This is a genomic window from Halorhodospira sp. M38 (genome assembly GCF_022227985.1).
GTDB classification, from domain to species: Bacteria; Pseudomonadota; Gammaproteobacteria; order Nitrococcales; family Halorhodospiraceae; genus Halorhodospira; species Halorhodospira halophila_A.
Window position 1 is genome coordinate 1 of record NZ_JAJNQP010000004.1, and the last position, 112,703, is coordinate 112,703.

The 112,703-nt window shown below is 67.3% G+C and carries 105 protein-coding genes and 2 tRNA genes (1 of these 107 running past the window's edge); 36 read left to right on the forward strand and 71 right to left on the reverse strand.

The annotated features are described in order from the left end of the window. Positions 1-299: 299 nt before the first annotated feature. From LRA98_RS03865 to LRA98_RS03880, 4 genes are all read right to left on the reverse strand, one after another. Positions 300-632, reverse strand: a complete 333-nt coding sequence (locus LRA98_RS03865; protein WP_201170903.1) for a hypothetical protein — start codon at positions 630-632, stop codon at positions 300-302. Between the two features lie 12 nt (positions 633-644). After that, positions 645-920: an HU family DNA-binding protein gene (locus tag LRA98_RS03870; protein ID WP_201170905.1), complete on the reverse strand. Its 276-nt coding sequence runs from the start codon at positions 918-920 to the stop codon at positions 645-647. Positions 921-999: 79 nt separating this feature from the next. After that, positions 1,000-1,449, reverse strand: a complete 450-nt coding sequence (gene rnhA, locus LRA98_RS03875; protein WP_201242212.1) for a ribonuclease HI — start codon at positions 1,447-1,449, stop codon at positions 1,000-1,002. Next, the gene (locus LRA98_RS03880) at positions 1,446-2,177 is read right to left on the reverse strand and encodes a class I SAM-dependent methyltransferase (protein ID WP_201170911.1); all 732 of its coding nucleotides are present in this window, start codon (positions 2,175-2,177) and stop codon (positions 1,446-1,448) included. Before LRA98_RS03880 ends, rnhA begins: the two co-directional genes overlap by 4 nt. A 147-nt stretch (positions 2,178-2,324) precedes the next feature. Here LRA98_RS03880 and gloB point away from each other — a divergent pair, with 147 nt between their 5' ends. Continuing rightward, on the forward strand, positions 2,325-3,092 hold the full coding sequence (gene gloB / locus LRA98_RS03885; RefSeq protein WP_238632467.1) for a hydroxyacylglutathione hydrolase: 768 nt from the start codon (positions 2,325-2,327) through the stop codon (positions 3,090-3,092). A gap of 92 nt (positions 3,093-3,184) precedes the next feature. Continuing rightward, positions 3,185-4,810 carry a lytic transglycosylase gene (locus LRA98_RS03890; RefSeq protein ID WP_238632468.1) on the forward strand — a complete coding sequence of 542 codons (1,626 nt, stop codon included), beginning with the start codon at positions 3,185-3,187 and terminating at the stop codon, positions 4,808-4,810. Between the two features lie 78 nt (positions 4,811-4,888). Here the strand turns inward: LRA98_RS03890 and minE are convergent, their stop codons facing one another. The 7 genes from minE to msrB form a co-directional block, all read right to left on the reverse strand. Continuing rightward, on the reverse strand, positions 4,889-5,170 hold the full coding sequence (minE, locus tag LRA98_RS03895; RefSeq protein WP_011814375.1) for a cell division topological specificity factor MinE: 282 nt from the start codon (positions 5,168-5,170) through the stop codon (positions 4,889-4,891). An 8-nt stretch (positions 5,171-5,178) separates the two neighbouring features. Continuing rightward, a complete protein-coding gene (minD, locus tag LRA98_RS03900) occupies positions 5,179-5,988 on the reverse strand; it encodes a septum site-determining protein MinD (protein WP_201170918.1) in 810 nt (269 codons plus the stop codon). Positions 5,989-6,010: 22 nt separating this feature from the next. Further along, on the reverse strand, positions 6,011-6,751 hold the full coding sequence (gene minC / locus LRA98_RS03905; protein WP_201170921.1) for a septum site-determining protein MinC: 741 nt from the start codon (positions 6,749-6,751) through the stop codon (positions 6,011-6,013). An 11-nt stretch (positions 6,752-6,762) separates the two neighbouring features. Beyond that, positions 6,763-8,664 carry a molecular chaperone HtpG gene (gene htpG, locus LRA98_RS03910; protein WP_238632469.1) on the reverse strand — a complete coding sequence of 634 codons (1,902 nt, stop codon included), beginning with the start codon at positions 8,662-8,664 and terminating at the stop codon, positions 6,763-6,765. A 103-nt stretch (positions 8,665-8,767) separates the two neighbouring features. Continuing rightward, positions 8,768-9,277, reverse strand: coding sequence for a methylated-DNA--[protein]-cysteine S-methyltransferase (locus LRA98_RS12975; protein WP_338018543.1), 510 nt, complete (start codon positions 9,275-9,277; stop codon positions 8,768-8,770). 19 nt (positions 9,278-9,296) lie between these two features. Beyond that, positions 9,297-11,186 (reverse strand): biosynthetic-type acetolactate synthase large subunit, encoded by a 1,890-nt coding sequence (ilvB, locus tag LRA98_RS03920; RefSeq protein ID WP_238632470.1) that lies wholly within the window; start codon positions 11,184-11,186, stop codon positions 9,297-9,299. Positions 11,187-11,364: 178 nt separating this feature from the next. After that, on the reverse strand, positions 11,365-11,769 hold the full coding sequence (msrB, locus tag LRA98_RS03925; protein WP_201170932.1) for a peptide-methionine (R)-S-oxide reductase MsrB: 405 nt from the start codon (positions 11,767-11,769) through the stop codon (positions 11,365-11,367). Positions 11,770-11,935: 166 nt separating this feature from the next. On the opposite strand from msrB, the gene LRA98_RS03930 reads away from it, so the two are divergent. Next, positions 11,936-13,975 (forward strand): CocE/NonD family hydrolase, encoded by a 2,040-nt coding sequence (locus tag LRA98_RS03930; protein ID WP_238632471.1) that lies wholly within the window; start codon positions 11,936-11,938, stop codon positions 13,973-13,975. Between the two features lie 18 nt (positions 13,976-13,993). Here LRA98_RS03930 and LRA98_RS03935 read toward each other — a convergent pair whose 3' ends face one another. Continuing rightward, positions 13,994-14,728, reverse strand: a complete 735-nt coding sequence (locus tag LRA98_RS03935) for an SIR2 family NAD-dependent protein deacylase (protein WP_338018544.1) — start codon at positions 14,726-14,728, stop codon at positions 13,994-13,996. Positions 14,729-14,876: 148 nt separating this feature from the next. On the opposite strand from LRA98_RS03935, the gene serB reads away from it, so the two are divergent. The 5 genes from serB (at position 14,877) to LRA98_RS03960 (ending at position 20,836) form a co-directional block, all read left to right on the forward strand. After that, entirely contained in the window at positions 14,877-16,091 is a 1,215-nt protein-coding gene (gene serB / locus LRA98_RS03940) for a phosphoserine phosphatase SerB (protein WP_201170935.1), read from the forward strand. A 90-nt stretch (positions 16,092-16,181) separates the two neighbouring features. After that, positions 16,182-17,285 (forward strand): BamA/TamA family outer membrane protein, encoded by a 1,104-nt coding sequence (locus LRA98_RS03945; RefSeq protein ID WP_201242208.1) that lies wholly within the window; start codon positions 16,182-16,184, stop codon positions 17,283-17,285. A 76-nt stretch (positions 17,286-17,361) separates the two neighbouring features. Beyond that, the gene (chlG, locus tag LRA98_RS03950) at positions 17,362-18,279 is read left to right on the forward strand and encodes a chlorophyll synthase ChlG (RefSeq protein WP_201170941.1); all 918 of its coding nucleotides are present in this window, start codon (positions 17,362-17,364) and stop codon (positions 18,277-18,279) included. Beyond that, positions 18,276-19,619: a BCD family MFS transporter gene (locus LRA98_RS03955; RefSeq protein ID WP_201170942.1), complete on the forward strand. Its 1,344-nt coding sequence runs from the start codon at positions 18,276-18,278 to the stop codon at positions 19,617-19,619. The genes chlG and LRA98_RS03955 overlap by 4 nt, the downstream gene beginning before the upstream one ends. Next, positions 19,619-20,836: a geranylgeranyl diphosphate reductase gene (locus LRA98_RS03960; RefSeq protein WP_238632472.1), complete on the forward strand. Its 1,218-nt coding sequence runs from the start codon at positions 19,619-19,621 to the stop codon at positions 20,834-20,836. The genes LRA98_RS03955 and LRA98_RS03960 overlap by 1 nt, the downstream gene beginning before the upstream one ends. A 424-nt stretch (positions 20,837-21,260) precedes the next feature. Here the strand turns inward: LRA98_RS03960 and pufC are convergent, their stop codons facing one another. The 12 genes from pufC to LRA98_RS04020 all read right to left on the reverse strand — a co-directional run bounded on the left by pufC (position 21,261) and on the right by LRA98_RS04020 (position 32,124). After that, positions 21,261-22,337, reverse strand: a complete 1,077-nt coding sequence (gene pufC / locus LRA98_RS03965; RefSeq protein ID WP_238632473.1) for a photosynthetic reaction center cytochrome PufC — start codon at positions 22,335-22,337, stop codon at positions 21,261-21,263. Between the two features lie 11 nt (positions 22,338-22,348). After that, positions 22,349-23,320 carry a photosynthetic reaction center subunit M gene (pufM, locus tag LRA98_RS03970; protein WP_201242204.1) on the reverse strand — a complete coding sequence of 324 codons (972 nt, stop codon included), beginning with the start codon at positions 23,318-23,320 and terminating at the stop codon, positions 22,349-22,351. A 6-nt stretch (positions 23,321-23,326) separates the two neighbouring features. Beyond that, positions 23,327-24,157 carry a photosynthetic reaction center subunit L gene (gene pufL / locus LRA98_RS03975; RefSeq protein ID WP_201242203.1) on the reverse strand — a complete coding sequence of 277 codons (831 nt, stop codon included), beginning with the start codon at positions 24,155-24,157 and terminating at the stop codon, positions 23,327-23,329. A 122-nt stretch (positions 24,158-24,279) separates the two neighbouring features. Continuing rightward, positions 24,280-24,483 (reverse strand): light-harvesting antenna LH1, alpha subunit, encoded by a 204-nt coding sequence (pufA, locus tag LRA98_RS03980; RefSeq protein WP_201170958.1) that lies wholly within the window; start codon positions 24,481-24,483, stop codon positions 24,280-24,282. 12 nt (positions 24,484-24,495) lie between these two features. Then, positions 24,496-24,720, reverse strand: coding sequence for a light-harvesting antenna LH1, beta subunit (gene pufB / locus LRA98_RS03985; RefSeq protein ID WP_201170961.1), 225 nt, complete (start codon positions 24,718-24,720; stop codon positions 24,496-24,498). A gap of 168 nt (positions 24,721-24,888) precedes the next feature. Next, complete coding sequence (locus tag LRA98_RS03990; protein WP_238632474.1) at positions 24,889-25,122, reverse strand: hypothetical protein; 234 nt, start codon at positions 25,120-25,122, stop codon at positions 24,889-24,891. Between the two features lie 112 nt (positions 25,123-25,234). Continuing rightward, entirely contained in the window at positions 25,235-26,764 is a 1,530-nt protein-coding gene (gene bchZ, locus LRA98_RS03995; protein WP_201242202.1) for a chlorophyllide a reductase subunit Z, read from the reverse strand. Further along, on the reverse strand, positions 26,764-28,131 hold the full coding sequence (bchY, locus tag LRA98_RS04000; protein ID WP_201170984.1) for a chlorophyllide a reductase subunit Y: 1,368 nt from the start codon (positions 28,129-28,131) through the stop codon (positions 26,764-26,766). Before bchY ends, bchZ begins: the two co-directional genes overlap by 1 nt. Positions 28,132-28,153: 22 nt before the next feature. Further along, positions 28,154-29,080 carry a chlorophyllide a reductase iron protein subunit X gene (locus LRA98_RS04005; RefSeq protein WP_201170993.1) on the reverse strand — a complete coding sequence of 309 codons (927 nt, stop codon included), beginning with the start codon at positions 29,078-29,080 and terminating at the stop codon, positions 28,154-28,156. After that, positions 29,080-30,063: a chlorophyll synthesis pathway protein BchC gene (gene bchC, locus LRA98_RS04010; RefSeq protein WP_238632475.1), complete on the reverse strand. Its 984-nt coding sequence runs from the start codon at positions 30,061-30,063 to the stop codon at positions 29,080-29,082. Before bchC ends, LRA98_RS04005 begins: the two co-directional genes overlap by 1 nt. 43 nt (positions 30,064-30,106) lie before the next feature. Beyond that, positions 30,107-31,252, reverse strand: a complete 1,146-nt coding sequence (locus LRA98_RS04015) for an acetylserotonin O-methyltransferase (protein WP_238632476.1) — start codon at positions 31,250-31,252, stop codon at positions 30,107-30,109. Further along, positions 31,249-32,124, reverse strand: a complete 876-nt coding sequence (locus LRA98_RS04020) for a polyprenyl synthetase family protein (RefSeq protein ID WP_238632477.1) — start codon at positions 32,122-32,124, stop codon at positions 31,249-31,251. Before LRA98_RS04020 ends, LRA98_RS04015 begins: the two co-directional genes overlap by 4 nt. A gap of 84 nt (positions 32,125-32,208) precedes the next feature. Here LRA98_RS04020 and crtD point away from each other — a divergent pair, with 84 nt between their 5' ends. Together crtD and LRA98_RS04030 are read left to right on the forward strand one after the other, a co-directional pair. Further along, complete coding sequence (crtD, locus tag LRA98_RS04025; RefSeq protein ID WP_238632478.1) at positions 32,209-33,771, forward strand: 1-hydroxycarotenoid 3,4-desaturase CrtD; 1,563 nt, start codon at positions 32,209-32,211, stop codon at positions 33,769-33,771. Positions 33,772-33,926: 155 nt separating this feature from the next. Then, positions 33,927-34,646 carry a carotenoid 1,2-hydratase gene (locus LRA98_RS04030; protein ID WP_238632479.1) on the forward strand — a complete coding sequence of 240 codons (720 nt, stop codon included), beginning with the start codon at positions 33,927-33,929 and terminating at the stop codon, positions 34,644-34,646. Positions 34,647-34,700: 54 nt separating this feature from the next. Here LRA98_RS04030 and LRA98_RS04035 read toward each other — a convergent pair whose 3' ends face one another. The 7 genes from LRA98_RS04035 to idi all read right to left on the reverse strand — a co-directional run bounded on the left by LRA98_RS04035 (position 34,701) and on the right by idi (position 41,974). Further along, entirely contained in the window at positions 34,701-34,847 is a 147-nt protein-coding gene (locus LRA98_RS04035; protein ID WP_238632480.1) for a hypothetical protein, read from the reverse strand. 33 nt (positions 34,848-34,880) lie between these two features. Then, entirely contained in the window at positions 34,881-35,975 is a 1,095-nt protein-coding gene (locus LRA98_RS04040) for a phytoene/squalene synthase family protein (RefSeq protein WP_238632481.1), read from the reverse strand. Then, entirely contained in the window at positions 35,956-37,482 is a 1,527-nt protein-coding gene (locus tag LRA98_RS04045) for a phytoene desaturase (RefSeq protein ID WP_201242196.1), read from the reverse strand. The genes LRA98_RS04040 and LRA98_RS04045 overlap by 20 nt, the downstream gene beginning before the upstream one ends. A 31-nt stretch (positions 37,483-37,513) precedes the next feature. Continuing rightward, positions 37,514-38,425, reverse strand: coding sequence for an alpha/beta fold hydrolase BchO (gene bchO, locus LRA98_RS04050; RefSeq protein WP_201171011.1), 912 nt, complete (start codon positions 38,423-38,425; stop codon positions 37,514-37,516). 16 nt (positions 38,426-38,441) lie between these two features. Further along, on the reverse strand, positions 38,442-40,325 hold the full coding sequence (locus LRA98_RS04055) for a VWA domain-containing protein (RefSeq protein ID WP_238632482.1): 1,884 nt from the start codon (positions 40,323-40,325) through the stop codon (positions 38,442-38,444). Beyond that, entirely contained in the window at positions 40,322-41,350 is a 1,029-nt protein-coding gene (bchI, locus tag LRA98_RS04060) for a magnesium chelatase ATPase subunit I (protein WP_201242195.1), read from the reverse strand. Before bchI ends, LRA98_RS04055 begins: the two co-directional genes overlap by 4 nt. 96 nt (positions 41,351-41,446) lie before the next feature. Further along, positions 41,447-41,974: an isopentenyl-diphosphate Delta-isomerase gene (gene idi / locus LRA98_RS04065; protein WP_238632483.1), complete on the reverse strand. Its 528-nt coding sequence runs from the start codon at positions 41,972-41,974 to the stop codon at positions 41,447-41,449. Positions 41,975-42,192: 218 nt separating this feature from the next. Here idi and LRA98_RS04070 point away from each other — a divergent pair, with 218 nt between their 5' ends. The 3 genes from LRA98_RS04070 to bchJ all read left to right on the forward strand — a co-directional run bounded on the left by LRA98_RS04070 (position 42,193) and on the right by bchJ (position 45,159). Further along, complete coding sequence (locus LRA98_RS04070) at positions 42,193-42,621, forward strand: high-potential iron-sulfur protein (RefSeq protein WP_201171020.1); 429 nt, start codon at positions 42,193-42,195, stop codon at positions 42,619-42,621. Between the two features lie 242 nt (positions 42,622-42,863). Next, positions 42,864-44,540, forward strand: a complete 1,677-nt coding sequence (gene bchE / locus LRA98_RS04075; protein WP_238632484.1) for a magnesium-protoporphyrin IX monomethyl ester anaerobic oxidative cyclase — start codon at positions 42,864-42,866, stop codon at positions 44,538-44,540. A gap of 10 nt (positions 44,541-44,550) precedes the next feature. Next, positions 44,551-45,159, forward strand: a complete 609-nt coding sequence (gene bchJ, locus LRA98_RS04080) for a bacteriochlorophyll 4-vinyl reductase (RefSeq protein ID WP_201171023.1) — start codon at positions 44,551-44,553, stop codon at positions 45,157-45,159. 22 nt (positions 45,160-45,181) lie between these two features. Here bchJ and LRA98_RS04085 read toward each other — a convergent pair whose 3' ends face one another. From LRA98_RS04085 to bchF, 12 genes are all read right to left on the reverse strand, one after another. Next, positions 45,182-46,762 carry an alpha/beta hydrolase gene (locus LRA98_RS04085; protein ID WP_238632485.1) on the reverse strand — a complete coding sequence of 527 codons (1,581 nt, stop codon included), beginning with the start codon at positions 46,760-46,762 and terminating at the stop codon, positions 45,182-45,184. A gap of 9 nt (positions 46,763-46,771) precedes the next feature. After that, entirely contained in the window at positions 46,772-47,593 is an 822-nt protein-coding gene (gene puhE / locus LRA98_RS04090; RefSeq protein WP_201242191.1) for a putative photosynthetic complex assembly protein PuhE, read from the reverse strand. Then, positions 47,593-48,078 (reverse strand): photosynthetic complex assembly protein PuhC, encoded by a 486-nt coding sequence (gene puhC, locus LRA98_RS04095; RefSeq protein ID WP_201242190.1) that lies wholly within the window; start codon positions 48,076-48,078, stop codon positions 47,593-47,595. Before puhC ends, puhE begins: the two co-directional genes overlap by 1 nt. 40 nt (positions 48,079-48,118) lie before the next feature. Further along, a complete protein-coding gene (puhB, locus tag LRA98_RS04100) occupies positions 48,119-48,757 on the reverse strand; it encodes a photosynthetic complex putative assembly protein PuhB (protein ID WP_201242189.1) in 639 nt (212 codons plus the stop codon). Next, positions 48,754-49,590, reverse strand: coding sequence for a photosynthetic reaction center subunit H (gene puhA / locus LRA98_RS04105; protein ID WP_238632486.1), 837 nt, complete (start codon positions 49,588-49,590; stop codon positions 48,754-48,756). Before puhA ends, puhB begins: the two co-directional genes overlap by 4 nt. Before the next feature lie 121 nt (positions 49,591-49,711). Continuing rightward, on the reverse strand, positions 49,712-51,139 hold the full coding sequence (locus tag LRA98_RS04110) for a BCD family MFS transporter (RefSeq protein ID WP_201242187.1): 1,428 nt from the start codon (positions 51,137-51,139) through the stop codon (positions 49,712-49,714). Next, positions 51,136-51,840, reverse strand: coding sequence for a magnesium protoporphyrin IX methyltransferase (bchM, locus tag LRA98_RS04115; RefSeq protein WP_238632487.1), 705 nt, complete (start codon positions 51,838-51,840; stop codon positions 51,136-51,138). Before bchM ends, LRA98_RS04110 begins: the two co-directional genes overlap by 4 nt. Then, complete coding sequence (gene bchL, locus LRA98_RS04120) at positions 51,840-52,745, reverse strand: ferredoxin:protochlorophyllide reductase (ATP-dependent) iron-sulfur ATP-binding protein (RefSeq protein WP_201171042.1); 906 nt, start codon at positions 52,743-52,745, stop codon at positions 51,840-51,842. Before bchL ends, bchM begins: the two co-directional genes overlap by 1 nt. After that, positions 52,742-56,494, reverse strand: coding sequence for a magnesium chelatase subunit H (locus LRA98_RS04125; RefSeq protein WP_238632488.1), 3,753 nt, complete (start codon positions 56,492-56,494; stop codon positions 52,742-52,744). Before LRA98_RS04125 ends, bchL begins: the two co-directional genes overlap by 4 nt. After that, positions 56,469-58,049 carry a ferredoxin:protochlorophyllide reductase (ATP-dependent) subunit B gene (bchB, locus tag LRA98_RS04130; protein ID WP_238632489.1) on the reverse strand — a complete coding sequence of 527 codons (1,581 nt, stop codon included), beginning with the start codon at positions 58,047-58,049 and terminating at the stop codon, positions 56,469-56,471. The genes LRA98_RS04125 and bchB overlap by 26 nt, the downstream gene beginning before the upstream one ends. Positions 58,050-58,052: 3 nt before the next feature. Next, positions 58,053-59,327 (reverse strand): ferredoxin:protochlorophyllide reductase (ATP-dependent) subunit N, encoded by a 1,275-nt coding sequence (locus LRA98_RS04135; protein WP_201242185.1) that lies wholly within the window; start codon positions 59,325-59,327, stop codon positions 58,053-58,055. Next, on the reverse strand, positions 59,324-59,818 hold the full coding sequence (gene bchF, locus LRA98_RS04140) for a 2-vinyl bacteriochlorophyllide hydratase (RefSeq protein ID WP_443134939.1): 495 nt from the start codon (positions 59,816-59,818) through the stop codon (positions 59,324-59,326). Before bchF ends, LRA98_RS04135 begins: the two co-directional genes overlap by 4 nt. Positions 59,819-60,136: 318 nt before the next feature. Between bchF and LRA98_RS04145 the strand changes: the two genes are divergently transcribed. Continuing rightward, the gene (locus LRA98_RS04145; RefSeq protein WP_238632491.1) at positions 60,137-60,748 is read left to right on the forward strand and encodes a helix-turn-helix domain-containing protein; all 612 of its coding nucleotides are present in this window, start codon (positions 60,137-60,139) and stop codon (positions 60,746-60,748) included. Positions 60,749-60,833: 85 nt separating this feature from the next. Next, a complete protein-coding gene (locus LRA98_RS04150) occupies positions 60,834-62,096 on the forward strand; it encodes a coenzyme F420 hydrogenase/dehydrogenase beta subunit N-terminal domain-containing protein (protein WP_238632492.1) in 1,263 nt (420 codons plus the stop codon). Here the strand turns inward: LRA98_RS04150 and LRA98_RS04155 are convergent. Continuing rightward, entirely contained in the window at positions 62,079-62,531 is a 453-nt protein-coding gene (locus LRA98_RS04155) for a hypothetical protein (RefSeq protein ID WP_238632493.1), read from the reverse strand. The genes LRA98_RS04150 and LRA98_RS04155 overlap by 18 nt on opposite strands. A 41-nt stretch (positions 62,532-62,572) precedes the next feature. Then, complete coding sequence (locus tag LRA98_RS04160; protein ID WP_238632494.1) at positions 62,573-63,937, reverse strand: TrpB-like pyridoxal phosphate-dependent enzyme; 1,365 nt, start codon at positions 63,935-63,937, stop codon at positions 62,573-62,575. A 179-nt stretch (positions 63,938-64,116) separates the two neighbouring features. Here LRA98_RS04160 and LRA98_RS04165 point away from each other — a divergent pair, with 179 nt between their 5' ends. After that, positions 64,117-66,021, forward strand: coding sequence for a hybrid sensor histidine kinase/response regulator (locus tag LRA98_RS04165; protein ID WP_238632495.1), 1,905 nt, complete (start codon positions 64,117-64,119; stop codon positions 66,019-66,021). Between the two features lie 34 nt (positions 66,022-66,055). Here the strand turns inward: LRA98_RS04165 and LRA98_RS04170 are convergent, their stop codons facing one another. Beyond that, positions 66,056-66,622 (reverse strand): lipocalin family protein, encoded by a 567-nt coding sequence (locus LRA98_RS04170; RefSeq protein WP_238632496.1) that lies wholly within the window; start codon positions 66,620-66,622, stop codon positions 66,056-66,058. A 126-nt stretch (positions 66,623-66,748) separates the two neighbouring features. Between LRA98_RS04170 and LRA98_RS04175 the strand changes: the two genes are divergently transcribed. After that, positions 66,749-68,260 (forward strand): SDR family oxidoreductase, encoded by a 1,512-nt coding sequence (locus tag LRA98_RS04175; RefSeq protein ID WP_238632497.1) that lies wholly within the window; start codon positions 66,749-66,751, stop codon positions 68,258-68,260. Here the strand turns inward: LRA98_RS04175 and LRA98_RS04180 are convergent. Next, positions 68,158-69,093 (reverse strand): DMT family transporter, encoded by a 936-nt coding sequence (locus LRA98_RS04180; protein WP_238632548.1) that lies wholly within the window; start codon positions 69,091-69,093, stop codon positions 68,158-68,160. The two genes, LRA98_RS04175 and LRA98_RS04180, sit on opposite strands and share 103 nt — an antisense overlap. Before the next feature lie 145 nt (positions 69,094-69,238). Between LRA98_RS04180 and LRA98_RS04185 the strand changes: the two genes are divergently transcribed. Together LRA98_RS04185 and LRA98_RS04190 are read left to right on the forward strand one after the other, a co-directional pair. Beyond that, positions 69,239-70,108, forward strand: coding sequence for a LysR substrate-binding domain-containing protein (locus LRA98_RS04185; RefSeq protein WP_238632498.1), 870 nt, complete (start codon positions 69,239-69,241; stop codon positions 70,106-70,108). 170 nt (positions 70,109-70,278) lie between these two features. Beyond that, on the forward strand, positions 70,279-70,839 hold the full coding sequence (locus tag LRA98_RS04190; protein WP_238632499.1) for a hypothetical protein: 561 nt from the start codon (positions 70,279-70,281) through the stop codon (positions 70,837-70,839). Positions 70,840-70,904: 65 nt separating this feature from the next. On the opposite strand, the gene LRA98_RS04195 is transcribed toward LRA98_RS04190, so the two are convergent. Next, positions 70,905-72,833 (reverse strand): ATP-binding cassette domain-containing protein, encoded by a 1,929-nt coding sequence (locus LRA98_RS04195; RefSeq protein WP_238632549.1) that lies wholly within the window; start codon positions 72,831-72,833, stop codon positions 70,905-70,907. A gap of 63 nt (positions 72,834-72,896) precedes the next feature. Here LRA98_RS04195 and LRA98_RS04200 point away from each other — a divergent pair, with 63 nt between their 5' ends. Beyond that, positions 72,897-73,778, forward strand: a complete 882-nt coding sequence (locus tag LRA98_RS04200; RefSeq protein WP_201242179.1) for an ATP-binding protein — start codon at positions 72,897-72,899, stop codon at positions 73,776-73,778. Between the two features lie 38 nt (positions 73,779-73,816). On the opposite strand, the gene LRA98_RS04205 is transcribed toward LRA98_RS04200, so the two are convergent. From LRA98_RS04205 to LRA98_RS04240, 8 genes are all read right to left on the reverse strand, one after another. Next, a tRNA-Arg gene (locus LRA98_RS04205) sits at positions 73,817-73,893 on the reverse strand. 51 nt (positions 73,894-73,944) lie between these two features. After that, positions 73,945-74,034, reverse strand: a tRNA-Ser gene (locus LRA98_RS04210). 49 nt (positions 74,035-74,083) lie between these two features. Continuing rightward, a complete protein-coding gene (gene csrA, locus LRA98_RS04215) occupies positions 74,084-74,299 on the reverse strand; it encodes a carbon storage regulator CsrA (RefSeq protein ID WP_201171118.1) in 216 nt (71 codons plus the stop codon). A gap of 123 nt (positions 74,300-74,422) precedes the next feature. Further along, positions 74,423-75,673 (reverse strand): aspartate kinase, encoded by a 1,251-nt coding sequence (locus tag LRA98_RS04220; RefSeq protein WP_201171121.1) that lies wholly within the window; start codon positions 75,671-75,673, stop codon positions 74,423-74,425. 71 nt (positions 75,674-75,744) lie between these two features. Next, positions 75,745-78,336, reverse strand: a complete 2,592-nt coding sequence (alaS, locus tag LRA98_RS04225) for an alanine--tRNA ligase (protein WP_201242223.1) — start codon at positions 78,334-78,336, stop codon at positions 75,745-75,747. A gap of 4 nt (positions 78,337-78,340) precedes the next feature. Beyond that, positions 78,341-78,826, reverse strand: coding sequence for a recombination regulator RecX (recX, locus tag LRA98_RS04230; protein WP_201171124.1), 486 nt, complete (start codon positions 78,824-78,826; stop codon positions 78,341-78,343). Further along, positions 78,823-79,887: a recombinase RecA gene (recA, locus tag LRA98_RS04235; RefSeq protein ID WP_201171181.1), complete on the reverse strand. Its 1,065-nt coding sequence runs from the start codon at positions 79,885-79,887 to the stop codon at positions 78,823-78,825. Before recA ends, recX begins: the two co-directional genes overlap by 4 nt. 264 nt (positions 79,888-80,151) lie before the next feature. Then, a complete protein-coding gene (locus LRA98_RS04240) occupies positions 80,152-80,652 on the reverse strand; it encodes a CinA family protein (protein ID WP_201171127.1) in 501 nt (166 codons plus the stop codon). A 37-nt stretch (positions 80,653-80,689) separates the two neighbouring features. On the opposite strand from LRA98_RS04240, the gene mutS reads away from it, so the two are divergent. Together mutS and fdxA are read left to right on the forward strand one after the other, a co-directional pair. Further along, positions 80,690-83,299, forward strand: a complete 2,610-nt coding sequence (mutS, locus tag LRA98_RS04245; protein ID WP_238632500.1) for a DNA mismatch repair protein MutS — start codon at positions 80,690-80,692, stop codon at positions 83,297-83,299. Between the two features lie 105 nt (positions 83,300-83,404). Then, complete coding sequence (gene fdxA, locus LRA98_RS04250) at positions 83,405-83,728, forward strand: ferredoxin FdxA (RefSeq protein WP_011814444.1); 324 nt, start codon at positions 83,405-83,407, stop codon at positions 83,726-83,728. A gap of 14 nt (positions 83,729-83,742) precedes the next feature. Here fdxA and xerD read toward each other — a convergent pair whose 3' ends face one another. Further along, entirely contained in the window at positions 83,743-84,618 is an 876-nt protein-coding gene (gene xerD / locus LRA98_RS04255; protein WP_238632550.1) for a site-specific tyrosine recombinase XerD, read from the reverse strand. 89 nt (positions 84,619-84,707) lie between these two features. Beyond that, positions 84,708-85,517 carry a slipin family protein gene (locus tag LRA98_RS04260; RefSeq protein ID WP_238632501.1) on the reverse strand — a complete coding sequence of 270 codons (810 nt, stop codon included), beginning with the start codon at positions 85,515-85,517 and terminating at the stop codon, positions 84,708-84,710. A gap of 84 nt (positions 85,518-85,601) precedes the next feature. Here LRA98_RS04260 and rlmM point away from each other — a divergent pair, with 84 nt between their 5' ends. The 6 genes from rlmM to LRA98_RS04290 all read left to right on the forward strand — a co-directional run bounded on the left by rlmM (position 85,602) and on the right by LRA98_RS04290 (position 90,370). Continuing rightward, a complete protein-coding gene (gene rlmM / locus LRA98_RS04265; RefSeq protein ID WP_238632502.1) occupies positions 85,602-86,624 on the forward strand; it encodes a 23S rRNA (cytidine(2498)-2'-O)-methyltransferase RlmM in 1,023 nt (340 codons plus the stop codon). An 84-nt stretch (positions 86,625-86,708) separates the two neighbouring features. Continuing rightward, positions 86,709-87,125 carry a SufE family protein gene (locus LRA98_RS04270; protein ID WP_201171135.1) on the forward strand — a complete coding sequence of 139 codons (417 nt, stop codon included), beginning with the start codon at positions 86,709-86,711 and terminating at the stop codon, positions 87,123-87,125. A 74-nt stretch (positions 87,126-87,199) separates the two neighbouring features. Next, the gene (locus LRA98_RS04275; RefSeq protein WP_201171187.1) at positions 87,200-87,358 is read left to right on the forward strand and encodes a hypothetical protein; all 159 of its coding nucleotides are present in this window, start codon (positions 87,200-87,202) and stop codon (positions 87,356-87,358) included. Between the two features lie 19 nt (positions 87,359-87,377). Then, complete coding sequence (locus LRA98_RS04280; RefSeq protein WP_238632503.1) at positions 87,378-88,403, forward strand: alpha/beta hydrolase; 1,026 nt, start codon at positions 87,378-87,380, stop codon at positions 88,401-88,403. A 180-nt stretch (positions 88,404-88,583) separates the two neighbouring features. After that, a complete protein-coding gene (locus tag LRA98_RS04285) occupies positions 88,584-89,969 on the forward strand; it encodes an NAD(P)/FAD-dependent oxidoreductase (RefSeq protein ID WP_201242174.1) in 1,386 nt (461 codons plus the stop codon). A 29-nt stretch (positions 89,970-89,998) separates the two neighbouring features. Further along, positions 89,999-90,370 (forward strand): hypothetical protein, encoded by a 372-nt coding sequence (locus tag LRA98_RS04290; RefSeq protein WP_238632504.1) that lies wholly within the window; start codon positions 89,999-90,001, stop codon positions 90,368-90,370. A gap of 103 nt (positions 90,371-90,473) precedes the next feature. On the opposite strand, the gene LRA98_RS04295 is transcribed toward LRA98_RS04290, so the two are convergent. Continuing rightward, entirely contained in the window at positions 90,474-90,920 is a 447-nt protein-coding gene (locus LRA98_RS04295; protein ID WP_238632505.1) for a host attachment protein, read from the reverse strand. Between the two features lie 89 nt (positions 90,921-91,009). On the opposite strand from LRA98_RS04295, the gene LRA98_RS04300 reads away from it, so the two are divergent. The 4 genes from LRA98_RS04300 to LRA98_RS04315 are packed head-to-tail and all read left to right on the forward strand — an operon-like array spanning position 91,010 to position 94,245. Further along, complete coding sequence (locus LRA98_RS04300; protein ID WP_201171153.1) at positions 91,010-91,903, forward strand: deoxyribonuclease IV; 894 nt, start codon at positions 91,010-91,012, stop codon at positions 91,901-91,903. 19 nt (positions 91,904-91,922) lie between these two features. After that, entirely contained in the window at positions 91,923-92,984 is a 1,062-nt protein-coding gene (locus LRA98_RS04305) for an NAD(P)/FAD-dependent oxidoreductase (RefSeq protein WP_201242172.1), read from the forward strand. Further along, positions 92,981-93,562 (forward strand): tRNA (mnm(5)s(2)U34)-methyltransferase, encoded by a 582-nt coding sequence (locus tag LRA98_RS04310; RefSeq protein ID WP_201171155.1) that lies wholly within the window; start codon positions 92,981-92,983, stop codon positions 93,560-93,562. The genes LRA98_RS04305 and LRA98_RS04310 overlap by 4 nt, the downstream gene beginning before the upstream one ends. Positions 93,563-93,573: 11 nt before the next feature. Then, complete coding sequence (locus LRA98_RS04315; protein ID WP_238632506.1) at positions 93,574-94,245, forward strand: SDR family oxidoreductase; 672 nt, start codon at positions 93,574-93,576, stop codon at positions 94,243-94,245. Here the strand turns inward: LRA98_RS04315 and LRA98_RS04320 are convergent. Continuing rightward, positions 94,220-94,546, reverse strand: a complete 327-nt coding sequence (locus LRA98_RS04320) for a HigA family addiction module antitoxin (protein WP_201171163.1) — start codon at positions 94,544-94,546, stop codon at positions 94,220-94,222. The genes LRA98_RS04315 and LRA98_RS04320 overlap by 26 nt on opposite strands. Positions 94,547-94,687: 141 nt before the next feature. Here LRA98_RS04320 and LRA98_RS04325 point away from each other — a divergent pair, with 141 nt between their 5' ends. Then, positions 94,688-96,466: a phosphoenolpyruvate carboxykinase (GTP) gene (locus LRA98_RS04325; protein ID WP_201171165.1), complete on the forward strand. Its 1,779-nt coding sequence runs from the start codon at positions 94,688-94,690 to the stop codon at positions 96,464-96,466. Positions 96,467-96,562: 96 nt separating this feature from the next. Here LRA98_RS04325 and metF read toward each other — a convergent pair whose 3' ends face one another. From metF to guaB, 9 genes are all read right to left on the reverse strand, one after another. After that, positions 96,563-97,477, reverse strand: coding sequence for a methylenetetrahydrofolate reductase [NAD(P)H] (gene metF, locus LRA98_RS04330; protein WP_201171167.1), 915 nt, complete (start codon positions 97,475-97,477; stop codon positions 96,563-96,565). A gap of 162 nt (positions 97,478-97,639) precedes the next feature. Continuing rightward, positions 97,640-98,932, reverse strand: coding sequence for an adenosylhomocysteinase (gene ahcY / locus LRA98_RS04335; RefSeq protein ID WP_201242169.1), 1,293 nt, complete (start codon positions 98,930-98,932; stop codon positions 97,640-97,642). 28 nt (positions 98,933-98,960) lie between these two features. Further along, positions 98,961-100,127, reverse strand: coding sequence for a methionine adenosyltransferase (gene metK, locus LRA98_RS04340; RefSeq protein WP_201171171.1), 1,167 nt, complete (start codon positions 100,125-100,127; stop codon positions 98,961-98,963). A gap of 96 nt (positions 100,128-100,223) precedes the next feature. Further along, positions 100,224-101,060, reverse strand: coding sequence for a sarcosine/dimethylglycine N-methyltransferase (locus LRA98_RS04345; protein ID WP_201171173.1), 837 nt, complete (start codon positions 101,058-101,060; stop codon positions 100,224-100,226). A 4-nt stretch (positions 101,061-101,064) separates the two neighbouring features. Beyond that, positions 101,065-101,871 carry a glycine/sarcosine N-methyltransferase gene (locus LRA98_RS04350; protein ID WP_201171175.1) on the reverse strand — a complete coding sequence of 269 codons (807 nt, stop codon included), beginning with the start codon at positions 101,869-101,871 and terminating at the stop codon, positions 101,065-101,067. 349 nt (positions 101,872-102,220) lie between these two features. Next, complete coding sequence (locus LRA98_RS04355) at positions 102,221-103,996, reverse strand: helix-hairpin-helix domain-containing protein (RefSeq protein WP_238632507.1); 1,776 nt, start codon at positions 103,994-103,996, stop codon at positions 102,221-102,223. 51 nt (positions 103,997-104,047) lie between these two features. Beyond that, positions 104,048-104,506: a tRNA adenosine(34) deaminase TadA gene (gene tadA, locus LRA98_RS04360; protein WP_304118174.1), complete on the reverse strand. Its 459-nt coding sequence runs from the start codon at positions 104,504-104,506 to the stop codon at positions 104,048-104,050. Next, positions 104,503-106,092: a glutamine-hydrolyzing GMP synthase gene (gene guaA, locus LRA98_RS04365; RefSeq protein ID WP_201171202.1), complete on the reverse strand. Its 1,590-nt coding sequence runs from the start codon at positions 106,090-106,092 to the stop codon at positions 104,503-104,505. The genes tadA and guaA overlap by 4 nt, the downstream gene beginning before the upstream one ends. 19 nt (positions 106,093-106,111) lie before the next feature. Further along, positions 106,112-107,578, reverse strand: coding sequence for an IMP dehydrogenase (gene guaB / locus LRA98_RS04370; RefSeq protein WP_201171214.1), 1,467 nt, complete (start codon positions 107,576-107,578; stop codon positions 106,112-106,114). Positions 107,579-107,728: 150 nt separating this feature from the next. Here guaB and xseA point away from each other — a divergent pair, with 150 nt between their 5' ends. Genes xseA through LRA98_RS04385 form a run of 3 tightly spaced genes read left to right on the forward strand, consistent with a single transcriptional unit; the run spans position 107,729 to position 111,141 of the window. After that, entirely contained in the window at positions 107,729-109,105 is a 1,377-nt protein-coding gene (gene xseA / locus LRA98_RS04375; protein ID WP_238632508.1) for an exodeoxyribonuclease VII large subunit, read from the forward strand. Then, positions 109,095-109,928 (forward strand): peptidoglycan DD-metalloendopeptidase family protein, encoded by an 834-nt coding sequence (locus tag LRA98_RS04380; protein ID WP_238632509.1) that lies wholly within the window; start codon positions 109,095-109,097, stop codon positions 109,926-109,928. The genes xseA and LRA98_RS04380 overlap by 11 nt, the downstream gene beginning before the upstream one ends. A gap of 28 nt (positions 109,929-109,956) precedes the next feature. Further along, positions 109,957-111,141, forward strand: a complete 1,185-nt coding sequence (locus LRA98_RS04385) for a thiolase family protein (RefSeq protein ID WP_201242948.1) — start codon at positions 109,957-109,959, stop codon at positions 111,139-111,141. A gap of 121 nt (positions 111,142-111,262) precedes the next feature. Here the strand turns inward: LRA98_RS04385 and LRA98_RS04390 are convergent, their stop codons facing one another. After that, positions 111,263-112,216: a glutathione S-transferase family protein gene (locus tag LRA98_RS04390; RefSeq protein WP_238632510.1), complete on the reverse strand. Its 954-nt coding sequence runs from the start codon at positions 112,214-112,216 to the stop codon at positions 111,263-111,265. Between the two features lie 103 nt (positions 112,217-112,319). Further along, positions 112,320-112,703 carry the 3' portion of a hypothetical protein gene (locus LRA98_RS04395; protein ID WP_238632511.1) on the reverse strand. Its footprint extends 198 nt past the window's final position, so 384 of the gene's 582 nt are visible here — the last part of the coding sequence; its start codon lies beyond the right edge, outside the window; it ends in the stop codon at positions 112,320-112,322.

A 112,703-nucleotide genomic window follows, 5' to 3' on the forward strand; every position in this document is an offset into this window, starting at 1 on the left:
GGTGTCGGTGAAGCGCAGATCGACGAACTTCACGTCCTCATCCTTGATGAGCTTGAGTACGTCCTTACCGGTTGCAGCCATGGGGTTCCACCTCCGAATCGGCTAATCAATGTTCCCCAGCTGGGGCTCACGAAGGTGGTAGCAATCCCTGTGCCAGCTTCCGGGATTCCCGCGCAGACGGGGCCTTATGATGGTGCAGCCGAGCGGGATGGAGGCCCGGTTGCACCATCGTGATGCAACCGGGCACGAGTGCGCACTCTCATAGTGCGACCCGGGAGGGGCTCTCCCGGGGCCAGGCGCTATCGCAGTTCCTGTAGCTCGTCTCGCGTCTCACGCAGCATCTCGCCGAGCACGCCCAGCATACGGACATCGTGCTCGGCCAGGGCATCCGGACACTCGCGCTGAATCGCCACACGAATGCTGCTCTCGCGAATGCCCTTGCGCTGGTAACGCTCGTCGAGCGCTGTGATGGCTTCTTGCTGCTGCTCGAAGGGCATGTCGTCGGCGTTGCGGATGTAGTCGCAGTAATCGGCAGCCAGCGTGCCAGCGTCACCACCGCTGCACGCGGCCATCAGGGCGCCTGCAATCCCCAGGCACCCTGCTCCGACCCAACGCCGAAGCCGACGGGACATGGCGACCTCCTGTTACTGATCCACCGAACGCTTGAGCGGCGCCCCAGGCTTGAAGCGGACGTTCATGCCGGCGGGGATGTCGATCAACTCCCCCGTCTGCGGGTTGCGCCCTTGCCGCTCGGGGCGCGCGACCACGGCGAACTTGCCAAACCCGGGGATCGAGACATCCTCCCCGCTCGCCAGGCTCTCCTCGATGCCCGTAAAGACAGCATTGACCGCATCCGTGGCGACACGCTTGGAGACCCCGGTTTCGGCTGCGACCTTGTCAGCCAGATCGGCTTTGTTCATGCGCTACTCTCCGGTTTGTTACAGGTTGGAATTGGGCGTTCCGATTCTAGCCCAGGCCCGCCGGGGACGGGCAGCGGACCTAGGCGACCAGCTCGTCGATCCCCTGATTGGCCAGGGCATCGGCGCGTTCATTCTCGGCGTGACCGGCGTGGCCGCGCACCCAGCGCCACTCGACCCGATGGTAGGCCGCCAGCTCATCGAGCCGCTGCCACAGATCCTGGTTGAGCACGGGCTTGCGCGAGGCAGTTCGCCACCCCCGGCGCTTCCAGCCGTCCAGCCACTCGGTGATCCCACGGCGCACGTACTGCGAGTCGGTGGTCAGAACCACGCGGCAGGGCCGCTCTAGGGCCTCCAGGGCTCGGATCGCCGCGGTGAGCTCCATGCGGTTGTTGGTGGTCTCCGGCTCCCCGCCGTAGAGTTCACGCTCATGCTCGCCGTAGCGCAGCAGCACGCCCCACCCACCGGGGCCGGGATTGCCCCGACACGCGCCGTCCGTGAATGCCTCGACCACACCGCGTTGCTCGGTCACGCACTGCCTCCTCGATTTAGGGCCTGCACGCGGACCCGTCCCGCCGGGTGCGCTGCACCGACGCGAGCCCCTCGGCCCACGCGCTCGACCAGGGTATGCCCCCGTAGCGATCCCGGCTCCCGCCGCACCGCTACGGTCATCTGTACGCCGGCGGCAAAGCGCCCGAGCCGGCGGAGCCTATCCTCCCACGGATCCAGTCGCTTTTGCAGGCGTTCACCCTGCATGGGCAACCGAAAACAGAGCGAGTGACGCGCCAGCGTCTCGAACCCGCAACGCCGCAGATGGACCCCCACGCTGGACGCCGGCCACTGCCGCCCGCGCCACGGGGCCCGGGATGACCGGCACCAACCCCACAACCGACAAACGCCCCACAACCCCAACGGATTGAAGGTCAGCACGACCAACCGCCCCTCGGGGGCCAGCACTTGGTACGCCTCGGAAAGCACGGCCGCCGGCTCTTCACCGAACTCGAGGACGTGACTGAGGATCACGGCATCGACGCTGTGGCCGCGAAACGGCAGCTGCTGGGGGGTTGCCACTAGATCGCCCCCGGGCCCCACCCGCCACTGCCGGACGGTGGGGGCCAAAGGCAACGGATGGGCAACCGGACCGATGCAGACCGTATCACCAATCCCCAAATGCGCCAGGGCGTCGGCCACGGCCCCGCGCTCGGCAGCACCGACCCGCTGCCCCAACGGTGTGCCGTACCAGGCGTGAAGGTTCTGCATGTGCCCCCCGTGGCGCGCATTCTTTCAGGTCCAACCTTACCCGAGCACTGCACTGAACTCATCTGCTCGCCCCCTCCGGCGCCCCGAAGAAACGCTGCGGTCGCGGGGGGTTTGCCGCACGGGCTTGACACGGTAGGATGCTCGGCGATGATTAACGCCGAACCCCTCGCGGCACTTGCCGATAATTACATCTGGATGGCCCGGGACCACGCGGGCGCCGCCGCGATCGCCGTGGATCCAGGCGACGCCGAGGTGGTCGCGACTTGGCTGAACGACCACCGCCTTCGCCTTTCCGGCATCCTGGTCACCCACCACCACGGCGATCACACCGCCGGCGTGGCGGAGTTGGCCGAACGGCACCAAGTGCCCGTGTTCGGCCCCGCTGGTGAGGCGATCCCGGCTGTCAACCACCTGGTCTCCGGCGGGGATCACTTCGCCCTGGATGGTTTCGGTGACTTCCGGGTACTGGACTGCCCCGGGCACACGGCCGGGCACATCGCCTACCTCTGGGACGGTCACCTGTTCAGTGGCGACACCCTCTTCGCCGGGGGCTGCGGCCGAGTCTTCGAGGGCACGGCCGGGCAGATGCACGCCTCCCTGCAGCGCCTCGCCGGACTGCCGGCCGATACCCGGGTCTGCTGCGGGCACGAATACACCGTCAAAAACCTGGAATTCGCCCACCGGGCTGATCCGGACAACGAACGGCTGGCCCAGCGCCTGCAGGCGGCGCGGCATGCCCGCGCCGCGGGACAGCCTACGGTCCCGTCGACGCTGGCCGAGGAGCTGGCCACCAATCCGTTCCTGCGCGCGGATCGCCCGGAGCTGCGCCGTTCGGCTCAGGACTGGTGTGGCAAAGACCTGGAGCAGGCGGATCACGTCTTCGCCGCGCTGCGGCAGTGGAAAGACGCCAGCTGAGGCCCGGCCACCGCCGGTACCGAGCAATCAAGAACAACAACCCGGACCTTGGGGGCATGACCGTGGACGTGAAACGGACAGCTGCCGGAGCGTTGACCGCGCTTTCTGTCACCGCCTGCACCAGCTTTGACTCGCGCACCTTTGTCCATGATCTGCACGGTCCGGAAGCGGACGGCCGGGACATCCCGGCCTGGGTGCGGGACCTGGAGACCGAAACCCTGGAAGCCGGCCTGGGTCGCCCCTTCGAACTGACACCGGACTATGACTACCAGCCCGGCCACTACACCCGCACCGTACCCGACTACCCCCTGCAGGTCTGGGACAGGCTGCGCACCTCGTTCCGGATCGACCGCTACGAGAACGAACGGGTCGAGCGCGAACTGCAGCTCTTCGCGGGCCGCGATGCCTATTTCGAGGCGGTCGGCCGGCGGGCCGAGCCGTACCTTCACTACATCCTCGACGAGCTCGAGGAGCGCGATCTCCCCGCGGAACTGGTCGCGCTCGCCATCGTCGAAAGCGGGTTCCGCCCCTTCGCTTACTCCCACGGTCGGGCAGCCGGCATCTGGCAATTCATCCCGAGTACTGGACGTTTCTTCGGCCTGGAGATGAACTACTGGTACGACGGCCGACGGGATCTGGTTGCCTCCACGGACGCGGCCCTGGACTACCTGGAGCGGCTCAACGAGGCGTTCGATGGCGACTGGCTGCTGGCCATGGCCGCCTACAACGCCGGCCAAGGTAACGTGCGGGCCGCCATACAGCGAGCCCGCGCCGAGGGCAAGGACCCCAACTACTGGAACCTGCAGCTGCCTGCCGAGACGATGCGCTACGTCCCGCGCATCCTGGCCATCCGGGATATCCTTCAGGATCCCGAGGCCCACGACGTGGCACTGCCAAACATCCCCAACAAGCCGCGCATCCGGGTGGTCGAGGCGGACCGCCAGATCGACCTGGCGCTGGCCGCGGAACTCGCCGATATCTCCATCGACCGGCTCTACATCCTCAACCCCGGTCTCAACCGCTGGGCCACGGCCCCGGAAGGGCCGCATCGCCTGGTACTCCCCAAGGAGAACGCGGACCGGTTCGAGCGGGAACTCGCCGCCATGGACCCGGAGGACTTTGTCGAGTGGCGCCGCCACCGCATCGAATCCGGCGAGACACTGACCCACGTCGCCAACCAGTACAACGTCACCGTCGAGCTGCTACGGGATATCAACGGGCTGCGCGGCGATACCGTGCGCGCCGGCGACCACCTCTACGTCCCCGTCTCCAGCCGCCCGCCCAGCGAGTACTCGCTGAGCGCTGCCAATCGCCTGGAGGCGCTGCAGAATCGGGAGCGCCAGGGCGAACGGCGCGAGCATACGGTGCAGGCGGGCGAGACGCTGTGGGACATCGCCCGCACTTACAATGTCGGGGTCAAGGAGCTGGCACGCTGGAATGGCATGGCGCCCGGGGACACCCTGCGGCCGAGCCAGGAGCTGGTCGTCTGGGTCGAGGGAGACGTCATGCAGGCCGCCGGCGGTCCCGGCGACAGCAGCACCCAGTCGGTCACCTACACGGTCCGCCAGGGGGACTCGCTGGCCCGGATTGCGCAGCGCTTCAACGTTAACGTCGGGGATATCAAGCGCTGGAACGGGATTTCGGAAGGCTCTTATCTACATCCCGGGGACCAGCTGAAGCTGGAAGTCGACGTTACGCAGCAAAGCAGCAGCCTTTAGCAGCACAGTGGGACCAGGTGTTGGCCCAAGGCCAGGCGCTGGGGCCTTGAGGCTCCGGGCACCGCGGCGCAGCCGTCGTCAGCGCTGCGCCCCCTCCTCCTCGCGCTCCGGGAGGGTGATGTTCAGCTCCAGCACCTCGTGCGGCCCGTCGCGCTCGACATCCACCCGCACCGCGTCCGGGTCGACCGTCACGTAGCGGCGAACCACCTCCAGCAGCTCCTGACGCAGCATAGGCAGGTAATCCGGTCCGCCACGCTCGGCCCGCTCATGGGAGACGATGATCTGCAGCCGCTCCTTGGCGACGCTGGCGCTGCCGCGCCGGCTTCGCCGCCGCTCACGAAAGTAGTCGGCGATCCCCATAGCCTTCATTAACCTCCAAACATCCGGCCAAACAGCCCGCGGCGCTCCGCCTGCAGGAACCGGTGGGGCCGATCCTCGCCCAGGTAGCGAGCGATGGCGTCGTCGTAGGCCTGCCCGGCGTCCTCGCCCTCTTCCAGCACCACCGGAATCCCGGCGTTCGATGCATTGAGCACGGACTGCGACTCCGGGATCACGCCGAGCAGATTGATGGCGAGGATCTCCTGGACATCCTCGACACTGAGCATGTCCCCCTTCTTGACCCGTTGCGCATCGTAACGGGTCAACAGCAGATGCTCCCGCACCGGATCGTCGCCCTGCTCCGCCCGCCGCGTCCGGCTGGCAAGCAACCCGAGGACGCGGTCGGAGTCGCGCACCGAGGAAACCTCGGGGTTGGTCACCACGATGGCGTCATCGGCGTGATACGAGGCCAGATGCGCCCCACGCTCGATACCCGCCGGCGAGTCGCAGATGATGTAATCGAACTCCGCCCGCAACTCATCGAGCACGCGCTCGACCCCATCCGGGGTCAGCGCGTCCTTGTCCCGGGTCTGAGACGCCGGCAGGATCGACAGGTTCGACAGCCGCTTGTCCTTGATAAGGGCCTGATTCAGCCGCGCATCCCCGTTGATCACGTTAACGAAATCGAACACCACCCGGCGCTCGCAGCCCATCACCAGATCCAGGTTGCGCAGGCCGACATCGAAATCGACCACCGCGGTCCGATGGCCGGCCCTGGCGAGCCCGGCCGCCAGCGAGGCAGCCGTGGTCGTCTTGCCGACCCCGCCCTTGCCCGATGTTATGACGACAATCCTCGACACGCGTGCTCCCCCGTCGTGATTACTATTTTCCGAAGGCCTCAATCCGCAGGCCCGAGTGCTCATCCAGGTGGACGCGAGCCGGGCGGCCGATCAGATCGGTGGCGATCCGCTCATTGACCTGGTATTCGCCGGCCACGGAGACCAGCTCCGCTTCCAGTCCCTGACAAAAGATACTCGCCCCGGCGTTGCCTTGCACCCCGGCCAGTGCGCGGCCTCGCAGCGCACCATAGATGTGGATGTCGCCGTCGGCCAGGACCTCGGCCCCCGGTCCCACCGGACCGAGCACCACTAGACTGCCTCCGCGCGCATAGATCTGCTGCCCGGAGCGCACCGGCGTCTCGATCACCCGTGTGGGCGCGGGCGCGGTAGCCGACGGGGCGGGTGTGGCCTCGCGCCGCGCAGGCCGTCCAACCGCCTGCCCGCCGGTGTCCCGCTCCTCCTCGGCGGGCAACACCCCCAGCCCGGCGGACTCGAGCCGCGCCGGATCCACACCGTTACCACGCACCGCCACGGGGGCCGCGCCCAGAGCCCGCATCTCGCGGGTCAGACGCTGCAGATCCAGCGCCCCGCCGTCAACCCCATCGAGATCGAGAAGCATAGGCGCCCCGCGCAGCAGGCGGGGCGCCTCCTCGAGCTTTGCGGTCAACTGCCCGATCAGGGCATCGACATCGGTGGTCAGGACCCGGACCACCGTTAGCGTCGCCATGCGTCCCTTGAGTTCGAAGGCCTCCGACGACGATGCGTCCGGGGGTCTTGATGCCATGGTCACCCTCTTCAGCCGGCCAGCAGGTTGTTGACACGCCGGACATAGGCCGCCGGATCCTCAAGCTGCCCGCCTTCGGCGAGCAGGGACTGCTCGTAGAGGGTCAGGGCCCAGTCCTCGAAGCGCTGCCCCGATTCTGCCCCCAGCCGCTCGATCACCGAGTGATCCGGGTTGATCTCCAGCGCCGGCTTGCCGGTGGGCAGCTGGTGGCCGGCAGCCTGCAGCAGACGCTGCATGCCCATGCCAAAGTCATACTCGCCGACCACCAGGCAGGTCGGCGAGTCCGTCAGCCGGTGGCTGACCCGAACCTCGCTGACCCGCTCCCCCAGGGACGCCTGCAGACGCTGGCACAGCTCTTGGCAGGCCTGCTCCTTCTCCTCGCGAGCCTCCTTGTCGCCCTCCTCACCAAGGGCCTCCAGGTCCAGCTCACCCTTGGCCACCGAGGCCAGCTGCTTACCATCGTACTCATGCAGGTGGGCTACCAGCCACTCGTCCACCGGATCCGGCAAGAGCAAGACCTCGATACCGTGGCGCCGGAAGATCTCCAGGTGGGGGCTATTGCGCGCGGCGTTGAAGCTCTCCGCCGTCACGTAGTAGATCTTCTCCTGGCCCTCCTTCATCCGGGCGACATAGTCGTCCAGGCTCACGTCGGGGGTCTCTTTCTCCTCGTGCGTCGAGGAGAAGCGCAGCAGCCGGGCGATGCGCTCCCGGTTACCGGCATCTTCGGCAACGCCCTCCTTGAAGACCCGGCCGAAGGCATGCCAGAACGCGGCGTAATCTTCCGGCTCGTTCTTGGCCATGCGCTCGAGACGGTCGAGGATACGCTTGACCGAGGCCGAGCGCAGCGAGCTGATCATCGGGTTGTGCTGGAGCATCTCGCGGGAGATGTTCAGCGGCAGGTCATCGGAATCGATGACGCCCCGCACGAAGCGCAGGTAGCGCGGCAGCAGGTGCTCGGTGTCCTCGGTAATGAACACCCGCCGGACGTAGAGCTTGACCCCGTGCGCGGGCTTCTGCTCGTAGAGGTCGAACGGCGGCCGCTTGGGAATGTAGAGCAGCGAGACGTAGGACTGCCGCCCCTCGACGTGGTTGTGGATCCAGGTCAGGGGATCGTCGAAGTCGTGGGCAACGTGCTTGTAGAGTTCGCGGTAGTCCTCGTCCGAGACCTCGCTCTTCGGCCGCATCCAAAGCGCCGAGGCCCGGTTGACGATTTCCCGGCCTGGCTCCTCCGCCCCTTCGCCGGAGTCGTCGTCCGAGGCCGTGCTCGGCACGGGCATCTCGATCGGCACCGAGATATGATCGGAGTACTTGCGGATGATCTGCCGCAGGCGCATGCCGTCACAGAATTCCTGTTGCGCCTCGGGCAGATGCAGCACCACGGCCGTCCCCCGTTCGGAGCGCTCGATGGTGTCTACCGTGTAGGAGCCCTGGCCGTCGGATACCCAGCGCACGCCCTCGTCCGCGGGCGCGCCGGCCTTGCGGGTGTAGACCTCGACCCGGTCGGCGACCACGAAGGCCGAGTAGAACCCGACCCCGAACTGCCCGATTAGCTGCGCGTCCTTGTGCTGATCACCGGTGAGCTGCTCGAGAAAACGGCGGGTTCCCGAATGGGCGATGGTCCCGAGGTTCTCGATCACGTCGTCCCGGCTCATGCCGATGCCGTTGTCCGCCACCGTGATGGTGCGTGCCTCGGAATCGAAGTCGACACGGATCTTGAGCTCAGGGTCGCCTTCGTAGAGGGCCTCTTGCTGGAGTGCCTCGAAGCGGAGCTTGTCGATGGCATCCGAAGCGTTGGAGATGAGCTCGCGGAGGAAGACCTCCCGATTCGAGTACACCGAGTGGATCATCAGGCTCAGCAGCTGCTGAACCTCGGCCTGGAATTCGAGGGTCTCGCTCTGCGTACCTGCGCTCATGGGTGGGGTCCCCTCCTCCTCTCGTTGAACACGTGGATCCGCGCGCCGGAGCACGGCGTCGACGGCCTGCGTCGTCCGGATGTGGGACCTTCTGCGCGGCTTTTCAAGGGGACGGACCACGAGGCGCCGACGCCCGTTGCTCGCGCTCCAGCAACCACGCCTTGAACTGCGTCAAATGGCCCTGTCGGGCACCGGCGTAACCACCGCTGCCCCGAAGCCCCACCACCCGGTGGCAGGGGACAAGCAGAGGGAGCGGGTTGGCCCGGCACCCGGCACCGACGGCACGCGGAGAGGTCCCGAGCCGCCGCGCTAGCGCCCCGTAGGAAACCGTCTTCCCCGGCTGCAGCTCGAGCAGGGCGTCACGCAGGCACGCCTGAAACGGGGTAGCGGCCGGCGCCCGCGGGAGCCGCGCCGGACCGGCAGGGTGCTGCTCCCACGACTCTAGGCAGCGCACCACGCGAAGGGCCTGCGGATCAGCGGTCTCGTCCGGTGCCAGCGTGGGAGCATTCACCGAGACCGCCACACGGGCCACGCGCCCCTGCGCGTCCAGGAACACCCCCAGCCAGAGGCCACCGAGCCGTGCCACCCCGTGCGGAGCGGGACCACTGCTCACGGCTCTCGGCCCGGCTCGCTCAGAAGAGGTCCGGAGACTCGCCGTCCTCGAGCTTGGTGCGCGGGCGCAGGGCCACATCCCGGCTCGGGATGTAATCGCCGGTCACCATCTCCTTGTAGCTGCTGCCCGGCCCAACCATCGGGAACACGCCAGCATCGGGATCGATCATCACCTCGAGGAAGGCCGGCCCGGGGAACTCGACAAAGGCTCGCAGGGCCTGCTCAAGCTCCGCCTTATCGGCGACCCGGCGGGCGAATTCATAGCCGTCGGCCTCCGCCGCCTTGATGAAGTCCTTGCGGTGCAGCGACTTGTCCGACCCGGAAAAACGATCGCCGAAGTAGAGCTTCTGCCACTGCCGGACCATACCGTCGCCGACGTTGTTCAGCGACAGGATCTTGACCGGCAGGTCGTAGGTCGTGGCCGTCTCCAGCTCGCCAAGGTTCATGCGCAGCGAGCCATCGCCATCGACATCGATGACCATCCGGTCCGGACGCCCGAGATAGGCGCCAATGGCCGCCGGCAGGCCAAAGCCCATGGTGCCCAGGCCGCCAGAGGTCAGCCACTGGCGCGGACCGCGGAAGTCGCAGTACTGCGCAGCCCACATCTGGTGCTGGCCGACGCCGGTGGCGATGATCGCCTCCCCCGCCGTCAGCTCGTTGAGTTTCTCGAGGACGTAGTGGGGCTGGATCAGCGCGCTGTCGCGATCGTAGTTCATCGGATGGCGCTCGCGCAGACCGCGGACGTGCTCGAGCCAGGCGTCGAAGCGAGGCTCGAACCCCATGGATTCCCCATAGCGCAGCAGCTGGCGCAGGCTACGCCCGGCCTCGCCGACGTGCGCCCAGTCAACCCCCTTGACCTTGCCGATCTCGGCGGCATCGATATCGATGTGGGCGATCTGCTCGGCGAGCGGCGCGAACTCCTCCACCTTGCCGGCCACACGGTCATCGAAGCGCGCGCCGACCGCGATGAGGAAATCGCAGTCCTCGACGGCGTAATTGGCGTAGGCCGTCCCGTGCATGCCGAGCATGCCCAGATAGAGATCGTCGGTGGTATCCATCGCGCCCAGCCCCATCAGGGTGCTGACCACCGGGATCCCGAACGTTTGTGCGAAGTCGCGCAGCTCCTGATGGGCCTCACCGTTGACCACGCCGCCGCCGACGTAGAGCAGCGGCCGCCGGGAGTGCTCGAGCATCTCCATGAAGGCGCGGCACTTGCGGTCCGAGAGCTTGGCCGAGCGCAGGGACTCCATGCGCTGACGATAACCGCGCACCTCCAGAACCCCTTCGCCCCGGAACTCGCCGATCCAGTTCTGCATATTCTTGGGCACATCGACCACAACCGGACCGGGACGTCCGGAGCGGGCCACCTCGAAGGCGGTGCGCACCGTGGCCTCGAGCTGCTCCGGGTCGGTGACCAGGAAGACGTGCTTGGCACAACTGCCCATGATGTTGACGATGGGCGCCTCCTGGAAGGCGTCGGTCCCCATGGCGTGGGTCGGCACCTGGCCGGTGATCGCCACGACCGGCACCGAGTCGGCCATGCAGTCGCGAATCGGGGTCACCGTGTTCGTCGCCCCAGGGCCCGAGGTCACCAGGAAGCAGCCCACCTTACCGGTGGCGCGCGCATAGCCGGCCGCCATAAACCCCGCACCCTGCTCGTTGGCGGGGACGATCAGCCGAATGGGGTCCTCCTCTTCGCCGGCCTGTTGCTCCTTCCGGCGGCGCTCGTTGTACTTGAAGATGGCGTCGTAAGTGGGAAGGATCGCGCCGCCGCTGTAGCCGAAGAGCGTATCCACCCCCTCCTGCGCCAGGACCTCTACAATGATTTCACCGCCGCTCATGGTCTTGCCGGCAAGCGGATGGCGGGTTGCGTCGGTCTCTGCCTGGGGGTTGACGATTGCGGTATCCATTTTCCTCACGGCTCTTCGGCCTCTCGATTGCTCCACGAACACTGCAAGCGGGCGCGCCGGGCGACGCGACCGCCGCGGGGTACGTACACCGGTGGACCGGATATCCTACGCCGCCACCTGCCTGTTCAGCAAGGATACTCTGCCCCGGAACCGCCGCCCGGCACCGCGAACGAGGCGATCACTCCGGGGCGGCTTCCTCATCGAGCTGCAGTGCCACCGAGTTAATGCAATAACGCAGCTGGGTCGGTGGCGGACCATCGGCGAAGACGTGCCCCAGGTGAGCGTCACAGGTCGCGCACAGGACTTCTTCTCGGACCATGCCGAGGGAACGGTCTTCCCGGATCACGATCTGGTCATCGTCGACCGGTGCCCAGAAGCTGGGCCACCCGGTACCGGACTCGAACTTGGTGCGCGAGGAGAACAGCGCTGAGTTACAGCACACGCACCGATACACCCCGGACCGATCACAGTGGTAATAGGCCCCGCTGAACGGTGTCTCGGTGCTGCCCCGCCTGGTCACCGCAAACTGCTCCGGCGTCAGCAGTTCCCGCCACTCCGCCTCGCTCTTGTCGATCTTGGCCACACGTCACCCCTTCGATCTACCGCCGTGCCCGGACCCGGACGGGCTACACCGTCCCATCCACTTCCCTTCAACATAACGGGGGATGGCGCCGCCGACCACCCAGGTGCCATCCACCGGCCGCGGCGCTATATTGAGAGGATGACATCCGCAAGGGAGCATGCACCCCATGGCAGCCAGAGCGGTCCATGAACTACCCAACGAAGTCGAGGTCGTCGAGCACCAGTGGATCACCATGCGCGACGGCACCCGTCTTTCGGCGCGCATCTGGAAGCCCGCCGGAGCGGAGCGGAACCCGGTCCCGGCGGTGCTCGAATTCATTCCCTACCGCAAGCGCGATATCAAGCGCATGCGCGACACGCAGATCCACCACTACTTCGCGGCCCACGGCCACGCCGGGGTGCGGGTCGACCTGCGTGGCAGCGGGGACTCCGAAGGGGTCCTGACCGACGAGTACCTGCTGCAGGAGCAGGAGGATGCCGAGGACATCCTGCGCTGGCTCGCCGAGCAGCCCTGGTGTACCGGGGACGTGGGGATGATGGGCATCTCCTGGGGGGGCTTCAACGCCCTTCAGGTGGCCGCCCGCAGGCCGCCGCAGCTCAAGGCCGTGATCGCCGTCGCAGCCACGGATGATCGCTACGCCGACGACGTCCACTACAAGGGCGGCTGCCTGCTCAACGACAACCTGTCGTGGGCATCGGTGATGTTCGCCTTCAACTCCATGCCACCCGATCCGAAGATTGTCGGCGACCGCTGGCGGGAGATGTGGATGCAACGCTTGGAAGACAGCGGACTATGGGTCAAGCGGTGGATGAGTCACCCGCAGCGCGACGACTACTGGCGCCACGGCTCGGTCTGCGAGGATTACAGCGCCATCCAGGTCCCGGTGATGATCGTCTCCGGCTGGGCGGACGGCTACCCGAATCCGGTCTTCCGCCTGGTCGAAAACCTGCAGGCTCCTTGCAAGGGCCTGGTCGGCCCCTGGAGCCATATCTATCCCCATATGGGGCTGCCAGGCCCCCAGATCGGCTTCCTTCAGGAGGCACTGCGCTGGTGGGATCAGTGGCTCCGTGGCGAGGAGCGGGGCCTTCTGGAGGAGCCGCGCCTGCGGGTCTGGATGCAGGACAGCGTGCGCCCGCGCACCCAGTACGCCAGCCGCCCTGGCCGCTGGGTGGCCGAGCCGGGCTGGCCGTCGCCGAACATCGACTGGACCCGGCTGCAACTGTCACCGCGGCACATGCAGTGGCCCGGTGAACCTCCGCCGGAGACCGACGCGGGTAAACCTGTGGCCATCCAGTCGCCACTCTCCCTGGGGCTGTTCGGCGGCAAGTGGTGTTCCTACAACAACGGCCCCGACCTGCCCTACGACCAGCGCGAGGAGGACGGTGGCGCCCTGATCTTCGACACGCAGCCCCTGGAGGAGGCGGTGGAGATCCTCGGCGCCCCCGTCGTGGAGCTGGATCTTGAATCCAGCAGGCCAGTGGCGCAGATCGCCGTGCGCCTCTCCGACGAGGCCCCGGACGGCAAGGCGACCCGCGTCACCTACGGCGTGTTAAACCTCTGCCACCGCAACGGCCACGACCAGCCCGCCTACCTGGAGCCGGGCAGCCGTGAACGCATCCGGGTCCCCCTGGACCACATCGCCCAGTCATTCCCCCGGGGCCACCGCATCCGACTCGCTGTATCCACTTCCTACTGGCCCCTGGCCTGGCCGCCACCGCAGCCGGTGCGTCTGACCCTCTATCCGGAGGGCTGTCACCTTGATCTACCGGTGCGCCCGCCCCGGGAGGAGGACCGGGGGCTGCCCGCGTTCGATGAGGCCGAGGCGGCGCCACCCCCGGCATCGACGGCCCTGGAGCACGGCCACGGCAATTGGATCGTTTCGCGCGACCTGGCACGGGATGAGTCGACCCTACACGTGATCGAGGACGATGGCCGCGCTTACCTGGAGGACGTGGACCTGGAGGTCGAACGCTCCGCGGACGAGTGGTATCGGGCACGCGGCGACGACTTCACCTCCCTGAGCGGCGAGGTCATCCACCGCCGACGGCTACGCCGCGGTGACTGGTCGATCTACACCGAGACCCGCACCCTGCTCACCTGCGACGAGGGCCACTTCCGAATCCACGCCACCCTAGATGCCTACGAGAACGGGCTGCGCGTCTTCGCCAAGACCTGGGATGAGCGGGTGCCGCGCGCTTTCCTCTGAACCGCGGCACGCGGCGATTCAGACCTGCTCGGTCGCCGCCCCGACCAGCGCCGGCAGGATCTCGCCGGCGCTGCCGCGCAGGCTCCAGTCCGCCACCGGGGTCAGCGGTGTGGGCTCCCGGTTGACCTCCAGGACCGGGATATCTCGTTCCAGCGCTTCGAGCGGCAGGGAAGCAGCCGGCTGGACCAGTGAGGAGGTGCCAACGGAGAGGACCAGGTCGGCCTCCCGGACCGCAGTCACCGCAGCCTCGACGGCACCGGACGGCAGGGCCTCGCCGAACCAGACCACATCCGGACGCAGCAGATCGCCACTGTGCGGACACCGCGGCAACTCCGGGGCATCTGAAGCCCCGACTACCGCACCCTCGAAGACACGGTCGCGGTGGATGTTGCCGTGCAGCTCGATGATGTCGTGGCTCCCGGCGCGCTGGTGTAGGCCATCAACGTTCTGGGTGATTACGCGCAGGCCGCCAAGTTGCCGCTCCCAGTCGGCCAAGGCGCGGTGCCCGGCATTGGGCTCGGCCTGTTCGGCCAGGCGCCGGCGCTGCGCGTACCAGGCCCAGACCCGGCGGGGGTTGCGCCGGAAGGCTTCCGGTGTAGCCAGCTCCTCGGGGTCGAAACGCTCCCAGAAGCCGCTCTGCGCATCCCGGAACGTCGGCACACCACTCTCGGCCGAGATCCCGGCGCCGGTCAGCGCCACCACCCGGGCGGCCCGATGAAGCACCCGCCTGAGCCCCTCTTCGATGTGCGTCACTTGCAATCTCCTCGCCACCAGTCAGGGAAACGCGCGGAAGCGTTTTAGTCTGCGATGAGCCCGCGGATTCGGCAAGGGCTCACGGTGTCCACCACGGCCGGGGCCGGATCCCCTACAATGACGCGCTCACCCCGGAATGGTAGATGCTATGAGCGAGATCATCCTGATCAACGTGTCCGGCGAGGATCAGCCGGGACTGACCTCTTCCCTGATGGGCATCCTGGCCGAGTACGATGTCGACATCCTCGACATCGGGCAGGCGATGATCCACGACACCCTGTCGCTCGGCATTCTCATCGAGGTACCGGAGCAGAAGGACGTCTCCCCGGTGCTCAAGGACGTGCTGTTCCACCTCCACGATGCGGGGATGCAGGTGCGTTTCACCCCGGTGGCACAGGAGCAGTACGAGCACTGGGTGCGTGGCGCCGGCAAGCCGCGGCACATCATCACCCTGCTCGGCCGAAGCGTGAGCGCCGCGCAGATTGCCCGCATCTCCAGCGTCGTCACCGCCCAGGGGTTGAATATCGAGGACATCGTGCGACTCTCTGGCCGTCGCCCGCTACATCTGGAGGGTCGACGCTCAAGAGCCTGTGTGGAGCTGACGGTGCGGGGCCAGCCCGTCGACACCGACGCCATGAAGCGCGACTTCATGGAGATCTCCCAGCAGCTCGGGATCGACATCAGCTTCCAGGAAGACAATCTGTACCGGCGCAACCGTCGCATGGTCGCCTTCGACATGGACTCCACGCTCATTCAGCAGGAGGTCATCGACGAAATGGCCAAGGCGGCCGGCGTCGGCGAGGAGTGCGCGCGAGTCACCGAGCAGGCCATGCGCGGCGAGATCGACTTCCGCGAGAGCCTGCGCCAGCGCGTCCGGCTCCTGGAGGGACTGCCCGAAGAGACCCTGGAAGAGGTCGCCCGGAGCCTGACGCTAACCGAGGGCGCCGAGCGGCTGATGCGCACGCTGAAGGCCTTCGGCTACGTCACCGCGATTATCTCCGGTGGCTTCACCTACTTCGGGCGCCATCTGCAGAAACACCTGGGCATCGACTACGTCTACGCCAACGACCTGGAGATTGTCGACGGTCGACTGACCGGGCGGGTCCAGGGCGAGATCGTCGATGGCCCGCGCAAGGCCGAGCTGCTGCGCCACATCGCGGAGCAGGAGGGCCTGGCCCTGGAACAGGTAATCGCCGTCGGGGACGGCGCCAACGACCTGCCCATGCTGCGCCTGGCCGGGCTCGGTATCGCCTTCCACGCCAAGCCGGTGGTCCAGGAGAGCGCGCGGCAATCGATCTCCACCCTGGGCCTGGACGGGACCCTGTATTTGATGGGCATCAAGGACACCGACACCCCGGCCTGACGCGGCCGGGATAAGGGCGCCTTCCGCCAGGGGCTTGCCCGGGGCTATAGTGGCGTCGGTCCCGCTAGCCCGATCGCCGACGACAGCCCCATGGCCCGACGCGCCCGCCAACTGCTGGCCGCCCTGTTCATCGGCCTGGGCGGCGCCCCCGCCCTCCTGAGCGCCGGCTCACCGGGGGGCGTGGTCGTGCCGCTGGTCTTCTACACCCCGGAGACCGGGGGGGCCGGCGGAGCAACGGCGGTGCTCTTCCGGCCACGCCAGCTGGCTACCGGTGCGGAGGGCACCGACACCCTCAGCCTGGTAGGCTTCTATACTGCAGAAAGCCAGTACCTGGCCGCCCTCAGTGGCCGCGCCTACCTGGCTGATGGGCGCTGGCTGATCGCCAACAGCACCACACTCAGCGAGTTTCCCCGGGATTACTATGGGCAGGGCCCCCTGGCTCGGCAGGACGATGAGGAGTCGTACACCGCACTGCGCCGCAGCAACAGCCTCCGCCTGCAACGCTGGGTTGGCGGCCCCTGGTACGCGGGCGTGCGCTGGGATGCCGCTCGCTACGACCTGGAGGACGTCGATGCGGACGGCAAGGTGGATCGGTACTACCAGGAGCGTGAACTGCCGCGCGAGAACCGGCTCCACGGCGTCGGTGCCACCGTCTCCCAGGACACTCGCAGCGGCCCGTTCTTCCCCACCTCCGGCAGTCGCACGGAGCTGGCGGCGGTAGCCTTCCCCGAGTCACTGGGGGCCGATGAGGCGTTCGGTGTGATCGAGCTCGACCATCGCCACTACTTCGGCATCGGCGAGCGACACGCCGTCGCGCTGCAATTCGTCGGCGAGTACGCCGGTGACCACGCACCGCTGCCGCTCCAACCCCGACTGGGCGGCAGCACCCTGCGCGGGTTCTACGAGGGGCGCTACATCGACAACGTGCTGCTTGCCGGACAGGCCGAGTGGCGCTTTCCCATCGCCGGGCGGTGGCAGGGCGCTGCCTTCGCCGGCGCCGGCGACGTCTTCCCGCGCCTTTCGGAGGCCTCCTCAGAACACCTGAAGTACGGGGTTGGCGGCGGCCTGCGTTACGTCCTCGTGCCCGACGCCGGCATCCACCTGCGTCTCGATTTCGCCCGCGGGTACGCCCGCGGCGACGCGGAAGATGGCGACGGCCTGGCCGTCTACTTCAACCTGGGCGAGGCGTTCTGACCCGCCGCGGCGAATGGGCGCGGCCGACTGTCACGCCCGCTTGACGCCGGGGATCGGGGCTCCTTACTGTACCGTCATGTCTGGGGCAGCTCATCCTGATACAGCGCTCACGCGCCCGCGCCTGGCGACGGTGTTCGAGATCATGCATCCGATCACCTGGTTCGCGCCGATGTGGGCATTCGCCTGTGGTGTCATTTCCGTGGGCGCTTCCCCGGAGGGGATCCACTGGCTGATGATCGCCGCCGGTGTGCTGCTCGCCGGTCCGCTGGTCTGCGGCACCAGCCAGATCGTCAACGATTGGTACGACCGCCACGTGGACGCCATCAACGAGCCCGACCGCCCCATTCCCTCGGGCCGCATGCCCGGGCGTTGGGGGCTCTACATCGGGATCGGCACCACTTTGCTCGCCCTGGCCGTCGCCGCTGCCCTCGGGCCGGTGGTCCTCCTGGCCGCCTGTATCGGCCTCTTTCTGGCCTGGGCCTACAGCGCCCCTCCCATACGCCTGAAGCGCAACGGCTGGATCAGCAACGCCGCTGTGGGCCTTTCCTACGAAGGGCTGCCTTGGGTCACCGGTGCGGCCATCATGGCCACCGGGCTTCCGGACTGGCGGATCCTGCTCGTCGCCCTGCTCTACAGCATCGGCGCCCACGGCATCATGACCCTCAACGACTTCAAGGCCATTGAGGGCGACCGGCAGACCGGGCTCAAGACGGTGCCCGTTCATCTCGGCGCGCAGAATGCGGCGCGCCTGGCCTGTGTCGTCATGGCGCTGCCGCAGGCGGTGGTGATCGGCCTGCTCCTCGCCTGGGAGCAGCCCTGGCACGCCCTGATCGTCAGCGCCCTGTTGGCCGCTCAGCTTCTGCTGATGATCCGGCTGCTACGCGATCCAAAAGCTTACGCCCCCTGGTATAACGCCACGGGCACGACCCTCTACGTGCTCGGCATGCTGGCCACGGCCTTCGCCTTGGGCGGCATGCTCGGAGGCAGCGCATGAGCGCACCCAACATCGGCTGGCTGGGGATCCTCCGGCTCGGCCTCGTCCAGACGGCCCTGGGCGCTGTGGTGGTGCTGACCACCACTACCCTCAATCGCGTCATGATCGTCGAGCTGGCCCTGCCGGCGATGCTGCCCGGCATGCTGGTCGGCTTCCACTACGCCGTTCAGATCCTACGCCCGCGCCTGGGCTACGGATCGGATGTGGGCGGGCGACGAACCCCTTGGATCCTTGGCGGCATCCTGGTGCTTGCCGCCGGCGGGGTCACCGCCTCCTTCGCGACGGCGCTCATGGAGACCAACACTGCCGGCGGTGTTGCCCTCGCTACGGTCGCCTTCCTCATGATCGGGGCCGGTGTCAGCAGTGCCGGTACCGCGCTGCTCGCCCTGCTGGCGACGCGGGTGTCACCGGAGCGACGTGCACCTGCAGCGATGGTCACCTGGGTGATGATGATCGCCGGGTTCGCGGTAACGGCAGGCACCGCCGGGCACTTCCTTGATCCGTTCTCCATGGAGCGCCTGGTAGGGGTCACCAGCGTCGTCTGCGCCCTGGCGGTCGTCCTGGCCTTCGTCGCCGTCTGGGGCGTCGAGGGCGAAGGGCGCGAGAGCGTCGGCGCCCATGCGCAGAGCACCCCAACGACCCCCTTCTTTCAGGCGCTGGGCCAGATCTGGGATGAACCGAAGGCGCGGCGGTTCACCATCTTCGTGTTTTTCTCGATGCTCGCCTACAACTCCCAGGATCTTATCCTGGAGCCGTTCGCCGGCCTGGTCTTCGGTTTGACCCCCGGGCAGTCCACCCAGCTGGGCGGGTTTCAGAATGGCGGCGTCCTGGCTGGGATGCTGCTCGCGGCCCTCGCCGGTCGCGGCAAACTCGGCAGCCTGCGCACCTGGACCATCGGCGGCTGCATCGCCTCGAGCATCGCTCTGGGCAACCTGATCGTCGTCGCTGGCGTCCAAGAGCTTTGGTGGGAGAGTGTTTCCGAGAGCGGCCTCTGGCGTGTCGGCCTGCCGGTGTTCGCGCTCGGCGCGGCCAACGGCGCCTTCGCCGTAGCCGCCATCGGCTCCATGATGCGCCTCGCCAGCGAGGGCCAGGAGCGCCGGGAGGGGGTCCGCGTCGGCCTCTGGGGCGCTGCCCAGGCCATCGCCTTCGGCCTCGGCGGCTTCCTCGGAACCGTTGGCGTCGACGCAATCCGCTACCTGGCCGGTGACGAGACGGCCGGATACTCCATGGTCTTCGGGCTCGCCGCCCTGCTCTTCCTGGTCTCGGCCTGGCTGGCTGCGCGGGTGGACCGAGCCGGCGAGACCGACCAGAAATACGGCACCGCCACAGCAGGGAGCTGATGCCCATGAGCAACTCGCAGAATGTCGAGCGCTTCGATGTCGCTGTCGTCGGTGGTGGCCCTGCGGGTGCCACTGCAGCCCGATACCTCGCGCAACAAGGTCACGCCGTACTACTACTCGACCGCCCGGGCCGCATCAAGCCGTGCGGCGGCGCGATCCCTCCGCGCTGCGTCCAGGATTTCGAGATCCCCGACGAGATGATCTGCGCCACCGTGGGCTCCGCCCGCATGGTCTCGCCCTCCGACCGCCACGTGGACATGCCGATCCAGGACGGCTACGTGGCCATGGTCGATCGCGAGGTCTTCGACGAATGGCTGCGCAACCGTGCCGCCGAGGCCGGCGCCGAGCGACGCGAGGCCACCTTCAAGCACCTTGAGGAGGGCGACGGCGGCGTCTACCTCCGCTACACCGAGGGTCGGGGTGGCCCGGAGGCCGAGCCCCGGCAAGTCTGGGCGCGGTTCGTTATCGGCGCTGATGGCGCCAACTCCGCCGTGGGCCGGCAGGCCATCCAGGGGGCGACCGAGATCCCCCAGGTCGCCGCCTACCATGAGATCATCGAAGCCCCGGCTGCCGACGACGACGACCGCTTCGATCCACGCCGGGCCGACGTCTACTACCGCGGCTCGATCTCTCCCGACTTTTACGGCTGGATCTTTCCCCATGGCGACACGGTCAGTGTCGGCGCCGGCAGCGCGGTCAAGGGTTTCTCCCTGCGCTCGGCCGTGGAGCGCTTGCGCCAGGACGCCGGACTGGAACAGGCGACAACCCTGCGCCGGGAGGGGGCACCGATCCCGATGCACCCGCTCAAGCGCTGGGACAACGGGCGCAATGTGGTCCTAGCCGGCGACGCCGCCGGGACCGTGGCTCCCGCCTCCGGCGAGGGGATCTACTACGCCATGGTTGGGGGACAAAATGCCGCCCAGGCCGTGGAGCAGGCCTTGGACACCGGCGACGGCGCGGCCCTCGCACAGGCGGAGAAGGCCTTCACCAGGGACCACGGCCAGGTCTTCCGGGTACTCGGCGTGATGCAGCGTTTCTGGTACACCAACAACAACCGCCGGGAGCGGTTCGTGCGGATCTGTGCCGACCCGGACGTGCAGGCGCTGACCTGGGATGCGTACATGAACAAGCGCCTGGTTCGAGCACGTCCGCTCGCACATATGCGCATCTTCTTCAAGAACATCGCGCACCTGACCGGGCTGGCACCGGTCCGCTGACCGCGCAAGGGGTGCGGCGGCCGAACCCGGCCGCTCGTGCCCCTGCTCGCTCCGCTCCTACCTCCGCCCCCGGACCCGACCCTCTACCGTGGCTCGCCGCAGTTCTGACTCAGCCAATACGCCGTACGCGACGGACACTTCGCCCACTTATCCTTGCACCGACTTCTAGTTGTCGGGCCAATGCTTTGCCTTCGGCTTCCTTCAGGTTCCACCTCACGATGGACACCCTTGCCGTTCGGCTAACCTTCCCCTTGCCGGGCCGGTAGAGGACTCGCACCTCCAAGTCATCCGGCAACCACCACAGTTCCCCGAATAGAGCCAGCCAAGGCGCTGGCGCACCACAAAAAGAAAAACGGCGCCTTAAGGCGCCGTTTTCTTCAGGACGGGCCCGGAGGCCGAGGCCCCCGGGATCGCTTCCTGCCTCTTACTCGGCGTTGCGGTCGCGCAGACCGTCGGTACCGAGATCGCCAAACTGCAGGAAGTCGAAGTCCGCGTCCTCCTCGCCCATCAGGCCCGGATAGTCATCGACCATCTTGGCCCCGTCCAGAGGCAGCTGCTCACCGTAGTGGCAAGTGGCGCACTGGACCTTGGCGATGTCACCGGTCGGCCCCAGGCGAACCTCGGGCTGACCAGCCTCCAGCGGCTCGATCCAGTTGGCGTTGATATCACGCGTCATCCGGATGCCGTGCCAGGAGATCTCCCGCTCCTCCGGGCTCTCGTCCCACTGCCCCAGCCGGCCGGTGTTGTGGCAGGTGGTGCAGTTGGAGCCGGTTGCAGCGGACATGTGCATCATGAGGCTGTAGGAAGCCTCGGTGTCCTGGAGCGAGACGTCCCACTCATCGAGGTGGGGCAGGATCGTGTCGCCCTCGACCCGCAGATCATCGTGCCCGAGCAGGTACCGCTCGAACGCATTCCGCGGAAGCGAGGTGTACTCGGTCTTCTCGCTGGCCAGGTTCTGCATCATGGTGTTGCCGAGGCCGGCCATGTTCACATCCGGCGTCGGCTCGGCGAACCAGCTCTCCTCCGGCAGGTTCTCGCCACGGTGACACGTGTAGCAGGTCACACCCGTGTCATCCATGTGGCTGTCCCAGTTGGCGTTCACATACCGGTTCATCTCGATCATCTGACGAGAGACCTGGTACGTGTACAGCTCCTCGCTGGCGAAATCGTTGCCATCGTGGCAGTAGGTGCAACCCTCGTCCGGCGACACCCAGTCGGTCATGCTCTGCATGAGCCGGGTGAACTCCGCCACGCTCAGGTCGTCGAGCACCTCCACGTTCTGGTAGATCTCGCCGGCGCGGGGCCCTTCAGCCGAGACCGGATCCGCGGCCTCCGGCGCCAGATGGAGGTCATCGTCCCGCAGCCGCGGGTTGTTGACCTCCTCCATGCCGGTGCCACGGTAGCCCTTCTGCTCGGTATCTACCGGCGGACGCTCACACCCGACGACGACTGCGAGACCGGCGGACAGGGCACCAACTGCCAAGGATCGGTTCAGATACATTTTACTGCTCATCACTCCGTCCCCCCTGCTGCCGGATCCACTGCCGGTGTGAAGAACTCCGGATACTCGGGGGCGATGCCGTGGTGGACACCCCACAGGTACCAGTTCTCGACCACGGTGCCGGTCAGCAGGATACCGATGCCACCCGTAATCACGCAGAGGATGGCGAACCAGTAACCCCACCGGTGGATGGACTCCATCGTAGCGTTGAAGCCCATGGTCCAGCGCCAGAACAGCGCCGAACGCTCCGCAGCGGTACCGCGGTCGGTGATCTGCTCGATCTCGCGCTCCGCGTTGTAGCGACCCGCCGCCAGGATGGTGGCGCCGTGCATCGCGAACAGCAGAGCCGAACCGAACAGGAACACGATCGACAGCATGTGGAACGGGTTGTAGTACAGGTTGCCGTACCGCAGCGAGAACGCCGTGGTCCAGTCCAGGTGCGGGAAGATGCCGAACGGCACACTCTTCGCCCAGCTGCCCATCAGCACCGGCCAGATGAAGCCGATCGCCAGGAACAGGAAGATCGCTGCAGCGAAGGCCCAGGCCACGTGGGTGCCGAGCCCGAGCGCCCGTGCCCGGTTGTAGGTCCGCGCGAACCAGAGCAGGACCGACAGGGTCAGCGTGAACCCGGCGATCAGCCACCACCCGCCATCATTGAGCGGCGGGAGGCTCAGGCCGTACTCCGGCGGCGGCGGCTCCAGGGCCACCCAGAAGAACTGACGGATGAACTCGAGCGGGCTCCAGTCCACCGACGCCAGCATGTTCATGCCGATGATGACGATGGACACGATGCCGAAGAGGATCGACATCACACCGGTCGTGCCGAGATAGATCGGACCGACCTGGGCGTCGCCGATCTTCCCAAGCAGCCAAGAGTGCGTCGCTCCCTTGGTCCGGGGCCAATCCGCGGCTGGGAGCTCGACGCCCGGATCCGTCGGGCCCCGGACCTGAACGCGGGTAAAGATGTTCTGATACTCAGCCATTTCTGATTACCCCCCCCAGGACCAGATCGGGACGTTGAGCCACCAGTTCCACCACTCGGGCCAACCGCGGGTCCAGAACGGGCCGCTGATGATGATGCACACCGCGCTCCAGAAGCCCGCATTCAGGGCCAGGAACAGGCCGAGGCGGTGGATGCCCAGGCTGCCGATGGAGTAGCCGATGACGTCACGGAAGAAGGTGTTCTCATGCTCCGCGGTCTTAACCGGCTCACCCTTCTTGGGGTTGGTGACCGAGAGGATCAGGCCACCGTGCAGCGCCAGGGCCAGGGTGGTCGTGAAGAAGAACGTGACGGCCAGCATGTGGGCCGGGTTGTAGTGGAAGTGGAGGTATTGATACCCCACGTTCGACACCCAATCCAGGTGGCTCAGGATCCCGTACGGGAACCCGTGGCCCCAGGCGCCCATCAGCAGCGGCCGGAAGACCACCAGCGTCGCGTAGGCGAGGATCGCGACCGCGAACGCCACCGGCACGTGATACCCCATGCCGAGCTTCTTGGAGATCTCCGCCTGCCGCAGGGCCCAGGTGATGAACGCGCCCAGAGCGCAGACGGTGATGATCTGCCAGAGGCCGCCCTCCATCATGGGCGCAAGGGCCAGCCCGTAGCTAAGGTCGGGCGGGGCGATCGAGATCTGCCACAGATTGAAGGTGTCTTGGGAAGCACCGTAGATAATCAGGACGGTGCCAAGGACCGCGAAGATCGCCGTAAGCACCCCGAAGATGCCCACGTAGAACGGCCCAATCCAAAAGTCAAACAAGTCCCCTCCGAGGAGTGTACCTCCTCGGACACGATATTTTTTTTCAAAGTCGAGCATCGCCATGGCTGGGTCCTCACATCACGGGCAACACGGCGCCTCAGGGATCCCGAAGCCTTCGGCGAGCGACCGCCCCGGGTGTGAAGCACACCGGGGCGGTCCTCCCGAAGAGCCGGGGGCTCGGGTGCTTAGACCTCCCGCTGCTGCGGCATGACCGCAGCATCGGCGACCTCGGCAGCCGACTCGGCGTCGCCGTAGGGGTTACCCTGGAGCCAGTTGAAGTTCTCCGTGCTCAGGAGGATGAAGTGAATAAGCAGAGCCAGGACGGCCATGCCCACGTGGGCCAGAACCACCGTACGGCGATAGTCGAGGATCTTCCACATTCTCCACATGATTACGTCTCCTTAAGCAGCGATGGGCGCGATGGACTGAACAGCGGCGGTGACGGCGTTGGCACCCTCGATCAGAGCGGCACCGAAGCCCTCGTCACCCGGGATCCACGGACGCCAGGCCCAGGCCAGGATGTGCGCCACAACGGCAACACCGATGTAGACGGTGAAGGCCTGAGAGAACATCGCGTGAAACTCTTTGGCTTCCTCGTCGCTAACGTTCCGCATCTCGTCAGCCATAATTACTTCCTCCGTTCGACTTTTCGCCTGCGCCGCGCGCCCCCGCGCGGCTCGGGTTGGTCACCACGCTTTGGTGGTGCTTTTTTCCCGACCGAGGATGGATCCTCGATCAGAAAAATCGGTTATTCGTTCTCTCTTCCCCTGCGAGCTGCGGCCCAATGCCGCGCATCAGCTCATGAAGGCAAAGGGGACCGAGGTCTGCGCCGCCGCGCGTGCCTCGGCGATTACCGACTGCCGCTCGCCCTTTTGCTGCGCAGCACGCCAGCGTGCCGGGACGAGACGGGCCAGAAGAGCGCCGACCAGAAAGACCGCGAAGCTGACGGCCATCAGCAGGCGGTACTGCGCCTCTTCCTTGCGGCGGGCTCGCGCTGAGTTCGGCCGTGCTTTGACTGCGTGTGCCATCGGAGTGCCTCCTCTCGTCGAACTCTCCGCTGCGCCTCTACCCGTCTATAACAAAGCACAACGCGTAAGGCTTCAACGGGATAGCGCGCTTTCGCCGCGCCCTTTTCGTGCTTTAGTTGCCGCGCCCCGGACCCGACCCTGGCAGCACGTCGCTGCAGCTCTTGACCCGGGCTGCGGTGACTCGAGTCTCGCCGGCCTCCTTGGCCCGCTGTTCCGCTGCATCGCGCAACCGCTTGGTGGCCGAGATGCGGACCAGCATCGGTTGCTCCTGAACCCAGCGGTCAAGTATCGCTCGAGCCTCTTCGTCCCAGGTCAGGGTCTCGGAGGCCTCGGCCGGGGCGGCTTCGGATTCGGCTGCGACATTCTGCGCCGTTTTTTCCGGTTGCACGCCGCGGGCCAGAGTGGCCTCCACCTGATCCATTTCCGTGCCCAACGGCAGGATATGGAACAGGGCGTCGAAGAGCGCGTTACAAACCTCCTGCACGATGTAACAGGATCCACCGTACCCCATGAACGGGGTCCCCGTGTGGCGGCGTATGACCGCACCGGGGAAGGAGGCGGGGATATATCTGGCGTGTCCTCCTACTTCCGCAAGATACATCCGCTCGTTGTAGCTTCCGAAAAGCACGAGTGGCGGATTGCCGCGGATCGCGGCACGAATGGCGTCGTTATCGATCTTGACGCCGGGCGCCCGAGAGAAGGCGAAATTGCAGGGCATCCCCAGGTCATTTTCAAGAAATTTCCGAATGCCCAGCGAATGGGTTTGTGCTGCAACGATCCCGAAACTGGCCGTGGCGTAAAAATCCTGTGTGACAGAACGCCACAAATCCCAGAGCGGTTTTAGTGTGGTGTGTTTCTCTTTTTCGATAAACGGCTCCGGATCGAGCCCGAGCTGCTCGCCGAGGGCGTGCAGGAATCGCGTCGTACTGTGCAGGCCAACCGGCGCCTGCAGATAGGGCCGTCCGAGCGCCTCGCAGAGCCCGCGCCCATACTCCCGGTACATGCAGATGTTGACATCAGCATCCACCAGCCGCGGGATCTGATCCACGTGGCAACCAAGAGGAAAGACCAGATTGACTTCCGCGCCGATGCCCTCGACCAGCCGGCGGATCTCGGCCAGGTCCGAGGGCATATTGAACATCCCGTAGGCCGGGCCGATGATGTTGACCCGCGGCGGCGCGCCGGCCTCCCGTTCGCGCGGACGCGGCGCGCGCCCGCGGCGCATGCCGAACTGCTCCCAGAGCCAGCGCAGCGCCCGATCCGAGGCCTGCCACTGATCCTCGTCGATGGTTCTCGGCAGGAAACGGCGTATCCCGGTGCCTTCAGGCGTCACGCCGCCGCCGATCATCTCGGCAATGGAACCGGTTACGACGACAGTCGGCTGCTGGGGATCGAGGGTGCCGTGGGCCCGCTTCATGGCGCCCTCGGTGCCCTCTCGGTTGAGCTCTTCCTCGGAGAGGCCGGTGACGACCACCGGGAGTTCTTCCGGCGGCAGGGCGTCGGTGTAGTGCAAAACGGCGGTCACCGGCAGGTTCTCGCACCCGACCGGGCCATCGATGATCACCTGCAGGCCCTTGACGGCCGTGAACGCGTACACCGCCCCCCAGTATCCGCCAGCACGATCAAGATCGGGGATGAGCATCAGCGTCCCTCCCCACAACGCCCGACGCCGCCCGCCTTGATCTCAACCCGCGGCGGGATCTGCGGCGATTCGCTCCACACGCCGCCGGTCTCGCCCGTACCCACGCCGGCGAAGAATGCGTTCATGGCGTCAAAGCGCTCCTTGTTCCCGATCGCGGCGTTGATAACCTGAGCCAGCGCCCCTGGCCCCGACGGCCCCATCAACGGTCGCGCAGAGATCAGATTGGTGAAGTACAGGCCGGGAATGGCCTGCTCCTTGGCGTGCTGGACCACGGGTGTGGTGCCGATGGCCAAATCGGGCTGGTGCTCGTCCACCGCCGCGGTATCGTCCTCCAGCGTCGCCCGGAAACGCACTGGGATCCCTCGCGCCTCGAGCCACTCGCGATCCGGATCCGACCACCGCGTCTGACCCACGGCCGTGCCCACGTAGCGCACGTCCGCGCCACATTCGACGAGCAGCCGGGCAACCAGCAGCTCGGAGCCCTCGTATCCGGAGACCGTAATCCGGCCGTGCACCGGCGCAGCCGCGATGGCCTCTTCGATGGCGGGAAGCGCAGCCGATTTCGCCGTGTCGATCTCGGCACGCCCGACGTCGCAGGCCGCTCCGACCGCCTCGAGCCAGGCTGCAGTGCCATCCCGTCCGACGGGGGCCGAGGGCACCAGCGCCCGCCCCGCTGCTTCGAACTCCGCCAGCGACGCCGTATAGAACGGGTGGATTGCGGCAGCCGCGCGGCAATCGAGGGCCGCGTAAAGCTCGCGCCACTCGCGCGTCGGCACCACCTGCCCCGCCGCCAGGCCCATGGGCTCGAGCAAACGGCTGATACTGACCGGATCGCCCGGGAACATCTCGCCGAGCAGCGCCACCGTGGGCAGATCGCCCCGGCCACTGCGCGGCGCCGCCACCGGGCCCTGTTCGGCCTCCTGCCGGGCGTAACGCAGCATGGCGGCCGCCAGCTTGTCCTTGGCCTCGGCATGAGTGGGCACACCGAAACCGGGCACCTCCAGCGGCACCACGCGGACACCGTTGATCGCCTCGGGCAACAGCCGCAGGGGCACGCCGGAGGCCGTCGGCACGCAGAGGTTGATGACCACGATGGCGTCGTAGCGCGCCGGGTCGGCAAGGTCGTACACCGCCTGGTGGACGTCTTCGAACAGCCCCCCGGTCACCAGCGACTCGGAGTCGAAGGGCACGTAGCCAACGCTGCGCCGGGCACCATAGAAGTGCGAAGTGAAGGTCAGCCCGTAGACGCAGCAAGCCGAACCCGCCACCACGGTGGCGGTGCGGCGCATGCGCAGCCCCACGCGCAACGACCCGAAGGCCGGGCACATGGTCTGGGGTTGATCATGGGGTCCCGCTCGATCGTTCATGGCCCTTACTCCGGGGTCTGGCTCAGGTATCGTCGTAGACGATCTCCAGGGATGGCTTCCTGGTCGCCCCCTGCGGGCACATGTCCTCCGGAGTGGCCGGCACGAGTTCGACCTCGCCGCCGACCTCGTCACTCTTGAACAGCCCGAGCAGTTGGTCGTGACTCAGGGGTTGAGGCATGACCGGCGGGGCACCGGCGATGTTCTGCGCCAGCTGCCCGAACAGGTCTCCCCAGGGACCACCCGGGTAGCCGATGATCTCGTAGTTGGCGCTCTTGCGCCGGATCTCGTCGTCCGCGGGGATGCTCGAGAGCACCGGTATCCCAGCCTGCTCGGCGAGTGCCTGCGCCTCGCCGGTACCGTCATCCTTGTTCACCACCAGCCCGGCGACGCCGACACTCCCGCCCAGGCGGCTGAAATACTCCACCGCCGAGCAGACGTTGTTGACGACGTAGAGCGACTGTAGATCGTTCGCCCCCACCAGGATGACCTTCTGGCACAGGTCACGCGCGATGGGCAGGCCAAACCCGCCACAGACCACGTCGCCGAGGAAATCGAGCAGGACGTAATCGAAGTCCCAGTCGTGGAACCCCAGGTTCTCCAGGATCTCGAACCCGTGGATGATCCCGCGTCCACCACAGCCGCGGCCCACCTCCGGGCCGCCGAGCTCCATGGCGAAGACCCCATCGCGCTTGAAGCAGACGTCGCCGATGCTCAACGTCTCGCCGGCGGCCTTCTTGCGCGAGGAGGTATCGATGATCGTGGGGCAGGCCCGCCCGCCAAAGAGCAGCGAGGTGGTATCGCTTTTGGGGTCGCAGCCGATGAGCAGGACCTTCTTGCCCTGTTGCGCCATCATGTAGGAGAGGTTGGAGAGCGTGAAGCTCTTGCCGATGCCGCCCTTGCCGTAGATGGCGATGATCTGGGTCTCTTTCGCCGGCTGCTCGCTGCTCATCAGCTGTTTCTCCAGTCGAGGACCATCTTGAGACAGTCGGGATCACCGAAGGCGATCCGGTAGGCCGATGCCGCCTCGGCGGCATCGAGGCAGTGCGTAATCAGACCGTCGAGGCTGAGCGCCCCTGACTCGATCTGCCGCGTTACGGCCTGCAGATCGTCCCGCTGCCACTCGGCCGCCACACGCAGCCGGGCCTCACGCATGAAGGCCGACGGGAACGCGAACGACAGGCGCTCGCTGTAGAACCCGGCCAGCACCACCTCGCCTCCGTGCGCCAGCCGCCCGATCAGGGTATCGAGGAGCGCGGCGTCGCCACTGACATCGCAGATGCGCGCGTAGTCGTGGCGCTCATCGGTGTCCGGTTCCAGCACCGTGTAGCCGTCGGCACCGGTTCGCCGGTCCTCGTTGGTCTCCCAAACCGTCGGAGTATGGCCGAGCGACACCCCGATGCGCGCTATCAGCCGGCCCAGCACACCGTGGCCGATCACCAGATCCGGGGGTGCCTCGGCCACCGCGTGCCACGCCGTAGCGGCCAGGGCCAACAACACGCCACGCTCGCCGAGGCCATCCGGCAACGGGATGACCCGCTCGCCGGAGACCACCAGGCGCGAGGCGGCCCCGCCGAACAACCCGCTGACCTCCCGGTAGCAGCGGGCGCCGGGGACGAACACGGCCTCGCCCTCCTGCCGCCCCGACTCGGCCCCGGCCGCGATGACCCGGCCCACGGACTCGTAGCCGGGAACCAGCGGGTAGGCCAGCCCCGGAAACTGGGGCATGGTGCCCTTCCAGAGCAGGCGCTCGGTGCCGGTGCTGATCCCGCTGAAGTCGATATCGACCACGACGTCCCCCGGCCCGGGGTCCGTCAAGGCCACATCCTGAAGGGCGAGGCGCTCAGGGGCCTCGAAAAGGACCGCACGAGCCGAGTACGGGCCGCCGGACGGCCCACCCGGATCGGCATTCGATACAGGGCTTGGGTCAGACATGGTGTCAGCCTAACTTGACTTCCCCGTGTGTCAAGCTGGTCGATCACCGGGATAGGCTGCGGCTTTTAGCCGCAATTACACGGGCCTGCAGCGGATTGCAGCCTGGCAATAACCGGATCTGCTCAAACCCGGCCCCCTCGAGAAGCCCGCGGTTTTCGGCCACGGTTCGGGGCCGCCCACGCCCCATCGCGAAAAGGTAGATCCCGAAGTAGGCACCGCCCACCCGCTCGGCCCCCGGTGTCCCCGACATCGGCTCGGCCACCAGGACCGTGGTTCCGGGGCGCAGGCTGCGGTGCAGGTTCTTTAGTAGCCGGGCTGCCTCTTCATCGTCGTGATCGTGCAGGATGCGCACGAGCGAGACCACATCCGCATCGGCGGGCAGAGCGTCCCGGAAGAAGTCGGCCCCCGCGGCGGTCAGGCGTTCTTCAAGGCCTGCCTCGGCGATACGGGCACGGGCGCGTTCGGCTACGGCGGGGAGATCGATCACCTGCCCATGCAGGTGGGGCCATCGACGGGCAGCAGCGATCAGGAAGGCCCCCTCGCCCCCGCCCACATCCATCAACCTCCGGTGCCGGCGCAGCGGATAGGCATCGAGCACCTCGGTGGCCACCATCGGCTGCGAGGCAGCCATCAGCCCGCTGTAGCCATCCACCTCGCTGCCCGTCAGCGCGTCCGGCGACTGGTTGCCGGCATAGGCCCAATAACGCCCGAGGGCGGTCTCGCCACGCTCGCCCTGCAGCAGCGCCAGCGGATCCTGAAGATCCTCGTAAAGCAGGGCGTGGTGATCGACCATGGCGCGGATGCCCGGCGCGGCCACCAGCACGGCCCCCAGGTCACCGAGACCGTACTGCCCGGCGCTGCGAGACTCTGCCAGGCGCAAGGCCTCGGCTGCCTCAAGCAACCGTTGCCCCGCCATCTCCGGCAGCCCGAGGCGGTTCAGCAGCCGCTCCCGGGGCTGCGCCCCCTCGTTGAGCAGATCCAGCAGGCCGCTGCGCACGCTGGCCAGAACGACCTGCGAGTAGATGAACCCGGCACACAGGTCGAACAGCTCGCTGGAGCGCCGTCGAGCGATTGGCCGGGTCAGCGGGAAGCGTGCCGCCAGCCGATGGAAACGGGGGCTGGCCAGCAGGCGGTCTCGCCAGTCATGCAGGCGATCCCGCCATCGGCTGTCTCGCCAGCTACGGATCACGCCGCGCTGCGGCCCAGCGTCTTGGGCAGGACCCGCTCCATCTCTTCGAGGATACCGGCGCGCAGCTGCTCGGCACCGGCGCAGTCCGGGACCGCGTCGACCGCCTCCTGCACCAGCCGATCCAGACGCTCCTTGGCCCCCTCAAGGCCGTGCTCCGAGACCGCGTTAGCCAGGCCGTGGGACGAGTCCTGGCCGGTGGGCTTGCCGAGTTCATCCTCGGCCCCGACAGCGTCACGCAGGTCATCGGCGACCTGATACGCCTCGCCCAACCGCTCGCCTACCGTCCGCCACCGATCGGCCTGCTCCTCGGCGCCGGCGGCGATGGCTCCGGCAACGGTGGCAGCCGCGAACAGCGAGCCGGTCTTGGCCTGGTGATACTCCGCCACCGGGATTTCCGGCTCGGACTCCCAGGCCTGCCCGGCCGTAATGCCGTAGGGCATACCGGTTGCCCGGGTCACCGTGGCCAGCAGGGCACCGGCCCGCTGCGGGGCCTGCGGCACCTGCAGCGCCAACGTCTCCAACGCGTGGACGATGAGCGCATCGCCGGCCAGTACAGCCAAGCGCTCGCCGTAGGCGGCGTGCACCGACGGCTGCCCGCGACGCGTCGCCGCATCGTCGAAGCACGGCAGATCGTCGTGGACCAGCGAGGCACAGTGCATCAACTCGATAGCGATGGCCGCCGCGTCGGCCAGCTCGGGGTGATCATCGCCACAGGCCGCAGCGACGGTCAGGCACAGGCGCGGCCGGACGCGGGCGCCGCCGGCAAATACGGCATGATGCACGGCATGCGCCAGCTGTGGCGGGGCCGGGGCAGCCGTTGCCCGGGCCACTGCGGCCTCCAGGGCGCTTTCGATTCTTTTGCTTGGTTCCATGTAGCCCCCTCCCGCCGGCGGCGTGTAGGCTTGCGTTCCAGGGAAGACGTGAGTCGTCGAGTACGCTAGTCAGGGACCCACCCCATGTCAACGTCGATGCGAAGCCCAGCCGCAGGAGAACAGAACGCCGTGGTGATCGGCGCCGGTGTCGGCGGGCTCGCCACCGCCATCGACCTGGCCTGCGCCGGACTGCAAGTCACGCTGGTTGAACAGGCACCGACACCGGGAGGGAAACTGCGCCCGGTGCGCATCGGCGACGCCTGGCTGGACGCCGGGCCGACGGTCTTCACCATGCGCGGTGCCTTCGAGGAACTCTTCGCCGACGCGGGGGAACGCCTTGAGGACCATTTGCGACTGCGCCCCGTTGAGCGCTTGGCCCGGCACGCCTGGGTCGAAGGCGGGCAGCTGGATTTGTTTGCCGATCCACGACAATCCGCCGAGGCGATCGGCGAGTTCGCAGGCCCCGCCGAGGCGCGGCGCTTCCGTGCCTTCTGCCGCCGCGCCGCGGAGATCCACGACACGCTGGACAACACGTTCATGCGCGCACAGCGCACTACCCCGCTGGGTCTTTTCCACCGCGTCGGCTACCGCAACCTCGGCGCCATGCTGCGCATCAGTCCGTTCACCACCCTCTGGCAAGCTCTTGGCCGCTACTTCCACGATTCGCGCCTGCGACAACTCTACGGCCGTTACGCAACCTACTGCGGCTCCTCTCCGTTCGAGGCACCAGCCACGCTGATGTTGATCGCCCACGTGGAGTCGGAAGGAGTTTGGCAGGTTGAGGGCGGGATGCACCGTCTGGCCACCGCTCTGGCCGGGCTCGCTGAACGGTGCGGGGTCGAACTGCGCTGCGCCACCCGGGCACGGGCCATCCACACCGCCCGAGGCCGGGTCAGCGGCGTCGAACTGGCCCACGGCGAGTTCCTGCCAGCCGGGACGGTCGTCAGCAACGGCGATGCCGCCGCCCTGGCCAGCGGGCTCTTCGGCGACCACCTGCGCTCGGCGGTGCGCAGACAGCCGCCCCGGACCCGCTCGCAGTCCGCGATCACTTGGAACTGGCGGGCCAAGACCGGGGGGTTCCCGCTTCACCATCACTCGGTCTTCTTCAGCAGCGACTACGCAGACGAGTTCCAGGCCGTCTTCCGCCGCGGCGAGCCGCCCCCGGAACCAACGGTCTATATCTGCGCCCAGGATCGCCACGACCAGCAGTCGGTTGCCGGCCCCGAGCGCCTCCTCTGCCTGATCAACGCGCCGGCCCAAGGCGACCGGAAAAGCTTCAGCGACACGGAGATCCAACAATGCCAGCACCAGACCCTCTCGCTCCTGGAGCGCTGCGGCCTCAGCATCCAGCCCACGGAAGAGACGCCGGTCATCCACACGCCCACGGACTTCGAGGCGCGTTACCCGGCGACGGGCGGGGCGTTGTACGGGATGGCCAGCCACGGGTGGCGGGCCTCGTTTCAGCGTCCAGCGGCGCGCACGCGGGTGCCGGGGCTCTATCTGGCGGGGGGCAGCACGCACCCGGGGGCGGGTCTGCCGATGGCGATGATGTCCGGGCGCCTGGCGGCGGCGCAAGTGCTGGCCGACCTGACTTCCGTCACACGGTCCCTTCGGGGGGCTACGTCTGGTGGTACCTCGACGCCCTGAGCGATGACGGCCGTCACGGGCTGACGGTCATCCTGTTCGTCGGCAGCGTCTTCTCACCCTATTATGCGTGGGCACGGCAGCGCGGGACGGCCATTCCGGAGGACCACTGCGCCTTCAACGTCGCACTCTACGGCGAGAAGCGCGGACACTGGTGCATGACCGAACGGGACCGGCACGCGCTGCGACGCGACCGTGACACCCTGGTCGTCGGCCCCAGCCAGGCGCGGTGGGTGGACGGGGAGCTCCTGCTGGACATCGACGAGCTAACCTTCCCGCGCCCGGCGTACCTGCGCGGCCGCATTCGCCTGACCCCCCGGGTCGCCAACGACCAGGCGCTGGTTCTCGACCCCGCTGGCCGCCACCGCTGGTGTGCCCTGGCCCCCTGCGCCCGGGTCCAGGTCGAGCTGGAGAAGCCGCGGGTCCGCTGGGAGGGCGAGGGCTACCTCGACACCAACGCCGGCGATGAACCGCTGGAGGACGGATTCAGCGGCTGGCACTGGTCGCGCGCCAGCGATGCCGACGGCACCACGGTGCTCTACGACGTCACCCCCCGGCAGGGGGAGGCGTACCGCAAGACGATCCGTTTCGACCGGCAGGGGGCGGTCAGCGAGGCCCCTGCTCCGGCATCGGCCCCCCTGCCAACGGCGCTGTGGGGCATCCGCAGGCGCATCCCGGCCGACGCCCCGGAGCAGGCCCGACTCATCGAGACCCTGGAGGACACCCCATTCTACGCGCGCTCCCTGGTCGCTACGGCGGTGGACGGCCGCCCGTTGCGAGCGGTCCACGAAAGCTTAGACCTCAACCGCTTCGCCAGCGCCTGGGTCAAGCCATTGCTGCCATTCCGGATGCCTCGCCGCGCGACGCGTACCGGCTGAAGTACTGGACAAGCGGCGACCGTCGCCACGGGCAGCCCGACTGCCCGTGGCCTGTCAGCGTCCGGCGCCGTTCCGATCGCGTTCGCGCTCCTCGCGGATCTGCCGCAGGTCGCGGCGCATGATCACGATCTCGCGTACGGCGTAGGCCATGGCCAAAGCCACGAGTGCGAGCTTGAAGATGATGAAACCGGGCAGATCCATCGACCGCCCCTCCGCGCAACGACGCCGCCCGGACTATCCGGAGACCTGACGCCCGGAGCGGGCGGCGTCCATACGCTCCAGGCGCTCCGCGTCCATCCGCTCGAGGCGCTCGAACAGGCCCAGCACCCAGGCGACCTGCCCCTCTAGGCGCCCCGGCGGGCCGACGGCCTCGGGAACCTGCCTGACAGCATCGATCAGGTACTGCCCCTGTGGCAAGGCCGGCGCCGAATCGTCCCGCGGCGCGGCGGCCAGCGTCGAGGCAACCTGAGAGAAGACACGCACTTTGCGCTGCCCGCTGACCACGGCCCGCTGGTTCACCGAGTCACAGCCGCGGCGTTCCAGCTCGCGGCCGATCTCGGCGTAGAGCAGACGTGCTGCGCACAGGCCGGGGCGCACCCGGCGAGGCAGCGCGTGGAATCCCGGCATCGCCCGTTCGTAGTGGCGATCGGCGTCCCGCAGCAGTCGCTGGATGACGCCGCCGAGTTCCGACGAGAACCGCGGCCGGGCGAGGAAGGCGTCCGGGTCGACGCCGGCCTCGCGCATCCACTGCCGCGGCAGATAGAGCCGGCCACGCCGCGCGTCCTCACCCACATCGCGGGCGATGTTGGTCAGCTGCATGCCGATCCCAAGATCGCAGGCCCGAGCCAGGGCGGACGGACTGCGCACATCCATAAGCAGCGACATCATTACGCCGACGGTCCCGGCAACGCGCACGGCGTACTCGTAGAGTTCTTCGATGGTCTCGTAGCCGCGTCCCTCGGCGTCCCAGCGAAACCCCTCGATCAGGGCCCCCGGCAAGGTTGGCGGGATGTTGTAGTAGTGGGCGACGCAGGCAAAGGCACGGTCCGCCGGGTGCGACTGGGGCCGGCCGGCGTAGGCCGCCTCCAGGCGCTCACGGAGCGCGGCCAGGGCCGCCGCATCACCCGGTCCTTCGTCCACGGCGTCATCCGCTTCGCGACAGAAGGCGTAAAGGGCCGTCGCGGCATCCCGCTGCTCCCGCGGGAGCAGCCAGGAAGCCGCCATGAAGGTCCGCGACCCGGTGCTGAGCAGGGCCCGACAAGCTCGGCGATCGGTATGGAGCAGGTACGGCTCCGGCGCCAGGCTTGGATCAGGCGAAGGTACGAGCATCTGGGACTACCTCGTCGAGGATTTTGGCGGATGAGACTACACCGGGCAGGCCGGCGCCGGGGTGCGTACCGGCACCGACCAGGAAAAGGTTCTGGACGTCTTCGCTGCGGTTGTGCGGGCGGAACCAGGCGCTCTGCTGGAGCACCGGCTCCAGGCTGAAGCCGGTGCCGAGCCACGACTTCAGCCGGTGGCGGAAATCAAGCGGCGTGGCCACCAGGGAGGTCACGAGCTCTTCCTCCAGCCCGGGCAGGACCGTCTCGCTGAGGTACTGCGAGATCGCCTGCCGGTAGGGCTCGGCCTGCGCCTCCCAGTCCACGTCCCCACCGAGGTGGGGCACCGGCGAGAGCACATAGAACGCGTCACACCCCTCCGGCGCCAGGGACGGATCGGTGGCCGTCGGCCGATGCAGGTACAGGCTGAAGTCTTCCGCCAGCACCTTGCGCTCGAAGATGTCTCGGATCAGCTCCTTGTACCGTGGCCCCATGAGGATGGTGTGATGCGGCACGTCGTGGTATTGGCGGCGGGTACCGAAGTACCAGACGTAGAGACCCATGGAGTAGCGCGCCCGGTCCAGGCGGCGATCGCTCCAACGGCGGCGGGCACTGGCCGGCACCAGCTTGCGGTAGGTCCAAGCGGCATCGGCATTGGATACAACGACATCGGCCGCGATGCGCTCGCCGCTGCTCAGCTCCACGCCGGTCGCCCGCCCCTGATCCACGGTGATCGCCTCGACGTCGGCGTTGTAACGGACCTCGCCCCCCTGCCCGGCGATCAGATCGGCCATGCCGCTGGCCAGCCTGCCCGTACCACCCATGACGTAGTGGACCCCCCAGTGCTGCTCAAGGTACTCGATCAGGCAGTAGACCGAGGTCACCGAAAACGGGTTGCCGCCGATGAGCAGCGGGTGGAAGCTGAGCACCTGACGCAGCCGCTCGTCCTTGACGTAGCGCGAAACCAGCCCGTGAACGCTGTAGTAGCTCTGCAGCCGGATCAGGTCCGGGACCACGCGGAGCATGTCGGTAAACCGGTTGAACGGCTTGTAGCTGAGCTCCTCGAAGCCGATCCGGAAGATCTCCTCGCTGGCCGCCATGTAGCGGTGGTAGCCATCGACATCGCCGGGTGCGAAGCGCTCCACCTCGGCCCGCATCCGCTCCGGATCGCCGGTGTAGTCGAAGTGACTGCCGTCATCGAAACGGACCCGGTAGAAGGGGTCCATCAGGCGCAGGTCGATGTCGTCCTCAAAGCGCCGACCCGCCAGCTCCCAGAGTTCCCGGAAGAGAAATGGCGCGGTCACGATGGTCGGCCCGGCATCGAAGGTGAATCCGTCCTGATGATGCACGTAGGCCCGCCCCCCTGGTCCGTCCAGACGGTCCACCACGGTGACCCGGTAGCCACGCGCGCCGAGACGGATGGCCGCCGCCAGCCCGCCGAAGCCGGCCCCGATGACCACGGCGTGGGGAGACTGACCGCCGACAGCGGGTGCAGGAGCATCAGGATTCATTCGCATAGGTTTCACCTTAAGTACGGTCGGGACTATGTCAACGAACATCCGCTTCACCGCGACCTTTTGGCGCGGTCGTGCGGATGGCGGCCAGGACCTGCTCGGCCACCCGATCCGGCGCTTCCTCGTGCGCCAGATGGCCAAGGTCGGAGAGGGTTTCCAGTCGCGCCGACGGCACCCGCAGCCGAACCCGCTCGGCCTGCGCCGGGGGCACGGTGCGATCCCCACTGGCTGCGAACAGGACCAGCGGCACGGTCAGCCGCGGCAGATCCTCCATCAGCGCGTAGAGACCGTCATGGGTGCGGGCCATCATCCCCAGCGCAGCGGCCACATGCCCTGGGTGGGTGGCCAGCCGCTGATAGAGGTCGATACCCGCCTCGTCGATCCGGGATCCGGTGCGCGCCAGCACATCCGCGAGGAAATCCCTGTTGCGGGCACGAAAAGCGAGCCAGAAGGGGACCAGCGGGTTGTAAGTCAGGAGACGGGCGGTGGTGGGAAACAGGTGGCCGGCGATGCCGCTGAAGGGCAGAAAGGCGCCGTTGATGCTGATCAGCACATCCGGGCGGATCCGCGCGTCGAGGGCCATGCGCGCCAGCAGCGCTGCGCCCACCGAGTGGCCGATAGCCACCCGTGGACACAGCTCAAGCGCATGGAGGAGTTCGGCGATCCCCTGCCCGGCCCCGCCCAGAGTCTGCAGGCGGCGCGGCGGCGGGGCGCTGAATCCGTGACCCGGCAGGTCCGGCGCGACCACGGTATAGTGCCGAGCCAGCCGCGGGCCGAAATCGCGCCAGGAGTGAACGGAAGCGGCACTGCCATGCAGCAGCAGGGCGGGCGGCCCCTCTCCGTAGACCTGGACGTGCCAGCGCAACCCGCCCGCGTCGACGAAACGGCTCGCCTTGTGGTTCGGCCACCCGGCAGCCTCCCGCTCCCAGGCCAAACCCGCTCCCATGGCCTCCCTCCTAGGTCTAGCGCCCGGTACCGGTCACCGCCTGCACCGCTGAGCTGATCGAAGAGGCATCGGCACGCGGCAGGGGCAGGTATTCGGCGCCCATGGCCTCGGCCAGCTCACGACCCATCGGCCGCGGCCGCGGCGAGGTGTCCACCACCAGAGCCCGGATCCCCATCACCCGGATGGCGCGAGCCGACTCGGTGGCCTCCTGCTGCGCCTTGTCACGACCGCCCACCCCTTCACGGGTGACATTGGCGCGGCCGTCGGTGAGCAGGATCAACACCGGGGTGGCGCCCTTGCGGCGGACCTCGTCGGTGAGCTGTCGGGCGGTATCGATGCCTGCAGCCAACGGCGTGCCGCCTCCCCCGGGCAGCCCGGCAAGCCCCTTCTTGGCGCGGGTCAGCGAGCGCGTCGGCGGCAGCAGCACCTCGGCCCCTCGGCCCCGGAAGGCAACCAGCGCCACCTCATCCCGACGCACGTAGCATTCGGCCAGCAGCAGCTCCACGGCGCCCTTGGCCTCGGAGAGGCGGTGCATGGCTGATGACCCCGAGGCGTCCACCGCGAAGATGGTCGTCGTCTGACTGCGCTGCTTGAACCGGGTAATACGAAAGTCCTCGGGGCGGACGATCACCCGGCGGCCGGTCTGGTCGTGCTGGCGCCGCAGGGGCTGCCAGGGGGCCGCCGTGCGCAGGGTCTCCACAACATTCAACCGAGCCCCGCCACCGGGACTGCCCGGGCGCACCCCGGCCGGCCGGCCGCGCCCACCGCCCTGCTGAAGGGCACCGGCCCGCCCCGGCGTCTGCGAGCGGTTGCGCTGGGCCAGTTCCCGGATCTTCATCTGCTGCAGCAGGTTGTCAGGCAGTACGGCACGCGCTGCATCGAGCACCACCTCGGCGGGGATCTCCGCCGGCGCCTGCTCTTCGTCGTCCTCCTCGTCCGGCCCTTCCTCGGGCTGGTCCTGCTCGCCGCCGTCATCCTCCGGCCGCTCCTCATCCGTCTCCTGTTCTGGCGGCGGGGGCGGCTCCTCCTGTTCCTGCTGCTCGGCCTCCTGCTGTTCAGGCTCCTGCTGCTCTTCGGGCTGCTCCTGTTCCGGCTGTTGCATCTCCGGAATGCGGGTGGCCCGCGGCACCAGGATCAGGCGGGTGGCCAGGGCAACATCCTCCTGGCTGACCTCGGTCCGCCCATCCAGCGCAGCGGCCGCCCGCGCGGCGCGCAGGGCCTGCAGCGGTGCGCGCAGCGAGCCGATGCCAAGCGCCAGCCCGCCGGCACACAGGGCCTCGGCGAGGTCGTCGGAGCAAGTGACCTGGTCCAGGCGCTCGCGGGCCGCGGCGACATCCTCCGCTGTGTACTCGCAGCCGCCAGCGACGTGGACCGGAATCCCGTTAAGCTCAAGATGGCAACCCAGGCGGTCCCGGAGCGGTCCCACCGGCCGCTCGTCCTCCTCGGCTCCCTCGTCCAGGGCGATCACCCCGAAACGACTCGTCATCCGATCGGCCAGGCCGTCCCGCTCCAGCCGGACCTCGCCGTTATCGAGCACGGCCCCCAGCTTGCCGGCCGTGGCCGGCGCAATGCGCTCAGCCATCGCCAGCACGGCCACGCCGCCATCGACCTCGGCCAACACCCCGCGCTCGACCACTGGCCGGCCGGAACGCAGCGTAGCGGTCAGGTCGAGCCCGCCTAGCAGGCGGCTGTCCGAGATATTGATCGGGATGCGGCGCCAGGGCGTACCCGCGGGCAGCAGCTCACGGGCGATCTGCACCCAGCGCTCGCGCACCGGCCCGGGCAGCGAGCGCAGGCATACCCCCCCCACGCCGGGGGGGTCGATCGCCAGCAGCGCCGCGGCGCACGTCGCATCCTCCCAGGCGGACTCGGCGTTGGTGTAATCGAGCGCGGCGCTCATGCAGGCAGGTGCTCCTCCACGGCTCGCTGGACCCGGGTGGTGGACCCGGACTCGTCGAGGGGATCGCGGCGCAGCCGATGGCGCAGCGCCACGCTCGCCACTTGGCGCAGGTGCTTGACCTCGACCTGACCCGCCTGCTCGAGGGCAGCGGCAGCGCGGGCGGCACGGATCAGGGTCAGTTCACCGCGGAGCCCGTCGGTGCCCAGGGCGATGCACAGCGTCGACGTGCGCTCAAGGATCTCATCGGTGACCTCGACGTGCGGCAGCTGCTCGCGTCCGCGCTCGATGCGCTCCCGCACCTCGGCGTCATGATCCGCCCACTTGCGCACGAACGCCTTCGGGTCGGACTCGTACTCATCGCGCCGGCGGACCACCTGCATGCGCGTATGCAGGTCTTCCGGCGTGGAGACTTCCACCGACAGCCCGAAACGGTCGAGCAGCTGCGGGCGAAGCTCTCCCTCCTCAGGGTTGCCGCTGCCAATCAGGACGAACTTGGCCGGGTGGCGCACGCTGAGCCCCTCGCGCTCGACCACGTTCTCGCCGCTGGCGGCCACGTCAAGCAGGAGATCAACAATGTGATCCTCGAGGAGGTTCACCTCGTCGATATAAAGAAAACCGCGGTTGGCGCGTGCCAGAAGCCCCGGCTCGAAGGCCTTTTCCCCCCGCGTCAGCGCCTGCTCGAGGTCGAGGGCACCGACGACACGGTCCTCGGTCACCCCCAGCGGCAGGTCCACCACCGGCACGTTGATCTCTTGCACGTTGAGTTGCTTGCCCGCCTGGGTCTGCTCCCGGCAGTGATCGCAGAGGGTATCGTCGTGATCCGGGTTGCAGTGGTACGGGCAGTCAGACACTGCGCGAATCGTCGGCAGCAGCCCGGCCAGGGCACGGACTACCGTCGACTTGCCGGTGCCGCGGTCGCCAAAGACCAATACACCGCCGATGGAGCCGTCCACCGCGGCAATGGTCATCGCGAGCTTCATCTCGTCTTGCCCGGCGATCGCCGAGAAGGGAAACGCTGGTGCCATGGATTGTGCCGTCCCAGTTTTTGGAGTCAGTGACCTTGCGGAAACGGGCCGCCCGGCCCGCGCGCAGATTAACAGAGGGACACGCCCGGTACAGCCCTACCGGGCCGCCCACTCCGCGACCGGCTGCTCACGAATCAGACGCCGGAACCACGGCGTGTAACGCCGGGGATGCTGCTCGGTATCCGCCTGAATCCGCAACGGGGCCGCCCAGGCCCATGCGCCGATTTCGGCCGGATCCGGGGCGGGCTGATCGTCCAGGGCGCGGCCAATCAGCACATGGGCGTATTCATGTTCGGCGAGCCCGGTATGAGGATCTTCGGCGTGGTAGGTAAACTGCGCAACCGGCTGCAAGCGGGTCGTGAAACCGAACTCTTCGCCCAGGCGGCGCTCGGCCGCCTCGGTGACGCCCTCGCCGGGCCGCGGATGGCCACAGCAGGAGTTCGACCAGAGCCCCGAGAAGTGGTACTTGCTATCGGCGCGACGCTGCAGGAGCAAATGACCGCGCGGACTGAACACGAGCACGCAGAACGCCAGGTGCAGGGTCCCGCCGTCGGCGTGGGCGCGGATCTTCTCTTCGGTGCCGACGCGCTGCCCTTCCGGGTCGACGATCACCACGTGCTCCATCGTGTCCTCCCCGCTAGAGACCTCGGCGCGCATTGGGCAACATCGTCGCGCCCCCCTTGCGCCTGGCGCGATAGTACGACCATTCTCTAAACGCTGGCAAATGCGCCGTTACGTCGCACAGAACCGTATACTGGAAAGATCCATCACCGGCCCCCTGAGTCGGCCGGGGTGGTGCATTGGAAGGTCACCTCGACCCTGACGTGAGAGGAGCCAGAATGATGAGCAAGAAACCGTGTGACCGCTCCCGCCGCAAGTTCCTGCGCCTGGGCCTAATGAGCACGGCGGCGATCCCGGCCGCGAGCCTGTTCGGCTCCAAGGCCATGGCGGATGACAACAACAACGGCAACGACCGGACCTGGGAGATCATCAGCGAGGATGCGCCGGAGGCCAAGGGCATCGGCTACGTGCATAATCAGGCCGACGCCGACATGGACCATCCCCGCTTCGAAAGCCACCAGTTCTGCGCCAACTGCCTGCTCTACGTCCCCCACGAGGAGGACGGAGACCACGGCTACTGCGCCGCCTTCGGCATGGACGAGAAGCGCCTGGTCAATGCCAACGGCTGGTGCTGGGCCTGGGAAGACGCCGGTGATGCCGCCGAGGTGGGTCCCCGCGACGTCCCCGCGGACCAGCTGCGGCGGGGCTGACCCCACCGCTTCAGGTACGGGGTGAACCAGCCGGGCGGGAGCGCCCCGGTTGCTGCGCCAGAGACCGCCGGGCTGCCTGATCCAGGCGCCCGGCGACGTCTTATTGGCGCGGCCGATCACGATATCGGTCAACCATCGAAGATCCAGCGTCAAGGACCCTAGACAGCAGGCGGTCTAGCCGTGCAAGTTACGCGGATAGACCGAATCACGCAGTTACCAAGGCAGTCGCGGAGGCTCGACCCATGCGTATCGTCTTTATCCATCCCAACTACTCTTCGGGCGGTGCGGAAATCGCGGGCAACTGGCCCCCGGCATGGGTCGCCTACCTGGCCGGCCATCTCAAGCGCGCCGGCTACGACAACATTCGGTTCATCGACGCGATGACCAACAACTTCTCCGACGAGTACATCCGCGAGGAACTGGAGAAGGAAAAACCGGACATCGTGGCGACGACGGCGATCACGCCTTCGATCTACGTCGCCGAGCGAAGCCTGGAGATCGCCAAGGAGGTTGACCCCGAGGTCGTCACCCTCATCGGCGGTATCCACCCGACCTTCATGTACAAGCAGGTCCTCAGCGAGGCGCCCTGGATTGACGCCGTGGTCCGTGGCGAGGGTGAGGAGATCATGGTCAACCTCGCCCGCGCGGTTGACGAGGGGCGCTGGCCCGATGAGCGCGAGTCCATCCTCGGGATCGCTTACCGCGACGGCGAGCAGATCGTCGCCACGCCGGCGGCGCCGACCATCAAGGACCTCGACAGCATCGAGCCGGACTGGGGCATCCTGGAGTGGGAGAAGTACACCTACATCCCGCTCAACACCCGAGTCGCCATCCCCAACATGGCGCGGGGTTGCCCGTTCACCTGCTCGTTCTGCTCGCAGTGGAAGTTCTGGCGCGACTACCGGATCCGCGATCCGAAGAAGGTCGTGGACGAGATCGAGAAGCTTGCCGACGAGCACGACGTCGGATTCTTCATCCTTGCCGACGAAGAGCCGACCATCAACCGCAAGAAGTTCATCGAGTTCTGTCAGGAGCTGATCGACCGCGGACTCCCGGAACGCGGCATCCTCTGGGGCATTAACACCCGTGTCACCGACGTGCTGCGCGACGAGGAACTCCTGCCCTTCTACCGCAAGGCCGGCCTGATCCACGTCTCGCTGGGCACAGAGGCAGCCGCGCAGCTCAAGCTGGACCGGTTCAACAAGGAGACCACCGTCGCCCAGAACAAGAAGGCGATCGAACTCCTGCGCAACGCCGGGATCGTGGTCGAGGCTCAGTTCATCGTTGGTCTCGAGAACGAAACCGCCGAGACGCTCGAAGAGACCTACCAGATGGCCCAGGACTGGAAGCCGGACCTGGCCAACTGGGCCATGTACACCCCCTGGCCGTTCTCGGACCTGTTCCGCGAGCTCAAGGACACCGTGGAGGTGTACGACTTCGAGAAGTACAACTTCGTGACGCCGATCATCAAGCCGCAGGCCATGGACCGCGGCGAGCTGCTCGATCGCACGATGAGCAACTACCGGCGCTTCTACATGCGCAAGGCGCTGTTCTCCTACCCGTGGGCGGGGACCGGTGACCGGCGCAAGTATCTCTTCGGCTGCCTCAAGGCCTTCCTCAAGGCTGGCTTCCAGCGCAAGTTCTACGACCTGGGCAAGCATGGCTACTGGGGTCCGCAAACCCGGAAGAAGGTCAGCGAGAACATCGAGAAGAACTTCGACAAATCGCGGACCCTTTCCGAGGCACAGCGGGCGGAGTACGAGGAGCACGCATCCAAGGAAGAAATCAAGGCTGCCCGGTCTCACAAGGCGGGCACGGAGACGGAACGCACCCCGGCGGAAGCCACCGTGCAGGTCCACCGGGACGGAGTCCCCGGCAAGGACAAGCGGCAGAAGGCTGCTGAGACCGACGAAGTCTGAGGGTTCCAGAGTGGACGCAGCGACCGGGCAACATGAAGAGGCCCGCATCGGGCCGAACGCGATCCTTCAGGTTGCGGCGGCGTTGTCCGCCCTCGAAGACGAGGATACCGCCCGGCGGTGCTTTGACGCCGCTGGGCTATCCGACTGGCTCGAGCATCCCCCAGAGGCGATGGTTCCGGAGTCAACGGTCGCCGCACTCCACCAATGCGTACGACGCGAACTCGGCGCCGACCGGGGCGCGCGGGTGATGCGCGAGGCAGGCGAGCGGACCGGGGAGTACGTCCTGAACAACCGCATCCCCGCCCCTATCCGGGCCCTGCTGCGGTTTCTGCCGCCGGTCCTGGCCGGACCAATGCTGCTCAAGGCCATCTCCCAGCACGCCTGGACGTTTGTCGGCTCCGGACAGCTGACCATTCGCAAGGGTCGACCCTGCTTGCTGGAGCTGGCCCACAACCCGGTCATCGCCGGCGAGCGGGCCGAAGGGCCGGTTTGCCACTGGCATGCCGCCGCCTTTGAGCACCTGTTCCGGTCGCTCGTCCACGGCGACTCCACCATCCGCGAGACCCGTTGCGCGGCCGCTGGTGACGAACGCTGCGTCTTCGAGCTGCGCTACCGCTGACTTCTCTCCGCCCGCCGCGATATCAGCCGGCCGGACCGCCCAACATGGGGAAGGTCACTCCGAGCGCCCAGGCGAACGCCACCGCGTTGGCCAAGCCGGCCACCAGCGGATGCCCCGTGTGCCGGTAGACCCACCGACTGAACAGCCCGTAGACCGCGAAGAAGACCACCACCACCGGGACGATGAGCAGCAGGAAGAACAGCCCTTGCGGATCGAGTGCCACCGCCAGTCCCAGCGAGACCAGGAAGAGCACCTTGGTGGCGGCGTAGGCGCCGCGGCGCATCCCCTGCCCCCGGCTCAGCCACTCATCGGCGAGGAAGTACGGCAGCGTGCCGGCCACCATCGCTAGCATCAGCGGCAGCCGCTCGATGGAGGGATAGAAAACGGTCACGAACTGATCGAGCACCGCACCAAGGATGACCAGGCAGTAGGCGGTGACCGCAGCAGCGCCGAGCAGCCAGCGCCCCCCGGTGCGTCCGGACACGCCGACGGCGGCGGCGATATCCCGCACGCCGGGCCGCCCCGCGGTCCACCACAGCAGGACCGTACTCAGCAGCCCGTAAACCCCGAAATGGATGGCAACGTAGTCGCCGATCACCACCGGCAGGAAGTCGGTAGGCACCGGCGCAAGCACCAGTGGCGTCGCCAGCGCCGGGACACCGGCAACAACGGCCAAACGCCGCCATCCGGCACCCGCTCCCTGCCCGACCACGGCCACCCGCGGCAGCAGGCGCGCAGCCGGCCGCGCCAGGGCGATCACCGCCGCCAGCAGGAGCGCCACCCACGGCCCGCGGGCCGCCACCCAACCGTCGCTGTCGCGCTCGAACGCCTGATCCAGCCAGGCCACCGCCTCCTTCAGGCTGACCTGACTGTACAGCACACCCACGTGCTCGACCCCCGGCGCCACCGCAATGCGCCGCGCAGTGCCGTCGCCGAAGTCGCCGTAGGTCCGCCCGAACTCCACGTCCTCGGGCTCGAGCTCGGCAAAGGCCATCGCCACCACGCGTTGACCCTCCTCCTGCAGACGACGCTCGAACCCCCCAACCACACTCATTACGTTGGCCGGGGTCTCGGCATCCACGGTCGGCGCAAACATGGACACCCCCACCGTGGCCACCACATCGTCCCGCTGCTGCGCGAACCGTACGATGATGTTCGACGCCATAGAGTGGCCAAGGACGGCCATGGGCTCAGCCTCGCCCATCAATTCCGCCCGGGCGTAGTCGGCCACCCGCTCCGTCTGCTCCACCAGCGCCTGAGCTGCGCCATCCTGTGCGGTGATGTCACCGTGCAACGGGCGTGGATTCCGACCGTGACCGAGGTAGTCAAAACTGACCACGGTATAGCCGTTACCGGCCAGCGTCAGGGCGAAGGGATCCATGAGGGGGCGCGAGCCGGCAAACCCGTGGGAGACGAGCACGACCGGCCCCGGTTGACCGGCTTCCGGGCGATAGATCGTAGCCGGTGTATCGGCGATGGTCAGCGCCTCGCGCTCAATGCCGACCTCGTCGCCGAAAAGTTGATGGAGCGCCACGCCGATAGCGATCAGCGCAGCCAGTGCCAGCCCCAGATCCCACCGCGCAAAGCGTCCACTGCCAGCCATCTTCGGCGGTCACCCCGAGGAGGAGGAGGCGTCCGCGTCGGCCGGCTTGGCAGCCACTTCCCGCGTGCCCCGGTTGCGCGCCTTGAGGCCCCAATGCCAAAGGAAGGCGGTGGGCATGGGGATGACCAGGAACCAGTGTTCCAGGATGGCTAGCGCCATCAGAGTCGCCACCAGCGTCAGCCCCACGGCGGTGAACGCATCAACCCCCGGGGCCATAGCGGCCTGAACCAGAAGCACCAGCGCAACGGTAGAGACACTCACCGAAAACGGGAAAAACAGGTTCATCGGGCGCCGCCGCATGAAACCGCGCAGGAACTGCATGTGCTCCGGCACGAACTCCTCGTTGAGATTGCGCACCCCGAGGAATACGTTCACCCGCGCGCTCTCGTGCATCCAGGCCAGCACCAGGAAGGTCCACAGCGCCACCAGATTGCCGTCCCCCCAGGTCAGGATCGCCAGCACGACGCCGAGCACTAGGATGGCCAATTCGTGGTAGACGTTGCTCTGCAGCGCATGACCGAAGTGACGCCAGCCCGAGCAGTCCGGCGGGCAACGGATCTGCCGTGGCCCGGTAAGGTAATTGGTATAGTAACTCAGCTCCACCCACGCCCAGATCAGCAAAGCGCTGGTAAAGGCGATGTAGGCACCGCCAACCGAGGTGTCGGTGCTGCTAATCGCCACCCCGTAGAGCCCCATCCCGAGCCCGACGGTCCCACCGAGCATGCTCCAGCGGAAGGTATGCACCGGGAGGTTGTCCAGATAGATCACCACGCCGGTGCTGAACCACCAGAGAAACAGCGCGAAGAGCGCTGGCAGCAGGTATTCGACCATTACGGCCCCTCGACGCCGTTCTCTTCGTCCTCAGTGTCCAGGAAACGGACGAAGGCGCCGGCGTTGTCCTCACCGAACGCGGCCAGGTCGACCCCCTGCCCGGTGACCGGATCCTCGAGGATGAGCCGTCCGTCCGCGCGCCCCTTGAGGATGAATGGGACCTCGTCACTGCCGCCCGTCCGGACCCGCGACTGGGCGAGCTGCCGAACCGTCTGGCGCATAAAAGACTCCTCGCCCTCGCCAGCCCTCGCCAGCTCCTCGCCGGTGCGGCCATCACGGACGACGATCTCGCCATCCACATCGTGGAACGACAGCGCACGCTCAGCCACCGGGGGCTGAAAATCCGTCCCGGTCGTGCCGAGGACCAACTCGGTGTAAAGCACGTAGACGGTCAGCATCAGGATGAGCCCCAAGGCGGTCACCGGCATAATGACCTTGGAGATCGGTCCTGCCTTAAGATGCTCGTCGTTGTCGGAAGAAGCCATGGTCAGATCGTCTCTCCGGCGAAGGTCAATGCCGCCGCACTCAGGAGTGCGCGGCGGCTTCCTGATCGACCCCGGAGGCGGTCTGCGTACCCTCTTCCCGTGCCCGGTGGGCCTCCAGCGCCTCGGCCAGAATCCGCGCCGCCTCGTCGCCATCCGGGATGACCCGGAGGGTCGGCTCGGGGGGGCTCAGCCGCCAGGGCCGAACGTGGGGCCAAAATAGCAGAAAACGGACCTTCTCGCCCTCATCCAGCCGCAGGGAAACGTCACTCGTGCCGTCCCTGTGCTGGGCCAGGTTCGCTGCCTCGATGCGGTCAAACGGCAGATTGACCGTCGTGGGTAACGACGCCCCGATACGCATCACCACACGCCGGTTGGTGATGGTGTAGAGCGTGGTAGTGCCCATCCACCAAGCCAGTGCCATGAGCAGGCCCACTGCAACCGCACCGATGAGCAGCTGGTTCAGGGCGTAACCGCCCGCGGCCACCGCCCCTTCGCCCTGGAGCAGCGCGTCCGTGGCGAACCACGTGCCGACGATGACGAAGTAGGCGGCAACCTTGCGGACATGAAGCGCCCGCTTGGCGAGCGACCACCAAGCGGGCTTTCCCTGCCACAGGATCTCTTCCCCATCCGGGAGCTCCTCGGGGAGCCCCGGGATGGGTTCGAACTCGTGCGTCCTCAAAGGAACGGCTCCGTGCGGCCAGGCACCGCGTACAGGACACCACCGCCGAAGTACCCGGTGATGAAGTCCTCTTCCTGCGGCGAGATGCGATCCGCTTCACGCAGCCGCGGGACATCGGTGAACTGCTGCCCCGTGATGGCGTTGACGCGCACCTTGCTGTCGTAGCCGACGCGGGCGAAGTTGATCGGCAGCAGGACTCGGTCGCCGCTGGAACCCACGCCGGAGAGGTCCATCTCCAGGTACATCGGGCGCAGCTCGCCACGATCGACCCAGATATCCACGATCTTACCGGCGACCTTGCCGTCGCAACCAAGCACCTGGTAGCCACGCGGGTCAGGATCAATCTCCGGCCAGAAGCGGGCGACATCACGACTCATGCCCACCTCGAACTCGGTGGCAACCCGCAGCGGGCAGATCTTCTGCTTGCCGCCGTGGGTGACCTCCGGCTCGTCCTCACGCTTGGCCCACGCGGCGGGACCAAGGCCATCAACCATCGGGTTGCCGGTCGGCTCCAGGGGCGCACCGTCCCAAGGCGCGGTCGGCTCCGCACGCAGCTGGGTGTTGAGTTCATAGTCGGTCTTCTCGGCGCGCGGCACCTGGATGCTGCGGCCGTCCGCGAGCTTGAAGACCTTGGGACTCGGCGGAGCCGGGAAGCCGAGCTTCTTCTCCGGGGTCCGGTTGCAGTTTTCGTTGGCTTCCGCCTGCAGCGGATACCCCTCGCGCTTGTCCTCCATCCGCAGATAGACGATCAAGCCGGCCAGAAAGAGCCAGAACGCGTAGAGCGTCATCTGAGCTACGTTCATGTAGTCAGTAAGAGCGCCAGTTCCTTCCATAACGAACCTCCACTCGAAAGGGCCTTACCGATTGAACGGCGTGGCCTGTACGAGACGACGATGACGTTTGCCTAACCCTGCCACGCTGGGCGCGCCAAGGGCCCGTGTGCGACCGCAGTCGCTAGTAACCCGACTCGTTGGACGTTGCTGTCGACGGCGATACGCTCCTCCCCCCTTCTCTTGCAAACCGCGCCAGCGGCCACGCCGCGACGACCATGGCGAGCAGCAGCACGATCTCCACCGAGTAGACCACGCTGTACCCTGCCGCCGGGTGCAGATACAACTCCGGCATCCGGCCGGCTTCCGCCAACGCCGGGACCAGATCCGAGATCCCGGCACCAGCAGCCAGTGCGGCACCGAGCACGGTTGCCTGCACTGCACCCCATGCACCGATGGCGATCCCGCTCTGCTCGCGCGTCGCCATCGACATCGTTGCGGCGAGCGTCCCGACGTAGAACAGGGCCCCTCCGACCCCGATCACGACCTGCCCGATCCTGAAGACCGTCGGCGAGTCGAGGGGTGCCGAGACGATCACCAGCGAAAACGCCAGCACGCCAACCAGGGCACCGATGGTCGCCACACCGTAGGCGTTGATCCCGCGCTCAAGGGCCATCTTGGCGAACCAGAAGCCGATGAGCATGCCAATCGCCCACAAGCCGGTCAGCAGCGTGGTACCGGCGACCTCCAGGCCCAGGACTGAGGCCCCGTAGGGCTCGATGATGATGTCCTGCATCCCGAAACCGGCGGCACCGATACCGATGACCACCAGGAGGCGAACCACCGGCCCCCTCTCTACGAAACTTTGCCACGACTCGCTTAACGGTGGACGCGGTCGATCGACGCGGCTGCGCTCGGGATCCCGTGGCTCCTGGCGCCAGAGCGCGAACACATTGAGCGCCCAGACCACCAGAGCGGCCCCCTGAAGCACCTGCACCAGGCGCTCGTGGCTAAAGTCAGAGAGCAGCAGATAGAACACACCAGTGGAGATGACCATGCCGAGCAGCAGCATGACGTACATCACGCCGACCACCTGCGGCAGTTTTCCCTCCGGCGCAAGGTCGTTGGTCAGGGCCAGGCCGGTCGTCTGGGTGACGTGGACACCGAGGCCGGCCAGGAAGAACGCCAGCGCCGCACCCAGGGATGCCAGGAAGGGCGCATCGGCGCCGTACTCGGCCTGGACCAGAAGCCCGAACGGCATCACCGCCAGGCCGCCAAACATCAGCAGCGTGCCGATCCAGAGGTACGGCACCCGCCGCCACCCCAGCGCCGACCGCCGGTGGTCCGAGCGGTGCCCGATCAGCAGGCGCAGCGGTGCGAACAGGATCGGCAGGGCGATGACCGCGCCGAGCAGGGAGGCTGCAATGCCCAGCTCGTAGATCATCACGCGATTGAGCGTCCCCGTGAACATGACGTAGAGCATGCCCACAGTGACCTGGAATAGGGACAGACGCAGGATCTGCGTCATGGGCAGTTCCCGGGTCCCGACATCGGCGAAGGGGACGGCCAGGCGGCGCAGGCGCGCCTTGAGAAGAGACGCGGTATCCGTCATGGTCGCTGCAGCTCCAACGCCTGAGAAATGTAGAACCCCCGTGCGATCTTGCGTGTCCGACCGACTTGCCAGCCGCTACCCAGGGTCGGCTCGTTGCCAATGGCCTGGCGCAGCCGGCGCTCGGCAACCGGCTCAATCGCCGGAGAGCGATCGCCCCGCGGGAAGAGCTTGCCGACGGCGTGCATGGTCGCCAGAAGCGGCGTGCGCGGCGCGAAGGTGAACACCATCTGCTGTCGTGTACGCCTGGCCAGGCCCGCCAGCGCCGCCACGGCGTCCGCGCAGGGGTAGTGGATGAGCACATCCATCGACACGACCCGATCAAACTCTCCCCAGTCCGGATCGAGCATGTCGCCGACGTGGTACGCCAACCGTCCGGCACCCACGTCATCCGGCATCCGTTGATGGGCGATATCGATCAGGTTTTGCGAGACGTCGACACCAACCACATGGGCGCCCCGGCGCGCGGCCTCGACACTCAGTTCACCGGGGCCGCACCCGGCATCCAGGATGCGTTCACCGGTGAGATCGGCCGGAAGCCAGTCGAGCAGCGTCTGCCGCATCTCGGCCCGACCGGCGCGCACCGTGGCCCGGACACCGCTGACCGGGGCATCCGAGGTCAGCCGCTCCCAGGCCTTGGTGGCCGTTCGGTCGAAGTAGGTGGTGACCCGGCTGCGCCGTTGTTGATACGACTCCGTAGGCATCAGTCGAACCCCAGCAGATCGAAGACCTCGCGATCCTTCAACGGCGCGGGGTTCAACGGATCGACGCCATTCCACAGCGCAGCCGCCAGGCTGAGGTATTCGTCGCGCACGCGGTCGAGTTCATCGGACTGCTCGTCGAGTTCGAACAGCGTGGCCTTGTGAAGACGGCTGCGCCGCACCACGTCGTAGTTCGGCACGTGCGCCAGGGTACGCAGCCCGATGCGCTCGTTGATCCGGTCAATCTGATCGGTCCGCTCGCTGCGATTGGCGATCACCCCGCCGAGGCGCACCTTGTAATTCTTTGCCTTGGCCTGGATGGCACCGGCGATCCGGTTCATGGCAAAGATCGAGTCGAAGTCGTTGGCGGTGACAATCAGCGCCTGGTCCGCGTGCTGTAAAGGCGCCGCGAACCCGCCACAGACCACGTCGCCGAGCACGTCGAAGATGACCACATCGGTCTCTTCCAGCAGGTGGTGCTGCTTGAGCAGCTTGACCGTCTGCCCCACGACATAACCGCCGCACCCGGTTCCGGCCGGCGGGCCACCGGCCTCCACACAAAGCACGCCGTTGTAGCCTTCGTAGACATAGTCCTCGGGGCGGAGCTCCTCCATGTGGAAGTCCACCTCTTCGAGGCTGTCGATCACCGTTGGCACCAGACGCTTGGTGAGCGTGAAGGTCGAGTCGTGCTTGGGGTCGCAGCCAATCTGCAGCACGCGCTTGCCCAGCTGGCTGAAGGCGACGGCAAGGTTGGAAGAGGTCGTACTCTTGCCGATCCCGCCCTTGCCATAGACAGCGAAGACCTTGGCCCGGTCCATGCCGCCGGTGGATTCCATGTGGACCTGCGAGCTCCCCTCGCCATCGCCTCGGCCTCCGATCCCGGACACCGGCACCGAGCCATTGCTCATGCGGCCTGCTCCTCCTCGTTGACGCCCTCGTAGTAGTCCTCGAGCTCGTCCCCGGCCCGGCGCAGGGCCTCGAGCGTCTCCTCATCGGGGTTCCAGTAGTTGCGCTCGTGGGCCTCCAGCAGCCGGTTCGCCAGCTTGGCCGACGCCGCCGGGTTGAGCTGCGCCATGCGCTCGCGCATCTCGTCGTCGAGCATGAAGGTCTGGGTAAACTGCTGATACACCCAGGGCTGTACCTGGCCGGTGGTCGCCGACCAGCCCATGGTGTTGGTCAGGTGGACCTCGATCTGGTGCACCCCCTCATAGCCGTGCTCCAGCAGCCCCTCGTACCACTTCGGGTTGAGCATCCGGGTGCGGGTCTCCAGCGCCACCTGGTCGGAGAGGGTCCGCACCTTGCCCTCCCCCCGGGTCTGGTCGCCGATGTAGACCGGCACGTGCTCACCTCCGCGGGAGCGCGCGACCGCGCGACTGATGCCCCCGAGAGTGTCGAAGTAGTGATCGACCGTGGTCACGCCGAGTTCCACCGACTCCAGGTTCTGGTAGGTCAGCTCAACCCCGGAGAGCATGCTGCCGAGCAGCTCCTCCTGGCGCTTCGGTTCACCGCTGCGCCCGTACGCGTAGCACTTGCGCCGGGTATAGGTATCCGCCAGCTCGTCCTCGTTTTCCCAGGCGCCCTGGTCGATCATCGAGCCGACATTGGAGCCGTAGGCCCCGTCCGCGTTGGAGAACACCCGCAGCGCGGCGGTTTCGAAATCGCACCCGTGCTGCTCCTGATACGCCAGGGCGTTGCGGCGGATCGGGTTCATCTCCGGCGGCTCGTCCTCGGCGGACGCAGCCAGGTACGCTGCCTCGGCCAGCACCCGGGTCTGCAGGGGCAGCAGGTCGCGGAAGATCCCAGAGAGGGTGATCACCACGTCGATGCGCTTGCGACCTAGCTCCTCGAGCGGGATGAGCTGCGCCCCGGCGAGCTTACCGTAACTGTCGAAACGCGGCCGGGCACCGATCAGGTGGAGGGCCTGACCGATGGGGGCTCCCTCGCTCTTCAGGTTGTCCGTCCCCCAGAGGACCATAGCGATGGAATCGGGCAGCTCCTGGCCCTCCTCGCGGTGCTTCTCGAGCAGCCGCTCGGCCTGCCGTGCGCCGTCCTGGACGGCGAAGGCGCTGGGCAGGCGGTAGGGGTCGAAACCGTGCATGTTCCGCCCAGTGGGCAGGATCTGCGGGCTGCGCAGCAGGTCACCGCCCGAGACCGGCGGCACGAACCGGGCATCCAGGGCGTGGACGATGCCCTGCAGCTCCTGGTTATCCCCCAACTTCCGTGCCGTGTCGGCCAGTCCTTCCAGAACCTCTTCGGTGACCTCCGGGTCATCGTTCTCGGCCCGGGCCAGCGCCTCCCGTGGCGAACAGCCGTCAACCAGCGCCTCGACACAGGCCCGCTCCACGGTCACACCGTGGGTGGTCTCCGCCATGGTCACCAGCTGGTCGACCCGGCCCTCGCGGGACGGGGGCTGACCCACCACATGGAGCCCCTCGGGGATGAGGGTGTACTCCATCTCGAGGATGTCCTCGCTGAGCTGCGCAATGCGCCGCTCCGCTTCCTCCTCGGCCCACTCGGGCTCAAGTTCGGCCAGATCCACCTCGGCGGCCTGGGCCTGGATCAGGCGGGCCAGCTCCGTGCGCTCTTCCACGTTGTCCGGCGGCGCAGAGCGGTAGCGCTCCACGGAAGCCTTGAGCTCGAGCAGCCCCTTGTACAGGCCCGCCTTGCCCACCGGCGGGGTCAGATAGCTGATCAGCGTGGCGGCAGAGCGCCGCTTGGCGATGGACCCCTCGGAGGGGTTGTTCGCCGCGTAGAGGTAGTAGTTGGGCAGATCGCCGATCAGCCGATCCGGCCAGCAACCTGCGCTCATGCCGCACTGCTTGCCCGGCATGAACTCCAGAGCACCGTGGGTGCCGAAGTGCAGCACCGCGTCCGCCCCAAAATCCTCTCGGATGTACCGGTAGAACGCCGACATGGCGTGGGTCGGTGTCAGCCCCTTCTCGAAGAGCAGCCGCATCGGGTCGCCCTCGTAACCAAAGCCCGGCTGCACGCCCACGAAGACGTTGCCGAACTGAGCGCCGAGGACGTGGATGGATTGTCCGTCACTCTGCGCTTTCCCCGGAGCTGGTCCCCACTGCTCCTCGATCTCCTTGAGATAGGGCTCGCGGGCAACATAGTCGTCCACCGTCACCCGATGGTGGACGTTGGCGTGGGCCCCATAGGTGCTAGCGTTGCCCTTGATGATGCGATCGCGCAGATCGTCCACGGACTCGGGCAGATCGACCCGATAGCCGGCATCATCGAGTTCCACCAGGGTGTTGTAGAGGGATGCGAATACCGACAGGTATGCCGCCGAGCCCAGGGCGCCGGCCTCCGGCGGGAAGCTGAAGATGACGATACTCAGCTTGCGGTCGCTGCGTGCGCTACGCCGCAGGCGAATCAGCCGATCGACCCGGGAGGCCAGCATCGCGGCCCGCTCGGGGTGGGCCTCCATGCGGCAGACACCGTCGGCCCCAGGGATCGCCGCACGGCCACCGAAGACCACCGGTCCAGTGGCACCATCAAGCTCGGGGATGGCCACCATCATGGTGGTCTCTACCGGGGTAAGGCCGCGATCGGAACCTTCCCACTGCTCCAGGGACTGGAACTCCAGCGCCTGGGCGTTGAGATACGGCACGTCGAGCTTGCGCAGCAGCCGCTCGGCGGCGCCGGAGTTGTTGTAGGCCGGCCCCCCCACCAACGAGAAACTCGTCAGCGAGATCACCGCATCGACACAGGCGCGGCCGTCCGCCATGAAGAACCGCTCGACAGCCGGACGGTTGTCGAGGCCGCTCGCGAAGGCCGGGATGACCCGATAACCGCGGCTCTCCAGGGCCTCGATGACGCCGTCGTAATGCGCCGAATCACCGGCCAGTACGTACGAGCGCATCAGCAGCAGTCCGACCGTCCCGCGCGAGGCGCCACCCTCCGGCTCCGGAAGATGGGCCGGGCTGTCGCCAATGCGTCGCTCCATGCGCGGGTGGTAGACGCCGACATCGGGATACTCGATGGGGTCCTGCACCTCCAGCTTCCCGCGCAGGCCGCTGCGCGGGCCCGCCGCGTACCGATTGACGAGGAAACGGACCATGTTCTCGACGTTCTCGTCGGAACTGGCCAGAAAATACTGCCAGGTCAGGAAGTAGGCCCGGACATCCTGCGCCGTGCCCGGGATGAAGCGCAGGATCCGGGGGATGCGGCGCAGCATCGCAGCCTGCTTCTCCCCCGAGCTGCTGTCGTCGTCGTCATCCTGATGCTCTGCCTTGCCCTTCTTCCCGCGCAACTTCTTGAGCAGGGACATGGGCCCACGGGAGCTGCCGTCCATGGTGAACTTGCCCATCCGCGTGAGCTTCATCACCTCGCCGGCGGACATGATGCCAACCAGCGCGTCGCAGTCGTCCCGGCGCGCCTCGAGGTCCTCGCGCACGGGCTCGATGTGCTCCTCCATGAACAGCATGGTGGCGACGATGATGTCCGCCGAGGCGATCCGCTCCCGCGCGCGCTCCAGCGCCGCGGGGTTGTTGTTCCAGTCCGAGGCGGCGTGGTAGCTAAGCTCGAGACCCGGGATATCGCGTTGCAGGGCCGGTCGCGCGCGCTCCACGGCGCCCGCCATGTGGCTGTCCAGCGTGATGATGGCGACGCGCACCGGCGTCGGGTCAGCGACTGAAGTGGGCTTTGGCATCGTAAATTGTCTCCACTGTTATTGTCGCAATGCCTCGGTCGGCGGCGAAGCGCTCGGTGTTGCGCCGGGCCTTGCCCCGCACGAAGAACGGGATCTTTTTGAGTTCGGCTTCGGCCTCCGGCGTCCAGCGTATCTCAGCGCCTTGCTCCGACTCGGCGACGGCAGCCGTCGTCTCGGTCTGTCCCTCTTCCCGAGCCGCCCCGCCCGAAGCCGGCGCTGCGTCGGTTTCCAAGTGGGACGGTGCGTCAGCCGTGAACTCGAAGTCTTCCTTGAACATCCCGAGCAGATGCTCTTCCAGGCCCATCATCAGCGGGTGGACCCAGGTGTCAAAGATGACGTTGGCCCCTTCCAGGCCCATGTTCGGCGCATAGCGCGCCGGAAAATCCTGTACGTGCACCGGTGCCGAGATCACCGCGCACGGCAGTCCCAGGCGCTTGGCGATGTGCCGCTCCATCTGCGTACCGAGCACCAGCTCCGGGCTGGCCTCGGCCGCGGCACGCTCCACCTCCAGGTAGTCGTCGGTGATCAGCGGCTCGACCCCGTAGGCCTTGGCGGCCCGACGCACCTCCCGCGCCTCTTCGCGGGCGTAGGTCCCCAGTCCGACGACCTGAAAGCCGAGCTCCTCGCTGGCGATACGCGCCGCGGCGACGGCGTGCGTACCGTCACCAAAGATAAACACCCGCTTTCCGGTCAGGTAGTTGGAATCGACCGAGCGGCTGTACCAGGCCATGCGCGCATCGGTTTCGGCCAGCACCTCGCTGACGTCCAGGCCGGTCACCCGCCCGACCTCGGCCAGAAAATCGCGGGTAGCGCCCAGGCCAAGGGGCACCGTAGTGACGGTCGGCTGCCCGAAACGGCGCTGCAGCCAGTCGCAGGTCGTGCGCGCCACCTCGGGATAGAGGCAGACGTTGAAATCGGCCTCGGGGATGCGGCGCAGATCATCTGGGCTAGCCCCGAGCGGAGCAACCACGTTGACCTCGACACCGACCGATTCGAGCAACCGGGCGACCTCCTGCACGTCATCCCGGCAGCGGAAACCAAGCGACGTGGGACCGAGCAGATTGGCGCGCGGGGCACGCGCCGTATCCGGTTGTGCAGCGGCGCCTCCACTGTCGCCCTCGAGCAGTCCGCGAACCAGCTGGTAGAAGGCCTCGCTGGCGCCGTACCCCTCCTTGCGTGAGTATGCCGACAGCTCCAGCCCGATCACCGGGACCGGCAGATCCATGCCGCGTGCCAGATCCCCGGGCTGATCCTGCAGCAGCTCCGCCGTGCAGGAATCGCCGACCAACAGCGCTTCCGGCCGATAGCGCCGGTAGGCAGCGGTCACCGTCTCGCGCACCAACTCGGCGGTATCCCGGCCCAGGTGCCGCGCATTGAAGGTGGTATAGCTCACCGGCGGACGCCCGGGGCGGCGCTCGATCATGGTGAATAGCAGATCGGCGTAGGTGTCACCCTGAGGAGCGTGGAGGACGCAGTGGACCCCCTTCATCGACGCCGCGATCCGCATCGCGCCGACGTGGGGAGGGCCTTCATAACTCCAGAGCGTCAGCTGCATCCTCTACACCTTCAGCGTCTCGTGGCGGACCAGCGGGCGGGCGAAGAGCTCGGCGAGATCGCCAGCCTGCTCGAAGCCCTGGATGGGCGAGAAGACCAGCTCGATGGACCATTTCGTGCGCAGGCCTTCCGCCTCCAGCGGGTTCGCCAGCCCCAAACCGCAGACCGTCAGATCGGGACGGTCCTCGCGCAACCGGTCCAGCTGGGCGTCGACATCCTGCCCCTCGACCAAGCGAACCCCCTCTGCGAGAGCATCCCGCTCCCGGCCGTGGAACTCGCGGTCGAAGTACGGCGTGGCTACCTCAACCGGCTGCATGCCGCACTCCACACTGAGGAATCGCGCCAGCGGCAGTTCCAGCTGCGAGTCCGGCAGGAAGGTGATGCGCTTGTCGCGCAGCACTTCCCGCTGCCGCTCCAGCGCTGCCTGTGCCCGCGCGATGGGCGCTTCGATGACCGTCTCAAGCCGCTCATCGGAGACCCCGAAGGATCGGGCGGCCGCCTGGAGCCAGCTGCGCGTTCCTTCAATCCCCAGAGGGTACGGGGCATCGATCCGCTCTGCGCCGCGGCGAATGAGCGCACGAGTCGCCTCGCCAGTGAACGGCTGAGCCTGCAGGACGCGGGTCCCGGGGCCGACCGGCGGCAGCTCGGCCCCGGTGCGCGGCGGCAGGAAATGAACGGGACCGATTCCCAGCTGATCGAACAGGCGCCGGAACTGGTCCTCGACCACGTCCGCAAGGGTGCCGAGAACGATAAGCGAGGGCGTGTCCTCCTGACTCGGCGGAAGCTCATGCGCCAGCGTGCTCAGGAACTGATCCTCGCCCTGGGTGAACGTTGTCTCGAGTCCGCTGCCCGAATACGGGAGCACGCGGACCCGCCCCTCGTGGGCCGCCGTCAGCCGCTCCGCGGCCTTGTCCAGGTCGAGCTTGATGACTTCCGAGGGGCAAGAGCCGACCAGAAACAGCGTGCGGATCTCCGGACGGCGGGCGAGGAGCTCGTGGACGACCCGATCTAGTTCCTCATTGCAGTCGGCCATCCCGGCGAGATCGCGCTCGCCGAGCACCGCGGTTGCGAAGCGGGGCTCGGCAAAGATCATCACGCCTGCCGCCGACTGCAGCAGGTGGGCGCAGGTCCGCGACCCGACCACCAGGAAGAAGGCGTCGCGCATCTTCCGGTGCAGCCATACGATGCTCGTCAGGCCACAAAAGACCTGGCGCTGCCCCTCTTCCTGGGCCAGCCCCCCGCAGACCCCGCCGGCATTGCAGCGATCCGCTTGCGTCATTCCGCCCCTCCCTGCCCGGCGGCGCGCATCTGCTCTTCCTGCAGGCGCGCGGCGCGGAGCTTGAGGAGAAACTGCATGGCGTTGACGACGTAGGCCGCGTAGGCGGCCAGCGCGATCCACATTTGCTGGACCGAGGTCAGGAAGTCACCGAACCAGACCACGAGGTAGGCGGTGTGCAGGACGATCACCCCCATGCTGACCACGTCCTCCCAGAAGAACGCGGGAGCGAAAAGGTAGTGCCCGAAGACCTCCTTCTCCCAGACCGCCCCGGTGACCATGATCGTGTAGAGGATCAGGGTCTTGATGATGATCGACCAGGCTGCCCACTCGAGCAGTTCGCCGGTGGCGAGATACCACAGAACCAGCCCCAGACTGGCCAGAAACACGATGAACTGCGTGGGAGCCAGAATCCCCTGGACGAGGGTCCAGGGCGACTCGTCTCGACGCCGGCGCTCTTCGTCGGTGTATAGACCGGCGGGAGGTGATTTCATGGAACCCTGATGCTGCATTGCGCTGCATCCCCACTTTACGGGAGTGACTTCTCGGCGAATCTAAAGCGCCCCCCGGGGTGTGTCAAGCTGGCTGGACGTGCCTCACGATTGACACAACCTTTCAATACAGGGCCTTAGCATTCGGTCGCGCAGGACGACAGATCGTCGCATTCCCGCGTTACGCCCTTGAACTATCCGCGCCGGATGGCGTCAATATTGAGTGCGCGAGTATTCTCGATGAAATCGGTCCGAATTCAACGCCCCGAATCCCCCGAAAAACCCGATCAAAGCCCCAAAGGACGGCCGAAGTTGAAATCGATGAACGCGCCGCAACAGACGCTGGGCGATCTGCCCGCGGAGACGGTCGCCCGGCTGCTCAAGGCCGCCGCGGATATCGCCCTGATCGTGGATGCTGAAGGAACCATCCACGACGTGGCGGTGGGCAGCGATGACCCGGGTGTCCGCGCCGCCGCTGGCTGGCGGGGCCGGCAATGGCGCGAGGTGGTCGGTGCGACGGAGCAGCAGACCGTCGACCGTTTGCTCGTCGACCAGCAGAGCGCAACCCTGCAGCACATCGACGAGCGCGGAAACCCGATCCCGGTGCGCTACCGGTTGATCCCGCTCGGCGACGGACGAATCGCCGCGGTGGGCCGGGACCTGCGCCCCTGCGCCGCACTGCGCCAGCAGCCGCGTGAACACAACCGCCTGCGCTCCATCGAGCAGACTACGGCCCTGGTCGGCCAGGTGCCCCTGCGCGATCTGGTCCGCGAAGCGACCGACCTGATCGAGCGCATGTGCATCGAGACGGCCTTGAACATCACCCACGACAACCGGGCCTCGGCAGCGGAACTACTCGGACTCAGCCGCCAGAGCCTCTACTCCAAGCTGCGACGCCACGGCCTGATGACCTCCCACAACGACGCCGACTGACCGGTGCCGCGCCTCTCTTGACCCACCCCGCACACCCCTCTAGCTTGAGCGCCTTGTCGTTGGGCGACTGAGCGAGGGCCCTGTGATGGATCCAGCCACTGCGCAGACCCCCCCCCTGGCCGCTGCGGCCCCGCGGGATCTCTGCACCGACTGCGGACTCTCGCGCAGCTCCGAGCCCAAGCGCTGCGGCCGAGCCTGTCAGTTCATCCGTCCGGACTACCCTGGACTGGAGCGCCGGACGCACGGCCGCAGCCGGGATCCTGAGCGCCCGGACGAGCTGCACTTCGGCCCCTTCCGGAGCATGCACCAGGCCGCCCTGCGACGCCCGCGGGCCGGCGCTCAGTGGACCGGCGTCACCACCCGACTGGCGGAACGGCTGCTGGAGAGCGGGCGCGTGGACGCGGTCCTGACCGTCACGGGCAACGCCGACGACCCCTGGCGACCCCGCCCCGTTCTGGTCACCGATCCGGCGCAGCTGGCTCAGTGCCGCGGCATGCGCATGGGCTATGCCCCCCTGCTCGCCCTGCTTGAGCCTGCGCTGGCGCAGGGCTACCGACGGCTAGGGGTGATCGCACTGCCCTGCCAGACCTACCCGCTGAGAGCCCTCGAGCGCGAACTCGGCCTGGAACGCCTGGAGATCATCGGCACGCCGTGCTCGGACAACACGTCGACAGAGCACTTCCACCGCTTCCTCGAACTCTTGACCCCTGCACCAGAGGACGTGACCTACCTGGAGTTCCGGGCCGACTACTACGTCGAACTGCGCTTCCGCGACGGCAGCAAACGCGAGATCCCCTTCCTGCAGCTGCCGATCTCCCGGCTGCCCGCCGACTTCTGGCCGCTAACCTGCCGCACCTGCGTCGACTACACCAACGCCCTGGCGGACATCACCGTCGGCTACATGGCCGGGCGGGGCGAGCAGTGGATCATCGTGCGCAATGAACGCGGCGAGGCCATGCTGGAGCTGCTGGGCGACGAAGTGCGCCTGCGCCAGCCAAGCTCCGGGGGCAAGCGCGCTGGCCCGGTGCAGGGTTTCATCGACAATACTGAGCGCGCAGCGGGGGGCATGCCGGCGCGAGGCATGCCGAGCTGGCTGCGGCCGATTGTCGGCCGGCTCATGCCGTATGTCGGCCCACGCGGGCTGGAGCTGGCGCGGGCGCGGCTGGAGATGAAGGCCGCCGAGACCCTCATCCACCTCCGACATAAGGCGCCCCGGCGCGCCCGGACCATGGTGCCCGCACACGTCAACCGGCTGGTCGAAGGCTATCGGATCACCACCCCGCAGCAGCACCCCGGGCCCCGGCACACCGAGGCCCGGAGCGGGGCGGATTCAGACCGGATCGATTAGTAGCACATAGCGCAGCGCCTCGGCGTACTCCCGGGCAGTGGCCTTCTCGCCGTTCTTCTCGCGCTCAAGGGCCCGATCCACCTGCGCCTTGGCAATGACGGACAGGCTGCGCAGCCCCATCGGCCCGAGCGCCTCGACGTAGCGGGTGAGGAACTGCCGGGACTGCAGCCGCTCCGTTTCAGCGCTGATGGCCCGGATCCAGAACATCTTGCGCAGACCGACAAGCACGAAGATCGCGGCCGGCAGTGCGATGGCGATGATCATGACCGCCAGCGTCTGCTCCGCACCGGGGAGCAGATCCCGCTGGATACCGACGAGGTAGGCGATCACGCCACCGATCGCCGCCAGCGAGAAGCTGATCCCGGCGGAGAGCCAGGTCGACTTGGTGAGTTCCTGGAGTAACCGTTTCCGCTCCTCGAGGATCTCGTTGGTCATGCTGCGCTCCTTACTCTGAAAGTGGGATGGGCAGGCCGCCGTCAGCGCTCCACCGACGGCAGTCCGGACAGCGCCATGGCCGTCTCGACCTGGCTCCCGCCGAGGTCGCTGAGGTTGCCCGCCAGGTAATCCGTGTAGGCCTGCATGTCGAAATTGCCGTGGCCGCAGAGATTGAACAGGATCGCCTTCGACTCGCCACGCTCGCGGCACCCCTGTGCCTCATCGATCACGGCCTTGACCGCGTGGTTGGCCTCCGGCGCGGGGATGATTCCTTCGGCCCGGGCAAACTGCAGCCCGGCGGCGAAGCAGTCGAGCTGATCGTAGGCCCGCGCGCCAAGGTAGCCGAGGTCCATCAGGTGGCTGATCTGCGGGGCCATACCGTGGTAGCGCAGCCCCCCGGCGTGGAACCCCGGCGGCATGAAACCGGAGCCAAGGGTGTGCATCTTGGTCAGCGGCGTCAACTGCGCCGAATCGCCGTAATCGTAGGCAAACCGGCCCCGCGTCAGGGTCGGACAGGCCAACGGCTCGACGGCAATGGCCTCGATGCTCGGCCCGCCGCGCATGGCCGCCCCCAGGAAGGGGAAGACGATGCCCGCGAAGTTGCTGCCTCCCCCGGTGCAGGCAATGACGGTGTCGGGGTAATCATCGGCCATGGCCAGCTGCTCCATGGCCTCGAGCCCCGTAACGGTCTGGTGCAGCAGCACGTGGTTGAGCACGCTGCCCAGCGCGTACTTCGTGTCGTCGCGCTGCGCGGCCAGCTCGACCGCCTCACCGATGGCGATGCCCAGGCTTCCGGTGCTGTCCGGGTTGTCCGCCAGCACCGAGCGCCCGAAGGCCGTCTCTTGGCTCGGACTAGCGATGCACCGCGCCCCGAAGCTCTCCATGAAAGCGCGCCGGTACGGCTTCTGCCTGTAACTCACCCCGACCATAAAGACCTCGATATCGAGGCCGAACATGGCACCAGCGAGGGCCAGTGAAGAACCCCACTGACCAGCCCCGGTCTCGGTGGTAATGCGGCGCACACCCTCGGCGTGGTTGTAGAAGGCCTGCGGGAGAGCCGTGTTTGGTTTGTGGCTCCCGGCGGGACTGACGCCCTCGTACTTGTAATAGATCCGTGCCGGCGTATCGAGGGCCCTTTCCAGGCGGCGCGCCCGGTAAAGCGGCGCCGGCCGCCACTGCCGGTACGCGTCACGGACCGGCTCGGGGATCTCGATCTCCCGCTCGGTGCTCAGTTCCTGCTCGATCACGCCACGGGGGAACAGCGGCGCCAGATCCCCCTCAGAGACGGGCTCCCGCGTCGCCGGATGGAGCACCGGTGCCAGCGGGGCAGGTAGGTCGGCACTGATGTTGTACCAGGCGCGCGGTATCCGCGCCTCATCGAGCACATACTTGACGGTCTCACTCATGGTTGGCTCTCGCGCTGGCCCTGATCAGAACGCCGGCTATGGTAGCCGCGCCCGCGCGTCAGGGAAAGCTGACAGGGCGCGACACGCCGCCGCCGCCGGAACAATGAGGGTTGCCACCGAACACCCTTACACGGTATGGATGAGCGACAAGCTGCCGCAGCTAGGGAAGGCTCAACGCCATGGTGACCGATCAGCAAACCCTCCTCGAGGTCGCGCAGGCGACCACCGCGATCGGTGGCTGGATGCTCGACCGCTCCACACAGGTCATCCACCTGTCCATGGAGACCCGACGACTCCTCGAACTGCCCCCGGACCGCCCCCTGAACCTGCGCACCGGACTCGGCCTCTACCCGCCCGAGCATCGGGCCACGGTCACCCGAGCCACCCACGCCGCCCTCCACCATGCCCGCCCCTTCCAGGTCGATGTCGATATCCACACCACCAGCGGCCGCCGGCTCCATGTCCGCAAGCTGGGCAAACCGCTGATGGACGACTACGGCAACATCCTGGGCCTGCGCGGCGCGCTGCAGGATCTGACCGACATCAAGGCCGCCGAACGTCAGGCCCGGCGCCTGTCACAGCGCCTGGAGACCACGCTGGAGAGCATCGCCGACGCCTTCTTCCTGGTCGATCCAGCCTGGCGTTTCACCTATCTCAACCGCGAGGCGGAACGCCAACTCAACTGCCGGCGCGAGCAAATCCTCGGCCGCGTGGCCTGGGAGGTCTTCCCCGAAGCGCTGGGCACCGCGTTCGAGGCAAATTACCGCCATGCCATGGCCAAGCGGGATCCAGTGGTCTTCGAGGCCTACTTCGCGCCGGTCGAGACCTGGTTTGAGGCGCGGGCCTACCCCTCCGAAGAGGGTCTGGCGGTCTACTTCCGCGACATCACCCAGCGCAAGCAGGGCGAAGCGGAGATGGCTCAACTGAACGAGGATCTGCGCCAGGCCCGCGAGCGCGCCGAACGAGCCAGCCGGGCCAAATCGGAATTCCTCGCCGCCATGAGCCACGAGCTGCGCACCCCGCTGAACGCCATTACTGGCTTCGCTCAGCTGCTCCACCACACCCCGCCTGAAGCGTCCGCAGACCGGGATCACCACCTTGACCAGATCCTGTCGGCGGGCTGGCACCTGCGCGATCTGATCGGCGACGTCATCGACTTCGCGCAGATCGAGGCGGGTCAACTGGCTGTTCACGCCGAGCCGCTGGCCGTCGATGCTCTCGTGCGCAACAGCTTGGCGATGATCGGCGAGCAGGCGCGGCGCCGCGGGCTCTTCGTGGACTGCCAGGACACTGCCGAACCGGCCCCCTGGGCCCGAGCGGACCCGGTCCGCAGCCGCCAGATCCTGCTCAACCTGCTCTCCAACGCCATCAAGTACAACCGCCCCGGGGGCACGATCAGCGTCTCCTGGTCCGCCGCCGAGCACGGCGTACATATCGATGTCGCGGACACGGGCAGCGGCATCCCCCATGCCCGACGCGAACGCCTGTTCGAGCCGTTCGAGCGGCTCGGACGCGAGGCCGGTTCCATCGAAGGCAGTGGCATTGGTCTATCGCTGTCGCGGCGCCTGGCCCGGATGATGAGCGGCGACCTGAACCTGCTCACCACCGCTCCGGAACGCGGGACCACCATGCGACTAACCCTGCCCCACCACCTCAACGAGCCCTCCCCGTCAAGCGCGGAGATCCCCCTGCGCCTCGATGAGACGAGGCCCGCAGCGCCCATGCGCATCTGCTACATCGAGGATAACGAGCTGAACATGATGGTCGTCCGCGGTCTGATCCGCCGCAAAACGGGGGTCGAATTGGATGAGGCCTGGACCGGCGCCGAGGGCTTGGCGCGCGTCCGGCAGTGTCAGCCCGATCTGGTGCTTCTGGACATGCACCTGCCCGACATGCATGGCCGCGAGGTGCTGCGCGCCCTTCGCGCGGATCCCGAGCTGTGCCGACTCCCTGTGGTGGCGCTGAGTGCCGATGCGGCCAACGAGACGCTGGAAACCGCCGATGGCACCTTGGACGGCTACCTGCTCAAGCCGTTTCGACTGGCCGACCTGGATGCGCTGATCGCCCGATTCGCCCCGCGATGAGCCGGCCAGTGGCCGGATCCGCAGCCGCCGCCGCTCACCCCGATGGCGCCGTGCCGTGCTCCACCCGCTGGAACTCCTCGACATCGAACCCCAGCGCCTCGGCCCGGCCGACCAACTCTTCCAGAATCTGCTCATCGAGTTCCGGCTCCCGGGAGAGGATCCACAGGTACCCACGGGTCGGACCGGAGACCATCGCCCACTCATACGCGTCCTTATCCAGCGCGATGACGTGGTAGCCGCCGCGGATGGGCCATGTGAAGGTCACCGTCAGGCTGGCCACGTCCGGTTCGCCCTGGAACCGCGCGGTACCCTCAATCTCCTGCCACTGCTCATCGCTGGGATCGTACCCGCGGTTGCGTACGCCGAGGCGCCCGTCCTCGCGGATCCAGTATTCCGCGCTGACGTCGGTCAGGCCCCGCTCGAAGCGATGATCGAGCCGTTTGATGGAATACCACTGCCCCGTAAACCGCTCCGCCTCGAACCCATCGACGGGATCCACCCCCGCGGGCAGTCCGGTACACCCTCCGGCTATCGAAAGCGCCCCTGCAAGCAGCAGCAACACCCCGGCTCCACGCAGACAACGCCCCAGGACCCTTGCCATCAACGCCCCCTCCTTCGACCGCATCACCGGGTCATGGTGTCACAGCCCGGAATCAACCGATGAACTTATCGCCCTGATCCGTCATCCTACTGGATAGGAGACCAGACGCAGGGGAAGAGCAGGATCATGGACACGGACCATCCGCAGCACGACTCCGCGGCGAACAACTCCTCGCGTTACGTGGTTTTCGGCGCCAGCGGCTATATCGGCTCCCACCTGGTCGCCGAACTGCTCGAAGCCGGCTGCCGGGTGCGGGCGGTTGCCCGCAACCGCGAGGTGCTCGAAGCCCGCGAGTGGGAAGGGGCCGAACTGGTCGCTGCCGACGCCCTCAAGCCCGAGACCCTAGTACCGGCCCTGCAGGGTGCGGACGTGGCCTACTACCTGGTCCACTCCATGGGCGCCGGCAAGGCCTTCGGGACCCTGGATGTCGAGGCGGCCCGCAACTTCGCGGCTGCCGCCGCGGAGGCCGGGGTGCGTCGAATCGTCTACCTCGGTGGACTGGTGCCCGAGTCGGCGATTTCCGCGCACATCCTTTCGCGGCGACAGACCGGCGATACCCTGCGCGAAGGATCCGTGCCGGTGACCGAGCTGCGGGCCGGCATCATCGTTGGACCTGGGTCGGCGGCGTTCGAGATCATGCGCGACCTAGTGCTCCACCTCCCGATCATGGTCACGCCGCGCTGGGTCTTTGCGCAGTCGCCGCCCATTGCGCTGCAGGATCTTCTTGAGTACCTGCGTCGGGCACCGCAGTGCGAGGAAACCGCCGGAGCCATTCTGGACGTCGCCGGCCCGGAACACCTGACCTACGCCCAGATGATGCGCATCCTCGCCGAGGAGGCGGGACGGCGCCCCCCGAAAGTGATCCCGGTCCCCTTGCTGACTCCGAAGCTCTCCTCCTATTGGCTGCGCCTCGTCACCGCCGTCCCCACACCGATCGCCAGAGCCCTGATCGAGGGGCTGCGTGAGGACTACCGGGCCGATGACAGCGAGATCCGCCGCCTGGTACCCCAGCAGCTGCGGGACTTCCGCGGCGCCGTGCGCGACGTCTTCCGCGCCGAGCGCGAGCGGTCCGTGGCGGCCCGCTGGACCGAGGGCGCCTTCATGTTCCGCAACTACCGGATCGACTACAGCTACTACGCCAAAAAGGCCCACGGCTCCGCCGTCACCACCGCGGAGCCCGATGCCGTCTGGCCCGTGGTCACCGCCATCGGGGGCGAGAACCGCTACTACTACGCCAACGCGCTGTGGAAAATCCGCGAGACCCTGGACTGGCTGGTAGGCGGACCGGGCAGGAACTATGGCCGACGCCACCCGACGGAGCTACGCGTGGGCGACATGATCGACTCTTGGCGGGTTATCGAACTGGAACCGGAGCGGCGGATGACCCTGTGGTTCGGCATGCGCGCCCCCGGCTCCGGCGTACTAGAGATCGAGCTCACGCCGCGAACCGGGGGCGGCACCGAAATCACGGTGGCCAACCACTGGCACCCGGCCGGGGTCTGGGGCCTACTCTACTGGTACGCCCTAGCCCCAGCTCACTCCCTCATATTCTCGGGGCTGGCCCGATCCATCGCCCGGCGGGCTGAGGCTTCTTCCACTGCGTCCGGGTCCCGCTCGGCGGCACCCGACTCGGACTGACCCTCGGCGCTCTGCGCCAGCAGCGCACCGCCGACCACGGCCAGGCCCGCGATCAGCAGAGCCGGCTCCGGCTCGGTAAAGCCGGTGAGAACCAGCAGGACCGCCGAGATGACCGGGACCATGTAGGTCAGCACACCGAGCAGCCCGGTGGGACCCTTGCGCAGGGCGAGCCCCCAGGTCATGAACGCAATCCCGTACGGACCCACGCCGATCAGGGCGGCCGCCAGCCAGTCCGTACCCTGAGGTGCACTGACGCTCTCACCAAGCAGGAGCTGGAGCACCACGGCGATGAGCGCCGCCTGGGCGAACATTCGCGCATAGCCGCGGAACGGGATCGAGCCCGCCTGCGTGAGGTAGACCGAGAACGCCGCCCAAGCACAACCACTGATCACCCCGAAGACGTAAGCGACCAGCGGAGTCTCCACCCCGGCAGGCGCGTCTCCCAGGATCAGCGGCGCCACGCCGACAAACGCCACGACCATCCCGACGAGCACCCGGGGCTGAACCCCGCGCCCGGCCAACCAATTGGCGACAAGCACGAACACCACTGGCCACAGGTACGTGACCAACGTCACGCGTGCTGGCTCCCCCCAGGCCAGCGCGGCGAAGTAGAGGTAGAGCGCTGCCACAAGCGAGAGCACGCCGCCGAGCCAGTAGCTCAGATCCGGGTCCGGCATTCGGCCGTGCGGCTCACGCACCAAAATTGCCGAACACCAAGCGACCGCAGCGGCCGCCATCAGGGCCACTACCGTCGTCATCATGGCCGGCAACTCGGTAAGTTGGCGCAACAACGGCAGACTGCCCCACAGACTTACCGAAAAAACACCAGCCACAAGACCCGAAAGCAGCGCACGGTTCAGCAACGCATGACCTCCTCTAACCTTTTGATGGAACTGAACGGGCCGCGTAATATAGGGCTCATCATTCGATCTTCCAAACGAATCTTCGTAATCAACCGATCACGTTGCTCGATCGCTCATGAAGACACGCATCCTCGATCTAACGCTGCTCCAGACCTTCGTCGCGGTCGTTGAACAAGGCGGCTTCACGGCCGCCGGCGAACAGCTGCACCTTGCCCAATCCACTGTCAGCGCTCACATTACCCGCCTGGAGGAGTTGGCCGGCTACCGCCTTCTGCGCCGCGACCAGCGCAAGCTGGCGACAACCACCAAGGGCGAACGACTGCTCGCCCACGCGCGTCGGCTATTGCAGCAAAATGCCCTCGCCTGGCAGGAGCTTCAGGAGGAGCGCATGGAGGGACGGGTTCGGCTGGGAATCCCCGACGACTACATCATGTTCCTGCCGGAGAGCCTGAGCGATTTCGAGGCCCGCTACCCCGGCATCGAGCTCGAAGTCAGTGGCGGCCTGAGCGTTGACCTGATCGAGCAGGTCCAGGCGGGCCAGCTGGACCTGGCCGTCGTTACCAGGCAACCGAAAAGCCCGGGCGGCGAGGTCCTGCGCCGCGAGCCCCTCGTCTGGGCGGCAGCGGCGGCGTACGCCGCCGAGGAGCGCGAACCACTCCCGCTCGCCCTCTCCCGCCAGGGCGTGTGCACCTTCCGCGAGCAAGCCGTCGAAGCCCTGGAGGCCGCCGACTTCCCCTGGCGCATTGCCTATACCAGTACCAGCCTGGCCGGGCTGCGCGCGGCAGTCCGCTCCGGGCTGGCCGTGACGGTTCTCACCCCTTCGATGCTCGATCCGGATCTGCGCACACTGGGACAGGAGACGGGGCTACCGGAACTGCCCAGCATCGAGCTGGCCCTCCACCGTGGCGCCGGGCGGCCCAGCGAGCCGGCACGCCAGTTGTTCAACACGCTCCAGGAACGACTCGGCAACGTCAGCCACGGCTGACCGACACTGTTAGAAAAACCGATACCTCGGATGCAGAAAAACGCCTCGACTGCTTGCAGCCGCAGACACCGGCGAGTAGGTTAATGCCGCGCTGCTAGCGGATTGCTCCGCGCGAAGCCCCGGGCGCCCTCGCCCCACGCACCGGAGCGGACAACGGAAAGGATTGGCTTATGAAACGCAACGAAGAGATTATCGAAGCGCTACGGATCTACACCAATCGCCGGATCCCGCTGCTTTGGGGCAGCGTTCTGGCGATCCTCTTGGTGGCGCACTTCGTCACCGCCTACCTGGTGGAGCAGTTCTGGAGCGAGCACCTGGCGGTGAGCCCGTGGGTGGCCATCGCCGCAGTGCTGATCGGCATTGCCTTCTTCCTTTACGAGAAGATCGGCAACAAGCTGCGCGCCGCAGAGTTCGAGTTCCAGCGCACGGCGCTGGGCTACTGGGACTATGAACGTGGCTACCAGCAGTCCGAACGAATCCGGCAGGCGGCGCTAGTAGGCTTTCTGGGCACCGTGGTCGTCTACGTCGGGTTCGCCTTCGCGCAGTTCTGTGCCACCGCCGACGACGCCAGCCGCAAGGTGCTGACGGACCTCGCCCCGGGCAAACAGATGGAGCTGCTCAGCAATCCGGAGCAGGCCGCCGTGCTGGGCCTCGGCGCAGCGCTGATCATCGCGGCGCTGGTCTGGATCCACCGGGTCCGCGAGCAGATCCGTAGCGACCTGAGCGCCTGACCCCCTGGCCGGCCGGGTAGCCAGCGCCCGGCCGGCACCCCCGCCTGACATCCGCTTCACGACAGCTACTGACCCGCGGCCTGAGCGGCCTCGACCGCCTCCTCCGCCTCGATCCACTGCGCTTCCAGCGCATCCCGCTCACGCTGCAGTCGACCCTGCTCCTGCAGAAGCCCGGTCAGGGCCTCGTTGTCGCCGCTGTAGAGTTCCGGATCGCCAAGCTGCGCCTCCAAACGAGCCAGCGCCTGATCGCACGCCTCGATGCGCTCGAGCAGTTGCTCGGCGCGCTCGCGCAACGGCTTCAGTGCCGCGCGCTGCTGAGCCTGCCGGCGCCGCTGCGCCTTGCGCTGCTCGGCAGTATGGGCGGCTTCCGGGGTGGCTTCCCGGGCACCACGCCCGTCACCTCGTCGTGGTCCGTCTCCCCCACGGCGCCGCTCGAGCAGCCAGCGGTGGTAGTCGTCCAGATCGCCATCGAAGCCCCGAACACCGCCATCGGCGACCAGCCAGTAGCGCTCAACCGTTGCCCCCAGCAGGCTGCGATCGTGGGAAACCACCACCACCGCCCCGGTGAACCCTTGCAGGGCCCGGGTGAGTGCGTGGCGCATCTCCAGATCGAGGTGGTTGGTCGGCTCGTCGAGCAGCAGCAGGTTCGGCTGTTGCCAGACCAGCAGCGCCAGCACCAGCCGGGCCTTCTCGCCACCGGAGAGCGGCGCCACCGCGGCGGTAGCCTGATCCCCGACAAAGGCGAAACCACCCAGGAAATCCCGCAGCCGTTGGGGCGAGGCCTCCGGCGAAAGGCGCTGAAGATGCGCCAGTGGACTGGCCTCGGGATCCAGCTGCTCCAGTTGATGTTGGGCGAAGTAGCCGACCCGCAAGCCCGACGCCTGCACCATCTCGCCAGCCAGCGGGGCCAGCTCGCCGGCAAGGGCACGCACCAGCGTCGACTTGCCGGCGCCATTGGGTCCCAGCAGGCCAACGCGCTCCTCTTTCGCCAGACTTAGGGCCACCCCGCGCAGGACGGGGTCGGCGGCATATCCCAGATCTACCCCATCCAGCATGATCAAGGGGTTGGCCACGGCAGGCGTGTCGCTAAACCCGAACTCGAAGGGCGAATCTGCGTATGCCGGTGCAACCCCCTCCATACGTTCCAGCGCCTTGATCCGGCTCTGGGCGGCCCGAGCCTTGCTCGCCTTGGCCCGGAAGCGATCGATAAACCGCTGCATGTGCGCGATTTCACGCTGCTGCTTCTCGTAAAGCGCCTGCTGCCGGGCGAGGCGCTCGGCCCGCTGGCGCTCGAAATCGCTGTAGCCGCCGCTGTAGAGGGTGAGTCGGCGCTGCTCGATGTGCAGCACCCCGTCGACGACCCGATCGAGCAACGCCCGGTCGTGGGAGATCAGCAACAGCGTCCCGGTGTACTCGCGAAGCCATTGCTCGAGCCAAAGAACCGCCTCCAGATCGAGGTGGTTGGTCGGCTCGTCGAGCAACAGCAGATCCGACGGCGTCATCAGTGCCTGGGCCAGGCTCAGCCGCACCCGCCAGCCGCCGGAGAACGCCGATACCGGCCGCTGCGAATCTGCGGGGGCGAACCCGAGGCCGTGCAGCAACTCTTCGGCCCGCGCCCGCGCGCTGTAGCCATCCGCCGCCTCGAACCGGGCATGCGCGGACGCGATCCGGTGCCCGTCCCCCGCGCGCCCGGCGGCGGCCACCTCCTGCTCCGCCGCGCGCAGAACCGCATCCCCATCGAGGACAAAGTCCACCGCCGCGCGCTCGAGCGCCGGAGTCTCCTGTGCCATCGAGGCGATCCGCCACCCGCCGGGGTATTCGACTTCGCCGCGATCTGTGGCCAGCTCACCGCGAAGCAGAGCCAGCAGGGTGCTCTTGCCCGAGCCGTTGGCACCGATCAACCCGATCTTGTGCCCCGGGTCGATGGCGGCACTCGCCCCTTCCAGGAGGGGCTCTGGACCGCGGCGCAGGGTGATATCGTGAAAGCGGATCATGATCGCCATGGTAACAACTGAACCAGGACTCAAGCGTGCAACGCCAACGAGAAAGGGAGGGTCATGGACCGCCTCGAACAATTCCTCGACCGCGCCGAGCAACTCCTCGAACGCATCGAACCCCTTCTCCCGCCCGCCGAGGCGGCGCCAGACTGGGACGCAGCCACCGCCTTTCGTTGGCGCCGGCGCGCCGGCCAGGGCTGGCTGGAACCCATCCCCGCCGCGACGCGGGTCGAACTCCGTCACCTGCGGGGCATCGAGCGCCAGAAAGAGACCCTGGTCCGCAATACCCGGCAGCACCTGGCCGGGCTGCCAGCGAACAACGCGCTACTCTGGGGGGCACGCGGCACCGGCAAATCGTCACTGATTCAGGCCCTGCACACCGCCTACGCCGAGCAGGGCCTGCGCCTGATCGCGATCGAGCCCGAGCACCTGACCGATCTACCCGGCTTGCTGCCGCTGCTCGGCCAACGCCCCGAACGGTTCATCATCTTCTGCGATGATCTCTCTTTCGACGCGAGCGACCAGCACTACCGCGCCCTCAAGGCGGTGCTGGACGGCTCCCTGACCTCCAGCGCCGAAAACGCCCTGCTCTACGCCACATCCAATCGACGGCATTTGGTCCCCGAGCACATGGCGGACAATCGCCAGGCGCACCTCAGCGGGGGCGAGCTCCATCACGGCGACGGGGTCGAGGAACGCATCTCATTGTCCGAGCGCTTCGGCGTACGCCTCTCCTTCCACCCTTTTGCCCAAGAACGCTACCTGGAGATCGTCCGTGGCTGGATCGAGTATCTGGGCGGGAGGATCGATGGCGACACCGAGACGACCCGCCAGGCGGCACTGGCCTACGCCCTGGATCGCGGCTCGCGCAGCGGACGGGTGGCCTGGCAGTTCGCCCGCGACTGGGTCGGCCGTCAGGGCCTGGGCGAGCACCACCCGTAAAAAAAGCCCGGCCCTTACGGGCCGGGCTTTTCGGATGCTGGCGCGCCGGGGAGGATTCGAACCCCCAACCTTCTGATCCGTAGTCAGATGCTCTATCCAGTTGAGCTACCGGCGCTATAAAGCGCTTTATTCTGCCGTTGACTGCTTGCCGAGTCAACCGTTGTTTTGGCGGAGAGAGAGGGATTCGAACCCTCGAAGGGCTTTCGCCCTTACTCCCTTAGCAGGGGAGCGCCTTCAGCCACTCGGCCATCTCTCCGTAGGGTGCGTACCTTAAGGGATAGACCCCCTCCCCGTAAACCCTCGAGCTACTGCGAATCGGCACCCTGCCCAGGGGCCGCCTCCGGGACATCGCCATCCTTCTCGTGACGGATCCGCTCATAGATCTCTTCACGGTGCACGGAGACATCCCGCGGCGCATTTACACCGATTCGCACCTGGTTACCCTTGACCCCGAGCACCGTCACACTGACATCGTCGCCGATCATCAGCGTCTCGCCCACTCTCCTCGTGAGTATAAGCATCGAACTTGACTCCTTGATTATGCCACCGCCACCGGCGCCTCTTGAGCGGGCGGCCGCTTCGCCCTCCAGGGCGGTCCGGGACCTAGCCGTCACCTCTTTGCGCCCCGAAGGACCGAAACTGCGCTACTCGTCGGAGAGACCCTCAAGCTCGGCCACGGGCTGGACATCCAACTCAAAGGCCTTGTGCAGGGCGCGCACGCCAAGCTCCAAGTATTTCTCCTCGACAACCACCGAGATCTTGATCTCAGAGGTTGAGATCATTTGGATATTGATCCCCTCGTTGGACAACGCACGGAACATGGTGTTCGCCACGCCGGCGTGGGAACGCATCCCGACGCCGACCAGGGAGAGCTTGACGATCTTGTCATCGCCATAAACCTCCCGGGCCCCCAGCTGTTCGGCGTTGTCCCGGACCAGATCCAGGGTGGCCTGATAATCGCGCTTGTGGACCGTAAACGTGAAATCCGTCAGCCCCTGCTGGCTGATGTTCTGGATGATCATGTCCACTTCGATGTTCGCGTCGGCCACCGCCCCGAGGATCTTCGCCGCGATCCCCGGCGTGTCCGGCACCCCGATGACAGAGATCTTCGCTTCATCGCGATTGAACGCAATACCGGAAATCAGCGGCTCTTCCATTCCCTCTTCCTCGTAGGTGATGAGCGTTCCAGGCCCTTCTTCGAAGCTGGACAGCACCCGCAGGGGGACGCGGTACTTGCCGGCGAACTCCACGGCCCGGATCTGCAGGACCTTGGAGCCTAAGCTGGATAGCTCCAGCATCTCGTCGACCGTAATACGGTCCAACCGCCTCGCCTCGGGCACGACGCGCGGGTCGGTGGTGTAGACCCCATCCACGTCGGTATAGATTTGGCACTCGCTCGCTTCCAGTGCAGCTGCCAGCGCCACGGCCGTGGTATCGGAACCGCCACGGCCCAGCGTGGTGAGCGCGCCTTCCTCGTCGACACCCTGGAAGCCCGCGACCACCACGACACGTCCCCGCTGCAGATCCTCTTGCAACGGCTCAGCATCGATATCGAGGATCCGCGCCCTGCTGAATGAGCTGTCGGTCAGAATCCGCACCTGCGCACCGGTGTAACAGCGCGCCGGACAGCCGATCTGCTCCAGCGCCATGGTCAGCAGGGCGATGGTGACCTGCTCACCGGTGGACAGAAGCACGTCCACTTCACGTGCCGGAGGATCGGAGTGGATCGACTCGGCAAGCTCGACCAGGCGATTGGTCTCACCGCTCATCGCGGAGACGACGACGACCACGTCCTCTCCGGCCTCGCGGCTGGCCTTGACCTTCTCGGCCACTGCCTGGATGCGCTCGGTCGTCCCGACCGAAGTTCCACCGAATTTTTTGACTACCAGCCCCATGGGCATTCCTCAGCTAGCAGGGGCGCCTCACCCTCCTATTGAAAGCATTATAGGATGGTTATAAGACGCCATTAAGTCAAGTTATCCTTAATCCAGGCTTCTACAGAAGCCAACGCATCATTGACGCGGCTTGGGTCTTTCCCGCCCGCTTGGGCGAAGTCCGCCCGTCCTCCGCCACGCCCCCCGACCTGGGCGGCGACATGATTAACCAGATCACCGGCGGAGAGGCGATCGGTCAGATCCTTGGTCACGCCCGCGACCAACTGAACCTTCTCGCCCTGGACCGCCGCCAGCACGATCACCCCGCTACCGAGCTGGTTCTTGAGCTGATCCAGTGTATCCCTCAACCCCTTGCCACCCCCCTCAACGCAGGTGGCCAGGAAGCGGACACCGGCAACCTCGCCAGCATCGTCTAGCAGTGACCGACCGGCCTGGGTCGCGAGCTTCTGCTTGAGGCGCTCAATCTCTTTCTCCTGCTCGCGGGCGCGCTCGCTGAGCTGCTCGACTTTCATCACCAGGTTGTCGGGACCCACCCGCAACAGATCCGAGAGGCGATTGAGTCGCTCCTCGGCCTCTTGGACCCAGCCAAGGGCACGCTCACCGGTCAACGCTTCGATACGGCGCACCCCGCCGGCAACGCCGGTCTCGTCAACAATCTTGAACAGACCGATGTCACCGGTCCGCGCGGCGTGGGTGCCGCCACAGAGCTCCCGGGAATAATCACCCACCGAGATCACCCGCACCGTATCCCCGTACTTCTCACCGAACAGGGCCATGGCCCCGGCCTGCACCGCTTCCTCGTAGGCCATGTTCGCGGCCTCGACGGGGTGGTTGGTGAGGATCTCCTCGTTGACGCGCGCCTCGATCCCCGCCAGCTCTTCGCGCGACGGCGCCTCGTAGTGGGAGAAATCGAAACGCAGCCGGTCCGGTGCCACCAGAGACCCCTTCTGCTGGACATGGTCGCCGAGAACTTCGCGCAGGGCTGCGTGCAGCAGATGGGTGGCAGAGTGGTTGCGCACGGTCGCTTCGCGAGTCCCGCGATCCACCCGAGCGGTCACTTGGTCCCCTACGCCCAGCTGGCCCGCCTCAAGCCGCCCCAGGTGGCCGTGGGCGTCTCCCTGCTTGACGGTGTCCTCTACCCGGAAGCGTAGCCCGTTGGCCAGGATCTCGCCGCGATCGCCCACCTGGCCACCCGATTCGGCGTAGAACGGGGTCCGGTCAAGAACCACCATGCCCTGCTCACCAGCCTGCAGCTGCTGCACCGAGCGGCCATCCTGATACAGGCCGGTCACCGAGCCGACATCCTCCAGCGTCTCGTAGCCAGTAAAGCGACTCTCCCCGGCATCGACCACTTCTTCGCGGGCACCGCCGAACCGGCTCGCCGCCCGCGCGCGCTCGCGCTGCTCGGCCATGCGCGCCTCGAAGCCTTGATCATCCACCTCCAGGCCGCGCTCGCGGGCGATATCGGCGGTCAGGTCCACCGGGAACCCGTGGGTGTCGTAGAGCTTGAACACGACCTCACCGTCGATCACCCCGCTGTCGCTGCCCGAAAGGTAGTCGTCGAGCAGCGCGAGACCGTCCTCGAGGGTCTCGCGAAAGCGCTTCTCCTCCTGGAAAAGGATCTTCTCGACAAACTCCCGGCGCTCGCGAAGCTCAGGGAACGCCTCCCCCATGACCGTGTCGAGCGACTCGACCAGGCGATAGAAGAACGGCTCATCGATGCCCAGCTGGTAGCCGTGACGCACGGCCCGGCGAATAATGCGTCGCAGCACATAGCCGCGCCCCTCCGTGGAGGGCAGCACCCCGTCGACGATCAGGAAGGAGCAGGCCCGGATATGGTCGGCGACCACCTTGAGCGACGGCTTGCGCCGGTCGGCCACCCCGGCGATCTCGCCGGCAGCATCCAGCAACGGCGTGAACAGGTCCGTCTCGTAATTATCGTGAACGCCCTGCATGACCGCAGCCAGACGCTCCAGCCCCATGCCGGTGTCGATGGATGGGCTCGGTAGCGGGTGCAGATTGCCCTCGGCGTCGCGGTCATACTGCATGAAGACGAGGTTCCAGACCTCTATATAGCGGTCGCCGTCTTCGTCCTCGGACCCCGGCGGACCGCCCGCAACCTCGGGGCCGTGGTCGTAGAAGACCTCGGAGCACGGACCACAGGGGCCGGTATCGCCCATGGACCAGAAGTTATCGTGGGCACCGATGCGCCGGAAGCGCGCCGGATCCACGCCGATCTCTTCCAGCCAGATCCGCGCCGCCTCGTCATCGTCCTCGTAAACCGTAACCCAGAGCCGTTCGGCCGGAAGGCCGACCACCTCGGTGAGGAATGTCCAGGCGTAGCGGATGGCATCCCGCTTGAAGTAATCGCCGAACGAGAAGTTGCCAAGCATCTCGAAGAAGGTGTGGTGCCGGGCGGTGTAGCCGACGTTCTCAAGATCGTTGTGCTTACCGCCGGCGCGCACGCAGCGCTGGCTGCTCGCGGCCCGCTGGTAGCCGCGCTGCTCCCGCCCGAGAAACACCTCCTTGAAGGGGACCATCCCGGCGTTGGTAAAGAGCAGCGTCGGGTCGTTGGCCGGCACCAACGGCGAACTCGGCACGACCTCGTGCCCCCGCTCCCTGAAGAACTCCAGGAAGGCGGCGCGCAACTGCGCCGATGTCATGTTCTCACCCATACGGGCCCCTTTCGTCGTCTTCGTCCGCGGCGGCCACAGCCGCACGCACCTGTTCTGCCGTAAACCCGCGCCTTTGCAGGAATTGCGCCTGCCGCAGCGCCTCTCGACGATCCGCAGGAACGACCGCGCCGAAGCGACGCTGACGGACCGCGCGGGCCTGCTCCCACCAATCGACACCGGCGTCCGCCAGCGCCTCGTCGATCACACCGCCGATCACTCCGCGCTGGCGAAGCTCCTGCGCGATACGCACCGGACCCTGGCCCCGCTCGACGCGGCTGCGCACAAAGACTTCCGCAAAGCGCGTCTCGTCCAGCAACCCCTCATCGACCAGGGCCTCGAGCACCGGCTCCACCTCGCCCGGATCGAAACCGCGGCGGGCCAGCTTCTGCGCCAGCTCACGCCGCGTGTGCTCGCGCCGGCCCAGCAGGCGCAGGGCTACATCCCGCACAGCCCCGGGCTCCACCCCGGCTTCGCTCATGCCCCCTTGCCGGAGTCCGAATCCGAGCCGGAACCGTCGCCCTCGGTCGCTTCGGCCTCGGGAATAGCCGTACCGAGGACCTTCTCGCGGATGCGGGCCTCGATGTCGGCGGCGATCTGCGGATTGTTGCGCAGGAATTGCCGGGCGTTGTCCTTGCCCTGCCCGATGCGATCCCCGTTGTAGCTGTACCAGGCACCGGACTTGTCCACGAACCCTTGGGCGACGCCCATGTCGATGATCTCACCCTCGCGGGAGATCCCCTCGCCGTAGAGGATCTCGAACTCCGCCTGCTTGAACGGCGGTGCCATCTTGTTCTTGACCACCTTGACCCGGGTCTCGTTACCAAGGACCTCGTCACCTTTCTTGATGGCCCCGAGGCGGCGGATGTCCATGCGCACCGACGAGTAGAACTTGAGCGCGTTGCCACCGGTAGTGGTCTCGGGGCTGCCGAACATCACACCGATCTTCATGCGGATCTGGTTGATGAAAACCACCAAAGTGTTGGAGCGCTGGATACTGCCGGTGAGCTTGCGCAGCGCCTGGGACATCAGCCGCGCCTGCAGACCCACGTGGGAATCGCCCATCTCGCCTTCGATCTCGGCCTTCGGCGTAAGGGCGGCCACCGAGTCGACCACCACCACGTCGAGCCCTCCCGAGCGGACCAGCATATCGGCGATCTCCAGCGCTTGCTCGCCAGTATCCGGCTGCGAGACCAACAGGTCGTTGATATCCACCCCCACCGCCTCGGCGTAGTCCGGATCCAGCGCGTGCTCGGCGTCGACGAACGCCGCCGCGCCACCAGCCTTCTGCGCCTCGGCGATGATGTGCAGGGTCAGGGTCGTCTTCCCGGACGACTCCGGCCCGTAGATCTCGACCACCCGCCCGCGCGGCAGACCACCAATACCCAGCGCCACATCCAGGGCCAGTGACCCGGTGGAGATGCTCTTGACATCCCCGCGCACGGCGCGGGCGTCACCCATGCGCATGACGGCGCCTTTGCCGAACTGCTTCTCGATCTGCCCCAATGCGGCGCCGAGCGCCTTCTTGCGATCGTCATCCATTTCCGAATCCACCTCGTCGCGTGATTGCCCCATGATGACGGGCTCCGGCGCCCCCTCGACCCGGTCTGCGTCCCTGCCACCGGCCCGCCGCCAGGGTCGCGGATTATTCCACAACCCGGCCGAGTCTTTCACCCGGCACCATCGAACGATTCTAACAGCCCCGCCGGCATCCTTGGCGCCGTCACGCCCCCTGACTCGAGGTATCGGCCGCTAGCGCCCAGCGCTGGAGTATCTGATATAGACGCGGCCTGTCCGCACCACCGCTCAAGCCGCCCCCCGGCAACGCTCCAGCAGCCCTTCAAGGGCCATAGCCACGCTGGCCCGGCGCACGGCGTCCCGATCCCCTGGGAACCGGTACATCCGGGCCTGGACCCCGGCCGGCGACCCCCAGGCGATCCACACCGTGCCCACGGGCTTGGCCGCCGTCCCGCCCTCGGGGCCGGCGACACCAGTCACCGCCACGCTGTGAGTCACCGGCGCGCGGCCCAGCACCCCAAGGGCCAACGCCTCGGCCACTTCCTGGCTGACCGCGCCGTGCTGCTCGATCAGTCGCTGCGGGACGCCTGCCAACTCCCGCTTGGCCGTATTGCTGTAAACCACCAACCCACGCTCGAACCAGCTGGACGCACCACCACCATCGGTCAGGATCTTGGCCAGCAACCCGCCCGTGCACGACTCCGCCACCGCCAGACTGAGGTCGTATCGCTGCAACGCCTCACCAACCTGTCGCGCGTGCTCTTGCAGTGTGCGGTCGTCGTGTACCATATCTCCCCCTCATCCAACGCGGCACCGGAATCACCCCATGGCAGCAGCTACCCAAGAGGCCGAAACCGCCGAGGCAGGCGCCGGACACACCCCGATGATGCGACAGTTCCTGCGCATCAAGTCGGAGTATCCGGAGACTCTGCTGTTCTACCGGATGGGTGATTTCTACGAACTATTTTATGAGGATGCCGAGCGCGCCGCGAAACTCCTCGACATCACCCTGACCACCCGGGGCGAATCAGCGGGCGCGCCGATCCCGATGGCCGGCGTGCCAGTCCAGTCCGTCGAGAGCTACCTCGCCCGCCTGGTCCGGCTCGGCGAGTCGGTGGCCATCTGCGAGCAGATCGGCGATCCCAACGCCGCGAAGGGGCCGGTGGAGCGCCAGGTGGTGCGGGTGGTCACCCCCGGCACCCTGACCGAGGACGCCCTGCTCGAGGAGCGCAGTGCCAACCTGCTCACCGCCGTGGCCCCAGGGCCCAAGGGCCGATTCGGCGTGGCTTCCCTAGAGCTCTCCTCCGGGCGCTTCTCGGTGCTCGAAGCACCCGACCAGGAGTCCCTCGCTGCCGAGCTCGAGCGCCTAAGGCCCGCGGAACTCATCCTCCCCGATGATGACCAGACTCCGGCGCCGGAGGGGGGATGCGTGGCACAGCGCCGCCCGCCGTGGCACTTCGAGCACGATACAGCCCGGCGCCTGCTCCTGCGCCAGCTGGGCACTCACGACCTCTCCGGTTTCGGCGCCGAGGAGCTGCACGCCCCGGTGACCGCCGCCGGTGCGCTCCTGCAGTACATTAATGAGACTCAGCGGGCTGCCCTGCCCCACGTGGGCGCCCTGACCGTCGAGTCGAGGGACGAGGCCATCACCATCGACGCCGCCAGCCGGCGCAACCTGGAGATCGAGCGCAACCTCTCCGGGGGGACCGAGCACACCCTGGCTTCGGTGATAGACACCAGCGTCACCGCGATGGGCGGCCGGCTGCTGCGCCGTTGGCTCCAACGCCCCCTGCGTCAGAGCGGGACCATCGCTGCCCGCCATGCCGCCGTGGCTGCCCTGGCCGACGGTGCCTTCGCCGACGTGCGCAACGCCCTAGAAGGCTGCGCCGACGTCGAGCGCATCCTCGCCCGGGTCGCCCTCGGCACGGCGCGCCCTCGGGATCTGACCGGCCTGCGCGATGCGCTGGAGCGTCTGCCCCAGCTGCAGATCCTTCTCGGGCAGCTCAACAGCCACCGCCTGCAGGAGCTTGGGGTCGAGCTCGATGAACACCCGAAGACCGTCGACCTGCTGCAGCGGGCGATCATCGATGCACCGCCGGCAACCGTGCGTGACGGCGGCGTCATTGCTGACGGCTTCGACGGCGAACTCGATGAGCTGCGCTCGATGTCGCGCAATGCCGATGACTACCTGGCTGCGCTGGAGGCCGAGGAGCGGGCGGCCACCGGGGTCCCGACCCTCAAGGTGGGCTTCAACCGAGTCCACGGCTACTACATCGAGGTCAGCCGCAGCCAGAGCAGCCAAATGCCGGAGCGCTACACCCGCCGCCAAACCCTCAAGGCGGCCGAGCGGTTCATCACCCCGGAACTCAAGCGCTTCGAAGAGCAGGTCCTTTCCGCCCGCGAGCGCGCCCTGGCCCGCGAGAAGGCGCTCTACGAAGAGCTGGTTGCCGGCCTCGCCACCGAGCTAACCCCCCTCCAGCACAGCGCCGCCGCACTGGCCGAGCTAGACGCCCTGGCCGCCTTTGCCGAGCGGGCCCGGACCCTCGACTATGTCCAGCCGGAGCTGGCCGACACCCCCGGGGTACGCATCGAGGGCGGCCGGCACCCGGTCGTCGAACAGGCCCTGGATGCCCCCTTTGTGCCCAATGACGTCCGCCTGGACAACCGCCGGCGCATGCTGCTGATCACCGGTCCGAACATGGGCGGCAAATCGACGTACATGCGGCAGACCGCCCTGATCACGCTGTTAGCCTACGCCGGCGCCTTCGTCCCGGCGCAACGCGCGGTCCTGGGCCCCATCGACCGCATCTTCACGCGCATCGGTGCCGCCGACGACCTTGCCTCGGGCCGCTCCACCTTCATGGTGGAAATGACCGAAACGGCCAACATCCTCCACAACGCCACCGCCGAGAGCCTGGTGCTGATGGACGAGATCGGCCGCGGCACCAGCACCTTCGATGGCCTGGCCCTGGCCTGGGCGACGGCCGAGCGCCTCGCCACGCGCATCCGGGCCTTCACGCTGTTCGCCACCCACTACTTTGAGATGACCGCCCTGGAGCAAATCCACCCCGGGGTCATCAATGTCCACCTGGAGGCCGCCGAACACGGCGAACGCATCGTCTTCCTGCACGCCGTGCGCGACGGCCCCGCCAACCAGAGCTACGGACTGCAGGTGGCCGCCCTCGCCGGGGTCCCGCAGGAGGTCCTCCAGGCAGCTCGGGAGAAGCTGCGCAGCCTCGAGTCGGGCGATGGCGACGACAGCGGCTCCGCCCAGCTGCCGCTGTTCGGCCCCGAACCGGTCCTGCAGCCGCCGGCGCAGCCGGAGCCCGAACCGGACCCGGTCCGCACGGCGGTCGAAAACCTTGACCCGGATGGGCTGACCCCGCGGGAAGCCCTCGAGACCATCTATTGGCTGAAGGGACAGTGCGAGGAGTAGGACCGCGGTGCATGAGTCGTTAGAATGCTCGCCGCGGGTAGGGTGCCCGGTTGGGCACCATCACCTCCCAGGTGAAGGACCTGAAACGGCAACGGAGCCAGTTACATGACCTACGTCGTCACCGAGAACTGCATCAAGTGCAAGTACACCGACTGCGTGGAGGTCTGCCCCGTGGACTGCTTCCACGAGGGGCCGAACTTCCTGGTCATCGACCCGGATGAGTGCATCGACTGCACCCTCTGCGAGCCGGAGTGCCCGGCCGAGGCTATCTACTCCGAGGACGACCTGCCGCCGTCCATGGAGCACTTCCTAGAGCTCAACGCCGAGCTCGCCCAGAAGTGGCCGCTGATCACCGAGAAGAAGGATCCGCCGCCGGACGCCGAGGAGTGGGACGGCAAGCCGGACAAGCTCCAGCACCTGGAGCGCTGAGCCTCCGGCCGGGTTCAGCCGCGCGGGTGGTGCGCGGCATGGAGCTGTTGCAGACGCTGCCGGGCCACGTGGGTGTAGATCTGGGTGGTGGACAGATCGGCGTGGCCCAGCAGCATCTGTACAGCACGCAGATCCGCACCGTGGTTGAGCAGGTGCGTGGCGAAGGAATGGCGCAGCGTGTGGGGCGAGATGGCCGGATCGATCCCCGCTTCGACGGCGTAGCGCTTGACCCGGTACCAGAAGGCCTGACGCGTCAGCCCTTCTCCGCGGCGCGTCACGAATAGGGCTTCGGCCACCCGACCACCAAGCAGCAGCGGACGCACCTCATCCAGGTATCGGCGCAGCCAGTCCAGGGCCTCCTCGCCTAGCGGGACCAGACGCTCCCGCCCCCCCTTGCCGACGACCCGCACCAGACCCTGGCGCAGGCTTACCCCGTCCACCCGCAATGCCACCAGCTCCGAGACCCGAAGCCCGGTGGCGTAGAGCACCTCAAGCAGACAGCGGTCCCGCAGTCCCAGCGGCTCGTCGGTATCCGGCGCAGCAAGCAGGGCCTCGACCTGGCGCTCGGTCAGCGTGCCCGGCAGGGGGTGGCCGAGACGGGGCGCCTCGACCTCGGCGGTGGGATCCTCGCCACGGACCCCGGTCGATACCAGCCGGCGATAGAAGCGGCGCAGGCTGCTGAGCAGACGCGCCGTGGTCCGCGGCCGCGCCCCGGCGGCCACCCGCTCGGCCAGATAGGCCAAGACATCGCTGCGCTGCGCCGTGGCAAGCCCGCCCCCGTGGCGCCGGTCAAGGAACGCGGCAAACCCCTCCAGGTCCGAGCGATAGGCCGACAGGGTCGCATCGGAAAGCCCCTGCTCGGCCCACAGGGCGTCGAGAAAGCCCTCGATCTGCGCGGCATCCTCGGCGCCGGGGGCGGGCCGCTGCCGCGGCCGTCCCCGGCGCTCCCCACCTTCGACCCCCTGGCTCCGCCGTCGGCTCAGCGCGCACCTCCATCCCCGGTGGTCGTCCCCTGCCCGTGGGCACCGCTACCAGGCCCGTGCCCCTCGCTGTATCCAAAGGCACGCAACAGCTCCAGCGGAAGCGGGAAGACGATCGAAGAACTCTCATTCTCGTTGGCCACGGTGACCAGGGTCTGCAGGTAGCGCAGCTGCAGCGAGGCCGGGCTCTGGCCGAGCACCTCGGCGGCATCCCGCAGCTTCTCGGCCGCCTGCATCTCGCCTTCGGCGTGGATGACCTTGGCCCGCCGGGCACGCTCGGCCTCGGCCTGCTGGGCGATGGCCCGGATCATCGACTCGTCGATATCGACGTGCTTGATCTCCACGTTGGCGACCTTCACGCCCCAGTAGTCCGTCTGCTGATCGAGGATCTCCTGGATGTGCGCGTTGAGCTTGTCCCGCTCGGCCAGCATCTCGTCGAGTTCGTGCTGGCCGAGGACCGAGCGCAGGGTGGTCTGCGCCAGCTGACTCACCGCCGTGAGGAAATCCTCGACATTGATGATGGCCCGCTGCGGGTCGATGACCCGGAAATAGAGCACGGCGTTCACCCCGACCGAGACGTTATCCCGAGAGATGACATCCTGGCTTGGCACATCCATCACCACCGTGCGCAGATCCACGCGCACCATCTGCTGGATGAAGGGGATGACCAGGATCAGCCCCGGCCCCTTGACGCTCCAGAAACGACCGAGCTGGAAGATGACGCCCCGCTCGTACTCGCGCAGGACGCGAATCGCCGAGACGACGATCGCCAGCAGCACGGCGAGGACGACGATAAGAACGGTTTCCATGGGTATCCCCCTTGTGCACGGCACGATTGCGCCCTTCCAGCATAGTCGCCCCCGGCCCGGGCTCGCTACCCGTAGAATGGGGGCATGGAACTGCAAGGCTGGATCCTCCACTGCCGCGCCGGCTACGAGCAGAGCCTCGCCTCCGAGGCTACCGCAGCGGCGCGCGAAATCGGCGTACACGGCTATTGCCGGGCACGGGAGCAGAGCGCCTATGTGGTCTTCCACGCCCCGGCCGGGGACGCCCCGCAACAGCCACCGCCATTGGTCTTTGCACGCGCTGCAGCCGGCCTAGTCGACGAGCTGCAGGGGCTCCCGGAAGGCGGCCGCGCGGAAGCCATCGCGGCGGCGCTACCCCCGGCGACCGGCGGTGCCTCCCCATGGCTCGAGTACCCGGACAGCGACGAAGGCCGTCCCCTGGCCCGCTTCTGCCGACGCTTCGCTGGCCCCCTGCGCCACGCGCTGACTCAGGCCGGGGTGACTGCCGGCGATCCGCAGCAGCGTCTGCGCCTGCTGTTCCCCGACTCCCGCCACTGCTTAGCCGCTGTCGGCCCTGCCAGCGGTTGGCCGGGCGGCATCCCCCGACTGCGGATGCCGCGAAGCGCGCCAAGCCGCTCGGTGCTCAAGCTCGAGGAGGCGCTCCACCGCCTGGTTCCGGAGCATGAGCAGCCCTACCCCGGCGAACACGCCGTGGACCTCGGGGCGGCCCCGGGCGGCTGGACCTGGCTGCTGCGCGAGCGCGGGCTCACCGTGACCGCCATCGATAACGGCCCGCTCGCCCCGGACCTTGCCCAAGATCCCGGTGTCGAACACCGGCGTACCGACGCCTTCCGCTTCCGGACACGAGCGGAGGTGGACTGGCTGGTCTGCGACGTCGTGGACCGGCCGCAGGGGATCACACGCCTGATGGCACAGTGGCTGCGCGAGGCGCGGGCCAGGGCGGCAGTATTCAATCTGAAGCTGCCCATGCGCCGTCCACTGGAGACCGTGCGCCACGCCCTGGAGGCGATCCGAGCCACCGGCGCGCGGGTGCACGCCGCGCAGCTCTATCACGACCGTGAGGAGATTACCGTCTACGCACGGCGGACGGCCTCGCGGAATCGGTCGTAACGTATTATCCTATAGATCCCTATCTGTACTCCGCCCGGTGCCGGACCCACCGCACCGGCCAGACTCCGATCACGATAAAAGCCTATGGATCTCAACGAGTTAAAGGAGACCTTCGAGTTCATTGAGGACTGGGAGGAACGCTACCGCATCCTGATCGACCTGGGCCGGCAACTGCCGGAATTCCCGGAGGCGGAACGGACCGAGGCCAACCGGGTGGAGGGCTGCACCAGCAACGTCTGGCTGGTGTGCCGGCGCGATGAAAACGACCCGCAGCGGCTGGTCTTCCTCGCCGACAGCGACGCTTTCATCGTCAAGGGATTGATTGCGCTGGTGCTCATGGCCTACTCCGGCGCCACGCCGGACGAGATCCAGCGGACCGATATCCGTGAGGTGTTCCGCCAGCTGGGACTGGAGCGCAACCTCAGCCCCAACCGGCGGGACGGCTTCTTCGCCATGGTCGATCGCATCCATGAGCTGGCCGCCGAGGCTCAGGCCGCCTGAGCCACCGGAACAGGTCGCAGACGCAAGCCACCCACCAGGCGCCAACCAACTCAGGACGGATGAACCGAGACCCCTTGCAGAAACAACCCGATATCAAGCAGCGGCTGCAGGAACTCTCCCTCGACCAGCTGCGGGAACTCCACCGAGCCATCGACCGGGAGATCGAGGCGCGTTCCTTTGCCGACAGCCTCGAGGCGCAGATGCGTCTGTTCATGCGCCGTCGCGACCAGTAGGCAGCCAACCGGGGCCCCCTTGCGCAGACTGACCCTCGCCATCACCCCGCTGCTGCTCGCCACGCTGGCGGTCGGCTGCAGCCGCGCCGCTGTGGACGGCCCGGCAGACCCGCCCGGCGAGACACCCGCCTGGGGTGAGGGGTACATCCTCGCCGACGACGGTTACCGGCTACCTTACCGACGCTGGGGCCCCGAGCACGACGACAGCGCCGACGCTGTGGTTCTGGCGCTGCACGGGCTCAATGACTATAGCCGCGGCATGCGCTTCGCTGCCGAATACCTCGCCGAGGGCGGGGTCGCCACCTACGCCTACGACCACCGAGGTTTCGGTGAAACCGGGGACGCGGGCACCTGGCCTGGGGGGCAGGCACTGATCGACGATGCCGCCACGGCCGTCGAGCTGCTGGCCGAACGCTACCCCGATACCCCGCTCTACCTCATGGGCCATAGCATGGGCGGGGCCATCGCCATGATCCTGGTCGCCGAACAATCGCCGGAGGCGATCACCGGCACCGCGCTCCTGGCCCCGGCGGTCTGGGGGCGCGAGGCGATGCCCTGGTATCAGCGCACCGGCCTGTGGCTCTCTTCACGCCTGACCCCCGGTCTGCGCCTGAGCGGCGAGGATCTGGGGGTCGATCCGACGGACAACCCCGAGGTCCTCGAGGAGTGGCGAGAGGATCCGCTCATCCAGCGCGAAGTCAGTGCCCGCGCCTTGGCCGGGGTCACCGACCTCATGGACCGCGCCCTAGAGGCCAGCGAGCAGCTGGACTCGCGGGCACTGATCCTTTACGGCGAGCAGGATGAGGTCATCCCGCCAGAACCCACCTGTCTGATGCTCCATCGGCTCCCGCAGCGCCCGCCGGGACAGTGGCGCCTGGCCCTCTACCCGGAGGGCCATCACCTGCTGACCCGCGACCTGCAGCGCGACCGCGTACACGCGGACCTGCTTGCCTGGCTCCAGGACCCGGAGGGGGCGCGTCTCCCGTCGAGCCACGAGGTCGGGCATCGGGAGGGGCTGTCGCGACTGTGCGGTCACCGCGACTGAGCCGCCCCCTCACCCCGGGGCGACGAACCATCATTGACATGATTAATATCAAATCGACGCTTTGACAGCGCCCGCCACTCGTATACATTGAGCAAACATCGCGAGAGATCGATATAACCGATCCGCGGCGCTTCACAAGCGGACAAAAAACAACTGCAGCATGCAGTCAGGAGGAGCGAGATGAACGACCACTCCCCATCCGGGTCCGAGGGGCTCGACCTCAAGCGCCTGGTGGAGGCCTGCAGCCGGCGAGACTTCCTCAAGCTCTCCGGGATGAGCACCGGGGCGATCGCGGCCGGCGCCCTCGGGGCGGGCACCCTGCTCCACAGCGAGCCGGCCCGGGCGGTTCAGACCAACGCCCGCATCGTGATCGTCGGTGCCGGCGCCGGCGGGCTCAACGCCGCCAACCGCTTGCGCCGGGCCCTGGACGGCGCCGAGATCACCCTCGTCGACCGCCGCGAGGACCACTACTACCAGCCCGGACTGACGCTGGTGGCCACCGGCGAGTGGCCTCGGAGCAAGACCGAGGACCGTAACGAGCGTTACGTCCCCAGCGGGGTCAACTGGGTCAAAGCGATGGTCGCCGAGTACGACCCGGAGAACAACCGCCTCGTCACCGACGAGGGCGAGACCTTGGAGTACGACTACCTGGTCGTGACCACCGGTCTGGAGCTGCGCTTCGACCGCATCGAGGGCATGAGCGCCGACCTGATCGGCTCCCACGGCATCGGCTGCGTCTACGACAACCCCGGCAACGCGTCCGCCACCTGGAACGCGGTGGAGAACTACCTGCAGGAAGGCGGCAAGGGCCTGTTCATCCGCCCGCCGGGGGCGATCAAGTGCGCCGGCGCCCCGCTGAAGATGAGCATGATCACCGAGCACCGCCTGCGCCAGCGAGGCATGCGCGGCAATGCCGACCTCCATTACTACGCTCCGGGCGACGGCCTGTTCTCACAACCGGATATCGACGAGTTCCTCAAGCGCCACTTCCCCGAGGAGCGGGACATCGACGTGCACTGGCACCACCGGGTCAAGGGCATCGAGCCGGAGCAGAAGCGGGTCACCTTCGAATCGGACGGGGACGGGGAGTACACCGAGTCCTACGACTTCATCCACCTGCCGCCGTCGATGAGCGCCCCCGAGCCGCTGCGCGAGAGCGATCTCGCGGCCCGGGAAGCCCCTTACGCTGATGGCGGCTGGTTGGAGGTGGATCAGTACACGCTCCGGCACAAGCGCTACCCGAACGTCTTCGGAGCCGGCGACTGCTGCGGCGTGCCGATCGGCAAGACCTCGGCCACGGTCAAGAACATGACCCCGGTCATGGTCGAGAACCTGATCCGCGTCATCCAGGACCGGGAGCCCACCGCCGAGTTCGACGGCTACACCTCCTGCCCGCTGATTACCGAAATCGGCCAGGCGATCCTGGTGGAGTTCAACTACGATCTGGAAATGACGCCCTCGTTCGGCTTCATCAGCCCCTACCGCGAGCACTGGATGGCCTGGGTGATGAAGGAGCACCTGCTGCTCCCGGCCTACAACGCCATGCTCCACGGCCGCATGTCCTGAACCAGCGAAGGGGGTAGAGAAGCATGATTATGGAAACCATTACCGTGGCCATCCAGTTCCTCGGGGGCACCCTGCCCGCGATCATCATCCTGGCCATCGTCGACCTTATCCTGCTGGCCCTGCTCATCGCACGCGTAGGCAGCAGCTTCCGCAACTTCGGTCGGGCCCTGGGCAGCGCCCTGGGCGTGGGCGGTGTCGTGGCCCTCATCTCGGTATTCCTGCTGCCGGCCCACACCGGCGCGAGCTGGGCCAACCTGTACGGAGCCACCGACTATCTGGGCCTGCTCGGCATCTCCGTGGGGCTCGGCCTGGCCGCGGCCGCCGCGACCTTCCCGCCGATCCAGTACCTGCTGGGCATGGCCCCGTCGGGGCATGGGCAGCGCCAGAGGGCCCGCGCCTGATCGGCACCATACCTGGGCGCCGGGCCTTCCCCACGGACCGGTGGAATACAGCAAGGCCGCCCCGAAGGGCGGCCTTGCTGTCTGCGGGTGTGGCATCGGCTGCTCAGAAGAGGAAATCCGGCAGATGTTTGCGGATTTGCTCGGGCCGCTCCAAGTGGCAGATGTCCTTGTCCACCTCATGGCTGATCGCCGCTTTCAGCCCACCATCTAAGTGATGCCGGACCTGTCCGAGAAAATGCGGCGCAGCCGCCACCACCAGATGCTCGAAACGCTTTTGCTGATGGGCCTGCTCAAGCCATCGCACCAGCTCACGGGCAAAACGATCTGACTCCACCTCCTTGATGTCGGTGGGCGGATCCATCGCATGGCGCCCACCTCCGGCGGACTCCGAGATCCGACCCGGGCGGTCCGTCACCAACTCATGGGCCGGTACACGCAGCTCCGGGTTCACCCAAGTCTCGACCTCCTGCAGGGACTGGCCCGAGCGCTGGTCGCTGGCAAAGACCCGTGCCTGGGCTGCGTCGGCTGCCACTACCCACACTTTCGACATGTTGCGACCTCCTTCGCGCTGATGTCATAACCCATGCGTGCCTACCCCAATATTAGTAGACTGCGCCCCTTTCCCGAGGAGGACAAGCCATGCCCGAACTCGGCGCTCACGTCTCGGCGGCCGGCGGGCCGCAGCGCGCCCCGGAACGCGGCCGGGAGATCGGCTGCGATAGCATCCAGGTCTTCACCCGAAACCAGCGCAGCTGGCAGGTCAAGCCGATCACTGCCGAGGAGGCCGAAGCCTTCCGACGCGTTCGGGCGGAGCAGGGCATCGGTTCGGTGATGAGCCACGCCTCCTACCTGATCAACCTCGCTGCCACCGATCCGGAAAAGCACGCCAAGTCGCAGGCAGCGCTGGAAGCCGAACTCGAGCGCTGCCACCGGCTCGGCATTGAACTGCTCAATTTCCATCCCGGTGCCCACCTCCAGGCCGGAACCGAGGCCGGGATCGAGGCCATTGCGGCCACGCTCAATGCCATCTGCCGCAACCACCCGGACAAAACGGATGTCTGTCTCGTCCTGGAGAACGTCGCCGGCCAGGGCACCACCGTGGGCGCCGACTTCGCCGAGCTGGCCGCCATCCTGGAACGGCTGGAGACCCCGGAACGCTTCGGGGTCTGCATCGACACCGCACACGCCTTTGCCGCCGGCTACGAGCTGCATACCGCTACGGGCTGGGAGGCCATGTGGGCAGCCTTCGACACCCATATCGGCCTGCGCCGGCTGGTCGCGCTGCACCTGAACGACTCGCGCCCACCCTGCGGCAGTCGCAAGGATCGGCACGCGCTTATCGGCCGTGGCGAGATCGGCCCCGACGCCTTTGAGCGCGCGGTCACCGACGCCCGCACCCGCGCCCTGCCACAACTGCTCGAGACGCCCGCCGGCCCCGAGGGCTGGGCGCGCGAGATCGAATGGCTGCGTGGCTGCGCCCGTGGCGAGCGCCCTGCTCTGCCGGAGATCGAAGACCGCAACATCAACCTGTGACCGCTGTGAGGAGTCCCCAATGAGCCAACCCCCCTTCCTGATCGTCGGCCAGGGCCTCGCCGGCAGCCTGGTCGCCCTGAGTCTGCTCGAACGCGGAGCGGCGGTGACTGTGGTGGATGACGGCAAGACCGACGCCCCCTCGCGGGTCACCCCGGGACTGGCCACACCGATCGCCGGTCCGCGCCTGACCTTCCCCCCTAGCGGCGCGGAGACCGCCGCCGGCTCGTGGCGGCGCTATCGCAGCCTGGAGCGGTGCTTCGGGCAGCGTCTGCTGCAGTCCCACGACATCCTGCACATGGCCGGCGGCCGCGAAGAACTGCGGCAATTCCAGAAGCGCAGCCTCGACCCGGCATTTGCCCGCTGGCTCGGGCGGCAGTTCTCACCCGGCGATCACGATGGCGTTCTGGCCGACCCCTGGGGCGGGTTCGAGATCCGCGGTGGGCAGGTCAACGTCCCGGCGCTGCTCGGTCACGTCGCCGACTATCTGCGCGATCGGGACTCGCTGCGCGACGGGATGGTAACGACCGAGGAGCTCCGAACCGATGCCGATGGAGTCACCTGGCAGGGCCAGCGCTACCGTGAGGTGGTCTTCTGCGACGGCCCCAGCGGCTCGGACAACCCTTGGCTGGCCGGCGTCGGTCTGCAGTGCGTCCCCGGCGAGGTGCTCACCGTGCGCCCCACGCACCCGATCCCCAACCACATCTACCATGGCCGAGCTGGCTACCTGGCACCGCAGCCCGGACAGCGCGGCGTCTTCCGGCTCGGCGCCACCTACGGCAAGCCCGACACCCCTGCCGCAGCCACCGAGTCCGGTCGCGAAACCCTGCTCGGCCAGCTCCCCCGTTTGCTTTCTCGGCCGCCACGGATGGAGGTCGTCGAGCATCGGGCCGGCACCCGACCGGCCACCCCGCAGCGCTGCCCGGTGCTCGGCCGAATCCCCGGCCGACCGGCCGCCGTACTCAACGGCCTCGGCGCCCGCGCCATGCTCCAGGCCCCCTACCTAGCCGAGCGGCTGGCCGAGCACCTGCTCGAGGACGCACCACTGCCCGAGGGTTGCCTGGCACCCGCTCGCCCGGAATGAGCGAACCCCTGACGCAGACCGCTCACCGCCACGTGGCCCAGGTGCTGGGCCGTGGCGGCCGCGCGGTCGACGCCACGGCCGGCAACGGCCACGATGCCTGCTTCCTGGCCGCCCAGACCAACCCCGGAGGCAGTATCCTGGTCATCGATCTGCAGTGGGACGCCCTGCAGAATACGCGGGCTCGCCTAGCAGCACGCGGACACCTGCCCGCCTGCCACCTGGTCCAGGCCGATCATCGGCACCTGGCCGGCTTGACGCCGCCGGACTGGCACGGCAGCGTCGATACCGTCATGTTCAACCTCGGCTACCTGCCCGGAGGCGACCGAAGCGTCACGACGCACCCGGAGCGGACCAGGCCGGCACTGGACGCCGCCCGGCAACTGCTCAGGCCCGGCGGCCTGATCAGCGTCATCGCCTACCGGGGGCATCCCGGCGGTCCGGACGAGGCCCGCTGTGTGGCGAGCTGGATGGCCACCGCCGCGGCCGCCGGCGACCTCTGGCAGGAGCGGGGGAGTGGCGGCGATACCGCCCCGATCCTCCACCTGCTCTGGCGCCGCGCCGAGGGCGATCACCACTAGGAGGCAGCATAATGGCGAAATTGATCCTAGGCGCCAACCGAGGCATCGGCCTGGAGACCACGCGGCAGCTTTGTGCGCGCGGCGACCACGTAATCGCTACCGCGCGCAGCGCCTCGGAGGAGTTGCGCAACACCGGCGCCCAGGTCCACGAAGGAGTGGACATCACCCGGCACGACACGCTCGATGCCCTGGCCGACCAACTGTCCGGGCAACCCCTGGAATGGGTCCTGGTGGTCTCCGGGCTGATGCGGGTCCAGCGCCTGGGCGCCCTCGACGAGGCCGCAGTGGCGGGTATCCGCGCCCAGTTCGAGACCAACGCCCTCGGCCCGCTGATGGCCGCGGAAGCTCTCCATCCCCTGCTCAGCGACGGCGGTAAACTGGGGATCGTCACCAGTCGCATGGGCTCGATCGGCGACAACACCTCTGGCAATAGCTACGGATACAGGATGTCGAAAGCCGCGGTGAACATGGCGGCCGTTTCGCTGGCCCACGACCTACGCCCGCGCGGGATCGCCGTGGCCCTGCTACACCCCGGCTGGGTGCGCACGGACATGACCAGCCAAAACGGCCTAATCGACCCGCCGGAGTCCGCTGCCGGGCTGATCGACCGGATGGACCACGTCAGCCTGGAGGACTCGGGGCGCTTCTGGCACGCCCCTAACCGGGAGATCCTTCCCTGGTAGCCAGCGGCTGGATCGTCTCCAACTTGCCCTGCAAAACGATCTGCGCACGATCCAGGTCGTACTGATTCTGCAGCTGCAGCCACAGTTCCGGCGCAGTGCCGAAAAAACGGGCCAGACGCAGCGCGGTATCCGCTGAGATGCCGCGCTTGCCCAATACCAGTTCATTGATGCGCCGGGGCGGCACGCCGATGGCGCGGGCCAGCTTGTACTGGGACAACCCGGCCGGCTCGAGGAACTGCTCGAGCAGCACCTCGCCCGGGTGGATAGGCATCCCGGCGGTGGTGTTCCGTCTTTGGCTCATGCCGTAACCATAACGCACCCCGTTCAGGCCGCAAACGCGGACACCGTGGTAGGCTGCGACTTAACAATCGCGAAACCATGACCCATCATGTTCATTGATAGGTCGTTGCTAAAACCGACGCCGTGCCCCACGGGAGGAACCATGACGGAACACCAACAGCTGCTTCGTTGGGTCGAGGAGATCCGCCAGCTGTGCCGACCGAGCAACGTCCACTGGTGTGACGGTTCAAGGGACGAGTACCAGGCCATGTGCCAGCTCATGGTCGCCGACGGAACCGCCCAGTGGCTCAACCCCGAGCTACGCCCCAACAGCCTGCTCATTCGCTCGGACCCGGCCGATGTGGCTCGGGTTGAAGACAGCACGTTCATCTGCTCGACCGATCCCGACGACGTCGGCCCCACCAACAACTGGGCCGACCCGGAGGAGATGCGCAGCCACCTCCGCGGCCTGTTCGACGGCTGCATGGAGGGCCGCACCCTCTTCGTGATTCCCTTCTCGATGGGGCCGGTGGGCTCGCCGATCGCGCACATCGGCGTCCAGCTCACCGACTCGCCCTACGTCGTGGCCAACATGCACATCATGACCCGTGTAGGTCAGCCGGTGCTCGACGTCCTCGGCCGTGACGGACGCTTCGTCCCCTGCCTCCACTCCGTGGGCTATCCGCTGCGTGACGGCGACCCCGGCGTGCCCTGGCCCTGCGATCCGGACAACCGTTACATCGTCCACTTCCCCGAGTCCCGGGAGATCTGGTCCTACGGCTCGGGCTACGGCGGCAACGCGCTACTCGGCAAGAAGTGCTTCGCCCTGCGCATCGCCTCGGCCATGGCCCGGGACGAGGGCTGGCTGGCCGAGCACATGCTGATCCTCAAGCTCACCAGCCCCGATGGCGACGTCCAGTACATGGCCGGGGCATTCCCGTCGGCCTGCGGCAAGACCAACCTGGCCATGCTGCGGCCGCCCATGCCGGGCTGGAAGGTCGAGACCATCGGCGACGACATCGCCTGGATGAAGTTCGGCTCTGACGGGCGCCTCTACGCCATCAACCCCGAAGCCGGCTTCTTCGGGGTGGCGCCGGGCACCTCGTACAAGTCCAACGCCAACGCCATGGAGGCCCTCCACGGCAACGTCATCTTTACCAACGTCGCCGGAACGCCCGAGGGCGACGTCTGGTGGGAAGAGATGACCGACGAGCCGCCGGCCGAACTCACCGACTGGAAAGGACGCCCGTGGACGCCGAACAGCGGCGAGCCGGCAGCCCATCCCAACGCCCGCTTCACGGCCCCGGCCCACCAGTGCCCGGCGATCGCCCCCGAGTGGAACGACCCGGCGGGTGTGCCCATCGACGCCATCATCTTCGGTGGCCGCCGGGGCGAGACCATCCCCCTGGTCCAGGAGGCGCGAGACTGGCAGCACGGGGTCTTCCTCGGCTCGGTCATGGGCAGCGAGAAGACCGCCGCTGCCACCGGCAATCTGGGGGCCCTGCGCCGCGATCCCATGGCCATGCTGCCGTTCTGCGGCTACAACATGGCTGACTACTTCGCCCACTGGCTCCGGCTGGGCGAGCAGTCGGGACGCCAGCTACCGACGATCTATCACGTCAACTGGTTCCGCAAGGACGACAACGGCCGCTTCATCTGGCCGGGCTTCTCCGATAACGCCCGGGTCCTGAAGTGGATCTTCCAGCGCAACCGAGGCGAGATCGACGCCCTCGAGAGCCCGATCGGGCGGCTGCCTCGCCCCGGCGACGTCGACCTCAGCGACCTGGAGATCGGCCCGGAGACCCTCACCGACCTGCTGGAGGTGGACGCCCCGGGCTGGCGGCGGGAGATCGAGCTTATCCGCGATCACTACGCGCAGTTCGGCGACCGGCTCCCGGCGCAGCTCTGGCAGGAGCTGGAATGGCTGGAGGAGAACCTCTAAAACCGACCCATCGGCCCCAGCCCATTGCAAAAGACCCCCGCCAGGCACCTGCCCGGCGGGGGTCTCGTTCCGGCCGATTCTGGTGCAGCGCCGGTCTCAGGGCTGCGCCGGCACCTCGACCTCGTCCGGCTTGCGCACCTCGCCGCCGGTCTGCTCCGACAGCCCGAGGTTGTGCCAGATGCGCTCGACCACCGGCGCCTTGTTCAGGGCGTAGAAGTGGATACCGGGCGCACCGTTGTCCAGCAGGTCCTCGCACAGCCGCGTCACGACGTCGATGCCGTACTCCATCCGCGACTGCGGGTCATCCTTCCAGGCCTCCATCCGCTGTGCCAGCCAGCGCGGCATATCGGCCTTGCAGGCCGCGGCGAAACGCGCCTGCTGCTCGAAGTTCATCAGCGGCATGATGCCGGGGACGATCGGGATGTCCACCCCGCGCTTCTCGCAATCTTCGACAAAGCGGTAGTAGCAATCCGCGTTGTAGAAGAACTGCGTGATTGCCGAGTCTGCGCCGGCCTTGGCCTTGCGGACGAAGTTCTCAATATCGGTCAGGGCGTCCGGGGCCTCCGGGTGGAACTCCGGATAGGCACCCACCTCGATGTAGAAGTGGTCACCGGTGACCTCGCGGATGAGCTCGACGAGCTCGTTGGCGTAACTCAGCTCGCCCTGGCCCATGGATCCGGAGCCGGACGGCCGATCGCCGCGCAGGGCAACGATGTACTTCACACCCTGCTCCTTGTAGTCGAGGATCATCTGCTTGAGCCGATCCCGACTGGCGTCGATGCACGACAGGTGGGGCGCCGCGTCGGCGGTGCTGCTGCGCTGGATGTCGATGACCGTCTCGAAGGTGCGATCCTGGGTCGACCCCCCGGCGCCGAACGTCACCGAAAAGTAGGCCGGGTTCAGCCGCTCCAAGCGCTCCCGCGTGGCCTTCAGGTTCTCGGCCCCCTCGTCCGTCTTGGGCGGGAAGAACTCGAAACTGAAGACGCGGGGGTGTTTCTTTTGACTTTCCATTGAACCCCTCCGATTGACTCGAAGCGTTCAGTGCTCAGTGTTCAGCGTTCGGACCGCTTGGCCCGAACGCTGAACGCTGAACGCTCTGGGCGCTCAACCGAGACCCCGGGGGCTGCTGGGCAGCCCCCGGGTCTGTCGGTCAAGCCGTAGTGGCTTACCGGCTTAGTAGCGGTACCACTCCGGCTTGAACGGCCCATCCACGGAGACGCCGATGTACTCGGCCTGCTCCTCTCTGAGACGGGTCAGGTTGGCGCCGACGCGGCCCAGGTGCAGCGCCGCAACCTTCTCGTCCAGGTGCTTGGGCAGCACGTAGACGTCCTTCTCGTACTTGCCAGGGTTGTTGTAGAGCTCCATCTGAGCCATGACCTGGTTGGTGAACGAGTTGGACATCACGAAGGACGGGTGGCCGGTGGCGCAGCCCAGGTTCACCAGACGGCCCTCGGCGAGCAGGGTGATCTTCTTGCCGTCCGGGAACTCGATGTGGTCGACCTGCGGCTTGATCTCGTCCCACTTGTACTGCTTCAGGCTCGCCACGTCGATCTCGTTGTCGAAGTGGCCGATATTGCAGACGATGGCCTCGTCCTTCATCGCCTTCATGTGATCGTGGGTGATCACATTGTAGTTGCCCGTGGCGGTGACGAAGATGTCGGCCACCGGGGCGGCCTCTTCCATGGTGACGACCTTGTAGCCGTCCATGGAGGCCTGCAGGGCACAGATCGGGTCGACCTCGGTGACCCACACCTGGGCGCCCAGGCCACGCAGCGACTGCGCCGAGCCCTTGCCGACGTCGCCGAAGCCGGCCACGACAGCCACCTTGCCGGCGATCATGACGTCGGTGGCGCGCTTGATGCTGTCGACCAGCGACTCACGGCAGCCGTAGAGGTTGTCGAACTTCGACTTGGTGACCGAGTCGTTGACGTTGAACGCCGGCATGCCGAGCTCGCCCTTGCGGCTCATCTCGTAGAGACGGTGCACGCCGGTAGTGGTCTCCTCGGAGACACCGTAGATGTCCTTCATCATGTCCGGGTACTGCTCGTGGATCACGGCGGTCAGGTCACCACCGTCGTCCAGCAGCATGTTCGGCTTCCAGCCGTCCGGACCGTTGATGGTCTGCTCGATGCACCACCAGTACTCCTCCTCGGTCTCGCCCTTCCAGGCGAAGACCGGGGTGCCGTTGGCCGCAACGGCAGCGGCCGCCTGGTCCTGAGTGGAGAAGATGTTGCAGGAGGACCAGCGAACCTCGGCCCCCAGCTCCTGCAGGGTCTCGATCAGAACCGCGGTCTGGATGGTCATGTGCAGGCAGCCGGCGATGCGCGCACCCTTGAGGGGCTTCTGCGCGGCGAACTCGCGCCGGGTCTCCATCAGACCCGGCATCTCGCTCTCGGCGATCTTGATCTCCTTGCGGCCCCAGTCGGCCAGGGAGATATCGGCAACCTTGTAGTCTTGATTACTCATGCTATCGAGTTACTCCTTGCGTATTCAGTTACTTGAGGCCAGCGGCGTCCTTGAGGGCAGCAGCACGGTCGGTGCGCTCCCACGGCACGTCGATGTCCTCGCGGCCGAAGTGGCCGTAAGCGGCGGTCGGGCGGTAGATCGGCTGCTCCAGACCCAGCATCTTGAGGATGCCGTACGGACGCAGGTCGAAGTTCTCGCGGACCAGCTTGTTGATCACTTCCTCGTCGACCTTGCCGGTACCGAAGGTCTCGACGTTGACGGAGGTCGGCTCGGCGACGCCGATGGCGTAGGAGAGCTGCACCTCGCAACGATCGGCCAGGCCGGCGGCGACGACGTTCTTCGCCACATAGCGGCCGACGTAGGCGGCCGAACGGTCGACCTTGGACGGGTCCTTGCCCGAGAAGGCGCCACCACCGTGGCGACCCATGCCGCCGTAGGTGTCGACGATGATCTTCCGGCCGGTCAGGCCGCAGTCACCCAGCGGGCCGCCCGTAACAAAGCGCCCGGTCGGGTTGATGTGGTACTTGGTGTCGTTGGTCAGCCAGCCGGTGCTGCCGAGCACGGGCTTGATGATCTCCTCCATCACGCCCTCGTGGACGGTCTTCTGGTCCACAGTCTCGTCGTGCTGGGTGGAGAGCACCACCGCATCGCAGCCAACGATCTTGTCGCCTTCGTACTGGAAGGTGACCTGACTCTTGGCGTCCGGGCGCAGCCACGGCAGCTTGCCGTTCTTGCGCACCTCGGCCTGGCGCTTGACCAGCAGATGGGAGTAGTGAATGGCCGCCGGCATGAGCACGTCGGTCTCATTGGTGGCGTAGCCAAACATCAGGCCCTGGTCGCCAGCGCCCTGCTCCTCTTCCTTCTCGCGATCGACGCCCTGGTTGATGTCGGGCGACTGCTCGCCCAGCGCGTTCAGGACCGCGCAGGTGTCGGCGTCGAAGCCCATGTCCGAGCTGGTGTAGCCGATCTCCCGGACCACGTCGCGGACCAGCGGCTCGACGTTGATCTTGGCCGTGGTCTTGATCTCGCCGGCAACGACGACCATGCCGGTCTGGATCATGGTCTCGGCGGCGACGCGGGACTTCGGGTCCTGGCGCAGGAACTCGTCCAGCAGGGCATCGGAGATGGCATCGGCCATCTTGTCCGGATGGCCCTCGGACACCGACTCAGACGTAAAGAGGTAGCGCTTGCTCATGGTTACTCCTTCTCGCTAAGGATTCTCAGGTTATACAAACCCGGCGGCGCGGCCGCAGCCGCGCGCGGCCCGGGAGAAATGGATAAGTGCGCGGGATCAGTCCTTCCGGAAGTGGAAGATGCCCCAGGTCAGGTAGCCGTTGTTGCCACCCTCGACCCAGTGCTGCAGACCCTTCTTCATGCGGGCGACGTAATCGTCGGAGACGATGCCGTCGAGCTCGTGCCCGCGCCGCTCCAGTTCCTTGTGGACACGGCCGTAGTGGCGCGGAAGCTGGGGCGTGTTGTCCTCGAACTCCAGCTCCGTCATGCCGTTCTTCTTCAGCTCGTCGCGGTAGAAGCTCGGCGTGCCCATGGTGGAGAGGTGGATCCGGTCCAGGATCGGCTGAATGACGCCCTCGGGGCAGTCGTCGGCCTGCATCGGGTCGGTGAAGATGAACTCGCCGCCCTTCTTGAGCACACGGGTCACCTCGCTCATCACCCGGGGGCGATCACCACTGTGCAGGAACGAGTCCTGGCACCAGACGATGTCGAAGGTCTCGGCGTCGAACGGGATGTCCTCAAAGGCACCATCGACCACCTCGATCAGGTGATCGACGCCCTGCTCCTTGTTCATCTGCCGGTCGCGCTCGTTCTCGCGCTCGGAGAGGTTCAGGGCGACCACACGGCAGCCGTAGGTATGCGCCAGGTAGCGCGCCACGCCGCCATAACCGGCGCCCACGTCCAGCACGTAGCTGTCGGCGCTCAGGTTGCTCAGCTTCGAGGCCATGCGCTCGACGGTCCGACGACTGGCGTCGAAGATCGGCTCGTCCTCGTCATGATAGATGCCGACGTGCAGATCCTCACCACCCCAGATGTGGAAGTAGAAGTTGTCCGCATCGCGACTGTTGTAATATTGGCGGGCCACCTCGATGGCCTCGTCGTCATACTGACTCATCAGGTTATTCCTCCTCCCGATAGGCCTTCTCGGCGACATGGATGAAGAAGTCCGGATCGGCGTCCCGATAGGTCTCCTTGAAGTCGCCGTAGGTCTCGATTTTCTGGAAGCCGACCTCCCGCATCAGCCGCCGCGTGTACTCCTTGCGCAGCGGGAACATGTTCAGGAAATAGGTCGACCCATCGGAGAACGCGTACTTAAACCGCGCCAGCCCGTCGTCCACGTGCTCGGGATAGACCGAGACGTCGTCTCCGCAGTAGTAGTAGGTGTGGCTGGAGTCGTAGCCGTGATCCAGGATGCCGTCGTAGTTGCGCTGGTCCAGGATCAGGACACCGTCGTGGTTGAGGGCGGAGTAGAACTCGGCGAGGGTCTTGCGGCGGTCGCGTTCGTTGAATAGGTGGGTAAAGGAGTTGCCGAGGCAGATGATGGCGTCGTAGCGACCGTGGATGTCTTGGTTCAGCCACCGCCAGTCGACCTGGACGGTGCGCAGAATATGGCCACGTTTTCGCCCATTCTCGAAGGCCTTGGCCAGCATCTCCGCGCTACCATCGGCACTCACGACCTCGAAACCGGCCTCGCGCAGACGAACCGAGTGAAAACCCGTGCCGGTTGCGACGTCGAGTACCCGCTTGGCACCCCGTTTCTTGAGCTCTTGGATGAAGAAGTCACCCTCGCTCTGGGCCCGACTGTCCCAGTCGATCAGGTCGTCCCACTTGTCCACGAACCCGTCGACGTACTCCTCCGTGTAGTGGTCGGTGTCCCGCACCTGGGTCGGGTCCGCCCCGAAGTCCTGCTCAGTCTGAACACTCATAGGTCACCTCTGTCTGGCGATCTTCCCTATCGGCGCACGCGCGCCATGGATACAGTGCCCCGCTTCGGATCGGAGACTTCCACGTCACCGCCACCGCTTGGGCAGGTTGCGAATTGTTCGCCTCTCTACTGCTTCCGATGGTTCTTGTGCGGCATGCGCCCGCGCACCGTGCGGGGCGTGTCTCGGACAGGGGCCTAGGCCCATTTGACGATGCCGAGCCAGCCGCGGGCCGTCGAGCGACTCCGGGTCTCGGCACCTTCCTTTACATGCCTATACGACCGCGTCGGCCGTTAGCGTGGGCATACTGTGCGCGAGATCGGCGGCGAATTCAAGCCCCGGCCCCGCAGGGTCACCGGACCGGACGCAGGCGCTGCTCGGCCGACGCGGCTTCCGGGAAGTACTGACGTGACGGGACACAGGCGAGCACGTCGAGTTCGCGCTGGAAGGCCCACCCCTCCCCGGGGTCGACACCCCCCCAAGCATCCAAACCGCCCGGCACAGAGGAGCTTGCCCACCCATCCGCGGCGTATTGCCACCCCCGGCCGACCCGCGCCTCGTCCAGTTCCCTGCGCAACCGCCAGCGATCCCGGCCGAACGGATCCAATGCACCGGAGAAGATCAGCGGCTCAATCTGCTGCGCCGGCGCCGTACCCCCGAAACCGCGGATGATGAGGTCCATCACGCTGCGGTACTCGCCGCCCCGGCGGCGAAGCACCAGACGCTCGGCGGTCTGCCGATCGATCTGCGCAACGGCCCCAAGGCCGAAGAGGACCGTATCCCGGTCCAGGGGGCGAAACCCCCAGTCGCTGCGGTTAATATCCGGCGGTAGTACGATCACCCCGTCACTAAGCGCCTCCCGGCACAGATCGACGAGTGCCTCGCGATGGGGGCAAGCCACCCCTTCCGGCCCTCCACCGGCGCCGTAGCGGACGCCGTTGCGGGGGGTAATCCGCTGCAGCGCCCGGTTCAGACGCGCCGCCTGGAACACCGCAGGATAGCGCGCCCGGTAGTACGCCTGGCGGTAGGCCTCGGTGATCTCGATCAACGCCGCCGCACGATCGACTACCTGGGCCAGTGCCTGACGGAGCGTGCGCAGCAGGTAGAGCCCCCGGGCGTGAGGCAGCTGACATTGGGTGGCTATGCGCTCGCCCAGCTGGCGCGACAACTCACCCTCATGAGCGTCGGCCCCCTCCTCGCTCAGCCGCTGTGCAAGCGTCACGGCCTCGGCCAGCTCGCAACCGAGCAACCGCGCCAGCGCCACGATGACCTGCTCGCGATAGAGCCAGACGTTGGCCGTCGGGTTGAGGATGTCCTCCAGCTCCGGGTGGGGCAGCGGCGGGCGGGTGGCGCCGGTGCGCGCCGCCCGGTAACGCTCCGTCAGGCCCTGCGGCGCCCCGTCCCGGGCGACCACCACGACCTGCGTCACCTCCTCCAGACTGCGCGGCGCCGCCTCGCGCAGGCGCGCCTGCAGCTCCGCCCCCTCCAGCAAGGGGATGCCGGCGGTCTCGCCCCGAGCGATCAGACGCAGCGTGTCCGGGTCATCCCACGGGTAGGCCCAGCGCAAAGGATCGCAGTCACGCCCGCCGTTCAGCGCCCGCGCCAGGCGGGCCATCTCGCGCGTCAGCGCCAGTGTCGGCTCATGACCGACCACGACCTCGATCCCCTGCTCGGGCGCGTCGGCCGGCGCCGGGCCACCGCGGCGCAGTGCCGAGGTCAGCTCGGCCTGCTCGGCACGGCTGGCCACGCGCAAGTGCAGGCGCCGCGCCTCCAGCTCGCGCCCGAAACCGAGGAACGGCAGCCCGTGATCGATGGGGTCGATCCCGTTGAGACCGAGCAGGTTGAGCAGCAGGGAGCCGCTCTGCGGGCCGTAGCCCGCGCCGAAGGTGACGCCGCGGGCCGCCAGGTCCTGAACCACCCAGGAAAGCTCCAGGAGTACGCCAGGCTCCAATCCGAGGCGCGCGAAAGCCGCCATCTCCTGCTCAACCCGGCGGTGATAGCGAACCCGCCGCTCGCCCAGCGCCCGGCGCACGCAGCCGCTGTCGGCAGCGTCCCACAGCCGGTCCCAGGCAGCGCGCTCCAGCGCGCCGCCCCGGAACGGGACAATGGTGGTGGCGTCGTCGTGCATACCCTGACTATAGCCGCGCCGGTGCCAGAGCGTCGACGCGGCCCGGGACAGCTAGCGCCGGGCGCGGAAGAACTCGCGCAGCAGCTCGGCGGCCACAGTGCCGGAGACCCCGGCCGTCACTTCAACGCGATGGTTGTGCCCCGGCAGGCCGAGCAGATCGAACTGACCGCCGCAGGCGCCGGTCTTCGGATCGGAGGCGCCGTAGACCAGCCGACCGATCCGGGCATGGATCATGGCCCCGGCGCACATGAAACAAGGCTCAAGGGTGACGTAGAGGGTGGCCCCGGGCAGACGGTAGGCCCCGGCGGCCTGGCCGGCGGCACGCAGGGCGTTGAGCTCGGCGTGGGCGGTCGGGTCCCGGCTGGCGATGGGGTGGTTCCAGCCCTCGCCGAGGAGCGCCCCGTCGCGGACCACCACCGCCCCCACCGGCACCTCGCCCTGCCCGGCGGCGCGCCGGGCCAACTCCAGCGCCCGCGCCATCCACTGCGCGTCGTCCGATGCCCCGTTCACTCCCACTCGATGGTGGCCGGGGGTTTGCCGGAGATGTCGTAGACCACGCGCGAGATGCCGTCGATCTCGTTGATAATGCGCCGCGAGACGTGGTCGAGGAACTCGTAGGGGAGCTGCGCCCAGCGGGCGGTCATGAAATCCACCGTCTCAACGGCGCGCAGGGCGACGACGTACTCGTAGCGGCGGCCGTCCCCGGTCACGCCCACCGATCGCACCGGCAGGAAGACGGCGAAGGCCTGGCTGGTGCGCTCGTACCAGTCCCATCGGCGCAGCTCCTCGATGAAGATCGCATCCGCCCGCCGCAGCAAATCGGCATAGCGCTTGTGGACTTCGCCCAGGATCCGCACCCCCAATCCCGGCCCCGGGAAGGGGTGACGGTAGAGCATATCCGCCGGCAGCCCCAGTTCCAGCCCGACGCGCCGCACCTCGTCCTTGAACAGCTCGCGCAGCGGTTCGACGAGCCTGAGCTTCATCGTCTCGGGCAGCCCACCCACATTGTGGTGCGACTTGATGACGTGGGACTTGCCGCCGGCGTTGCCCGCCGACTCCACCACATCGGGGTAGATCGTGCCCTGGGCCAGGAACTCCACGTCCTCGAGCTTGCCGGCCTCCTCGTCGAAGATCTCGACAAACAGGTTGCCGATGATCCGACGCTTCTCCTCGGGGTCCTCGACCCCGGCCAGCGCGGCCAGGAAGCGATCCTCGGCATCGACATGGATGACCCGCACCCCCATGTGGCGGGCGAAGGTGGCCATAACCTGCTCGGCCTCGCCCAGGCGCAGCAGGCCATTGTCGACGAACACGCAGGTCAGCTGCTCACCGATGGCCCGGTGCAGCAGCGCGGCCGTCACCGAGGAATCGACACCGCCGGAGAGCCCGAGGACCACGTGGCGATCACCAACCTGCTCGCGCACCCGCGCGATGCTATCCTCGACGATGTTCCCCGGTGTCCAGTCGCCGGGGCAGCCACAGATCTCGCGCACGAACCGCTCGAGGATGCGGCCGCCCTGGGCGGTGTGGGTGACCTCGGGATGGAACTGCAGGCCGTACCAGCCGCGGGCGTCGTCGCCGATGCCGGCCACCGGCGCCGCCTCGGTCTCGGCAATCACCTGGAAGCCTTCCGGCGGCACCTCGACCCGATCGCCGTGACTCATCCAGACGTCGAGCAGACCGAAGCCGTCCGCGCTGGCGTGGTCCTCGATATCGCGCAGCAGCCGCGAATGCCCCCGCGCCCGGACCTGGGCGTACCCAAACTCCTTGTGATCCGACGGCGCCACGCGCCCGCCGAGCTGGGCGGTCATCGCCTGCATGCCGTAGCAGATCCCGAGCAGCGGCACTCCGAGTTCGAACACGGCCGCGGGGATGCGCGGGGTCTCAGCGTCGGTGACTGTCTCCGGGCCGCCGGAGAGGATCACCCCGGACGGTGCAAAGTCGCGCACGGCCCGGTCATCGGCATCGCAGGCGCGGATCTCGCAGTACACTCCGCACTCCCGTACGCGACGAGCGATGAGCTGGGTGTACTGCGAACCGAAATCGACAATAAGGATGCGGTGGGCGTGGATATCCGCCCCGGACTGCTCGCTCACAGGCAACGGCTCCGATTGATTACTCGACGCGGTAGTTGGGCGCTTCCTTGGTGATGGTCACGTCGTGGACGTGGCTCTCACGCATGCCGGCGCCGGTGATGCGGGCGAACTGCGGCCGTGTACGCATCTCCTCCATGGTGGCGCAGCCGACGTAACCCATGCTGGCCCGGATCCCGCCGATGAGCTGGTTGACGATGGTGACCATGCTCCCCTTGTAGGGCACCCGGCCCTCGATCCCCTCGGGGACAAGCTTGTCCACCGACTGCGACCCCTCCTGGAAGTAGCGATCAGCACTCCCCTGGCTACCGGACATGGCCCCGAGGGACCCCATCCCGCGGTAGGCCTTGTAGGAACGCCCCTGGTAGAGCTCCACTTCGCCCGGCGCCTCTTCGGTACCGGCCAGCAGGCTGCCGATCATGACCGTGTGCGCCCCGCTGGCCAGCGCCTTGGCGGCATCCCCGGAGAAGCGGACGCCGCCATCGGCGATCAGCGGTACGTCGGTCCCGGCCAGCGCCTGGGAGACGTTGGAAATCGCCGTCACCTGGGGCACCCCGACCCCGGCCACAACGCGGGTGGTGCAGATCGAACCCGGGCCGATGCCCACCTTAACGGCGTCGGCACCGGCCTCGGCCAGCGCCCTCGCCGCATCGCCGGTGGCGATGTTCCCGGCCACCACCTCGACATCGGGGTAGTGCCGTTTGACCCAGCGGACCCGGTCCATGACCCCGCGGGAGTGACCGTGGGCGGTATCCACCACGAGGACATCCACCCCCGCAGCGGCCAACGCCTCGGCGCGCTCTTCGGTGCCCTCACCGACCCCGACAGCGGCGCCGGCCCGCAGACGGCCGTGCTCGTCCTTGCAGGCATTGGGGAAGTCCTGGCTTTTCTGGATGTCCTTGACGGTGATCATGCCGCGCAGGCGGAAGGCGTCATCGACCACCAGGATCTTCTCGATGCGGTGCTGATGCAGCTTGCTCAGCACCTCGTCGCGCTCAGCCCCCTCGCGCACCGTGACCAACCGCTCCTTCGGCGTCATGGCCACGGAGACCGGCTCGCTGACCCGGCTCTCGAAGCGCAGGTCACGCCCGGTCACGATGCCGACGAGCTCCTCACCGTCGACCACCGGGACCCCCGAAATGCCGTGCTGGCGCGTGAGCTTGAGCACCTCGCCAATGGTCATGAAGGGCGAGACGGTGATCGGCTCCTTGATGATCCCGCTCTCGAACTTCTTGACCCGGCGCACCTCGGCGGCCTGTTGCTCGACGGTCATGTTCTTGTGGATGATGCCCAGCCCACCTTGCTCGGCCAGGGCAATGGCCAGTCGCGCCTCGGTGACGGTATCCATGGCTGCGGACACCAGCGGGACGTTAACCTGAATTCGGCGCGTCAGCGGAGTGCTCAGATCCACATCCCGAGGGAGCACGTGCGATTCAGCGGGAAGGAGAAGAACGTCATCGAAAGTCAGGGCTTCCTGGGCGATTCGCATGGTGTCGGGACCTCGGGCGGAGACGCTGTCTGAAGATGGAAAAGAGCAGTGTATTTTACGGTGCAGCAGCACCCCCACTCAACAAACTTCCCATGGGCGATAGCGGCGTGTAGCTTGTAATCAGCCAACTGGAGCGAGCCGCCGCCGAGTATGGAGCGCAGCAGCGACGATATCGCCGTCTACAGCCCCTCGCAGCTCAACCAGGAGGTGCGGGGCATGCTCGAGACGGTCCTGCCGTCCATCTGGGTCGAGGGCGAAATCTCGAACCTGGCCCGGCCCTCATCCGGGCACCTGTATTTCACGCTTAAGGATGCCAGTGCCCAAGTCCGCTGTGCGCTGTTCCGCGGCCGCGCCTCAGCGCTTCGGCACCGGCCCGCCGACGGCGACCAGATCCGCGTCCGCGCCAAGGCCAGCCTCTATCCCGCCCGCGGCGAGTTTCAGCTGGTCATCGAGCACCTCGAGCCAGCCGGCGAGGGGGCCCTGCAGCGCGCCTTCGAAGCGCTCAAGCAGCGCCTGGGCGCCGAGGGATTGTTCGACGCGGCAAGCAAGCGCCCCCTGCCCCGCCTGCCGCGCCGGCTCGGGGTCATCACCTCGCCGACCGGCGCCGCCATCCGCGATGTGCTGCAGGTGCTGCAACGGCGCTTCCCGGCGCTGCCGGTGCTGGTCTACCCGGTACCGGTCCAGGGCGATGCCGCCGCACCGGCCATCGTCCGGGCCCTGGAACTCGCCGGCCGCCGGTGCGAGGTCGATACCCTGCTGCTGACCCGGGGCGGCGGCTCGCTGGAAGATCTCTGGCCCTTCAATGAAGAGTCGGTGGCCCGGGCGATCCGCGCCTGTCCGATCCCGGTCGTCAGTGCGGTGGGCCACGAGGTGGATGTCACCATCGCCGACCTGGCGGCGGACCTGCGCGCGCCGACCCCCTCGGCCGCCGCCGAGACCCTGTCACCGGACCGGCACGCCTGGCAGGAGCGACTCGAGCGCATCGGCCACCGCCTGGAGACCGCCGCGCGAAGGCGCCTCGGCCGCGACGCCGAACAGCTGGCGGCGCTCCAGCGTCGGCTGGCAGCACAGCACCCGGGACGGCGGCTGCGCGACCGGGCGCAACGCCTCGACGAGCTGGAGAGTCGGCTACACCGCCTGGGCCGACAGGCCCTCGAGATGCGGGGTGCACGGCTTGAAACCGCCAGGCAGCGGCTTCAGGTCCAGGATCCACGCCGGCGCACGGCCCACGAGCGCCGGCGGATCGAAGAGCTGGCGCAGCGGCTGCGTCAGTCCGTGCGTGGCCGGCTGGAGGCCTCGCAGCAGCGCCTCGGCACCGCCTCCCGTGCCCTGCACGCGGTCAGCCCTCTTGCCACGCTGGAGCGCGGCTACGCGGTGGTGCAGCGGGTGCAGGACGGCGCCATCCTGCGCCAGGCCGAAGCCGTGGAGGTGGGCGAGCGCATCCGTGCCCGCCTGGCGCACGGGGCGCTAGACTGTCGGGTCGAAGCCAGACACACCACGGAGGACCCGTTGCCCGATGCCGACTGAATCCTTGCTCCCCCGCGTCGGAAAAGCAGTCACGGCACTCGCCGCCGCGGTCGGGCTGCTGCTGGCCTCTGCGCTGCAGGCCGCCCCATTGCCCGACTGGCCCGTCCCCGGCGGCGTGGCGCGGGTTGATCTGGAGACCGACAGGCGGCCGGGCGATGTACGCTATGACGACGAGCCGGTGATGGTGCGCTCCACGCCGGAAGGCTGGCAGGCGGTGGTGGGGATCGGCCTGGACGCCGACCCTGGAACCCACACCCTCAAGGTGGATGGGACCCCGCACACCTTCGAAGTCGAGCCCATCGACTACGAGGAGCAGCACCTGACCATCGACGACGAAGACATGGTCACACCCCCCGAGGAGACGCTGGAGCGCATCTGGGCCGAACAGCGCGAGATCCGAGCCGCCTTTCGCAGCCGCGAGGTCGACACCCAGCCGCGGCTGCACCTGCACACCCCGGTCGCAGAGCACCGGGTATCGGCCACGTTCGGGCTGCGGCGTTTTCTCAACGGCCAACCCCGCAATCCGCACAATGGCCTCGACATGGCCGCCCCCACCGGCACGCCCATCGAGGCGGCCGAGGCCGGCCGCGTGGTGCAGACCGGAGACTACTACTTCAACGGCAAGACCGTGTTCATCGACCACGGCGCCGGCCTGGTCACCATGTACTGCCACCTGGACGAGATGGACGTCGAAAAGGGCCAGTGGGTAGAGCGTGGCGAGGCAATCGGAACCGTCGGGGAGACCGGACGGGTGACCGGGCCTCATCTGCACCTGAGCGTCATCCTCAACGGCAACACCGTTGACCCCAACCTATTCCTTTAGGACCAACGCGATCGAGAAAGGAGGCATCATGTCCCAGCGTCGAGTCGTCATCTGCTCGCCCACTCGCACACCCATCGGGACGTTCGGCGGGGCCCTCAAGACCGTCCCCGCACCGGATCTCGGTGCCACTGCCATCCGCGGGACACTGGAACGCTCCGGCCTCGACCCGGCGGCCGTGGATACCGTGGTCATGGGCAACGTGATCCAGGCCGGCTGCAAGATGAACCCGGCCCGCCAGGCCTCGATCAATGGCGGTGTCCCCGCCGAGACGCCGGCGCTGACGGTCAACCGCGTCTGCGGCTCCGGCGCCCAGGCCATCGCCAACGCCTTCCAGGAGGTGGCACTCGGCTTCGCCGAAACCGCTGTCGCTGGCGGCATGGAGAACATGGACCGCGCCCCCTACCTGCTGATGCAGGGCCGCTACGGCTACCGCCTCGGCCACCAGCAGATCCTCGACGCCGTGCTCAGCGACGGCCTGAACGACGCCTTCTCCGACCAGCACTCGGGCTGGCATACCGAGGATCTGGCCGAGCAGTATCAGATTACCCGGCAGGAACAGGACGAATGGGCCCTGCGCTCGCAGCAACGCTTCAGCACCGCCCAGTCCGCCGGCCACTTCGAGGCGGAGATCACCCCGGTGGACGTGCCCGGCCGCAAGGGGCCCACGCGCTTCGAGACCGATGAGCACAACCGCGGCGACACCACCCTCGAGGGCCTGCAGAAGCTGCGCCCGGCCTTCCGCAAGGAGGGCACCATCACCGCCGGCAACGCCCCTGGCGTCAACACCGGGGCCGCAGCCATGGTGGTCGCCGAGGAGGAAGCCGCCCGTCAGCACGGACTCACGCCGGCAGCGCGGCTGGTGGCCTACGGCGTCGGCGGGGTCGAGCCGGGGATGTTCGGGATCGGCCCGGTACCGGCGGTCAGGCAGTGCCTGCAGCGCGCCGGCTGGTCCACCGATGAGGTGGGGCGCTGGGAGATCAACGAGGCCTTCGCGGCCATCGCCATCGCCGTCACCCGGGACCTGGGTCTCGATCCGGAGCGGGTTAACGTCGAGGGCGGCGCGGTGGCACACGGCCACCCGATCGGTGCCACCGGCGCGGTGCTCACCACCCGACTGATCCACGCCATGCAGCGCGACGGTGTGGACAAGGGCGTGGTCACCATGTGTATCGGCGGCGGCCAAGGGGTGGCCCTGGCCATCGAGCGGATGTAAGGCCCCCCCCCGGACGCCGATCCCCGTCGGCCGATGGCCGTCGGGGACGGAAACGCAGCAAGCCCCGCGGTGCGCGAGCACCCGGGGCTTTTTTGCATCCTCCGGCCGGACTACGGCTCGGCTACACCGCCTCTCGGCCGTGGGGGGCGTCCAGATCCAACCGCGGCATGCGCGCCACCAGGCCGGTGGGATTGAGAAAGGCGTGGCTCCGGTAGTAATGGTGGCGGATGTGGTCGAAATCCGTGGTCTCGCCGAACGCCGGCATCTGGTAGAGCTCACGCAGGTAGCCCATCAGGTTCGGGTATTCACGGATCTGGCGCTGCGAGCACTTGAAGTGCACGGCATAGACAGCGTCGAAACGGATCAGCGTCGTGTACAGACAGATATCCGCCTCGGTGAGCCGGTCCCCGCAAAGATAGCGCTGCCGGCCCAGCACCTCCTCCCAGTGGTCCAGGGCCGCGTAAAGGGCATCGGCGGCCTCTTCGTAGGCCTGCTGGCTACCGGCGAAGCCGCAGCGGTAGACGCCATTGTTGATGGGCTGGTAGATGGCGTCGATGGCCGCATCCACGGCCTCGATGCGATCCGCCGGGGCCAGATCCACGTCGTTACCGGCCAACGCCTCGAAGCGGTGATCGAACATACGAAGCAGGTCCCGGGACTCGTTGTTGACCAGCGTGCCCTCCCGGCAGTCCCACAGTGCCGGCACGGTCACCCGGCCATTGGCGCGAGGCTCGGCGGCGGTGTAGACCTGATGGAGGTAGTCCGCCCGGTGGATCGGGTCGCCGGTGGCACCAGGGAAGTCGTCGCGCAGCTCCCAGCCATTCTCCAGCATCAGCGGGTGCACCACCGAGACCGAGATCACCGGCTCGAGACCCTTCAGCCGACGGGCGACAAGCACCCGATGCGCCCAGGGGCAAGCCAGGGAGACATACAGATGGTAGCGGCCCGCCTCCGGCGCGAAACGCCCGCCTGGCTCGATCCACTCCCGAAACCGACTCACGTCGCGCTGAAAGCGGCCGGTCTCGTCCCGCTTGTACGACTCCTGCGTCCATTGCCCATCCACCAGCAAGCCCATCATTCCCTCCGGGGCGGCCTCGGCACCGCCTTGGCTGCTAAAAAAAAAGGCGGGATGACCACGCTGGTCATCCCGCCCACTCATCCCGGGAGCGTTGCTCCCCTTACTCCAGGCCTTCCGGGACCTGCTGCTGCATACCTTCCTGAACGCGCCGCTGGAGCTCCTCGAGTTCTGACATGAGTTCGGCCGTCTCGGGGTAGTCTTCCTCCATGGCCGCGAGCAGATCCTCTTGGAACTCGCGCATGTCGCGCTCCATGCTTTCGCGGAAATCGTCGTCGCGCATGGCTTCCTGCTGCTCCTGCTGGAGCTGCATCTGCGCTTCGTGGAACTCCTCGGCCAGCTCCTGCTGCTCCTCCTGGGAGACGTCCCCGGCCTCGAAGCGCTCGTAGATCTCCTGCATGCGCGCATAGTGGCGCTCGGGATCGTAGCCAAGATCCTCCATTTTGGCCGCGGCGCGCTCCTCCAGGTGACGCTGCTTCTCCTGGAG

What these genes read in the sequence shown, in the direction of transcription:
- bchY (WP_201170984.1), bottom strand. Translation starts at nt 28,131, where the DNA reads ATGAACGATCGAGCGGGACCCCATGATCAACCCCAGACCATGTGCCCG.
- LRA98_RS04295 (WP_238632505.1), bottom strand. Translation starts at nt 90,920, where the DNA reads ATGTCGAAAGTGTGGGTAGTGGCAGCCGACGCAGCCCAGGCACGGGTC.
- LRA98_RS04385 (WP_201242948.1), top strand. Translation starts at nt 109,957, where the DNA reads ATGTCCCAGCGTCGAGTCGTCATCTGCTCGCCCACTCGCACACCCATC.
- crtD (WP_238632478.1), top strand. Translation starts at nt 32,209, where the DNA reads ATGTCAACGTCGATGCGAAGCCCAGCCGCAGGAGAACAGAACGCCGTG.
- minE (WP_011814375.1), bottom strand. Translation starts at nt 5,170, where the DNA reads ATGGGGATCGCCGACTACTTTCGTGAGCGGCGGCGAAGCCGGCGCGGC.
- LRA98_RS04325 (WP_201171165.1), top strand. Translation starts at nt 94,688, where the DNA reads ATGACGGAACACCAACAGCTGCTTCGTTGGGTCGAGGAGATCCGCCAG.
- LRA98_RS04290 (WP_238632504.1), top strand. Translation starts at nt 89,999, where the DNA reads ATGGAAACCATTACCGTGGCCATCCAGTTCCTCGGGGGCACCCTGCCC.
- LRA98_RS04355 (WP_238632507.1), bottom strand. Translation starts at nt 103,996, where the DNA reads ATGCACGACGACGCCACCACCATTGTCCCGTTCCGGGGCGGCGCGCTG.
- LRA98_RS04085 (WP_238632485.1), bottom strand. Translation starts at nt 46,762, where the DNA reads ATGGCTGGCAGTGGACGCTTTGCGCGGTGGGATCTGGGGCTGGCACTG.
- LRA98_RS04170 (WP_238632496.1), bottom strand. Translation starts at nt 66,622, where the DNA reads ATGGCAAGGGTCCTGGGGCGTTGTCTGCGTGGAGCCGGGGTGTTGCTG.
- idi (WP_238632483.1), bottom strand. Translation starts at nt 41,974, where the DNA reads ATGGAGCACGTGGTGATCGTCGACCCGGAAGGGCAGCGCGTCGGCACC.
- puhE (WP_201242191.1), bottom strand. Translation starts at nt 47,593, where the DNA reads ATGGTCGAATACCTGCTGCCAGCGCTCTTCGCGCTGTTTCTCTGGTGG.
- LRA98_RS04125 (WP_238632488.1), bottom strand. Translation starts at nt 56,494, where the DNA reads ATGCCAAAGCCCACTTCAGTCGCTGACCCGACGCCGGTGCGCGTCGCC.
- xseA (WP_238632508.1), top strand. Translation starts at nt 107,729, where the DNA reads ATGGAGCGCAGCAGCGACGATATCGCCGTCTACAGCCCCTCGCAGCTC.
- LRA98_RS04155 (WP_238632493.1), bottom strand. Translation starts at nt 62,531, where the DNA reads ATGACCAACGAGATCCTCGAGGAGCGGAAACGGTTACTCCAGGAACTC.
- ilvB (WP_238632470.1), bottom strand. Translation starts at nt 11,186, where the DNA reads ATGGATACCGCAATCGTCAACCCCCAGGCAGAGACCGACGCAACCCGC.
- LRA98_RS03870 (WP_201170905.1), bottom strand. Translation starts at nt 920, where the DNA reads ATGAACAAAGCCGATCTGGCTGACAAGGTCGCAGCCGAAACCGGGGTC.
- LRA98_RS04145 (WP_238632491.1), top strand. Translation starts at nt 60,137, where the DNA reads ATGAACGCGCCGCAACAGACGCTGGGCGATCTGCCCGCGGAGACGGTC.
- bchF (WP_443134939.1), bottom strand. Translation starts at nt 59,818, where the DNA reads ATGAAATCACCTCCCGCCGGTCTATACACCGACGAAGAGCGCCGGCGT.
- LRA98_RS04310 (WP_201171155.1), top strand. Translation starts at nt 92,981, where the DNA reads ATGAGCGAACCCCTGACGCAGACCGCTCACCGCCACGTGGCCCAGGTG.
- LRA98_RS04055 (WP_238632482.1), bottom strand. Translation starts at nt 40,325, where the DNA reads ATGAGCGCCGCGCTCGATTACACCAACGCCGAGTCCGCCTGGGAGGAT.
- metK (WP_201171171.1), bottom strand. Translation starts at nt 100,127, where the DNA reads ATGAGCAAGCGCTACCTCTTTACGTCTGAGTCGGTGTCCGAGGGCCAT.
- LRA98_RS04320 (WP_201171163.1), bottom strand. Translation starts at nt 94,546, where the DNA reads ATGAGCCAAAGACGGAACACCACCGCCGGGATGCCTATCCACCCGGGC.
- LRA98_RS04190 (WP_238632499.1), top strand. Translation starts at nt 70,279, where the DNA reads ATGAAACGCAACGAAGAGATTATCGAAGCGCTACGGATCTACACCAAT.
- bchC (WP_238632475.1), bottom strand. Translation starts at nt 30,063, where the DNA reads ATGTCTGACCCAAGCCCTGTATCGAATGCCGATCCGGGTGGGCCGTCC.
- LRA98_RS04045 (WP_201242196.1), bottom strand. Translation starts at nt 37,482, where the DNA reads ATGCGAATGAATCCTGATGCTCCTGCACCCGCTGTCGGCGGTCAGTCT.
- puhA (WP_238632486.1), bottom strand. Translation starts at nt 49,590, where the DNA reads ATGGAAGGAACTGGCGCTCTTACTGACTACATGAACGTAGCTCAGATG.
- pufA (WP_201170958.1), bottom strand. Translation starts at nt 24,483, where the DNA reads ATGTGGAGAATGTGGAAGATCCTCGACTATCGCCGTACGGTGGTTCTG.
- LRA98_RS04035 (WP_238632480.1), bottom strand. Translation starts at nt 34,847, where the DNA reads ATGGATCTGCCCGGTTTCATCATCTTCAAGCTCGCACTCGTGGCTTTG.
- pufM (WP_201242204.1), bottom strand. Translation starts at nt 23,320, where the DNA reads ATGGCTGAGTATCAGAACATCTTTACCCGCGTTCAGGTCCGGGGCCCG.
- LRA98_RS04350 (WP_201171175.1), bottom strand. Translation starts at nt 101,871, where the DNA reads ATGAGTGTTCAGACTGAGCAGGACTTCGGGGCGGACCCGACCCAGGTG.
- fdxA (WP_011814444.1), top strand. Translation starts at nt 83,405, where the DNA reads ATGACCTACGTCGTCACCGAGAACTGCATCAAGTGCAAGTACACCGAC.
- mutS (WP_238632500.1), top strand. Translation starts at nt 80,690, where the DNA reads ATGGCAGCAGCTACCCAAGAGGCCGAAACCGCCGAGGCAGGCGCCGGA.
- LRA98_RS03990 (WP_238632474.1), bottom strand. Translation starts at nt 25,122, where the DNA reads ATGGCACACGCAGTCAAAGCACGGCCGAACTCAGCGCGAGCCCGCCGC.
- bchI (WP_201242195.1), bottom strand. Translation starts at nt 41,350, where the DNA reads ATGGCACCAGCGTTTCCCTTCTCGGCGATCGCCGGGCAAGACGAGATG.
- LRA98_RS04260 (WP_238632501.1), bottom strand. Translation starts at nt 85,517, where the DNA reads ATGGAAACCGTTCTTATCGTCGTCCTCGCCGTGCTGCTGGCGATCGTC.
- LRA98_RS04175 (WP_238632497.1), top strand. Translation starts at nt 66,749, where the DNA reads ATGGACACGGACCATCCGCAGCACGACTCCGCGGCGAACAACTCCTCG.
- LRA98_RS04315 (WP_238632506.1), top strand. Translation starts at nt 93,574, where the DNA reads ATGGCGAAATTGATCCTAGGCGCCAACCGAGGCATCGGCCTGGAGACC.
- LRA98_RS04390 (WP_238632510.1), bottom strand. Translation starts at nt 112,216, where the DNA reads ATGGGCTTGCTGGTGGATGGGCAATGGACGCAGGAGTCGTACAAGCGG.
- csrA (WP_201171118.1), bottom strand. Translation starts at nt 74,299, where the DNA reads ATGCTTATACTCACGAGGAGAGTGGGCGAGACGCTGATGATCGGCGAC.
- LRA98_RS04300 (WP_201171153.1), top strand. Translation starts at nt 91,010, where the DNA reads ATGCCCGAACTCGGCGCTCACGTCTCGGCGGCCGGCGGGCCGCAGCGC.
- LRA98_RS04150 (WP_238632492.1), top strand. Translation starts at nt 60,834, where the DNA reads ATGGATCCAGCCACTGCGCAGACCCCCCCCCTGGCCGCTGCGGCCCCG.
- gloB (WP_238632467.1), top strand. Translation starts at nt 2,325, where the DNA reads ATGATTAACGCCGAACCCCTCGCGGCACTTGCCGATAATTACATCTGG.
- bchB (WP_238632489.1), bottom strand. Translation starts at nt 58,049, where the DNA reads ATGCAGCTGACGCTCTGGAGTTATGAAGGCCCTCCCCACGTCGGCGCG.
- LRA98_RS04380 (WP_238632509.1), top strand. Translation starts at nt 109,095, where the DNA reads ATGCCGACTGAATCCTTGCTCCCCCGCGTCGGAAAAGCAGTCACGGCA.
- pufB (WP_201170961.1), bottom strand. Translation starts at nt 24,720, where the DNA reads ATGGCTGACGAGATGCGGAACGTTAGCGACGAGGAAGCCAAAGAGTTT.
- LRA98_RS03880 (WP_201170911.1), bottom strand. Translation starts at nt 2,177, where the DNA reads ATGCAGAACCTTCACGCCTGGTACGGCACACCGTTGGGGCAGCGGGTC.
- bchE (WP_238632484.1), top strand. Translation starts at nt 42,864, where the DNA reads ATGCGTATCGTCTTTATCCATCCCAACTACTCTTCGGGCGGTGCGGAA.
- guaB (WP_201171214.1), bottom strand. Translation starts at nt 107,578, where the DNA reads ATGCGAATCGCCCAGGAAGCCCTGACTTTCGATGACGTTCTTCTCCTT.
- LRA98_RS04285 (WP_201242174.1), top strand. Translation starts at nt 88,584, where the DNA reads ATGAACGACCACTCCCCATCCGGGTCCGAGGGGCTCGACCTCAAGCGC.
- LRA98_RS04005 (WP_201170993.1), bottom strand. Translation starts at nt 29,080, where the DNA reads ATGAGCAGCGAGCAGCCGGCGAAAGAGACCCAGATCATCGCCATCTAC.
- alaS (WP_201242223.1), bottom strand. Translation starts at nt 78,336, where the DNA reads ATGACATCGGCGCAGTTGCGCGCCGCCTTCCTGGAGTTCTTCAGGGAG.
- LRA98_RS04110 (WP_201242187.1), bottom strand. Translation starts at nt 51,139, where the DNA reads ATGACGGATACCGCGTCTCTTCTCAAGGCGCGCCTGCGCCGCCTGGCC.
- LRA98_RS03865 (WP_201170903.1), bottom strand. Translation starts at nt 632, where the DNA reads ATGTCCCGTCGGCTTCGGCGTTGGGTCGGAGCAGGGTGCCTGGGGATT.
- pufC (WP_238632473.1), bottom strand. Translation starts at nt 22,337, where the DNA reads ATGTATCTGAACCGATCCTTGGCAGTTGGTGCCCTGTCCGCCGGTCTC.
- bchZ (WP_201242202.1), bottom strand. Translation starts at nt 26,764, where the DNA reads ATGCTCATCCCCGATCTTGATCGTGCTGGCGGATACTGGGGGGCGGTG.
- LRA98_RS04345 (WP_201171173.1), bottom strand. Translation starts at nt 101,060, where the DNA reads ATGAGTCAGTATGACGACGAGGCCATCGAGGTGGCCCGCCAATATTAC.
- LRA98_RS04305 (WP_201242172.1), top strand. Translation starts at nt 91,923, where the DNA reads ATGAGCCAACCCCCCTTCCTGATCGTCGGCCAGGGCCTCGCCGGCAGC.
- LRA98_RS04185 (WP_238632498.1), top strand. Translation starts at nt 69,239, where the DNA reads ATGAAGACACGCATCCTCGATCTAACGCTGCTCCAGACCTTCGTCGCG.
- LRA98_RS04070 (WP_201171020.1), top strand. Translation starts at nt 42,193, where the DNA reads ATGAGCAAGAAACCGTGTGACCGCTCCCGCCGCAAGTTCCTGCGCCTG.
- LRA98_RS03955 (WP_201170942.1), top strand. Translation starts at nt 18,276, where the DNA reads ATGAGCGCACCCAACATCGGCTGGCTGGGGATCCTCCGGCTCGGCCTC.
- bchM (WP_238632487.1), bottom strand. Translation starts at nt 51,840, where the DNA reads ATGCCTACGGAGTCGTATCAACAACGGCGCAGCCGGGTCACCACCTAC.
- bchL (WP_201171042.1), bottom strand. Translation starts at nt 52,745, where the DNA reads ATGAGCAATGGCTCGGTGCCGGTGTCCGGGATCGGAGGCCGAGGCGAT.
- LRA98_RS03945 (WP_201242208.1), top strand. Translation starts at nt 16,182, where the DNA reads ATGGCCCGACGCGCCCGCCAACTGCTGGCCGCCCTGTTCATCGGCCTG.
- chlG (WP_201170941.1), top strand. Translation starts at nt 17,362, where the DNA reads ATGTCTGGGGCAGCTCATCCTGATACAGCGCTCACGCGCCCGCGCCTG.
- bchO (WP_201171011.1), bottom strand. Translation starts at nt 38,425, where the DNA reads ATGGGAGCGGGTTTGGCCTGGGAGCGGGAGGCTGCCGGGTGGCCGAAC.
- puhC (WP_201242190.1), bottom strand. Translation starts at nt 48,078, where the DNA reads ATGGCTTCTTCCGACAACGACGAGCATCTTAAGGCAGGACCGATCTCC.
- recA (WP_201171181.1), bottom strand. Translation starts at nt 79,887, where the DNA reads ATGGATGACGATCGCAAGAAGGCGCTCGGCGCCGCATTGGGGCAGATC.
- htpG (WP_238632469.1), bottom strand. Translation starts at nt 8,664, where the DNA reads ATGAGCGCAGGTACGCAGAGCGAGACCCTCGAATTCCAGGCCGAGGTT.
- LRA98_RS04165 (WP_238632495.1), top strand. Translation starts at nt 64,117, where the DNA reads ATGGTGACCGATCAGCAAACCCTCCTCGAGGTCGCGCAGGCGACCACC.
- rlmM (WP_238632502.1), top strand. Translation starts at nt 85,602, where the DNA reads ATGGAACTGCAAGGCTGGATCCTCCACTGCCGCGCCGGCTACGAGCAG.
- ahcY (WP_201242169.1), bottom strand. Translation starts at nt 98,932, where the DNA reads ATGAGTAATCAAGACTACAAGGTTGCCGATATCTCCCTGGCCGACTGG.
- serB (WP_201170935.1), top strand. Translation starts at nt 14,877, where the DNA reads ATGAGCGAGATCATCCTGATCAACGTGTCCGGCGAGGATCAGCCGGGA.
- LRA98_RS04240 (WP_201171127.1), bottom strand. Translation starts at nt 80,652, where the DNA reads ATGGTACACGACGACCGCACACTGCAAGAGCACGCGCGACAGGTTGGT.
- LRA98_RS04135 (WP_201242185.1), bottom strand. Translation starts at nt 59,327, where the DNA reads ATGACGCAAGCGGATCGCTGCAATGCCGGCGGGGTCTGCGGGGGGCTG.
- LRA98_RS04160 (WP_238632494.1), bottom strand. Translation starts at nt 63,937, where the DNA reads ATGAGTGAGACCGTCAAGTATGTGCTCGATGAGGCGCGGATACCGCGC.
- minC (WP_201170921.1), bottom strand. Translation starts at nt 6,751, where the DNA reads ATGGCATCAAGACCCCCGGACGCATCGTCGTCGGAGGCCTTCGAACTC.
- LRA98_RS03960 (WP_238632472.1), top strand. Translation starts at nt 19,619, where the DNA reads ATGCCCATGAGCAACTCGCAGAATGTCGAGCGCTTCGATGTCGCTGTC.
- LRA98_RS04030 (WP_238632479.1), top strand. Translation starts at nt 33,927, where the DNA reads ATGACCGAACGGGACCGGCACGCGCTGCGACGCGACCGTGACACCCTG.
- metF (WP_201171167.1), bottom strand. Translation starts at nt 97,477, where the DNA reads ATGGAAAGTCAAAAGAAACACCCCCGCGTCTTCAGTTTCGAGTTCTTC.
- LRA98_RS04040 (WP_238632481.1), bottom strand. Translation starts at nt 35,975, where the DNA reads ATGCTCGTACCTTCGCCTGATCCAAGCCTGGCGCCGGAGCCGTACCTG.
- LRA98_RS04195 (WP_238632549.1), bottom strand. Translation starts at nt 72,833, where the DNA reads ATGATCCGCTTTCACGATATCACCCTGCGCCGCGGTCCAGAGCCCCTC.
- LRA98_RS04220 (WP_201171121.1), bottom strand. Translation starts at nt 75,673, where the DNA reads ATGGGGCTGGTAGTCAAAAAATTCGGTGGAACTTCGGTCGGGACGACC.
- LRA98_RS04020 (WP_238632477.1), bottom strand. Translation starts at nt 32,124, where the DNA reads ATGGAACCAAGCAAAAGAATCGAAAGCGCCCTGGAGGCCGCAGTGGCC.
- recX (WP_201171124.1), bottom strand. Translation starts at nt 78,826, where the DNA reads ATGAGCGAAGCCGGGGTGGAGCCCGGGGCTGTGCGGGATGTAGCCCTG.
- LRA98_RS04270 (WP_201171135.1), top strand. Translation starts at nt 86,709, where the DNA reads ATGGATCTCAACGAGTTAAAGGAGACCTTCGAGTTCATTGAGGACTGG.
- LRA98_RS04200 (WP_201242179.1), top strand. Translation starts at nt 72,897, where the DNA reads ATGGACCGCCTCGAACAATTCCTCGACCGCGCCGAGCAACTCCTCGAA.
- pufL (WP_201242203.1), bottom strand. Translation starts at nt 24,157, where the DNA reads ATGGCGATGCTCGACTTTGAAAAAAAATATCGTGTCCGAGGAGGTACA.
- LRA98_RS03930 (WP_238632471.1), top strand. Translation starts at nt 11,936, where the DNA reads ATGGCAGCCAGAGCGGTCCATGAACTACCCAACGAAGTCGAGGTCGTC.